This window comes from Listeria costaricensis (assembly GCF_900183385.1).
GTDB lineage: Bacteria > Bacillota > Bacilli > Lactobacillales > Listeriaceae > Listeria > Listeria costaricensis.
Genome location: NZ_FXUT01000025.1, coordinates 1 through 86803 on the forward strand (window position 1 = coordinate 1; position 86803 = coordinate 86803).

The window sequence follows — 86803 nt, forward strand, 5'->3', positions numbered from 1 at the left end:
GCAATTTAAAGCATCTGTCTTTTAGACAGATGCTTTTTTTGTATAGAAAAAAGGTTTGATTAGAATGCCTGAATGGAATACTATAAATATGATGAAAATATAAACCTGTTCTACAAAAGAAATGAGGTATGTAAACATGCAAGGTGGTTTGACAATTGTATTAATAATCTTTGTTGTAAACATTCTTTATGTAGCAATTTCAACAATACGTTTGCTTTTGACAATGAAAGGATATCGCTATTTAGCAGCCTTTGTCAGTATATTTGAAATGATTATCTATGTAGTAGCTCTAAGTTTAGTTCTCGATAATCTAAACAATATCGCCAACGTTATTGCCTATGCAGTAGGATTTGGTGTGGGTTTGTTTATCGGCATGAAAATAGAAGAACGTTTAGCGCTCGGATATATTACAGTGAATGTCATTACGAAAGAATACAATTTAGATCTGCCTAACCAAATTCGTGATGCTGGATATGGTGTGACGAGTTGGTTAGCAAATGGGCGGGATGGAGAGCGGATGATGCTTGAAATATTGACGCCACGAAAGAATGAACGTAAGCTCTATAAAGAAATCACAGCCATTGATGAAAAAGCCTTTATTGTTTCATCAGAACCCAAACAAATTTATGGTGGCTTTTGGGTGAAACAAGTACGAAAATAAGCAAAAAAGCACCTTTCTAAAAAGAGAGGTGTTTTTATATTCGCTCAAAACACGAACGTTCGGATTTGGTATATAAAAAATGTTCGATTTTTGATTGACAATCATGACAAGTATTGTTAGAATGAAGGTGTTGAAACGAGAAAACGAATCATGAAGGAGTTGAACCGCGAATGTCTGCGGAAATTGGTGTCATTATGGGGAGTACTTCAGATTGGGAAACAATGAAAAAGGCTTGTGAAGTACTAGATGAGTTAGAGATTTCTTATGAGAAAAAAGTGGTTTCTGCTCATCGTACACCAGATTATATGTTTGAATATGCTGCATCCGCTCGAATGCGTGGAATCAAAGTGATTATCGCAGGGGCTGGCGGTGCTGCTCATTTGCCGGGAATGGTTGCTGCAAAGACAACGTTACCGGTTATTGGTGTACCGATAAAATCAAGAGCATTAAATGGCTTAGACTCCTTGCTGTCGATCGTGCAGATGCCAGGTGGGGTTCCAGTTGCCACTGTGGCGATTGGAGATAGTGGTGCTGTGAACGCTGGACTGCTGGCCGCACAGATCTTATCAATTTCTAATGAAGCTATTAGTAGCAGACTCACGAAAAGACGTGCTACACTAGAAGAAAATGTACTAGAAAGTAGTGATCGTCTTGAATAAATCGTATTTACTTCCTAATCGTGTAATTGGCATCATTGGAGGGGGACAGTTAGGGCGAATGATGGCGCTCGCGGCAAAAGCGATGGGCTATCGGGTTGTTGTACTTGATCCGACTGTTGACTCACCTTGTGGGCAGGTTGCAGATGAACAAATTATCGCAGAATATGATGACAGAGAAGCGTTGCAAAAATTGGCGCGGATTTCAGATGTTGTCACGTATGAGTTTGAAAATGTGGATTATGAGGCGCTTCAGTCAATTGAAAAACAGGTGGAAGTGCCCCAAGGATCGGAATTGCTTTCGATTACACAGGATCGAATTTTAGAAAAGGCTTATTTAGAGTCTTGTAATATTAACATAGCACCTTATGCAGTCGTGGTCGATCGGGAGGATATTGAAACGAAGATTAGCAGTCTTGGCTATCCGTCCGTTTTAAAAACTGCTCGTGGCGGTTACGATGGCAAAGGGCAGGTTGTTTTGGAAAGTGCGGCAGATATTGACAAGGCAGCAGAGCTTCTTAAATATGGTTCTTGTGTGCTAGAAGCCTGGATTCCGTTTGAAAAGGAAATTTCTGTGATTGTTGCAAGAAACCATGATGGACAAATTGAAACTTTCCCGGTAAGCGAAAATATTCATCGCAATAATATTTTGCACCAGTCAATCGTACCGGCGAGAATCAATCAAGAGGTGGAACAAGAAGCCACAGCAATCGCTGAAAAACTAGCTGAGTTTTTACATTTGCAAGGGGTGTTGGCTGTTGAGATGTTTGTAACGAAATCGGGCGCTGTTTATGTCAATGAACTTGCACCACGGCCACATAACTCTGGGCATTATTCCATTGAAGCTTGTAATATTTCACAATTCACTCAGCATATTCGAGCGATTGTTCAGTTGCCGCTGCAGAAGGTTGAACTTGTGAAGCCGGTTGTGATGGTCAATGTACTCGGGCAGCATGTGGAAGGCGTGACTGAACAGATGGGCGATTACTCGCGCTGGTTTGTTCATTTTTATGGAAAAAGTGAAGTGAAGAAAGATCGTAAAATGGGGCACGTGACCATTTTGACAAATAATATTGAAGATTTGCTGGTTGATTTGGAAGAAACAAAAATCTGGGCATAAATGGAGGCAGTTAGAGGCATGATTGAACGTTATACGCGAAAAGAAATGGGACAAATTTGGACGGAGGAAAATCGCTTTAAAGCTTGGCTTGAAGTGGAAATTTTAGCTTGCGAGGCTTGGGCAGAACTAGGTGAGATTCCAAAAGCAGATGTAGAAAAGATTCGTGAAAATGCGACCTTCAATGTGGACCGCATCAAGGAAATTGAGCAAGAGACACGACATGATGTTGTCGCTTTTACGCGTGCCGTTTCTGAATCGCTTGGAGATGAGAAAAAGTGGGTGCATTACGGACTGACTTCTACTGATGTGGTAGATACGGCCAATTCTTATTTGTTAAAGCAGGCGAATACACTGCTTCGTGAAGATTTGGAAAAATTTATTGCCATTTTAGCTGTGAAGGCAAAAGAGCATCAGCATACTGTTATGATGGGACGCACACATGGTGTTCATGCGGAGCCGACAACATTTGGTTTGAAACTTGCTTTGTGGCATGAAGAAATGAAACGTAATTTAGAGCGGTTCGATCATGCGGCAAAAGGTGTCGAATTTGGCAAGATCTCGGGCGCTGTAGGAACCTATGCCAATATTGATCCATTTGTGGAAGAGTACGTATGTGGGAAGCTGGGCACTACGCCTGCACCGATTTCTACGCAGACTTTGCAGCGTGACCGTCATGCGGAATATGTGGCAACACTTGCCTTGATTGCCACGTCTGTTGAAAAATTTGCTGTGGAAGTGCGCGCTCTTCAAAAGAGTGAGGTGCGAGAAGTGGAAGAATTCTTCGCTAAAGGGCAGAAGGGCTCGTCGGCAATGCCGCATAAACGTAATCCGATTGGTTCGGAAAATGTAACGGGGCTTGCACGGGTGATTCGTGGACACATGATGACGGCTTATGAAAATGTGCCACTTTGGCATGAACGTGATATTTCGCATAGCTCTGCGGAACGAATCATTTTACCGGATGCGACTATTTTGCTGGATTATATTTTGAACCGCTTTGGCAATATCGTGAAAAATTTGACCGTGTATCCTGAAAATATGAAACGTAATATGGAGCGGACTTTGGGGTTGATTTATTCGCAACGTGTGCTACTTTCGCTTATTGATAAAGGGATGGCACGTGAAGAGGCGTATGATACGGTGCAACCAAAAGCGATGGAAGCTTGGGAAACACAGACACCGTTTAGAAGACTCGTTGAAAGTGAACCGAAAATTACACAACTTCTTTCAAAAGAAGAACTGGATGATTGTTTTGATTACCATTATCATTTGAAAAATGTAGAGATGATTTTTGAACGTCTAGGTCTGTAAGATGCTGGGAGCAGGTTTTTAGGCCAGCTCCCATTAAATTTTGAGTAAAGGAGTTTTGGATATCGTGGCAGATGAATTAATCTATGAAGGAAAAGCAAAACAACTTTTCAAAACAGAACAAGCTGGGATTCTTCGCGTTGTGTATAAAGATGATGCAACGGCTTTAAATGGGGCGCGAAAAGAAGTTTTTACTGGAAAAGGTGTACTAAATAACCAGATCACAAGTCAAATCTTTACTTATTTGCAAGAGGCTGGTATTGACAGTCATTTTATCAAACAACTTTCTGAGCGTGAACAGCTTGTGAAAGAGGTGTCGATTATTCCACTTGAAGTGGTGGTGCGCAATGTGCTTGCTGGTAGTCTGGCAAAACGCTTGGGACGCGCTGAAGGGGAAATCATTGATGAACCAATTGTAGAATTTTATTATAAAGATGATGCGCTAGATGATCCATTTATTAATGATGATCATGTTCGTTTTTTAGCAATTGCATCTGAGGCTGAAATTGCTACGCTCAAGAAACAGGCGCGGGCAGTAAATCAAGTGCTGAAAAAGTTGTTTGAGAAAATGAATATCACACTGGTTGATTTTAAACTTGAATTTGGTCGCGACCAAGCAGGTGGCATTGTTTTGGCGGATGAGGTTTCGCCGGATACTTGCCGTTTGTGGGATAAAGAAACAGGCGATAAGCTGGATAAGGATGTCTTTCGTCGGAATATTGGCAATTTAGTATCAGTTTATGAAGAAGTTTTAAGACGACTTGAGGAGGTCAAATAAATCATGTACCAAGTAAAAGTTTATGTAACGCTCAAAAAAAGTGTATTAGATCCGCAGGGGGTGGCTGTAAAAGATGCGGCTCAAAGTCTAGGCTATAGTGAAATTCAGGATGTGCGGATCGGAAAATATATGGAATTACAGGTGGCGAAATCGGAACGGGATATTCATGAAGTGTTGAATGAGCTTTGCGATAAATTGCTGACAAATCCGGTTATGGAAGACTATCGTTACGAAATCGAGGAGGCTTGATCATGAAATTTGCAGTCATTCAATTTCCAGGATCGAATTGTGATCTGGATATGCTTCATGCTATTCAGGATGCACTTGGCGAGGAAGCGGCTTATGTATGGCATAGCGAAGAATCGCTTGAAGGCTTTGATGCGGTGCTTCTTCCGGGGGGCTTTTCTTACGGAGACTATTTACGAACTGGGGCGATTGCAAAGTTTGCGCGAATCATGCCGGAAGTTGTGCGGTTTGCAGAGGAAGGCAAGCCGGTTCTTGGCATTTGCAACGGCTTTCAAATTTTGACAGAAAGTGGTTTGCTGCCGGGTGCGTTGATTCGTAATAATAATCTGCATTTTGTTTGCAAAACGGCTCCTTTAAAGGTTGAAAATAATAAAACGATGTTTACACGGCTATATGACCAAGCGGAAGAAATTCAAATTCCGATTGCACATGGAGAAGGAAACTATTATTGTGACGAAACGACGCTTGCTCGTTTGAAGGAGCAGGAACAAATCGTCTTTACGTATCAGGATAATCCGAACGGCAGTGTGGCTGATATTGCTGGCATCGTGAATGAGCGCGGCAATGTTCTAGGTATGATGCCCCATCCGGAACGTGCGGTTGAAGCACTGGTTGGCGGAGAAGATGGATTAAAATTATTCCAGTCGATTTTAAAGACTTGGAAGGAGGTTGCTCAAGTTGCCAAATAATGAACCTACTGCAAAAGAAATCAGTGAACAAAAAATTTATGCGGAGATGGGGCTGATTGATGAAGAATATGACTTGATTTGTCAAATCCTTGGTAGACAGCCTAATTATACGGAAACGGGCTTGTTTTCTGTCATGTGGTCGGAGCATTGCAGTTATAAAAACTCGAAGCCGGTTTTGAAAAAATTCCCGACAGAGGGTCCGCAAGTGCTACAAGGGCCAGGCGAAGGGGCCGGTATTGTGGATATTGGCGACGGTTTGGGTGTTGCTTTTAAAGTGGAAAGTCATAATCATCCTTCCTTTGTTGAACCGTATCAAGGAGCGGCGACTGGGGTTGGCGGAATCATTCGTGACGTTTTCTCCATGGGGGCTCGTCCCATTGCCATGCTGAATTCTCTGCGTTTTGGTGAATTGGAAGATGCGAAAACGAAATATCTGGTGAGTGAAGTGGTTGCTGGGATTGCCGGATATGGAAACTCGATCGGGATTCCAACAGTCGGCGGGGAGATTCAATTTGAAAGCTGCTATGCAAAGAATCCGCTTGTCAATGCGATGTGTGTGGGATTGATCGAAGCGAAGGACATTCAAAAGGGGCAGGCTGTTGGTGTGGGCAATCCGGTGATGTATGTCGGTGCGAAAACAGGCCGAGATGGGATTCACGGCGCGACGTTTGCTTCTGTTGAATTCAGTGAAGAGGGCGAACAGCAGCGGTCCGCAGTACAGGTTGGCGATCCGTTTATGGAAAAACTGCTTTTAGAAGCTTGCCTGGAAGTCATTCAGGATCATGCGGACATTCTCGTCGGTATTCAGGACATGGGGGCTGCTGGGCTTGTTAGTTCGAGTTCGGAAATGGCTTCTAAAGCGGGCTCTGGCTTGGAGCTAGTGATGGACGATGTGCCGCAGCGGGAGACCAATATGTCGGCCTATGAGATGCTGCTTTCGGAGTCGCAGGAACGGATGCTTCTCTGTGTGAAAAAAGGGCATGAAGCGGAAATCAAAGCGTTGTTTGAACGTTATGGCTTAGAAGCTGTGACGATTGGTCATGTGACGGATGACAAGAACTATACGATTGTACATCATGGCGAAATTGTGGCGCAGGTTCCAGTCGATGCGCTTGCAGAAGAAGCACCTGTTTATCACAAACCGTCTAGTGAACCGGCTCGATTTAAGGCTTTTCAGGAAGAAGCACCTTTTGTGCCGGAAAATCTATCCATTGAAGAAACTTGGCGAGCGCTTTTGGCTCAGCCTACGATTGCTAGTAAGCGACATGTTTATGAACAATATGATTATCAAGTACGTACCAGTACGGCTGTAGCGCCGGGATCGGATGCCGCAGTTGTTCGAGTACGCGGAACGGATAAAGCTGTTGCAATGACGACAGATTGTAATTCACGTTATCTATATCTGGATCCTGAAATGGGTGGTGCGATTGCGGTGGCAGAAGCAGCTCGGAATATTGTGGCAAGTGGTGGCAAACCGCTTGCGATTACAGATGGGTTGAATTTTGGCAATCCGGAAAAGCCAGAGATCTTCTGGGAAATCGAAAAAGCAGCTGATGGCATTGCAGAAGCGTGCCGGAAATTAGATACGCCGGTTATTTCTGGAAATGTTTCTTTATATAATGAAACAGATGGAACGGGCATCTATCCGACACCGGTAATCGGAATGGTCGGCTTGATTGAAAATACGGCGGATATTACGACACAGGATTTCAAACAGGCGGGCGATCAAATTTATCTATTGGGTGAAACCAAAGCAGAATATAATGGCTCGGAGCTGCAGAAGCTGTTAGAAGGGCATATTTCCGGTAAAGCCCCGATGCTTGATCTGGAAAAAGAGCAGACGGTACAAAAAGAGCTGTTGTCGGCCATTCGGAAAGGTCTTGTAGCGAGCGCGCATGATTTGGCGGAAGGCGGTTTGGCGATTGCGCTAAGTGAGTCGCTGTTTAAGGAGCGTTTTGGCGCAGAAATCAAGGTGCCATTTGTACTTTCTGACCTATTTAGTGAGTCGCAGTCACGGTTTATTGTGTCCGTGAAAAAAGAACAGGCTGCACAGTTTGAACAGGTGATGGCAGAAACTCCGCTCACACGATTAGGGGAAGTTACGACAAGTGGTGTATTGGCTGTGGAGGGTACGGATGCGGCTGTTACACTCGACGTGGATCAATTAGCTGAAATTTGGGAAGGAGCTATACCATGCTTGCTGAAATAAAAGGCTTGAATGAAGAATGCGGTATTTTCGGTGTGTGGAATCATCCCCAAGCGGCGGAAATTACTTATTACGGCTTGCATAGTTTGCAGCACCGTGGGCAAGAGGGTGCTGGGATTGTTTCGACAGATGGCGTTACGCTGAAAGGACACCGGAATTTGGGGCTTTTGGCGGATGTTTTCAAGCACGGTGAACTGGAAAATTTGGATGGGATCGGTGCGATTGGACATGTTCGCTATGCGACTGCTGGTGGCAAAAGTTTGAGCAATGTTCAGCCGTTTTTGTTTCATTTTCAAGAATCTTCTTTTGCGCTGGCCCATAATGGGAACTTGATCAATGCTAAATCGTTGCGGCGTGATTTGGAAGCACAGGGGGCAATTTTTCAAACGTCCTCCGATACGGAAGTGCTCGCTCATTTGATCAAACGGGCGCGAAAAGGCAACTTTCTGGATGATTTAAAGGCTGCTCTTCGGCGTGTGAAAGGCGGGTTTGCCTATATGCTGCTGACTGAAAATGCGATGATTGCGGCGCTTGATCCGAATGGCTTTAGACCGCTTGCGATTGGACGTATTGGCGACAGCTATGTGATTGCTTCTGAAACGTGTGCTTTTGAAACGGTGGGAGCAGAGTTTGTTCGTGATGTTGAGCCGGGAGAATTAATTGTGATTGATCATGATGGCCTTCATATCGATTCATTTACAAAAGATATCAAGCATTCGATTTGCAGTATGGAATATATTTATTTTGCAAGGCCAGATTCAAATATTGCCGGAATCAATGTGCATTCAGCGCGTAAAAGAAGCGGAAAACAGTTGGCGCGTGAGGCTTTTGTCGAAGCGGATATTGTGACGGGTGTACCAGATTCGAGTATTTCGGCGGCCATTGGCTATGCAGAAGAAAGCGGCATTCCATATGAGCTGGGTCTGATTAAAAATCGCTATGTAGCGCGAACCTTTATCCAGCCGTCCCAAGCTTTACGGGAGCAGGGGGTCCGAATGAAACTATCGGCAGTTAGCGGGGTCGTGCAAGGTAAGCGGGTGGTCATGATTGACGATTCGATTGTGCGCGGTACGACTAGCAAACGGATCGTTCAACTGTTACGGGATGCCGGTGCTAGTGAAGTCCACGTGCGGATTGCTTCTCCTCCGCTTGCATTTCCTTGTTTTTATGGGATTGATATCCAAACGCGCAATGAGCTGATTGCGGCCAATTATTCCAAAGAAGAGATTCGCGGGATTATTGGCGCGGATTCGCTGGAATATCTAAGTGTGGACGGTTTGGTGGACGCGGTTGGTCGTCCTTATCCGGAAGAGCCATATGGGGGGCTTTGCATGGCCTATTTCAATGGCGATTATCCGACAGAACTGTATGATTATGAAGCGGAGTATTTGGCTAGTTTAGAAGTGCAAAATAAATAATGACCAGGAAAGAGAGGATTCATTGTGACTGAAAATGCGTATAGTAAGGCTGGTGTCGACGTCGAGGCGGGTTATGAAGTCGTAGAGCGAATTCGTAAACATGTGGAACGCACAAAACAAAAAGGTGTCATGGGGGCGCTTGGTTCCTTCGGCGGAATGTTCGATTTGAGTCTTTTGAATCTAAAAGAGCCTGTACTTGTTTCCGGAACAGATGGTGTGGGAACAAAACTGATGCTTGCACAGATGATGGATAAGCATGATACGATTGGAATTGACTGTGTGGCGATGTGTGTCAATGATATTTTGGCACAGGGCGCAAAACCGCTCTTTTTCCTTGATTATATCGGAACGGGAAAAACGGATCCGGTGAAAATGGAGCAGATTGTGAAAGGTGTGGCAGAAGGCTGTATGCAAGCTGAATGTGCCCTAATTGGCGGCGAGACAGCAGAAATGCCGGACATGTACAGTGAAGAGGAATATGATCTGGCTGGTTTTACAGTTGGTGCGGCAGAAAAAAGTCAACTGATTCAAGCGGATGGTGTGAAAGATGGCGATATTCTGATTGGTCTTCCTTCTAGCGGCATTCACAGCAATGGCTTTTCGCTCGTACGGAAAATTTATTTGAAAGACGGGCAGTTTGATCTGTCGAAAACATTACCGGAATTTGATCGGCCGCTTGGAGAGGTCCTGCTTGAACCAACGCGGATTTATGTGAAAGCCGTGCTGGCAGTCCTTGAAAAAGCACAGATCAACGGCATCTCTCATATTACGGGGGGCGGCTTTATTGAAAACCTGCCGCGGATGTTTGCGGAAGATTTGGCAGCTGAAATTGAGCTTGGCAGCTGGCCAGTGTTACCGGTATTTGAAAGTATGCAAAAGCATGGGCATTTAGACGAAAAAGAGATGTACAATATTTTCAACATGGGGATCGGCTTGGTCCTTTCTGTTGCGCCAGATCAAGTGGCACTTGTGGAAGAGGCGCTTGCTGAAATAGGGGAAACGTTCTACAAAATTGGTCAAATCAAGCGGCGTGTGGAAGATGCGGTCGTTTTTGTAGGAGGAAAAGAGGCATGATTAATCTAGCCGTGTTTGCTTCAGGGACTGGCAGTAATTTTCAAGCACTTGTGGATGATCCGGCTATATTTCCGGCGATTAAGTTGCTGGTATGTGATAAAAAAACGGCTCCGGTGATTCGGCGTGCGGAACAGGCAGGTATTCCTGTATTTGTTTTTACGGCGAAGGATTATGTCGATAAAGCAAGTTTTGAGCAGGAAATTTTGGATGAGTTGGCACGTTATTCTGTTGATTTATGCGTTTTAGCCGGGTATATGCGGCTGATTGGGCCGACACTCCTTGGCACTTTTCAAAACCGAATTGTCAATTTGCATCCGTCGCTCCTTCCTGCATTTCCGGGGAAAGATGCGATCGGGCAGGCTTATCAGGCGCGGGTGGAAGAGACGGGTGTGACGGCGCATTTTGTTGATAGCGGAATGGATACGGGGCCTGTCATTGCACAGGAAAAAGTGGTGATAGCTCAAGAGGATACCATTGAAACGTTGACCGAAAAAATCCATCAAGTGGAGCACCGTTTTTATCCAGCGGTTGTCAAACAGTTGATGGCAAGTGGAAAGGAAGTTGAATGATGAAACGAGCACTTATCAGTGTATCAGATAAAACGGGTGTGGTAGCATTCGGCAAGCGATTAGTCGAGCTTGATTTTGAAATTATTTCAACGGGCGGCACGAAGCTGGCTCTTGAAGAAGCGGGCGTTCCAGTCATTGGGATTGAAGAGGTGACAAATTTTCCAGAAATGCTGGACGGGCGTGTCAAAACGCTTCATCCGAATGTGCACGGCGGGCTACTTGCCAATCGAAGCATTCCCGCTCATATGGAAGCACTTGAAACGCATGCGATCACACCGATCGACTTAGTTTGTGTCAATCTGTATCCTTTCCAAGCAACGATTGAAAAGCCGGATGTGACACTAGCCGAAGCGATTGAAAATATCGATATTGGCGGTCCTTCCATGCTGCGTTCTGCGGCTAAGAACTATGCGGCAGTGACCGTTTTAGTAGATGCAGCGGATTATGATGGGGTGCTTGGCGAGTTGGCTGAACACGGCGCGACGACTTTTGAAACTAGACAAAGACTGGCGGCTAAGGTGTTCCGTCATACGGCTCAATATGATGCGCTGATTGGGCAATATTTAACGGAAGTAACGGGTGAAAAATTCCCAGAGAAGCTGACTTTGACTTATAATTTGGAAGACCGTTTGCGTTACGGGGAAAACCCGCATCAGGATGCCGCTTTCTATAAGGAGCCGCTTGGACAGGAGGGAGTTATCAGCTCTGCCAAACAGCTTCATGGGAAAGCGCTCAGCTATAATAATCTCCGGGATGCGGATGCTGCTGTTAAAATCGCCGCAGAATTCAGCGAACCGGTTGCTGTGGCTGTGAAACACATGAATCCATGTGGCGTGGGATGTGGCGCGACGCTTGAAGAGGCTTATTTGAAGGCTTATGAAGCAGATGAAACGTCTATTTTCGGCGGAATCATTGCGCTTAATCGTGAAGTGGATGCAGAAACAGCAACACATATGAGTCGAATCTTTTTGGAAATTATCATTGCGCCAAGTTTTTCAGATGAAGCGTTTGAAATTTTGAGCCGCAAGAAAAATATCCGCTTGTTGACACTGGCGTTTAAAACGGTTGCACCGGGTCTTGATAAAATTTCGATTGGCGGCGGGCTTTTGCTGCAGGATCAGGACGCGCTGACAGAAGATGTGGAAAGTTATGAAGTTGTGACAGAAAAAGCACCAACAGAGGCAGAACTTCAGGCGCTTCTCACACAGTGGAAAATTGTGAAGCATGTGAAATCCAATGCGATTGTTGTGGGGACTGCCTCGCAAACATTAGGTGTTGGAGCTGGTCAAATGAACCGAATCGGTGCAGCGGAAATTGCTTTGAAACAAGCGGGCGAAAAAGCGAAAGGGGCCGTGCTTGCCTCAGATGCTTTCTTCCCGATGGACGATACGGTCGAAGCGGCTGGTAAAGCGGGAATTACAGCGATCATTCAGCCGGGCGGATCGATTAAGGATCAGGATTCCATTGCCATGGCTAACCAATATGGCATTGCGATGGTCGTCACGCATGTACGTCATTTTAAACACTAAGGAAGTGAAAAAATGAAAATCTTAGTAGTCGGAAGCGGCGGTCGTGAACATGCGATCAGTCGAAAATTACTTGAATCCCCGAAAACGGAACAAGTCTATGTTGTCCCGGGTAATGATGGAATGGTGCAAAAAGGGATTGCGCTTCAGGATATTCCGGAAACTGATCATGAGGCGATCATCCAATTTGCCACAGAAAAAGCGGTAGATTTTGCGATTGTTGGACCGGAAGTGCCACTTTTAAACGGGCTGGTCGACGATTTGGAGGCAGCAGGCATTCCAGCGTTTGGCCCAACGAAGCAGGCGGCACTGATTGAAGGCAGTAAGGATTTTGCTAAACAATTTATGAAAAAATATCAAATTCCAACGGCCGATTCGGAGACCTTTACGGATTACGAGGCGGCAAAAGCTTATCTGGATGAGAAGAAAGCACCGATTGTGATTAAAGCAGATGGTTTGGCAGCTGGAAAAGGTGTTACGGTGGCCATGACCATGGAAGAAGCTACACTCGCATTAAAAGAAATGATGCTGGAAGCTAAGTTCGGCGAGGCGTCAGAGAAAGTGGTCATAGAAGAATTTTTAGCAGGAGAAGAATTTTCGCTGATGGCCTTTGTGAATGGGACGGAAGTTTATCCGATGGAAGTTGCGCAGGATCATAAGCGAGCCTATGATGGCGATAAAGGTCCCAATACTGGCGGCATGGGTGCCTATTCTCCAGTCCCACATCTGGCAAAAGAAGTCGTGGATGAAGCCATTGAAAAAATTCTGATTCCAGCAAGTAGCGGCCTTGTAAGTGAAGGCAGAAGTTTTCGCGGAATTCTTTATGCGGGGCTGATTCATACGGAAGCGGGGCCAAAAGTGATCGAATTCAATGCAAGATTTGGCGATCCGGAAACACAGGTCGTACTGCCAAGACTCGAGTCGGACTTGGTGGAAATTATTTGGTCACTCCTGCATGATCAAAAGCCAGAGGTTCATTTTAAACAAGGCGGCATTGAACTCGGTGTTGTACTTGCCAGTGCGGGTTATCCAGATCATTATGAAAAAGGTGCCAAACTTACTGGATTAGAACACATTAGTTCGGATGTCAACATCTACCATGCGGGTACAAAGCTTGATTCGGATGGGGATTTCGTTTCAAATGGCGGACGTGTTTTATTGATAGGTTTGCAGGCAGAATCGATGGTGGCAGCACGTCAGAAGATCTATCAGGAAATGAAGAAACTTGAAAATCCGGCCTTTTTCTACCGGATTGATATTGGACTAAAAGCTGAATAAGTGAATCGTCATAAAAAGCATAATCTCGCGAAAATTGCGGGATTATGCTTTTTTGAGGAAAAAAGATTGTATTTCACACGTTGGTACGTTAAAATATGAAAGTGAAGATTGAATAGTTTAAACGGAGGTTATCGTATGCAAATAGAAAAGTTAAGAGGGGAAGGGTTAGATGCCTTTTTTGAAGGGATTTTAACACTGGAAACTCTCGAGGAATGCTATGCTTTTTTTGATGATGTCTGCACGGTGAACGAGATTCAATCCATGTCGCAGCGCTTTCAGGTGGCTAAAATGCTGGCAGAAGGAAAAACTTACAGTGTGATTGAGGTCGAAACAGGTGCCAGTACAGCCACGATTTCACGTGTCAAACGCTCGCTGAATTACGGCAATGACATGTACCAAGTGGTATTTGATCGGATGAAAGAAGAAAACTAACTGCTTGTCTGGAGGTTTTCCCGCTGAAGAAAAAATCGACTTATTCTGTGATCGTGACGGCGATTTTAGCGCTGGCAGTACTATTTGCACTTGTTCAGATGTTTATTAGCCGGACGACACTTCCGTTCAGCCTCTTATGGCACTGGATTTTTATTATCAGTTTTGCTGTGACGACGAGTATCAATGCTTACCAAAAGCGGCTTATTGGAACGGCAGTCGGCTTATCCGGCCTTGTTATCTGTATCGCTAGTCTGGTCATTCAGGCTTATCTTTAAAAATGGCCTCGTTTCGCTTTTTTTGAAACGAAGCCATTTTTTGTTTGTATCTCTAAAAAGTTTAAAAAAAGTCAAAACTTCATAAAAGACAGATGAAGCTCCTTCCGACTAATGCTATAATAGGATAGCAGTCTTGAAACAATGAATGAGGGGGACATCATGTTGCGGCATTTTTTTAAAATTGATCCGGCAAAAGAATTAAGCGAAAAAGCTGTGCATCGGCTTTTAACAAGTGGGACTGATGGCTTTATTGTTGGTGGTACGGACGGACTGACAGCTGAAAATGTCTCTTTTACCTATGATCTTTTCAGTGAATCTGAGCTTCCTGTTTATTTGGAAGTCAGTAGTGAGGCGGCAATTCTTCCATATGCAGATCGCTTTTTGATTCCAAGCGTGCTGAATACGCAGGAAACAGAATGGCTGATTGGCAGGCATCATCAAGTTGCGATGGAGTATGGAAAATACATCCCGTGGAATAAAACGAGTACGCAAGGGTATATTATTTTAAATGAAGAAGCGAAGGCGGCACGGCTGGCCAAGGCGGACACAGCCCTGTCGATTGATGCCATTCAGGCTTACGCGCGACTTGCGGAACATGTTTTTCACTTGCCGATTGTTTATTTGGAATATAGCGGCAGGTACGGAAATCCGGCGGTTGTTCAGGCAGTGCGTGAGGTGCTAGGTGGCACGACGGAGCTCTGGTATGGTGGTGGCATTCAAACGCTTGAACAGGCGGTGGAAATGGGGCATCATGCCGATGTAATCGTCGTTGGGAACAGTCTTTATGAAGATTTTGAAAGTGCGATTGAAACGACACAAGCTCGTTGTTTTCTTCCGTGTTGAAATATGATAAAATAAGAACAAATGTTTGTATGGTGGTGTAAAATAGAATGCAAGTAAATCGAGATCAATTAATCAAAGGCTTAAATACCGAGCAAAAGCAGGCAGTTCAGACAACAGAAGGTCCCCTTTTGATCATGGCAGGGGCAGGGAGTGGTAAGACGCGGGTTTTAACACACCGGATCGCCTATTTAATCAAAGAACGTGATGTGAATCCTTATAATATTTTGGCGATTACCTTTACCAATAAGGCCGCACGAGAAATGAAATCACGGATTGGCAATCTGCTGGGTGGAATCGCCGAGTCTATCTGGATTTCGACCTTTCACTCGATGTGTGTGCGGATTTTGCGCCGGGATATCGACCGGATCGGTTATGAACGCAATTTTACGATTTTAGATTCCAGTGACCAGCTTTCGGTGATCAAGGGGATTCTGAAAGATAAAAATATCGATGCCAAGAAATATGAACCGCGCGGAATCCTTGCTTCCATCAGCAATGCGAAGAATGAATTGATGGATGCGCGTGAATATGCCAAGGAGGCAAGCGGCTACTATGACAAGATGGTGGCAGAGGTATATGCCGAGTATGAGAAAAAATTGAAAAAGAATCAGGCGCTGGATTTTGATGATCTGATCATGGTGACGATTCAGCTGTTTGAACGCGTGCCAGATGTTCTCGAGCACTATCAGCACAAGTTTCAATATATCCATGTCGATGAGTATCAAGATACCAACCGGGCGCAGTATACGCTTGTGCAGCTTTTGGCGGCCAAATACAAGAATTTGTGCGTTGTCGGGGACTCAGATCAGTCGATTTACGGCTGGCGTGGGGCGGACATCTCCAATATTCTCTCTTTTGAGAAGGACTATCCGAATGCTCAAACGATCCTTTTGGAAGAAAATTACCGTTCGACCAAGCGGATTTTAGAAGCGGCCAACCATGTCATCGAAAATAATAGTAACCGTAAACCGAAGAAACTCTGGACGAACAATGATGAAGGGAAGAAAATTTTCTACCACAAAGCGTTGACGGAAAAAGAAGAGGCTTCCTATGTGGTCAGCAAGATTCAAGAGGAGATTCGGAACAACAATCGGCCGCTGACAGATTTTGCGATTCTTTACCGGACGAATGCTCAGTCGCGGGTGATGGAAGAATTTTTCATGAAATCGAGTATTGCCTATACAATGGTCGGCGGGACGAAATTCTATGATCGAAAAGAAATCAAAGATATTTTGGCCTATTTGCGGCTGATTTCCAATAATGATGACGATATTAGCTTGACGCGGATTATCAATGTGCCGAAGCGTGGCGTGGGTGCCGGTTCGCTTGAAAAATTGGCCAGAACGGCTGCAGCTTACGACCTGACACTTTTTGAAGTGCTTGAGCGAGTAGAGCTGGCTGGGCTTTCGACTAAAATCAGCAAGCAACTGGTGGAATTCCATAGCTTAGTTAAGGGCTTTACACAAATGCAGGATTATCTTTCGGTAACGGAGCTTGTGGAAGAGGTGCTCGAAAAAACGGGTTATCGGACAATGTTGAAAAATGAACGGACGATTGAAGCACAGACACGGCTGGAAAATATTGATGAGTTTCTGTCTGTGACGCAGAATTTTGAAAAAGAGAGTGATGACAAGACGCTGATCGCCTTTTTGACAGACTTGGCGCTGGTAGCAGATGTGGATCAGCTGGATAATGAAGACGACGCAGATCAGGGTGCGGTGACGCTGATGACGCTTCACTCGGCCAAGGGACTTGAATTTCCTGTAGTCTTTCTGGTGGGGCTTGAAGAAGGCATATTCCCACATTCGCGCGCATTGTTTGAAGAGGATGAAATGGAAGAGGAGCGCCGACTGGCTTATGTGGGAATCACGCGGGCGGAAGAGGAACTTTATTTGACGAGTGCCTATTCGCGGATGCTCTACGGTCGCTCGACAACCAATCAGGAGTCTCGGTTTATTGGAGAGATTCCGCAAGATTTAATCGAAACAGGTCATGAAAATCGCTTGAAAGAAGTCCCATTTGCACGACCAAAACGAGCTGTGAAACAAGTGGCGAGCTACGAAGCGAGTGGCGCGGCTTCGCTTGGCTGGAATGTTGGAGACAAGGCGACGCACAAAAAATGGGGCGTTGGTACGGTTGTCAGTGTGAAAGGTGAAGGCAGCAGCATGGAACTCGATATTGCGTTTCCAAGCCCGACCGGTGTAAAAAGATTGTTGGCGGAATTCGCGCCGATTGAAAAAGCGTAAGGAAGCAGGTGCTTGGAATGGATGAGAAAAAACGCTATCAAGAAGTGATCGACTTATTAAATCGGTATAGTCACGAATATTATGTGATGGATCAGCCGACTGTGGAAGACGTGGTTTATGACCAGTTGAATCAGGAACTATTGGCCATCGAAGAACGCCATCCAGATTGGATCACTTCTGATTCGCCTTCGCAGCGAGTTGGCGGAGAGGTTTTGGAAGGCTTTGTCAAAGTGGCTCACCAAACACCAATGCTCAGTCTCGGCAATGCTTTCAGCCAGGAGGATCTGCTGAATTTTGATCGCCAGGTGCGCGAAAAGGTCGGCGATGAGCGTGAATATATGTGTGAGCTGAAAATTGATGGATTGGCGGTTTCGCTGATTTATGAGAATGGAATCTACAAGCAAGGGGCAACACGTGGTGATGGAACAATTGGCGAAGATATCACGGCCAATTTGCGAACGATTCGCTCTGTTCCGATGAAATTACGCCAGCCTTTTTCAATTGAGGTGCGCGGCGAGGCCTACATGCCGAAAAAATCTTTTAAGGAGCTCAATGAAATTCGTGAGGAAGAAGGTCAAATGCTTTTTGCCAATCCGCGGAATGCAGCGGCTGGTTCTCTTCGGCAGCTTGATACAAAAGTGGCGGCTAAACGGAATCTAGATATTTTTCTGTACTCCGTGGCGGATTTTGGCGAAATGGGTGTAGCAAAACACAGCGAAGGGCTGGAAATGCTGGCTGATCTCGGGCTTAAAGTCAATAAAGAGCGCCGTGTTTGCCAAACCATGGAAGAAGTTTTTGCGTATATTGAGGAATGGACGGAAAAACGAGCCAGCCTTGATTATGATATTGATGGCATTGTGCTGAAAGTGAACGATCTAAGTCAGCAGGAAACACTCGGAAACCGGGTGAAAACACCGCGCTGGTCGATCGCTTACAAGTTCCCTGCCGAAGAGGTGCCCACAAAGCTGCTTGATATTGAGCTGAATGTAGGCCGAACTGGCGTTGTGACACCGACGGCCGTTTTGGAACCCGCCTTTGTTGCAGGAACAACCGTCAGCCGCGCTTCTCTGCATAATGAGGATTTGATCCACGAAAAAGATATTCGGATTGGCGACACGGTGGTCATTAAAAAAGCAGGGGACATTATCCCGGAAGTGATTCGCAGTATTCCGGAAGAACGCGACGGTACGCAGACAGAATTTCATATGCCAGAAATTTGTCCAACATGTGGAAGTGAATTGGTGCGCTTGGAAGAAGAGGTGGCGCTCCGCTGCATCAATCCGAAGTGTCCGGCTCAGTTGAAGGAGGGGCTAATTCACTTTGTTTCCCGAAATGCAATGAACATTGACGGATTGGGTGAGAAGGTCGTCATGCAACTGTTTGATCAACAGTTGATTCAGGATGTGGCAGATCTCTATTTCCTTTCAAAGGAAGAACTGTTAAAATTAGAACGAATGGGTGAGAAGTCTGTGACCAATCTGCTTCATTCGATTGAAGTTAGTAAAGAGAATTCTTTGGAGCGTCTCCTTTTCGGACTGGGAATTCGCCATGTAGGTGCCAAAGCGGCGCGAACACTTGCGATGAAGTTTGAAACGATTGACCGGTTGAAAGAGGCGGCTAAGGAAGAACTGACAGAAACACCGGATGTTGGGGAGATTATGGCAGACAGTGTGGTCACCTATTTTGAAAATGAAGAAGTCCATGAACTTTTGAATGAATTGAAAAAAGCGGGCGTCAATATGACATATACAGGTCCGCGGCCAAGTGATTTAGATGAAGAGGCACTGGTTTTCAAAGATAAGACGGTTGTTTTAACTGGAAAACTTGAGCAGTTTACACGAAATGATGCAAAAGCTCTAATTGAACAGCTTGGGGGAAATGTTTCCGGCAGTGTCAGTAAAAAGACGGATCTTGTTGTTGCCGGCAGCGATGCAGGTTCTAAACTTGCAAAGGCGCAGGAATTAGGGATTACTGTGCTGAGCGAAGCGGACTTGCTTAACTATTTACCGGATAAAGGTGGAGTTTAACGAATGAAAAAATTATTGGTACCCTTGATGGTCCTGCTGCTTGTGCTTACAGGTTGTGCGCCAAAGCTTGATTCTGATAGCAAGGTCGTACAAAAAGATTCGGAGAAAAAAGGCGAGACGGGGATTATGACAAAAAATCAAATCTCATCAAGTTACTATAAAACCGTCCTCCCTTATAAGGCCAGCAAATCGCGCGGTCTGGTCGTTTCCAATATCAATTCGCGCTATGACATTAATGAGTTAGAGTCCGGCTTGATGCGGATTTCACAAAACAATTATGCGGTGGATCAATACTTATTCCAAGAAGGACAATATTTGGATGAAGATACACTCAGTAAGTGGCTTTCACGTCAAAGTGACGATAATAAGGATGGGCTGAATCCGACTGATAATGGGACGGGAAATAACCGCAATCCGATTTATTTAGCGCATATTCTTGAACAGGATTATTTAAAGCAAACGGATGATAACACGGTTTCATTAGGTGGTGTGTCTGTTGCACTGGCGATGAATTCTGTGGACTATTATCAAAAAGAACAGTATGGCGATACCTATGAACAGGATATCAGCGACAGTGATTTGCTTGCCAAAGGGAAAGAAATGGCTCAAACTGTGGTCAATCGGATGCGTCAAACCAAGGGGCTTGAAAATGTACCGATTACAGTGGCCATTTATAAGCAAGGGCGTCGTGATGCGGTAGCGCCAGGGAACTACATGGCCTATACAACTGCAGAGGGAACGGATCTTGGCAACTGGAAAGATATCAAAGAGAAGAGTTACGTGTTGCCGTCTAATGATGCTGCAAGCGACCATAAGACGGACAGCGATTCCTTCTTGAATTTTAAAGCGGATATTGAAAAATACTATCCGAATTACACGGGTGTTGTGGGACGTGCCCGCTATGAAAACGACCAACTTGCAGAGCTTGATGTCGATATTCCCGTTCAGTTTTACGGAGAGGCGGAAATTATTGGATTTTCACAGTATGTGACGGATCTGGTCGGCAAGCATTTGCCCAATACAGCGAATATCCAAGTGAATATTTCTACAACGGATGGACCGGCAGCACTGATTACGCGCTCTGCGAATGAAGATGCAGCGAAGGCTCATATTTATAATTAAACGAAGAAACAGGATTCCATGAGGAGCTATAGAGGCTTCTAGTGGAATCCTGTTTTTATCGGTGTGGAAACGAACGATTTCTTTTCAGGAAATTCATAAAAACCCTCTGCAAATGGGTGTAGACTATGATATAATTTTAGCATTAGTGGAAAAAACTAATCGATCTAACCATAAGGAGGATGGCGTTTTGACAAATATATCGAAAGACACTGTACGTAAAGTGGCGAACCTTGCAAAACTTGAAGTTTCTGATTCTGAAGCAGAAGCATTTGCCAGCCAGCTTGGCAATATTATTGAAATGGTCGAAAAATTAAACGAGTTGGATACAACAAATGTAGAACCGACTTCGCACGCAATCCCTGTTTCCAATGTCCTTCGCGAAGATGTGGCAAAACCCGGACTGCCGCGTGAAAAAGTTTTACGTAATGCGCCTCTAACGCAGGATGGCATGTTTAAAGTTCCAACAATTATTGAAGAATAAGTGTGAAAATCTGCTTATAGGAGGGAATCTATTTTGGGTTTATTTGAACATTCAGTACAAGAATTGCACGACCTTCTTGTGAAAAAAGAAATTACGCCGTTTGATTTAGTGCAAGAATCCTATGACCGCATTGAAGCGGTGGAAGATAAGGTGGGCGCTTTTATTACGCTCAACAAGGAAAAAGCCTATGACGTGGCAGCTGAACTTGGTGATGCTGGGATCGATCCGGATAACGTGCTGGCAGGTCTGCCAATCGGTATCAAAGATAATATCGTAACGAATCGTTTGCGGACGACTGCAGCAAGCAAAATTTTGGAAAACTTTGACCCGATTTATGATGCAACGGTTGTCCAAAAATTGAAAAAAGCGCAGGCCATCAATATCGGGAAACTGAATATGGATGAGTTTGCAATGGGGTCATCGACTGAAACATCCTACTTCCATAAAACTTATAATCCGTGGAACTTGAGCAAGGTTCCGGGTGGCTCATCTGGCGGTAGTGCGGCAGCGGTTGCGGCTTCTGAAGTGCTCTTCTCGCTGGGCTCTGATACAGGTGGCTCGATTCGTCAACCGGCGGCATTTTGTGGTGTTGTGGGAATGAAGCCTACATATGGTCGCGTTTCGCGTTTTGGCTTGATTGCCTTTGCCTCTTCGCTCGATCAAATTGGTCCTATTACACGTACTGTGGCCGATAATGCCTATCTTTTGGAAGCCATCTCTGGCGTTGATGAAAATGATTCGACTTCGATCGAACGGCCGGCTGAGAATTTTGCGGCTGCTTTGACGGGGGACATTAAAGGGCTCAAAATTGGCGTTCCGAAAGAGTACTTGGGCGCTGGGGTTGAACCGGGCGTGAAACAAGCCGTCATGGAAGCTCTGGCCACGCTTGAAAAACTGGGTGCCACATGGGAAGAAGTTTCCCTGCCGCATTCTGAGTATGGTGTAGCAAGTTATTACATTCTGGCTTCCAGTGAGGCATCTTCCAACTTGGCGCGCTTTGATGGGGTTCGTTATGGGTATCGTTCACCGAATGCAACCAATTTGGATGAGCTTTACAAGAAAACTCGTTCTGAAGGATTTGGCGATGAAGTGAAGCGTCGGATCATGCTGGGTACTTATTCGCTAAGTTCCGGCTACTATGATGCTTATTATAAAAAAGCGCAACAGGCACGTACGCTGATCAAAGAGGATTTTGCTAAAGTATTTGAAGCCTATGACGTGATTATTGGCCCAACTGCTCCAACGACGGCCTTCAATATTGATGGGATGATTCATGACCCGATCACCATGTATCTGAATGATATTTTGACGATTCCGATCAACCTGTCGGGCGTTCCAGCGATTTCTGTACCATGTGGCTTCTCGGATGGTATGCCGGTCGGTCTGCAAATCATTGGGAATCATTTTGAAGAAGCAAAAATTTATCAGGTTGCCCATGCTTTTGAGCAGGCGACAGCATTCCATAAAGAAAAGCCAACATTATCTTAGGAGGGGGAAGAAGACATGAATTTTGAAACTGTGATTGGACTTGAAGTGCACGTAGAATTAAAAACTGAATCAAAAATTTTCTCTTCTGCTCCTGCTCATTTTGGTGCAGAACCGAATACAAACACAACGGTGGTCGATTTAGGGATGCCGGGTGTTTTGCCAGTACTGAATAAACGGGCAGTTGAATATGGAATGAAGGCTGCAATGGCAATCAATTGTGAAATTGCCCAGCATACTAAATTTGACCGCAAAAACTATTTTTATCCCGATAATCCGAAAGCCTACCAAATTTCGCAATTCGATAAACCAATTGGTGAACATGGCTGGATTGAAATTGAAGTTGGCGGTAAGAAGAAAAAAATCGGTATTACACGGCTTCATTTAGAAGAGGATGCAGGGAAAAATACGCATACGAATCAAGGGTATTCACTTGTTGATATCAATCGTCAAGGAACGCCACTAATTGAGATCGTATCGGAGCCGGATATTAGAACGGCTGAAGAAGCTTATGCATATCTGGAAAAACTGAAATCAATCATTCAATATACAGGTGTTTCCGACGTGAAAATGGAAGAAGGCTCGATGCGTTGTGATGCGAATATCTCGATTCGTCCGGTCGGTCAGGAAGAATTTGGCGTGAAAACGGAGCTGAAAAACCTGAACTCCTTTAACAACGTGCGTAAGGGAATCGAATATGAAGAAAAACGCCAGCGTGAGGTACTTCTTGCGGGTGGAATTATCGAACAGGAAACGCGCCGTTTTGAAGAAGCAACAGGCAAAACGAGCTTGATGCGTGTGAAAGAGGGTTCCGATGATTATCGTTACTTCCCAGAGCCGGATCTAGTCGATTTGTTTATTGATCAGGCTTGGATGGATCGGATTCGTGCGGAAATCCCAGAGCTGCCTGACAAACGAAAAGAACGTTATGTGACGGAACTAGGCTTGCCTTCCTATGATGCGATGGTGCTTACACTGACAAAAGAAATGTCTGATTTCTTTGAAGCAACGATCAAAGCCGGCGCAGAAACAAAGCTCGCTTCTAACTGGCTGATGGGTGAAGTATCTGCTTATCTGAATGCTGAACAAAAAGAATTGCATGAGACAGGGCTTACACCGGAAAACCTTGCGGGGATGATCAAACTCATTGAAAATGGGACGATCTCTTCTAAAATCGCCAAGAAAGTCTTTCGTGAGCTGGCTCAAAATGGTGGGCATGCCGAAGAGGTTGTCAAAGCAAAAGGTCTCGTTCAAATTTCGGATGAGGGCGAGTTGCGCAAAATCATTACAGCGATTCTGGATGAAAATGAGCAATCAATTGTCGACTTTAAAAATGGGAAGGACCGGGCGATCGGTTTCCTTGTCGGTCAAGTGATGAAACAAACCAAAGGCCAAGCGAATCCGCCTATGGTCAATAAGATTTTACTGGAAGAAATGAATAAACGCTAATCTGAAGCAGAAACGGTCTTCAATCAATTTCTTGTCAATTTGACGGGGAGCAGATTTGATTGAGACGGTTTCTGTTTTTTTTAGACCGTTTGACCACTTTCATATGCAGGATTTTTAAATAAATGGGAGGATATGCACGATTTTTCACTGGTATAAAATAGGCAAGCGACTATTTTTTTGCTATAATAAACATGCTGAACAGATGAGGCGTTACACGTTTTGAGTGTAGCCGTTTTTTTGTTGTAGAGAGGATGAAGGCAATGAAGAAGAGAGCTCGCGTAATCTATAATCCAACTTCTGGTCGAGAGCTGATCAAGAAAAATTTGGCAGATGTCCTGCAAATATTAGAAAATGCAGGTTACGTGACGAGTGCCCATGCGACGACACCAGAAGCAGGTGATGCAAAGCGAGAAGCTGAACTGGCCGTGGTAGATGGGTATGATCTTGTGGTTGCAGCAGGCGGCGATGGGACTATCAATGAAGTGATCAATGGAATTGCTGAGCAACCGGTTCGTCCAAAAGTGGGGATCATTCCAACTGGGACGACGAATGACTTTGCTCGTGCGCTTCATGTTCCGCGAGATGTGATCAAGGCAACGGAAATCATTGCTGCTGGTCAAAGTGTCGCGATGGATATTGGGAAGGCCAATGATACGTATTTTATTAATATTGGCGGTGGCGGCCGTTTGACAGAACTGACCTATGATGTACCAAGTAAATTAAAAACGATGCTGGGACAGCTGGCCTATTATTTAAAAGGAATCGAAATGCTGCCGTCTTTTAAAGCGACGAAAGTCAAAATTGAATATGATGATGGTTTTTTTGAAGGAGAAGCGATGTTTTTCCTGCTTGGGCTGACCAATTCGATTGGCGGGTTTGAAAAGATTGCGCCGGATGCCAAGCTGGATGATGGCAAATTTTCACTGATAGTGGTCAAAAAGGTCAACTTGGCTGAATTTATTCGTCTGATCACACTGGCTTTACGCGGCGATCATGTGAAAGAACCGAATGTCATCTATGTGAAATCTGAAAAAGTTGTGGTGACTTCAGAAGAAAAAATGCTCATCAATTTAGACGGTGAACTAGGCGGAGAGACGCCAATGACTTTTCAAAATTTAAATCAGCATATTGAATTTTTTGCGAATGTGGAAGAGATTCCGGCTTCTGATTTGGATGTAAAATACGAGGAACAAACGTTAATTGATTAATAAAAAGGTGCGAAACCAGTTACTTGGTTTCGCACCTTTTTTGTGATTAGCGGATTCTTCTTGTCAGCATCCGGTGTGCCACCAAGACGCGGCGGCGTTCACGGATATAGAGAAGAAGGAGGATCAAAAGAGAAATGACTGTAACCGTAAGTCCAACACGCATGCCAGGAACATGGTAAGTTGCTGTAATTACCGCTTTTCCTTTTGGTACCTCGATGGATGTAAAGTAGCCCGCGGTTTTCTTGGCTTCGACATCTTTGCCGTTCACTTGGAAACGCCAGCCTTTATCATAAGGAACTGTTAGCAGCATGGTACCGCCTGTTTCACTATTTGTCGTCCCTGAAATTGAGCTGTTATCTACTTTCACATCTTGAAGGCCGGTTTCCTGAGCTGCAGTGGCATATTTAGCAAGGGCAGTAGGGTCGATTGTAAAGAATTACTGAATAGGATAAGTGACCTTTTTATTATAGCTACGATAAGTAACTTTTGTGACATTGGATTGCAGCATGGAAATATTTGCTACACCATCTTCATGACCTTTGATTGGATAGGTGTACGCATATTGATCATTAAATAGTACACTTGAGCGATCATATGTGTTAGTCCATGTGTATTGATACAATATTTTATCCGACGTAATTTGTGGCAGATAGTAGATGGTATCATAATAGGGTGTTTCTTTACCTTGTGTTGTTTCCGTACCTTCTTTTTCTACCACACGAATTGGTTTAACTGCACTGACAATTTCATTCTGGCTATCTCCAATTAGCTGAGCAAGATTTTGTTGGGCATTAACCATATCTACATAAGGATCTTTGTCAAGCGCTGTCGAAATTTCTTGAGCTGCAGAAGGGTCAATGAAAAACCCTAGGGGAAGTGCTGATGGATTCTCATACACATAGTAATTGCCCACTTTATCAGATTTAGCTTGTTTGTAATTGGCAGGATCAATCTGGTACTTCACGCCTAAAATGCTATCACTCAATACGGTTCCGCCGTTTGAAATGATTTTGCGGTTTTCTGGTTGGGTGCTATAGCCAAACTGACGCATGGTCTTTGCTAAATCTTCGGCTAACATGGAGCTATTATGTGAGATCGTATTGGCTTGATAAAGATAGCCGTTGTTCTCATATTGGTCAAAATTTAAAGCCATTCTGTAGAAGCTATCATCGTTTTTTTGAATACCTTTTACGATATTATCTGCCTTTTGATTAAGCTGAACAGCGGAATAATCTTTGTAAGTAAACTGTTTATCAAGCTTTCTGGATATCAGTAAACCGTTACTTGTCATATCCGCAAAAACAAGAAAAGCCAAGGCAAATGTCAATAATTTTCGTTTTGAAGGATAGGTGAGTAAAAGCAGCAGAACTGTTGTAAAAGCTACTAATAGCATGGCATTCCCAATAAATAGTTTTAGATTGACTGTGCCACTTTGGAAAACATATTCCATGACTAGAAGGGCAAACCACGCAATAAAGGAAAGAAAAATCCATTTGCGATCTTTGGCATCGAGTCGTTGGAAAAGGATAAAAGCCATAACAATAATAGTAAATGAGAATAGGAAAGAGAAGCGATATGGAAACCATGTGGGAGGTGTCATAGCATGCCAAATCAAATTAAGTATGCCGAATTTGAAACTAAGCATAAAGAGGGCAACAAGAACACCAAAACATATTTTCTCCCGCCATTTTGTCTTTTTGGATAGGAAGAAGACTGGTAACAATATAATTACAAGAATTCCAGAAAAGATATTGGCGTAGTATGTGGCACCACCGGTTGTGATAAGCGAGTCATAGGTGCCGTTAAAGAATTTAGCAAAAATCCGTAAAATCCCTTGTGCGTTTGGAATAAAATCACTGGCATTTTTATGAATGGTTTGTGACTGAATGATCGTTGGGAAAAACAAAACAAACGAAATCCCGAGTGATAGTAAGGTACTGCTTAAAAAGATTAAAATAGAAGAAAGCATCTTACGCCATTCTATTTTTCTAGAAAGCATCTTAACAATAAAGTAAACAAAAACAAATCCGCCTACCATATAGGATATGTAGAAACTGGAAATAAACATCAGTGCAAGTGCTAACACAAAGAGTACGCTAAAACGTCGGCGAATGATTTTTTCTACCCCTTCGAGAATTAATGGCAGATAAATCAAACCGTCCAGCCACATCACATTTTGCGCGTAACACATGGCGTATCCCATTAATGCATAGCAAAGTGAAAACATGACCACCACTGTATCGGAAGAGAACGTTTTGAGACGTTTCAAGTAAAAAGCCATTGTGGCACCAGCAGCGCCTATTTTGAAAATCGTTAGAAAGACAATGGCGTCCGGTAAATGGTCACGGCTGAAAAGTAATAGAAGAAAATTAAACGGACTACTCAAATAATAAGAAAAAACGCCCGCCTGATTCATCCCAAGAGCAGTTTCCCAAGAGAATAGGGTGAAATCAGTTTGATGGAAAAAGTCATAAAAATAGTAGAAGAAAGAGCGGTATTGCCCATATAAATCTACAACAAAGATAGAGCGATCCCCGAAAGGATGGAATTGTTGAAAAGCAAAGATACTTGTCATTGCTAGCATCGGTAGTAAAAACGCCAACAAATAGACAACCCGTTTTTTTATTTTCATATATACACCTCTACATTTAGTATAATCTATGGCTGTAAATATTATAGCATGTTTATTATTACAAATAAAAGTCTTTTTTTGCAATGATGTTAATCTAATGATATTCCGTAATGAAAATGTTACCTATTCACAAGCTTGCCTTTTTATGTTAAAATAAATTGAATTAACGGGAGTCGATTAGTAAAGGAGACACTAGAAGTATGAAATTAGTGACAATATTAATACCTGCATATAATGAAGAAGATGTTTTAGGTCAATTATATGAGCGCTTAAATAGCGTGACTGGTGGTTTGCCTAATTATGAATTCGAATATCTTTTTATTAATGATGGTAGTAAAGATCGGACATTGGACATTTTAAAAGAATTTCGTGAAACAGACAAGCGGGTTTCTTTCGTGGATCTTAGTCGCAACTTTGGCAAGGAAACAGCGATGATTGCCGGGCTTGATTATGCAAAAGGCGATGCAGTGGTGATTATTGATGCTGACCTACAAGACCCACCCGAGCTTATTCCTGAGATGATTCGTTACTGGGAAGAGGGATATGATGATGTTTACGCAAAACGCCGTTCCCGTGATGGCGAAACATTCTTGAAAAAATATACCTCTAAAAAGTTCTATCAATTATTGAAAAAAATGGCAAGTGTGCCGATTCAAGAGGATACAGGCGATTTTCGTTTACTTGATCGCAGGGCGGTAGAGGCTCTCAGAATGTTGCGCGAAACGCAGCGATATACGAAAGGCATGTTCAGCTGGATCGGTTATAATAAGAAGGAAATCGAATTTGATCGTGATCCACGGGCTGCCGGGGAAACCAAATGGAACTATTTCAAGTTGATTAATTTGGCGATTGAAGGGATTACTTCTTTCACAACTGGGCCGCTTCGACTGTCGGCGATTGTCGGAAGTATCGTTTCACTTTGTGCCTTTATTTTTATGATCTGGGTATTTATTAAGACGCTGATTATGGGGGCGGATGTGAGTGGCTATCCTTCACTGATGATCGTGATTTTATTCCTTGGCGGGATTCAACTACTTTCACTCGGAATTATCGGCGAATATTTGGGCCGAATTTTCAATGAGACCAAACGTCGTCCGCTGTACTTTGTGGATGAATATAATGATGAAAAAGTAAGAGAGATTGAACGAAAGAAATGTTAAAGAAACGCAGTTCTCATTTTGAGAACTGCGTTTTTCGCTGTTAAGCCTCTAATTCCTGCCATTTATTGACTTTTTCTGGTTGCTGGTAGTTCGCTAATTGCTCGACTAATTTAAGCGGAGATGCGGTATTAATAAATAACCTGTCTTGCCCGGCGTGAATAAATCCTTCCTGAATGGCCTGTTTGACCCAAGTTATCAGCGGATCATAAAAGCCGTTTATATTAAAAAAGGCGATTGGTTTTTGATGGAGCCCAAGTTGAGCGTAGCTGAGCACCTCGGAAATTTCTTCTAATGTGCCAAAACCTCCTGGAAGCGCAATGAAAGCGTCGCTAAGCCGAATCATTTCAGCCTTTCGCTCTGGCATCGAATGTACCTCAATTAGCTCAGAAAGGCCTTGATGAACCATTTCGCTGCGAAAAAGTCCTTTTGGCATCACACCGGTTACATGACGTCCAGATTTCAACATCTCATCTGCCATCACGCGCATCAGTCCTAAGCTACCGCCGCCGTAAATCAGATCATGACCAGCGCCGCTTAAAACTTGTGCAAGCTCTGTGACGTTTTCTGTATACTGGCTTGTTTTTCCGGGATTTGACCCGCAATACACACATATATTCATTTTTTGCCCCTTTCTATCCAATAAGATAAATTTTACGCGCAGAGGTCGAAAACGGCAAGTAAAAAAGTAATACAATTAAATAGTAAATTAGTTGTCTTTTTTGTAAAAGGATTGTATAAATTATATCAAAGAATTATAATAATGAAGCCTTGAAATATTTGAAAGTAGGTGGAAAAGCTTGCTGCGGGCCCAGATGAATAAAAAAATAGTGGCTATTTTAGCGATTCTTCTTGTTTTGGCGGCAGTGATTTGGCTTGTTTTCTGGAGAGTGGAGGCGAGGGAAGTGGTGCCTAAAGTAACGCAAGCCGAACTGATCGAAAGCAATAAATCATGGGTAGAAACGAAGACCCCTCTGCCACTGACGGAGAATATTTTTATGAATTTGCCGGCAAAAGATTCAAAAGTGACTGTGACGAGTTCGGGCAACTTGGTGCTTGAAACAACCAATCCATACTATCTGAAACAATTGGCAGATGAAAATGACCGGTTCACCAATATCAAAGAATATCGGCTGGTGATTTTTGCGGACAAGGTCTCTGAATATATCAATAATAGTAAATATCGCTATCCAACAGGGTATGGCCATACAGGTATGTCGGATTATCAAATTGAAAGTGGTATTCGCGAAATCAGTAGTGGGCAAGAGGCACTGCCGCTAAAAAAAGAGGGGCAGACAGTCGATTTGAAAAGCTCGCTTACTACTCGTTATGCGAACGATCTGGCCAAGGATACAGCAGATGCCTTTGAATTTGATGCGCTAGATCAAGGGGCAGCTATTGATGATCAATTTGAAACGTCTTTTCAAGATGTCACGGCCTATCCGAAAGAATTTTATTATGATTTCACTGTAACAAAGAAAGCCTTTTTTCTGTGGAGTGAGACGGGTGAGGCGACAATCACTGAACCAGTCGGCATTGAATATGTGATGAAATAGAACAGAGCTTTTGTCGGCTCTGTTTTTTTGATGGGATTTCCGTTATAATGAATTGTTGAAACAAATTGGGAGGAAGTGTGAGACAAGGTGGCACATGCAGTAGAAAAAAATCAGGAAATCGAGCTTTCAGTCATTGATTTGACACATGAAGGGAGCGGTGTTGCCAAGATTGACGGCTATCCGCTTTTCATACCGAACACGCTTCCCGGCGAGCGCGTAAAAATCAAAGTGGTGAAGGCGGGCAAAAAATTCGGCTATGGTCGACTGGTGGAGCTCCTTGAAGCAAGTCCAGATCGAGTGGAGCCACCTTGCCCTGTCTATCAAAAATGCGGCGGTTGTCAGTTGCAGCATTTGTCGTATGCGGGACAGCTTCGGTTCAAGCAAAAGCAGGTTTATGAAGTGATGCGCCGGATTGGCAAGCAAAGTGTGGCGGTGCACGAAACGCTCGGCATGGCTGAGCCGTTCTACTATCGGAACAAATCGCAGGTGCCGGTCGGCTATGTGGACGGCAAACTGGCAGCGGGCTTTTACCAAAAACGGAGTCACCAAATTATCGACATGGATGCGTGTCTGATTCAAAATAAACAAAACGATGCGGCGGTGCAGGCCACGCGGAAGATTCTGGCGGAATATGGCCTGGAGCCGTATGATGAGGAACGGAACCGGGGTGACATTCGGCATATCATGACGAGGAGCAGCTATACGAACCAGGAGCTGATGCTTGTTCTTGTGACCCGGAAAGCCCAATTTCCCTATAAAGAAGTTATTTTAGAGCGACTTCAGGCAGAAATTCCGCAGCTCGTTTCGATTGTGCAAAATGTCAATCCGGATAAAACGAATGTGATTTTTGGCAAAAAGACGATTGTGCTGTGGGGGAAAGAGGCCATTGTCGACACGATTCACGGGATCGAGTTCAAAATTTCGGCGCGCTCTTTCTATCAGGTCAACCCGGTGCAGACTGAGCGATTGTATCAGGAAGCACTTGATCGTGCGGGGCTTACTGGTGAGGAGACGGTCATTGATGCTTATTGCGGTATCGGCTCGATTTCACTTTGTCTGGCGAAACAGGCGAAACATGTGTATGGCGTGGAGATCGTTCCAGAGGCGATTGAGGATGCGCGTAAAAATGCAGCTCATAATGAGATGGATAATGTGACATTTGAAGTGGGCAAAGCGGAAGAGGTCATTCCGAAATGGTATCAAGAGGGCGTCGTGGCAGATGTGCTTGTTGTGGACCCGCCGCGCAAGGGTTGTGATGAGCAGCTACTAGCGACGATTTTGAAAATGCAGCCGAAGCGTGTGGTCTATGTGTCGTGCAATCCAGCGACGCTTGCTCGTGATATGCAGATTTTGACTGACGGCGGCTACGCGGCTGAGGATGTTCAGCCGGTGGATATGTTTCCGATGACGACGCATGTTGAGACGGTAGTATTGATGTCAAGAGTCGAAGGATAATAGCCGCGAAAGCCCGGTAATACTGCGGTTTTCGTGCAATCGGGCAAATTCGGCATCGGGCAGGACGGACGCTTCTCGGTAACTTATCCAAGGGCAAATCCGGTCGAAAAGTGTGAGAGTTGAGTTGCCACGGTAGATGTCACTATGTTGAGTTGCCACGTTAGATGTCGGGGAGTTGTGGCTGTGAGATAGATGTTAGGAGGAGTTGGATGGAATTTGCTACAGATATATTTTCATTAGATAAACCGTCGTCGGTAACATTTAACTTGGTTGGAACAAGACTTCCAAACAATCACGATTTGTATTTTCGTTCAAAACAAAAAGAACTTGTCGAGCAATACTCAGCTGCTCGTATATTTTTAAGAGAAACCGAAACCGATGATTGGGAACATTGGTTTAATCCAGTTGAGGATGATGTAGCTAATAAAGCTTTTAAGTTGATATTTCGGTCACATTTTTATGAGACTGCATTGTTCTATTATAATGCCATAGTAGATATGTCTTGGACACTATGTTATGTGTCGGCAGAATTTGCCTGTAGCCAACAGGGAAAAAGAGTAGATTTATCTGGAATAAGACCTATCGATGAGGCAGCAACATTACTTAGAAGTGCTGAACGAAACGTGACAGCACCTACTGCCGAGAATAATCCCTTTGAGTACCTGAGGATGATGTGCCCTGAATTCATTCCTGCCTTCGATCAGATTATTGATTTTTGGAATGCTTTTTCAGATTCAGAAATAAGAAAGCGCTACAATTTTTGTAAACATAAAGGGAGACCGGCATATCAGGAAATTGAAGATTTGTCTTCGGGACGCGTGATGGGCTTTTATGTTCAAAATAAAGACACGGGAGAGAAAACCCAGATGGCGTCGGATATTGCTGATGTTAGGTATTCTTTTTCATTGGAGGATGCAATTGTGCAATTGGCGGATTTTGATGATAACAAGCTCTTCCCATACATTAGAAAGTTGATAGATACGATTGAAGATATACTGAAGCCATCGCCGATGATTTAAAAATGAAAGAGCAAGTCGACTATATAGTTAATGACCATTAGTGCGACTTGCTCTTTTTATGCTTCGATTTCGATTGCAAGCCCGGATTTGAATTCCACATTGAAGTGGTCGGCAAAAACGGTGATCTTCTCGATGAGCTTTTTTACCAGAGCCTCATCAAACTCTGTGATATCGGTTTCTTGACCTGCGATGAAGTTCTGCAGCTCTTTGAGCCGGTTCATGGCTTCTTCCCGGTGGTGGCTGTCGAGTTCGGATTGTTCTCTCTGGTCGCGGAGCCGGAAAATCTCATCGGCGATAGAGTCATAGTCCTGTTTATTGTTTGCCTTCTTGATGAGCTCTTTTTGCAGTTCTTCGAGCCTTGCCTGAATGCCGCCCGGCGAGAGGGTGTCAGCGCTGACCACAGCTTTTGCGATGTTCTGCTGTAAGGTTTTAAGGAAAAAGTCCCGCTTGGTAAGAATTTTATTGAAGGCCTTGACCGTGATCTCTTGTAGAAGGAGCTCGTTAACCGTCCGGTTGGTGCAGTTCTTTTCAGCCGAGGTCGGTTCCAAGCGGCTGATGCAGCGCCATACGATGGACTTGCAGCCGTGATTGTTCCAGTGAACGCGCCGGTAAAGCTCACCGCAGTCTCCGCAGAAAACCATCTGTGCAAAACAGTGATTGCAGGAGAAACTGCGTTTTTTGCCTGTCGGGCTGACGTGGACTACCCGGCGACGGACAAGCTCCGCCTGCACCTGCATGAAGAGCTCTTTCGGAATGATTGCTTCATGATCGCCCTCAACGTAGTATTGAGGGACGGTGCCGTTGTTCTTGATCCGCTTTTTTGTTAAGAAGTCTGTGGTATAGGTCTTTTGAAGCAGCGCGTCGCCCATGTACTTCTCGTTGCGGAGAATCTTGTTGATGGTGCTGGTGTGCCATTTTGTCTTGCCAGCGCCGGTAAGGATGCCATCAGCCATAAGCCCGTCGGCGATCTTATCCATGCTGGAGCCTTCAAGGTATTCTCGGTAGATGCGCTTTACGATTTCTGCCTGCTCCGGATCAATGATCAGATGCCCGTTGTCATCCTTTGTGTATCCGAGGAAGCGATTGTGATTAACCTGAACCTTACCTTGCTGGTAGCGGTATTGAAGTCCCAGTTTGATGTTCTGGCTCATTGACTGGCTTTCCTGCTGGGCAAGGCTCGCCATGATTGTGATCAGAACCTCGCCTTTAGCGTCCAGCGTGTTGATGGCTTCCTTCTCAAAATAAACTGGTATGTTCTTGTCTTTCAGCTGCCGGATGTATTGGAGGCAGTCAAGAGTGTTTCGGGCAAATCGGCTGATGGACTTGGTGATGACCATGTCGATGTTACCGGCCATGCACTCGTCGATCATTCGGTTGAATTCGTCACGCTTTTTTGTGTTGGTGCCGGAGATGCCGTCGTCCGCAAATATGCCAGCCAGCTCCCATTCCGGATTCTTTTGAATGTACTCGGTGTAGTGTGTGACCTGAGCCTCGTAGCTTGTTTCCTGTTCTTCGGAATCCGTGCTGACGCGGCAGTAGGCTGCAACACGGAGCTTTTTCTGATCTGATTGTTTTACTGTATTTCCGACTTGTCGTCTGGCCGGAATCACCATAACATTTCCCATTAGCTTACCTCGCTTTCAATGAGGCTGTAGAGGTATTCTGCCTGCAGCCTCGGATCTTCATAATGTTGCTCTGCCGCTGCCATGCGAAAGCCGGTAGGAGGCAATGCGTGTTTTACATTCTTTTTCCTGTTCAGCCTGCCAAGTTTCCCGGCGCGTTCCAGACGGATGGCAGCAGCTTTATCGTAGGTTTCCTGATCGATGATGGCCGGGTAAAAATCGTCTCCGAGGTAGTGTCTGTTTTCCATCAGACGCTTTGCCGTGCCGTGGTAGGTTTCAATGCCAGCAGCGGCAGCGGCCTTGGCCAGTGCCATCCCGGAGATGTAATTCTCATAGAGCTTTCGTATCTTATTGGCTTCATCCTCTTTAATCGTGGCACAGCCGTTTTCAATGCTGTAGCCGTAGGGAGTATGTCCCATGCATTCACATCCTTTCCCGAAGTGTCAGACCGCATTTCAATTCAAAGCACACTTCATTTCTGGAGCGTACAATGATGCGGTTCACATATTCTTTAAAAAGGTCATCATCGAATTCCTGAAGTATTCCGCCTTTTTCTGTAAAGTGCAGAAGCGCTGTAGCTGCGGTGACCTTTGTTACATCTCCGGAAACAGCGTTTTTTAAAGCGTTGATCTCATCCCGGAAACTGTCTGCCTGCGAAAGCAGCTCGTTCGTTTCTTTGTTAAAAAGGATCGGGTCGATGATGCCCTGTGTCATGAGCTTTGTCAGCGTCTCGCGCTTTTCTGTGTTCTGCGCCAGTAGGGTCTGTATTTCCTGAATGCGCCGAAGCGAGTCATCAGACGAAGTGTTTTTCAATGCGTCCACATATGGTTTTAGGATGATCCTGTGCGCGTAGACCAGCTTGTTCATCATGGTGACGAAAGCCTGCTTCAGATCATCGTCTTTTACAAAAAGCATGTGGCATTTATCTTTATCCTTGATGTGGGTACTGCAGCACCATGCGATGTATTTGTATCCGGTGCAGCTGTGTATCCGGCGCTTAAAGGTATCGCCGCACTCGCCGCAGATGATCTTCCCGGAGAAGGTGTAGCGATTCTGGTATTTGTCGCTCCCTTTGACGACACCTTTTTCCGTTGCCCGCTGGTGAATAAAAGCGTGAGCAGCTTCAAAGTCCTCCCGGCTGATGATTGCCTCGTGATGATCCTTGACCATGTACTGTGTCTGCTCGCCGTGATTGTTGTGCCGGACAAAGCGTGAATCCGAGTACGTTTTCTGGAAAAGGCAGTCGCCGACATACTTCTCATTGGAGAGCATCCCGCGAATGGTTGTGGCTGTCCAGCGTCCGTTTCGCTTGGTAGGAATGCCGCGCCGGTTCAGGTCATCCGCGATGGCGTGGGTGCCTTTGCCGGAAAGCAGCGCTGCGAAGATTTCTTTTACCACAGCCGCCTGCTCCGGATTAATTACCATCTGCTCGCCATCCCAATCGTAGCCGTAGGGTGGGTAGCTGACTTTATAGGTGCCGCTCTCAAAGCGTTTCTGGATTGACCACTTGCTGTTTTCTGATATGGAAACAGACTCGCCTTCGGCCATGCTGGAGAGAATTGCCAGAAACAGCTCGCTCTCCATTGAGCCGGTGTTGATATTTTCCTTCTCAAAATAAATCGGAATGTGCAGGGCGAGCAGTTTTCTTACCAGCTCTAAGCAATCCGTTGTGTTCCGGCTGAAGCGGCTGATGGATTTTGTGATAACAAAGTCCACTTTACCGGCCTTGCAGTCGTCAATGAGTCGTAGGAGCTCTGGGCGCTTGTCCTTCTTTGTGCCAGTGATGCCTTCGTCGTAATAGAGTCCAGCGAACTCCCAGTCATCACGGGATGTGATGTAATTTTCGTAGTGGGTTTTCTGTGCCTCAAGGCTTTCAAGCTGGGCATCGGAATCCGTAGAGACGCGACAGTAGGCGGCTACCCTGATCTTCTTGAGTTTAACTTTCGAGTTCGCTGTTTCCGCGATTTTCGTAACTTTTTTCAAGGGAAGTACCTCCTTTCCGTACGTCTATACATCACTCTAAAGCGACTACATATCAAGGGATTTTCGGCATTATTTCCGCGAACAAGGGAGAGAAAGTTTCCCGATTGATGGCGGTTAATTTGTTGAATTCAGCCACAGAAATGAGGCCGTCATCGAGCATCTTCTTTGCGATTGTCTGTGCTCTGCGGTAGTCCAGATCGCCCTGAATCCGCTCCTGCGTGAAATATCCAGATTGAACATTTGTGATTTCGTCTGTCATAACATATCCACCTCCAGTTTCCACTGGAGATGAACTGCCTTTTTGAGCGGAGGAAAATAAAAAAAGCCTGCGGGCATTCCGAAGAACACTCGCAGGCATAGAAGATTGGATATTCAGTTATTTCACTCTGATCTTCCAGCCGGTCAGAATAAGGTTGACGTTTTTGATGAGCGTCGGGTTGAGTTTCTGGATTGCAGAAACCGTAGTGCCGTATTTCTTAGCAATTCCGGAGAGGGTATCACCGCTTTTTACGGTGTAGTAGACAGGAGTAGATTCTTGCTTTTTCACCAGAGCATTGACCTTTGCCTGCACGGCAGAATAATCATACCCGGCATCGGTGAGGCGTTCTTTGCGGTCAGTTCCGTTTCCCCATTTGCCGTCCAGCACCTCCTGCGCCAGCTCATCTACGGTCTTTGCCGGAGTGACCGGAGCAGGAGTGGCAGGCTTGCTGTCATCGGACGCAGACTTTGTAAAGCCGTTGAAGCCGCCGTTCTGGATAATGGCAGGATAATCCACATAGGCGTAGTCCATATCCACATTACCACTGATGCCGTCAACAGAACCCTTGGAAGAATACTGCCAGATGCCGTAGTCGCCCTTATAGGAGCATTTGCTCGCATACTGCGCTACCCAGTGAGCGTAGGGCGTGAGTTTCGTGTCATCCATGCGCTCCTTGAAACCGGAAACAGCGGAGCCATAGATCCCGACGAAGTAACCGGCATCTTCCATAGTTTCACAGAAAGCAATGGTGGCCTCAGTGATTCCGGCTTTGGCAGAAGCGGGCTGTGCCTCGTTATCCATATAGACCGGGTATTCCAGCTGCTTGCCCTTCAGGATTTGCAGGAAGCGCTCAGCATCTGCTTTTCCGGCGGCAGCAGTCACGCAGTCCTTTCCGACAAAGTAATAAGCGCCGATTGGGATACCGGCAGCCTTCGCACCTTTGTAATTTGCTTCCCATTTGCTGTCCGTATAAAAACCGGCATCGGAGCCGCCAGCTTTGATGATGGCAAACTCGATACCGGCCTTTTTGACCTTATTCCAGTCAATGGTTCCTTGCCAATGACTGACGTCGATTCCTTTTCTCGTCATATTATTTTTCCTCCTCATCGTGACGGTCGTGGAGCTGCTCCAAGACCTCCTTTAATTTCTCCGGTACCGGCAGGCCGAGATGTGCTGCGTTCTCCGTCAGTGACAGGCCTTCATTGGACAGGTAGAAGAAGATGATCGCCGTGCGGAGCACTCCCGGATGGCCGAGTACCTGAACATCAATGACGTTTCCGATGCCTACCAGCAGGAAGATCAGCACCTTGCGGCAGATTCCCTTAAAGCCGACCTCGCTTGAGAGCTTTTTGTCTACGATGGCACACATGATGCCGGTAAGGTAGTCGCAGGTCACAAAGATCACCAGAGCAATCAAGAGTCCGTCACAGCCGCCAAGGAAATAGCCAAGCCAGCCTCCGACAGCGGCAAATACCAGTTGGATCGTGTTCCAGAATTCTTTCATGAGAAAATCCCTCCTTTGTGCAAAATAAAAGCCGCCTGCATTTTGCAGACAGCCTCGTGAACTGTATCCGTGTATGAAGTTATATCTGTTTTGGCAGTGCCTCCCAGAGCCGCATATCCTCCTGTCCCAGCGACCACATGGCAAAGCCTCTCACTCCCCAGCGGTAGGCCGCTTCGTTTGCCCAGTAAACGAGCGAGTCCACATCCTGATAGTAGAGGATGGAAAAGCCGTCTGCGTCTCCGAGAAAGAGCCTTGCTATCCAGATGTCGATATCCTTTGGCGTGATGGTCACCGTATAATCGTTCCCACAGGTCAGGGCAAGCTCATGGGAGTGGTAGAATTCATAATCCAGCGAAATACTCTCGCTGCGTGTCGCATCCTCCTCGATATCCGAGGTCAACGTAAACACCTGAAATTCCGTATCCCACGTGGCGTTCGACCGGCTGATCCTGCCATACTGCGTAACTGTGCCATCCGGGAAGGTAACATCAAAGCGTTCGTATGGCTCGTAAGTCCACGCATCGCCAAGGCGGAGCAGCTCGCAGACCGTCCGGTTATCTGATCGGTATCCGGCATAGCCTCCGGAAAAGCCGCTGACCGTAGCAGTGAAGCGAAGCGTATAGGAAGAACCGGAATAAACACGCACCTTATTCCCACGGATACGCATCTCGACCGTGTACATGGATGGATCGGTACGAAGGTCGGCGTTTGCTGTCCGCTCTATGGTCTGGCTGTAGCTGCCAAGGAGCGTGCTGCCGTTATAAAGCTCCACAGCCTGAGAATCATAATTCAGGCAGCAGAACAGATCCCCGCAGAATACTCCGGCCTTGCCACTCCCTGTCACAGGAAAAGCCAGCCTTGCCCGCAGGTGAATATCGGAAAAACCATCGTATCGCCATGCGAGCTTTCCGGAGCCGTCAAGCTGGGAGTAAACGCGGCTTTCGGAATATTCATCCTCGCGCCATACAGTCCAAGAGCCTGAAAGCGTCGTCCAGTAGTTTGTTTGCAGCACACCGTAGTCTCGGAAATCCTCATACCAGATGAGGGCAGAGTCCGGCTTTCGTCTCAGCATTTCGCAGGTGAGTTTGAAAGCTCTATCCGGCTGACACTCGTTGCCGTCCACGTCGATAAAGTGGCGTGGAGAGAGTGTAAAGGTCGCGCTGCCTGCAGAGGGAGCCTCCGAAAAGCTGCTGCAAACACGGTAGCCGTAAAACTGTACGCCTTTTACATCTACGGATATCACGATGGTGTGCGTCCCGGCAGATAGTGAAATGTTGCTGGCGAGCGTCGTCCAGAAGGTGCTTCTCCAATATGGCCACCAGAGCCTGCTTTCCGTAAAATGCGTCGTGTTGCCGTCAATCGAAACATAGATGCCGTTTTTATCCCAGAAGGGATAACAGAGGCGGATGGCGATGTCGTAAGTTCCGGCGCTTGATACGGAAAAGGTATATGTGGCAGAGCCAGCGTCACCGAGAGTGGCCACACCGTTTTCAAAGGATACGATGCCGGAGTAGGAGCTTGTCGTTCCATCCGCATCCACATAAATGGTGCCGAACTCTGTGTGTTGTTCTTTGCTGTAAGCGGTCAGGTAATGCCGCCTGTTATAGGTTCCGTTCATCAAAGGATACTCATAGCTTGTGGCGTCCCTGCCTTCCATGAAGTCGTAGACCTGCGGAAGCGCCCAAGGCACCATATCATAATCATCCCAATATGCGAGGATCGGGATGAATGGCTGTGGAGGAGCATCGTCTGTAAAGTTATACTGACCGGTCATCCAGTTCTTTGCCGCATAGTAGGTATTTGACGTGCCGCGATAGGTTTTACCAAGGTTTGCAGGAAGGTCATAAATCTGCCAGTTCCAGCCATATGCAGGAAGGCCGAAGAATATCTTCTCCGGGTTCATGACTGTGACCGCATAGTCGTAAATGCCCTCCAGCCAATTCCTTGGAGAGACGGCTCCGGGAGCAGAGCCCGCCCACGCCATGCCATAGCTCATGATGGCCGCCGTATCACAGTAAGCGTTGAGATCGCCGTAAACGCACCAGTTTTCACCTCCGACCGAGCCGTTGATGGAATTCATACCCGGCAGGCATATGTTCATGAGCTTGCTGCTGTCATAACCTTTTACTGTGTTATAGATATTCCGAAACATCGCCGTAGAGGCAGCGTGCGTGGAATATCCGTCGCCTTTCTCAAGGTCAATGTCGATGCCGTCGCACCACGGGTATTTTTCCATAATGCGGACGATCTCCGAAAGGAAGGTATCCTGAGCGCCGTCGGTGTTATCTCGGAGAGCTGCAAAGATACTGTTCGTGCCATCGTTGGATATCGTCAGCAGCCATTTGATGTGCGGCCATCGGTTGATGTAGGTCAGCATGTTGGAGATGGCCACGCCGCTTTCCGAGATGATACCGGTGCGCGATACCTTAAAAGAAAAGAGACCTACCTGCGAGAGGCGGTCTCCATATGCGGCAAGTGCCTGATACATTCTGGAATTGCCCATGAATGTCCAGACCATGCATTTGCGGCCTTTCAAATAATCATAGCTCACAGGGCATCACCTCCGTCCTGCATTTCCTGAAACTCAACATAGATGCGTGCAGACTTTTTATCTGCCACTGTAATCGGGTGCTTGCTGTCACCGGCAGCAGAGTATTGGAAAAAGCCGTCCTTGGATGTTGCAGAGCCGTTCTTCAGGCACTCCCTTGTAGAGGCAAAAAGGTCAAATTCATCACCGGCAGCAGCCGCTGCTTTGAAAGTTGCCTTATGAGCACCTTCACCCAGCGCAAGCGATATACACCCGGCAGCCATCGCCTGAATCGGATAGACCTTGTAGTCAAGACCGGCAGCAGTGGTACCGAGATTGAAGATGACGCAGGTAGCAGCGGAGCGGACGATACCGTTATAAAACCTCTTTCCGTCTGTAGCATCATCGCCATCGTATTTTTCCAGAAACGTTTCGGTGTTGATGACAAAGCCTGTGACTTTATCGCCTTCCTGCAGCATCAAGTCGGTAAACCAGACCGAACCGGTGCAATCTATGACGGTGGGCTTTACCGTGATGTTTACGACGCGCTTATCCTGTTTTTTTGTAATTGTCTCTGTAAAGCGTGTAAACTCCGGCATTTATCCGTCCTCCGTCCATTGAATTTCTGATACATGGCCTACCCAGCCGGTGGCGATGGAGCCGCCCTGCAGGAGCATATCTGTTATATATACAGTTCCAGTGCAGTCGGTCACGCATACCCGGATGGTGATCTTTGTGACGCGGCCATACTGAGGAGAGACATCCTGTGCCACGTGTGTAAATGAAGCCATAGAAATCCCTCCTTCAGATCAGGTCTATAAATCGTGTTTCCGTTGTTCCGTCCTCGTATTCAAAGGTCACCTCAATGCCCACCTGTCCATTCGTACCTTTTGAGAGATTCTCAGAGGCAATCTGCGCCGAAAAGGTATAGCACTGCCGGTTGGCGGGCGTTATGGTCTGTGAAAGACTCTTTGTGGTATTCAGCGCACCTTCGCATTTGAAGGAAGCCGTGCCGGATACGCCATTATCTGCATCCACGGTAAATCCGGAGTTTTGCCAGTAGGTAAGACCGGAATCTGCTCTGGAATTACGCAGGTGATTAAACGGCACCAGATCCTTCATTTCCTGACTGTCTATCAGATCGGTAGACTCCAGCGTATCGGCTGCGCTATCCCAGCGTGAGGAGGAATCGCCCAGCTCCCGGAGGGTAGTGGAAAGCTCCAGCACCGTATTCCAAGGCTCCTGCAGGTTGTATTCCCTACGGACGATTCTGGTCTTTACAGACAGGTTCAGGTCATCATCCTTCACCATGACCGTATCGCCCAGCGCCCATGTTTCATGTTCATAGCCGGTCAATACTGACAGATCCATCGCCTTTAGCACATAGGAGATACGCGGAGAGGCATAGTCTGCAAGTCGCATGTTGGCATATTCCAGCATCTGATATGGATTGGTGAAGTTCGAGCAATCCAGCGTAGCAATTCGTATTTCGGAAGTATAGGTCGTGTCCTGCACATATTCGTTGCCGCCATTGATCGAAGCAAAGGTCATGCCGTCCTTGCCATAGGCGTAAAGCCTTGTAATCAGGCTGGTCGTATCAATGACGCGTTGGATGGATTTCATGTTTTTCTTGTAGCAGAACAGTACGCCGGAATCCTCACCGGAGAAGGTTAGGAGCTTCACGATCCTGTTTGCGTTATCAAAAATCAGGTCGCCGCCGTGAATGTTCTGTACTGCACGCAAAATTGCCAGCGCGTTTTTCTCAGAGCAAGTCCAAGTACGCTTTGTGGAGACATTAACCGTGCCCACATCCCAGTCGGTACCCTGCAGGGCATAAGCCATCGGCACATCAGCCGTGTCTGCGTTAAAGGTAATCTCGTCCTTTTTTACGGAGTAGGCAAGGTCATAGAATGCCGCTTCCGCATAGACCGTTGTGATGGCCTTGCCGCTTTCTTCCTTGTCGTCCGTAATCGTGCGGATGCGATAGGTGTCGCTGACAATACGCACGGTCTTTTCGTTATCAATATAGGCGCGTTTGCTGTCCTGAAACGGCAGCTTAAATTCCAGCTCATCCACGCCGTTGATCTCACTGGTCACTATGATGTCATAGGCGTTATCCAACACAGCTTCCACATTCCCGTCTGAGTCCAGAATGACCGGTCTTGCATAGCCAAGTTTGGTATAGAGAGGCTTCGGATTATCGTACAGACTGATAGATGTCAGCGTAGGCGTCCTTGCTGCATTTGTGGTAGAGAGCGTGACGCGGTATTTGATGTATTTCCTTGTAGGAGATTCCAGCTCGCCGTTTGCACCGACAGCCTGCCACTCTGTCCAAGTGGAGAGGTCATCTGAGGTGGCTGTTTCCACAAGCGAGATAGAGGTCTCTCCCGGAGAGTAATCAGCTTTTACAGAAACTCTGCCGTTGCCAGTCACGCCACAGTCCCTTGCTGCAGTAATGAGCTGTCCGCTTGACGGATAGACAGAGTCTGTAGCTCGAAGCGTAACGACATCCGGTGTCGTCAGAGCGTCCACATCACCGGTCAGATCTGCACCGTTTGCGGAGAGCGATTCCAGAAAATATTCTGCAAGGTCATCGGCGGTTAGATCAGAATCGCAGTCGAGGAACCAATCATCAAAGCCGCCTGCGTACCAGTAGGAGTCCGCGTGCATTCCCCAGATGAGGTCAGCCACGCAGCTACGGTTCAGATCTCCGGTAAAGGTCAGCACACTTGACTGCCAAATCGTGCTGGAGCTCTTATCGCCAAGGATGTATTGCGCTGTCTTGGCATTTGGCTTAATCACGCATGCGATAAAATACCAGTAGCCGTTTAGCAAAGAGAATGATGGCGTTACAGACGTATCGAGGATCAGAGAACCGGAGGAGTTATACAGCATAATCCTCGGTTTTCCTCTGATCAGCGACAGATAGAAAATCGGCTGCCCGGAACCGTAGCGGGTATTCAAGATCGGAGTATAGGTGTTGCCGACTGAATATGTCGTGGGCTTCATCCAGCCGCCGACCACGATGGTTTCACCGAGGCTTGAGAAGATGCTGCCGTCGTTTTCTACCTTCAGGTAGGTTTTCTCCGATGAAGGATTATTGATGTTCATCTGAAAATAGCGACCGAAATTGCCTGTTTTCATATCTGCGGTTGTTCCGCTCCAGTTATGAATATATGCCTTGCGATCCTTCCCGGAGGAATCCGCCAGATAATCATCTGCATCCGGTTCGGACTCGTTAAAACGCCAGAGACCGTCGGGAGCCCATGCAGCCGGGAACTCGCCGGTGAAGGCATCTTGGGTATTCAATATATTTTTAAGAGCCATGCAATATCACCTCCAGCGGCTTCTGGCTTGAATGTTCAGTTCCGTAAATGTTGTACTCGTACCGACCGCAGCAATCACGATGGTATTATCTCCCGTATTTAAGACCGGGAAATTCAGCTCCGACAAAAGCGGGAGACCGTTTCGGAGGGTTTCTCCGTTAGAGTCAACTACTTTTGCCGTCATCAGATCGGAGTCAATAATCAATGTTTCTCCGGCGGCAAGCCGTCCAATGATCTGTAGCTCGCTGCCGTTTGTGGTTATGGAGATATACGAGTCCGTCCCGGAAGGAATTACACCCGTTAAGGAGTAGACCGGGTAGGACTCGATATTCCCAAGAGCGCGAGACGCGGTAAAGGTTCCGGTTTCCGCAAAATCAAAGGTCTCGTCTGATATGGCATAGCCATAAGGGTCTGGGCAGAAAAATTCCAGATCAAAGGTGCAGGAATTACGGACTGCCCGGTCAAAGGAGAATCCGGATGTAAGCCTTGCTTCATACACTCGTCCCGGTTCCTTGTCCAGAATGAGCTGGCAGAGGCCGTTGTCCGGATTCAGCCATTCGATAATATCGTCCTTTTTTGAAAGAAACTGCTCGTCCGTCTTTCCCGGAGGAATGAAGCAGGAAATCAGTATCTTTCGCTCGGATACCGTTTCTCCGAAATCAAATACACCGTGTCGTCCGGGCATGGTGATCGTGTTGTTTCTAAGATCCGGCATCCGGTATTCGTTTGTAATTCTTGTCGCAAGTCCCATAGACTGGGAGGTTGTTCCGTTAAATGAAAATCCCATGTTACACCAGTCCTTTCGCCCTGCGTCCGGCAGTCAGCAGAGTATTGAGCTGCTGAGAAATCTTCCGGATATCGTCGTCGCTTCTGACACTCATTTCCTCAATATTGATGAGAGGCTGGTCGCCTGAAACACTGAGAGTAGCGCTGCTTACTGCATCCTGAATCATGGAGCGCAGCGAGCTCACACCGACCACAGCTTCATCACCGGCCTCACCGCCGCCAAGAAGCGTGCCGCCGCTCTGGCCGAAGATGGTCGCATCCTTTAAGATCATGCCGCCGGACATCGCCTTCTTATACCAATCCACAGAAAAGTGCGGTATGGATGGCGGGTTCAGCGAAAAGCTGCCTGTGATGGAGAAGTGCGGCAGCTTGATCTTCGGTAGGCTCCAGCTGAAGTTGAATACGCTCTTTAGCTTGTTTACGATGCCGGATACCGTGCTCCAGATGGTATTGAACACATTCGAGATGGTACTCTTGATCCCATTTACGATATTGGACACCGTGCTCTTGATCGCATTGAAGCCATTGCTGATGCCGGACTTCATGGCATTAACCACATTCATGACTGCGCTCTTTATACCGTTCCAAACGGAAGTGACCACGCTCTTAACGGCATTGAAAATCGTAGAGGTCGTAGTTTTGATGGCATTCCATGCGGTGGTGATGACCGTCTTTATAGCATTCACGACAGTTTCAACAGCTGTTTTTATCGCGTTCCAAACAGTAGTAACCACGGTCTTTATCACGTTCAGGACGGTTTCGATGATCGTCTTATAGATATTGAAATAGGTGGTCACTACAGTTTTGATTGCATTGAAAATGGTTTCAAAAAAGCTCTTGATGCCATTCCAGATCGTAGAGATAACCGTCTTTATGGCATTCATCACGGTTTCAACGGTAGTTTTTATCGTATTCCAAGCTGTGGTAAGAAAACTGCTGATTGCATTTGCCACAGTGGTGAAGGTGTTCTTTATTGCCTCCCATATACTGACGAAGAAGTCCTTGATCGCCGTCCATACAGTAATGGCAATCTCCTTGACCTTTTCCCAGAGATTGATCCAGAATTCTCTGAAGCCTTCGCAGTTGTTCCACAGGTAGATAAACGCAGCTACCAGCAGGCCGATGGCCGTTATGATCAGGCCTATCGGATTTGCCGCCATGACAGCATTCAGACCAGCCATCGCCGTTTTTACTCCGGCCATAGCAGTGGTAACAGTAGGAATAATCGTCATAATGGTACCAACAGCGGATATAACCTTACCGACGATTACAAGTACCGGCCCGATTGCAGCAGCCACGAGCGCAATTTTCACGATCATCTGCTGCATAGGCTCTCCGAGGTTGTTCCACCATTCGGCGAGAGATTTCAGCTTGTCAGAGAGCTCTTTCAGGACAGGAGCAAGAACTGACATCAGGGAGTTGCCGACCTCTGCACCGGTTTCCTTCAGAGAGTTCATGGTCATCTGGAACTGGTCAATCGGGTCGAGTGTCTCATTGAAGGTGTTCTCGACACTGCCTTCAAAATCTCCGAGGAAGCCAGAGAAATCCGACAGGTTGAGCTTTCCGGTCTGCACGGCATTATAGATGGAGGCACCGGCTTTACTACCAAAAAGGTCATAGGCCGCCTGCAGCTTTTCTGCATCGCTGCCGCTTCCTTGCATGGTGGTGGAGAATTCCGCAAGCACCTGATCCAGCGTTTTGCCGTCTGCAGTCGCATTTTTCATGGCGGTCTTTAAGCCCATCATAGCGGCAGAGGTATCAAGACCGGACATTTCCACCATGCCCATAAAGCCAGCGGCCTGCTGGGCAGTGAGTCCCATTTCCTTCAGCTGCGCGGCATTGGAGGAGAGGGCATTTGCCAGCGTGTCCATATCAATGCCGGTGGCCTGACCGGTGGCATTTAAAGCATCCAGAAGATTATCTGCCTCGGAAGCGTCCATGCCGAAGGCGTTCATGACGGAGGATACATTGTCGATAGATGTCGAAACATCGGTATCATTGAGCTGGGCAAACTTGATGAATTTTGCCGAGAGGTCATCCAGCGCCTGCCCAGTCAGGCCGAAACGCGTGTTGACCTCGCCGACAGCAGCACCGGCAGTTTCGAAGTCCGTCGGTATCTCCGTGGCGAGGTCTTTTACGATCTGGCACATATTCTCCAGCTCATCGCCGGTAGCACCAGTTTTCTGTGCAACGATGTCAAGGCCAGCATCCACCTCGTTAAAGGCAGCAATGGAGGCAGCGCCGATGGCGACAATGGGAGCCGTTACATGCGTCGATAGGCTCGTGCCGACATCAGATATTTTCCCGCCGACCTCCTGCAGTTTAGAGCCGGTCGCCCGGAGTGTTGCCGTGATAGAAGTATCTGTTTCCCGACACTGTTGTTCGAGGTTTTTGAGCTCGTTTTCGGTCTCTATGATCTCACGCTGCCATGCATCATATTGCTGCTGGGTGACGGTACCGTTTTTAAGTCCAGCATCCATCTGGTCTTGCACGGACTTCAGCTGTGTGAGCTTTTCCTTCGTTTCGGAGACTGCCTGTTGTAGGAGCTTCTGTTTCTGTTCGAGCAGCGCGGTATTTGTCGGGTCGAGCTTTAGGAGTTTGTTGACGTCTTTTAGCTGCGACTGAGTTGATTTGATTTCTTTGTTTACGCCGGAGAGGGCTTTGGAAAGGCCGGTCGTATCGCCGCCGATTTCCACGGTTATGCCTTTTATTCTGTCGGCCATGCGGTGACCTCCTTCCTGTTAAAATCGATCCATCTGCTCCTGTGTCGCGAGCGCAGGATAGTTGTAATCGTCGTTGCTCATTTCTGCATACATGTCATTGACAGTCCCGATAGTGAGCAGGTCGAGCTCCGAGATGGAAAGCCCGATCTGCACACACCGGAGTAAAAAGAGCGGGGTTGTCATTTCCCGCTCTGTCGGATGATGTTTTTTTTAGATTCCACCTGCTGTTCCACATTGAGTCCCCACAGCTCGATGATCTGAGGCAGGATTTCATAAATGGAGAAGGTGTTGAACTGGTCGAGCCAGTCCTCCGGAGTATCCGGGACATCAGGATTCTGATGCTTTGCCATCAGCCATGCGATATTCTCAAAAAGCTCCAGACTGAAAGTGTCCAGATTGGAGCTTTCTGCGTCGCTTTCATCGATGCCTTTCTGCAGCTCGTTTAAATCCTTGTAAATATCCCTGTGGAACTTATTTCTGTAAAGGCGAGGAATGGCGGCTGAGGCGCGGAACTGCACCTCTTTGCCGTCAACTTCGATTGTTTTTGTTACTGCCATATCGCGCCTCCTTATTCACCGCTACTTACTGAAGCACTCGGCTCATATACAGAGCTGTACCAAGCGTCGTAAACAGCACTTGTAGTGTTCGTACCAGTTTTGACCTTCACAATGCCGGAAGGGAGCGGAGAAGCTGTGATGGAGAGCGTCTCAGTCTGCACCTCGGTAGAGTCCTCCTTGGTGCTGCCGGTGACGGAAGGACGGGTCGCGCTGCAGTAATACATGCAGTGACGGATCTTTCTCTGGTCGCCGGAAAACTCAAAGAGCAGCGCAAAATGCTCCGGCTCTACATCCTTGTTCTCAACAATGACGCCGTTTGCATCCTCAGTCTCGTGCATGACATCCGTAAGAAAGCTCTCCGGGATCAGCGCCAGTTCAAAGTCGCCGGAATAGCCGTTGTTGTTTGAAACCATGTAATATACGGAGTCGTCCGCATAGAATGGATCATTATCTCCCTCAGCATCCAGCGAAAGGGATACGGCACCGGGCATTGCTACGGGTGTACCAAAGGTGACAGTGCCGTCAGCGGCAAGCGTAGCAATGGCGTAGTGGCAGTTTTTAAGGCCGAACTTGACCTTGTTACTCGTGTTAGGCATAGTTTTTAACCTCCTATGATCTGTGTTTGATATAAGACCTCGTACAACTTCTCCGACTCGATCCATACCTCAGATTTCTCATAAGGCAGGTCGTGGGCGATTAAGATGTCCTCGATCTGGGTTTCTGTTTCCGGGTCTTTTACGTCCGTGTATAATTCGATGTTCAGTTCATCAATTTTTTTGAACACGGTGTCATCCGCGAACATATTGTCAGAGCCCGGATAAAGAAAAACGAGGAAGGGTGGGTCTGGTGACTCGCCTTCGGCAAAATGGTCGTAGGCAAGCGGCAGACCGGCTTCCTCTAACATGGTGATTACATCGTCGTATGTCATGATCCACCTCCCAGCTTCTGCCTGATGGTATTGACGAGCTTTTCGTTTCCGCGCTCCTCGGCTGAGGCGATATGAGGCTGTGCCGGAACACGTCCGCCGCCTCGTTTCACATGTCCATGCTCCAGAAGGTGTGCCAGCTGATAGCGGTTCCTCGAATGCACTACAAGGTCAATGCTCTGTGAATCCTCATGCATATTCTTGACTGACCAGCTTTTCTTGTATTTACCGGTATCAACCGGAGCGCCTGCCTGAATATCCTTACGGACGGAAGCAGCAGTTTCTTTCACAGCGGCCTTCATGTCATCTGTGGCGAGCTTTGAATATTTTTCGAGTTCCTCCATAATGGCGTCGCCCATCTCGTTTATTGATACATTTCTACTCATGCGTTCTTCTCCAGCTTGCAGTTGAATTTCAGGCTGTTATGCTTATAGCCCATCGGATTCACATAGGTGATGTTGTAGGTGCGGCCTTCCGCGATGATCCGGTATTTTGTCGATTCCACATCCGCAAGCTCAGAGCAGTAGCGGCAGGTGAAGTCCAGCGATTCCTCCGGATTGATGACTACACCGGAAGATTCGGAACCGGAGCTCGTGCCGACAGTCGCCCAGCAGGAAAAATAATCCGCCCAGCCGGTTTTGTGGTTTCCGTATTTGTCGACGATGACCGTATTTTTCTGGAAAGTGACGCGCACCCTCATAGCTGCTATATTCATGAAAACGCTCCTTCCCGTATTGCAAAAAGAAGTGAGCGTAGTGTCATGGTAAGAGCATGGTGATCGGCTTCCTCCCTGTGCTCAAAGAGATAGGCACAGGTATAGAGGATAGCGACCTTCATGGTTTCCCGGATTGCAGACAGCTCCGCTTCGGTATATTCATCAGAAGAAGCAGCATCGGAGTCGATCACTTCCCACTGATCATCCGTAAGTCTTGCAATATCAATACATAAGCGAATTGCGGAGGCCAAGAGGATACCGACCGTGGCATCCTCATCCGACGAATCTACGCGCAGATAGGCCTTCGCATCTTCAGTTGAAATCAAAGCCACGGTCGTTCACCTCCTTGCCTTAAGAACCGGAAGTTGCCTTCATGTCAAGAATCTTGATGCCTTCGGAAAGGATCAGCTTGCCGTCAACACGTTCCGTGCAGGTAAAGCCGACCTGACCGTTGGTAGCGTAAAGCTCGTTGAGGCGCTTGATTGTGCGACCGGCTCTATCAGCGATCCAGTAGCAGGAGAAGTCGCCGAATGCGATGGCTCTTGCACCTGCGGCCATTGTAGGTACCTTCGGAGAGGTGTAGAGCGGATAGCCAAGCAGTCTATCAGGCTCTCCGGCAGTAAGAGCAGGCTGCCATACATAGACGCCGTTCAGATCCTTGAGCTTTCTGATAGCTGCGACAGTGGCATCATTCATGAGGAACTTCGCCTTGCTGCGATACGGTGCCTTGAGAGAGTACACAAGGCTGATCAGCTCATCGGCGGTAATTGCCGTAGCGGAAGCTGCGGTTACGCCGGAAGGAGCACCACCAGCGGCAGAAGGAATGAACAGGCCAGTAGGTCTGTCGATAGCCGTCTGGCCGGTCTGCACAGCACCGTTGATGAAGGCATCTTCTTCAGCTTCACCGAAGGCGCGACCGAATTCCTCAGAGATGTAGCCTTCGATATCAAAGAAGCTGTCGGAAAGCAGCTCGTCGGACACCTTGATGAGGTCAGTCAGCTTAAAAGCGTCAATGCTGGTCTGCGCGAAGGTCGGATTGCTCTCGGTGTAGGCACCGTTCTCGGCAGTCCACGCCGCCTGCGTGTGACCATTTGCCACAGGGATCTTGCGCTCGTTCTGTGTGGTAATGACCTTGCAGCCGATAGTACGCATGATATTGTTTTCGTTGAGCGCCTGAACAAGGGTGTGCTCGAATTCAATCGGAACAAGGTATCCGCCGTTTGCATCGGTTCCTTCCTCAAGTACATCGCGGATTGCGGGATTGCCGGGATGACGGATGTTGTCCCAGAAGGCCTTTTTATAGGCTGCAGAAGCTCTGCCGGGCTTATCTTCCGGTTCATCCTTTACACCGGGCTTTCCGGTGAGCGGAGTAGAAGTCGGTGCGCTCATCATCTTGTCGATCTGCTCCTGACGCTGCAGGCGCTCGATATCCTTGGTGAGGTCGGTGACTTCCTTTTCCATCTTGTCGTAGGTTGCAGCATCCTCCGCAGAAACCATGCCGCCGTTCTGAGAGTGGCTATTAAGAAACGCCTTAGCGGCCTCCCATGCCTTCGCTCTCTTGTCCATGAGTTCCATAATCTGAGTCATAATAAAAATCCTCCTTTAATGTGCGAGAAGCGAAAGGCGCTTCTCAAGATCGGTTACTGGTACCATGTGTTTATTTGCTTCCGGCTTTTTCTTGGGAATCAGTCGGGAAAGCAGCGAATCGGTGACGGCCTTGCGGGAGAAAAGCATCTCCGCGTCAGCCGTATCCTCCGGGACAGATTTTTCTCCATCCCTGAACAGAATCTCGTCAGCAAAGCCAAGCTTCACGGCTTCCTTGGCGTTCATCCATGTCTCGGCATCCATGAGCTGTGAAATCTTGTGACGGGAGAGCCCGGACTTGATTTCGTAGGCATTCATGATGGATTCCTTGACTTCGTTTAACATGTCGATGGCTTTCTGCATTTCCTCGGTATCACCGATGGCGATGGTTGCAGGGTTGTGTACCATCATCATGGCCACGGGACTCATGCAGACCTTTGTTCCGGCCATAGCGATAACCGATGCCGCCGAAGCAGCAAGAGCATCAATCTTGACCGTCACATCATGTGGGTAATCCATCAGCATGTTGTAGATCTGTGCAGCAGCAAAAACATCACCGCCCGGAGAGTTGATCCAGAGGGTGATGTTTCCATCGCCTGCATGCAGTTCATCACTAAATAGCTTGGGTGTTACTTCGTCGCCGAACCATGTCTCATCGGAAATTTCCCCGTCGAGGTAGAGCGTTCGGTCGGAGCCAAAGCTGTCCGGCTCCTCGTTTCGCACCCAGTTCCAAAACTTTCTGGTCATAGTGCCTCCTTCTTTCTGAACCGGGTGCGCCCGTCTTCGGGTTCCGGTTCGGTTTGTGTTTCCTTCGTTTCATCAGCTTCCTCCTGCGTCTGTGCTGAGGCCGCAAAGATACCCGCGTCCTTAAGCTTGGTCATATTGCCATTGATCAGGTACAGGTCGCCGCCTTCCTCCTCCGGAATACGGTCGAGGTTTTCAAGCTCCCTGATATCGTTAGCGGACATCCAGCCGTTCTGACGTCCGACCGCATAACCGTTCATGCGGCTCTGGTAGTCACCTCTGAGAAGCCCGTCCACGTTGAATTTGAAGAAGTAGTCCTTCTTTTCATCCGGAGAGAGCAGGGCTCTCTGCATGGACTGTTCCCAGCGGCATACCCACGGGTCGAGCGTGTATTTCACGAATTCCAGCGACTGTTGCTCGATATTTGAGAAGCTCGATTTCTCAAGGTCTCCGATCATGTGAGGCGGGATGCGGAAGATACGTGCGATTTCATTAATCTGGAACTTTCGTGTCTCTAAAAACTGCGCTTGTTCCGGTGAGATGGAGATAGGCGTATATTTCATGCCTTCCTCCAGCACAGCCACCTTGTTTGCATTAGAGCTGCCGCCGAAAGCAGAGTTCCAGCTTTCTCTTACACGCTCTGGATCTTTTACCACACCGGGATGCTCCAAGATGCCGCCGGGAGTCGCGCCGTTTGCAAAAAACTTAGCGCCGTATTCTTCACAGGCTATTGCCATACCGATGGCATTCTTAGCCATTGCAATTGGGCTGTAGCCCACAAGGCCGTCAAAGCCAAGACCGGGAACGTGCAGCACGTCGGACGGCTGGAGTCTTACACGGCTGCCATTCATCGTGTGCGCCTCATCCTGTGATGTTTGGTATTCGTAATAAAGCTCTCCGTTTTCATCACGGTTGACCGTCATACGATTTGGCATCAAAGGATAGAGCGCGACTACTTCGCCTTTGCCGTTCCGAATGATCTGCGCGTAGGCGTTTCCCCACAGGAGTAGGTGCGTCATCAATGTTTCCCGGAATACAAAGGATGTCATTTCCGGATTTGGCTCATCGTGAAGCAGGAAGTATAGCGGGTGATTTTTCGCTTTTTCCTTGCTGCCGCCTTCGCCGTATCGATAGAGGTGAATCGGCAGTCCTGCAATCGCCTCGGACAGAATCCTCACGCAGGAGTAGACCGCCGTCATCTGCATGGCGGAGCGCTCCGTTACAGCCTTGCCGGAGGTCGTGCCGCCGAAGAAGAAGCGGTAGGAACTTCCGGTTGTTGAATTGGTAGGCTTATCTCTTGAACGAAACAGTCCTGAAAATATGCTCATATTGATCACCTGCCTTTCAGATAAATAAAATGCCTCTGTCGTCATAGACAGAAGCACCGTTGTCATTGCCGCAGCGGATCGCACGGTCAAGCGCCATGATGGTGGCGATGGCTCCGTCGATCTTCTCTGTAGATTTTTCCTTGTCAGCCTTGATATTTCCGGCTGGGTCAGTACGGATGAAGATGTTATCCATATTCCAGCGGAGAACAGGATGACCGCCGTGGGCGAGCTTTTGCTCAAGTGTCAGCTTCATGAGCTCCTTTGTGGGCGGGCTCATATCCTTAAAGCCCTGTCCGAAGGGCACGACAGTAAAGCCCATGTTCTCCAAGTTCTGAACCATCTGGACTGCTCCCCAGCGGTCGAATGCAATCTCGCGGATATTGAAGCGCTCGCCGAGGCGTTCGATGAATTTCTCGATATAACCATAATGGATGACGTTGCCTTCGGTCGTCTGCAGCACGCCTTCCTTCTCCCAAGTATCGTAGGGCACATGATCGCGTCTCACGCGAAGATCCAGCGTATCCTCTGGCACCCAGAAGTATGGGAGGATCACATACTTGTCGTCTTCATCCCGTGGCGGGAATACCAGCACAAAAGATGTAATATCCGTAGTGGAGGACAGGTCAAGACCGCCATAGCAGACACGTCCTTCGAGGTCATCCTCATTGACCGGAAAGGCGCAGGCGTCCCATTTATCCATTGGCATCCAGCGTACAGCCTGCTTTACCCATTGATTAAGGCGCAGCTGCCTGAAGGAATTCTCTTCACCGGGGTTTTGCTTTGCCGATTCGCAGGCCGCTTCTACCTTGTCAATGCCGACCGTGATACCGAGAGAGGGATTTGCCTTTTTCCACACCTCCGGATCAGTCCAGTCCTCATCAGGTTCCGCGCCGTAAATGACCGGATAAAAGGTTGGATCGACCTTCCTGCCGTCGAGGATGTCCTGCGCTTTCTGGTGGACTTCATAGCAGATGGTGTTTGTGTCATTCCCTGCAGTGGTAATCAGGAAATACAGTGGCTGCATTCTGGCATCACCGGAGCCCTTTGTCATTACATCAAAGAGTTTCCGGTTTGGCTGGGTGTGCAGCTCATCAAATACCACGCCGTGGATATTAAAGCCGTGCTTACTGTAGGCCTCAGCGGAGAGCACCTGATAGAAGCTGTTGGTAGGCTCATAGATGATCCGTTTCTGGGAGGCCAGTATTTTGACGCGCCGATTAAGCGCCGGGCACATCCTTACCATATCCGCAGCAACATCAAAAACGATGGTGGCCTGCTGTCTATCGGCAGCGCAGCCGTAGACTTCGGCGCGTTCCTCACCGTCACCGCAGCAAAGGAGCAGGGCGACAGCGGCAGCCAGCTCTGACTTTCCCATCTTCTTCGGAATTTCGATGTAGGCCGTATTGAACTGACGGTAACCGTTCGGCTTCAGGACACCGAACAGGTCGCGGATGATTCGTTCCTGCCAGTCGATGAGCTCGAAGGGTTTTCCTGCCCATGTGCCTTTGGTGTGGGTGAGCTGCTCGATGAACATCACAGCGAAGTCCGCCATCTGCTTGCTGTAGTGAGAAGTCTCTGCCATGAAGCGGGTCGGCTTATAGTTTTTCAGTTTTCGCATTGGCACGGTGGCCGCCTCCTTTCAGGGCAAAATAAAAGACCGCCATAGCGATCCGGTATCAGTACGAGAGAAAGAGCCTTCTGGCTCAGTCTCCCGGAATATTCATATTCGGGGGTTAATGCTTAGTTGTGGTTCTCCAGCAGGATGCAAAGCGCCATCTCTGCTTCTTTGCAGGTGGGATGAATGTCCCAGCCTCTGTCGTAGTTGCAAACGGTCTCGCCGTCAATCTTGATCATGAGCTTGCTGATCCTGCCGCAGTTGATGCCGTAGGTCTCGCTTGGCTCGGCGTAGTGCTTTACCCAGTAGTGACATTTGGTATATTTTTTCTTGTCCTTGGCATCCGGAATGCCGATAACTCCTTCGCTCCACATTTCCTTACGCCTCCTTTACCGTCATCTTGAAGGCCGGGATGAGGGCGTGCTCGTCGCTTCCGAAGTGGATGTAGCGCTCCTTGACCTTTACAATTCCGTCCAGCGTGCAGCCGAGCTCCTCAAACTTTGCAATGGTCTCGATGAGGCTTGAGAAGGTGGAGCTGATGGTGAATTCCTTTACTCCGAGCTTCCGGCAATCTGCAAGGATCGCTTCGATGTCGTAATCCCAGATGACTTCGGCGAAGTTCGGCAGGTCGTTTCCGGCTTCCCTGCTGTAAAGGTAGGCCTGTCCCAGCGTCCAATGGCATCCGATCTCTTCCCAGCGCATTCCGGGCTTTGCGTTTTCTATGGCTTCAATTGTGTACTTCATGGTGGTTTCCTCCTTGTGTTGTGTTCCTTTTGGTATGTACATATATCACTCTGAACGCCTGTAATAGCAAGCTATTTATCGAAATATATGTGACAATCCTGCGGGAACATTTGAGGCCTAAATTGTGTAGTTTATGCCTCGCCGGTCAGAATGAATTTGACGTATTCAGACCGGTGATCTTCAAGGTATAAAACCAGCTCGTAGAAGTCCCGTTCATAGGCCATTCGCTGCACCGTGTTCACATCGAACATATTGGTAAGGCCGGTGTCCCGGATGGCAAGGATCTGCTCTTTTACTCTTTCATCCATATCAGTCCACCACCTTCCGCACACGGTCGATGCCGTAGATGACATTCAGACCGGAGCCGTTGTCCCAGTTCACCATGAGGCTGCCGGTATCGTCGACTCCCGTAACGGTTCCCTTGATGCCGATGGGCGGAGCCTGCACATCGTCCATCTGTAGAAGCTCCACGCGAGTGCCTGCCGGGTAGCGGGAGCGGAGCGCTTCAAGCTGCTCTTTTGTGATCATTCGCATGCTGCCACCTCCTTTTCCGGTGCGCCGTTCTTCCAGCTGGAGTTGCCGGAGAGGTTCTTAAGGAGAATCTTGCGCTCTGCTTTATACTCGTTTCCGATGAAGCCAAGCCGCAGGAGAAAGCAGCGGAATGCGTACTTCTCGTTGTTGACTTCCTTCTCGGTGGCGCTGATGCGCTTCAAATCCCGGCTCATTTTGCCAAGGGCTGCAATGAAGTGGGTGTAGGCCTTGACCTCTTCCGGCTCCGGCATCTCAGTAAACCAAGGGAAGCTGACCGTATCCTCTGTGACCTCGATGCCAAGGTCGTCAATGCCGAGTGCCTTTTTGATGAGGCTTTCCTTGGCTGTGAGGAGGTTGGTGAGGTTTCCGACCGCCACCTTGTCGAGCGGGAGGCTGACTGTAAGGCCAGTGGCTTCATCGTCGCTTTCGACCTCTTCGGTATCCTCCGGTGTGAAGCCATCCGCGATCAGGTTGTGGATGATGCGTTCCAGCTTGTCTGCGTCCTCGCAGGTTACGCCGCCTTCTTTGTCGACCGTGATGTCGCCGATCTTGTAAGCGCAGGTCGGCATACGCATGTAGATCGCCTTGTCGCCGGTGAGGTTTTCAATGGCTGCGACTAATGCTTTTCTGTCGTTTCCGGTTACGTTGTAATTTGCTTTCATGAGTGTGTTCCTCCTTTGTGAGATTAAGTTTTTTTGCTGTGCCTTTCGGCATGTATATACATCACTCTGAAAGCCTTATTTATCAAGCGATTTCCGACATTTTCTGAGGTAGAAAATCGCCGAAGAATCTGGACAGAAATTGTGTATTATACACTCGCCGTCGGAGAGGTCTCGACTTCCTTTGCCAGAGCGGAATAGAGGAGCTTTTCGCCGTTCCTTATTACATACACATTTTCCTCATCGCCGGTATCCTCCACGTAACGGCGAAGGATGACAGAGGCGTATTTCGGATCGAGTTCCATCATGTAGCAGATACGGTTTAACTGCTCACAGGCCATCAGCGTGGAACCGGAGCCGCCGAAGGTATCAATAACTACAGAATTCTCCTGAGAGGAGTTCTGGATGGGATAGCCCAGAAGATCCAGCGGCTTGCTGGTCGGGTGATCCTTATTGCGCTTTGGCTTATCGTAGTTCCAGATGGTGGTCTGCTTGCGGTCGGAATACCACGGGTGCTTGCCGTTTTGCAAAAAGCCGTAGAGCACAGGCTCATGTTGCCATTGATAATCGGAGCGACCGAGCACGAGGCTGTTCTTTACCCAGATACACACACCGGCGAGGTGAAAGCCTGCGTCAATGAATGCCTTTCGGAACGTGAGCCCTTCGGTATCCGCATGGAAGCAGTAAGCGGCTCCGCCTTTTTCGAGGTGGTCAGCCATGTTCTTAAAAGCTGCCAGCAGGAACTTGTAAAATTCCTCGCCCTTGAGAGAGTCGTTCTGGATCGTAAGGCCGTCCGAGGCTTTGAAAGATACGCCGTAGGGCGGATCGGTCAGGACGAGGTTTGCTTTCTTGCCGTCCATGAGCTTTTCCACATCTTCCGGCGAGGTGGCATCGCCACACATAACACGATGCCTGCCGACTGCCCAGATGTCGCCGGGCTCCACGAAGGAAGCTTTCTCAAGGGCAGCGGTGAGGTCAAAGTCATCATCGGCGATGTCCTTTTCATTCCCAGTACCGAGCAGCTTATCCAGTTCACCGGCATCAAAGCCGAGGAGAGATAGGTCAAAGGACTGATCCTGCAGGTCAGATAATTCGACCGACAGCATTTCCTCATCCCAGCCTGCGTTAAGCGCCAGCTGATTGTCCGCAAGGATATATGCACGCTTTTGTGCTTCCGTCAGGTTCTCGGCAAAGACGCAGGGCACGGTTTCATATCCTTCCTCGCGGGCAGCCGTAACGCGACCGTGGCCGACGAGGATGTTATAATCTGCGTCAATGACCGCAGGACTCACAAAGCCGAACTCCCTTAGAGAAGCGCGGAGCTGTGCGATCTGTTCTTTACTATGCGTCCGGGCATTCCGGGCATAGGGCACCAGTTTATCAATAGGTACCTGTTCCAATTTCTGCGTGTTCATTTACATATTCCTCCTGCTTCGAAGCAGCTGCTCCATCACGCTGTCCTGCGGGTTGCCCTCAAAGGGCTCGGTGCAGTTTTGCTTCACAATGTCATAAATCTCGTACCAGAGCAGGTTGGCCTGCTTCTGAAAGTTCATTAAAAGCTGTGTGAAAGGGCTCGCAATGGCAGCACCGGTGGTCGGGTGCTTTCCGAGCATGCCGTATTTGCTGACCGCTTCGGAGCACTGAATGTACCGGGCAAAGGCCTCAGAATAGCTTTCGAGCAGGCGCTTGTTTACCAGCCTCTCGCAGCCACGTTCCTTGAGCCACAGCCATGTTTCCTTATAGATTTCATCTGCGCCGAGGGGCTTGCCGTCCTTCTGCAGAGCAGAGAGGTAATCGTCCGGACTTGGCATATCCATGCCTTCCAGCTCTACGCCGTCACCGATGTCGTCAACATCGAAGTCGGTCATGTTTTCGGTGAAGTCAGGCAGCTCCATGCGCTTTGCAGGTGCGCCTTTCATAATTTTGTCGGCGAGGGCGTCCGGCTTGGAGCCAGCTTTGACACGCCGCCCGCCGCGATAGGTTCCGTCTTTCGCCATGTCGATCACTTCCATTTCTGTGGTGCAGGGTTTAATACCCTGTTTGAATTGCAATTTTTGCGTAAAAGACCCCGCGCCGTTTTCCGGGAAAACAGGTCGTAGAGATTCCACCCGCCCCTACCGGTCGCCGCGCTCGTGGTGAATCTTCTCGTGACACGAACGACAAAGGCTCATGAGGTTGGACTCCTCGTTCGTTCCTCCATCAGCCAGAGGAATGATGTGGTGGACTTCCTCGACCGCGACGTAGCGTCCGGCCTTTAAGCACTGCTCACAGAGCGGGTGCTTGTGAACGTACCTGTCACGGATTCGTTTCCAAGCTCTGCCGTAGCGCTTGCCGGGAGAGTAGCCGCGCTGGAACTTCTCGTAGTGTTGTTCCATCACCTTGGCGTGCTCCTCGCAGTAGACACCGTCGGTCAGGTTCGGGCAGCCGGGAAAGCGGCACGGTCGTTTCGGTTTCCTTGGCATAAGCCGCGCCTCCTTTCGGGCAAAGAAAAAGCCCTGCGGGTGTGTCCCACAAGGCTTGGTGGCTGCGCGTGCAGCCGTTTCTTTATTCTGTTTCGCTGATTATATACTATCATAAGTACAGGGTGGGCATCTTAGGACAAATGTGGACATTTCGGGCGCATTTCATATTTCGATAGGTTCTTTTGGGAGAGACGCATGCAGCAGTGCGTTTCCGTGCCAGCGCCGGATGGTGCGGGCATCTGCACAAAGCTCGGTGCCGATCTGCTCCCACGTATAGTTATGGATGTAGCGGTACTTCAATACCATGCGCTCGTCGGTGTCCGGAACTGCCTCGATCACTTCCCGGATCTGCTTTTTCAGGTCGGAAAGCATCTCAAGCTCCCGTGCGATTCTCTGTTCCAAGTCCCAGAGCTTTTCAAGCGTCCGGGCAAAGGGAGCCTCGGTGTTCCTTGAAGTCTGCACCCGGTCTTTATCATATTGGATAGCCGACACGCTTCCCGCCATCTCACGTAGGTTTTGCGCTTCCATCGTGTCGGACTTGATTCTCTGATCAAGGCGGTAGGCCTGATGGAGATATTCTTTTACTGTCATAAGGACTTCGCCTCCTCTCGTAGTTTTTGTATGAGATACTCGCCGTCTACACTCGTCAGTGCTTTGTACCAGCCGGAGCGGAAGAACCGTTCACATTCCATTGCATCCGACATAGCGGCTTGATTACCGGGTTTCTTTTTCAGGCGCTTCAGGGCGTCCCGGTAATCCTTCACTGCCTGCAGCACGATGGCATTGGCGAGATTTTCATAAGGATCGGTCATCACACCACCTCAAGATCAGCCTTGACCGCGTCAATCAGTGCGGTCTGCGTCATCTCTTTCTTGGATAGCGCCTTTACAATCCTTTCGTCGATGGTGCCCTTGGTAATAATGTGCTGGATCACCACAGTGCCGGATTCTTGACCTTGCCGCCAGAGACGGGCGTTGGTCTGTTGATATAATTCCAGCGACCATGTAAGACCGAACCACACAAGGGTGGAGCCTCCGGCCTGAAGGTTCAAACCGTGACCGGCAGAGGCCGGATGGATGACTGCTACAGGAATCTTTCCCGCATTCCAGTCAGCAATATCGCGGCTGGTCTTGATCTCTCGGACATTGAAGCGGTTCTTGATGCGGCTAAGGTCATGCCGGAACCAGTAGGCCACAAGAAGCGGTTTATCGTTGGCGGCCTCGATAATATCCTCCAAAGCGTCCAGCTTCCTATCGTGAAACTCGATGACCTCACCGGTATCGGCATAAATGGCACCATTTGCGAGCTGTGAGAGCTTGCCCGTAAGTGATGCGGCATTGGCAGCAGTCACTTCACCATCAGGGAGCTGTAATATGAGCTCCTGTTTCAAATCTTCATAACGGCTGCGCTCAGAGTCAGAAAGCTGCACTTCATATTCTGTTGAAACCAGCTCCGGCATCTTCAGATGGTCGGTAGATTTCATGGAAATCGTGATATCCGAGATCCTCCGATAGATGGCGTCCTCCGCATAGGGCAGCGGTTTATAGGAGTAGATGATCTCGCCGTTTCTCTTGTCCGGCATGAAGTAATTTGTCCGGTACTGCGTGATAAAGCGTCCGAGACGCTCGCCCATATCCAGCACTTTAAACTCTGCCCACAGATCCATAAGGCCGTTCGAAGAAGGAGTGCCGGTCAGGCCGATAATCCGGTGAATCTGTGGCCGTACCTTCATCAGAGACTTGAAGCGCTTGGATTTATGATTTTTGAAGGACGACAGCTCATCGATAATCACTATATCGAAGTCAAAGGGAAAGCCGGACTCGTCAATGAGCCACTGCAGGTTCTCACGGTTGATGATCGTGATATCCGCTTGCTGCATGAGAGCGGCTTTTCGCTCCTTCGATGTCCCGACTGCGACCGCATAGGTAAGACCTCTTAGGTGCTCCCATTTCTGGATTTCTGCTGGCCATGTATCGCGGGCGACTCTTAAGGGAGCTACCACTAAAGCGCGATGCACTTCGAAGCTGTCAAACAACAGGCCATATACTGCCGTCAGACTGATGATCGTCTTTCCAAGTCCCATATCTAAAAGGACTGCGGCCACAGGGTGTTTTTCAATATAGCGGATGGCATAGTCCTGATAATCATGTGGATTGAAGTTCATCGATCATCCCTCCAATCTGCTCCGGATCGTCAATGACATATACCGCAAAGCCCATCTCCCGCAGCAGCCTGTGGCGAGAGAGCTGGAGTGGGCGTGGCTTTTTGCCGGGTGCCTTCAGCTCCGCGAAACCGATATGGCCGTCAGGGAGTAAGATCAGACGGTCGGGCATTCCTGCGAAAGAGGGACACACCAGCTTAAGTGCAATGCCGCCGTTCTTTTTCACCGCCATAGTTAACTTGTTTTCTATCTGTTTTTCTATCATTGCAAACCTCCGTCAGGCGTTAATTTCAGGGGATGTGCAAGGTGTATCAATGGTATTTACCAAACTTTTTCTTAGAGCTATTTTTTTAGGCCTAAGAGAGTTTTTATATAAGACCTTGATACACCTTGTCATAGTCCCGGATTACTGCAGAAAATCTTCCTCTGCGCCGCTGTCCTCATGAATCTTTAAGCCCTTGAAATAGCGCTTCCGATTCAGTGTCAGCCGCTCGAATCCGGCTTTCTCCAGCGCAAAGTAAAAGTCTGCCGTGCTGCGAACATACTCATTGCAATCCAGCGAGTAGTTGCGGTATGCCTGATAGAGCGCCGAGGAGCTTTCCTTAAAGGACTCATCTACATCGCACTTCTCATCCAGAAAATGTCCGAACCAGTCGTTCTGGCTGCGATATTCATCGATGGCCTTTGTTACGCAGTCCGGAACCGGAATCTGGTAGTCCAGCGCGATGACCTTTTTAGCACCTTCGATGATCCATGCCAGAATGCTTTCACCGGCATTTTCATATAGGTACTCACCGTAATTTTTGATGTCGGCCTTGCCCTCGATCTTGGCGTTGAACGGGATCACGATAAGCCTGCGCCAGATACCGTCATCGGAAGCGGAGACGCGAGGCAGGTGGTTCGTATACAGCACCAGCGTATGGCAGGGCTTGAAGGAAAACGGGTCTTTATACTTTTTCTCCGCAAACACATCGTCCGTAGAGCAGAGCTGCTTGACGGTGGAGTCGTTGAGCCTTGCGCCTTCCTGCATTTCCGCAGCGATCAGCAGGCGTTTACCTTTGACTTCAGCCATTTCCGGTTTGATGTTTCTGCGGCAGCCGACGGTCAAGGTATCTGCGGATATATTTCCGCTGTAGAGTCCCAGCACGCGGGAGATGGCATTCCAGAAGGTGGATTTGCCGTTGCGTCCATCGCCGTATGCGATGATGAGCGCCTCCACAAAAACTTTCCCGATAGCAGCAAGGCCGCAGATCATCTGTACATAGTCGATAAGCTGCTGATCCTTCTGAAAAATCAGATCCAGATTATCCTGCCAGAGCTGCGCTCCTTTACTGCCGGGTGACACGGACGTGATTTTCGTAATAAAGTCATCTGCAGAATGTTCGCGGGCACCGGCCATACCTTTGCGAAGGTCGTAGGTCGCTTCCGGTGTGCAGAGCAGGAAGCAGTCTGTGTCCAAGTCTCTCGGCGAGATTTCCAGCATCGGGTGTGTCTCTTTGAGGGTAGATGTAATGTTTTTGGAGTCGCGTCTGCGAACGGCAAAGCTCTGGTAGGCCTTGGCGGCAAGGAACTCCTGATAGGCCTCCATCTGCTCATCGCTCATCAGCTGTTCGGCTTTGGCCTTGGATGTGTTATCAAGGATTTCCTGCGCACCACAGTTCTTGAGCTTCTGCAGAGCCTCCATCATATTTTGATTGGCTTCTGCGAGCTGCCTGCGGGTGAGTTCATGAGCGACGGCATGTGCGCCGGGCTCTGTTTCCTGCCAGTAGTGATCGCTATATCGGATAAAGTGGGTGGCCGGTGAGTAGCGCAGCTCGTTTGCAAAATACTTCGAGAGCACCTCGGCCTGCCCGACGTCGGAAAAGTCCTCCGGCTTATAGCTGTTCTCGTCGTTATAAACTTCCGGAGGGACATATCCGTCCTCACGGCTGATCTTGGAATAAAAGCGCTGGGCGCTGTGCCAGATTGTATTAAGCTCGCTGCTATCCAGAGGTGGCACGCAGGTCGCGGCCTTTTCCAGAAAACTTTGGTAGGCTTTTTCTGTGTCGCCGTATTTCTTTATGACAATACCGGCAAAGCGGGACATGGTAGCGTTACGGCTTCCTTCCGGGATCACGACGTCTTTCTCGTGGCCACCGGGCAGGTCTGCATCGAACTCGTCGTCATTCAAAAATTCCGTGAGGTTCATGCGACCGGGATAGAGCTCCACATTCGGCTCCTGTGTTCCGAAGAAGAAGCGAGCAGCATCCAGTGCCTTCGTATCGAAATATGGAAATATGGAATTGACCAGCTTCTTCATATCGCTATAGAGGGCAGCATCCGTTACCCGGTCGATGGGAAAGAGCACATGGAACTTTGGCCTTGCCGGTTTGCCGTTTTTCTCGCGTTGATTAAAGCGGCTGTAATGGATGGCGAGGCTTACTCCCGGAAATGCCTCCAGCACGTCTGCCGGTGTGATCCAGTCTTTCGGATCTTCTGAATGGTCATTATCACAGTCCACGGGAAGACAGTCAGCGGAGAGGAAGTTGTCGCTGTTGCGGTAGTGATTTTTGTACTCCGCACACACATAGTCGTGACCGACTGCGTCTTTCATGCTGTCCGCATCCATGACAACGGTCTTATGTGGATAGGAGCAGTTTCCGGGATTGCCGATAAAATCGGCACTATACAGGGTAAACATCAGTCGTACACCTCCTCCGATTCTTCCTCCAGCACCTTCGTGATAAATTTCAGGGCGCGGATCATAGTTTCCAGTTCGCAGTCGCCGCCGAGGGTAACTTCAAAACCGTTGCAGCCGAATCTGTCCATAAAAGGCGTGACATGGATATCTGTGCTGGCTTCATCGGAAATGCGGAAATAGGTGCGTCCGCCGTGGCCGGTGTCGCCACCTTTGTATCCGGTTGTTCCGGCTTCGACCTGCAGGATATTGGCACTTACCACATCGCGGGTGTAGGTAGTGATCTCAGTGCCATCAAAAAGCTCTCTGCGACTTTCTTTAATTTCATACATAGCGTTAAACCTCCTGACATTCTTCTGTGAAATAGCGCAAGTGATAGCCTTTCCACTTGGCGCGTTTGATTTCTGCTTCCATACCGGATGAGATGCGGCTGCCGAATACCCAGATCTCAGCGCACTTGCTCATGAGGGCATTTCCGAAGAAAAGACCAAGCTCACGTTCTTCCGGATTGTCATCATCAAGGAACTGCGGAAATAGCAGGTGCGGTGCGATAGGGATAAATCCCTTGTCCACGGCAAAGCGGCTGTAGCGTCTGGCGTTGGCTACGTTTGTCTCCACATCTCCGGAAAACGGAGAGCAGATGTAGACGATAGGCCGGAAAGCACGAAGGGGCTGCTTTTCATTTGCAGCAATCCGGGAGAGCGCTTCACCCGCAGTTGGGTCAGGATAGCCTTCGCTGTTGCGATATTCGTTGCTCACTGGGGAGTCCTCCTTTCCGGGCAGACTTAAAGGCGTCCACCTCCAATTTCCACTGGAGATGAACGCCTGATTTGAGCGGACGATTTTTAATCTTTTTTGTAGAAGGGCGTGACATAACCGTCGGCGCGGAGCTTCAGGCCTTTTGCCCACGGCGGAGTCCTGCCCATCTGTTCACAGAGAACGTCAAGAGACATGCGAGGGTCTGCTTCGATGACCAGTTCGTCGTGAATATGCATGACGATGGAGCAGCAGCGCAGCGTCTTCATGGCATAGCAGAGAATGTCGCGGGAGGTTGCCTGTACGATATTTTCCACGAATTTCGGCCCGTATGAATCGAGCCGTTCCCATTTTTTCGTGCTGCCGATGCCCTCATAGGTAATACACTCGCCTCCGAATTTATTCGTACCGACCTTTGGCTTCACATAGGCGAGGTTCCGTCCGGAGGGCAGCGTAATAAAGAGCATTCCGGAGCGGCAGGAGAAGGTAAGCCCGTAGCTGCTGGTTGTGTGTTTATACTTCACAGCCTCCATGACAGCGCGGTCGACATCCCACCAGAATTTTACGATGTTGGGATTTGTCTGCCGCCATGCGTCCACCAGCGGAGGAAGCTCGTCCTCGGAAAGTCCCATCTCTATAGCGCCCATTGCCTTTAAGGCTCCGACTGAGCCGCCGTAACCGAGTGAGAGTTCCGCAATTTTGCCCTTTTGGCGCAGATGGCCGTTAATGCCATGCTTCTCAACCGGAACATGGAACATCTGACTGGCACTGGCGCAGTAGATGTCACCACCTGTTTCAAAGACCTTTTGACGCCACGTCTCACCGGCATACCACGCGATGACTCTTGCTTCGATGGCGCTGAAGTCGGAAACATAAAACTGCGTACCATCCTTCGGAATGAATGCTGTCCGGATCAGCTGCGAGAGGGTGTCCGGGACGTCCTCATATAAGAGCTTTACAGCATCGAAGTTGCCGGATTTTACAAGGGCGCGAGCATCGGCCAGATCCGGGAGATGATTTTGCGGGAGGTTTTGTAATTGTATAAGCCTGCCTGCCCAGCGCCCGGTACGATTGGCTCCGTAAAAGGCGAACATGCCGCGAGCCCTGCCGTCATCACAGACTGCACGCTCCATCGTCTGATACTTCTTGACGGAGGATTTGGCAAGCTGCTGTCGGAGTTCCAGAACGGTCTGAAGTTCTGGCGGAGCGGTTTTGATAAGCTCTGCCACGACTTTCTTTCCAAGGCTGTCGGTTTCGAGCCCGTTGTCGGAGAGCCACTGTTTCATTTGCTGGACGGAGTTTGGATTATCAAGTGCTGTCATATCTTTCATGGCAGCAGTCAGTTCTGACCGGGAGCGGGAGTCCATTTCGATGGCTTCTTTTACCAGATCCATGTCAAGCCGGACACCTCTGTCGTTGATTTCCTGATCGATGTGGTATTCATCCCAGACTTCCTCCGGCACAGGGAATTTTGCAAGTCGATCCTTAATGCCGATCTCGGTCTCTACATCTCTGATATTATATTTTTTGAAGGCCTCCCACTTGTCCGGTGCATGGAAAGGGTGGTTCCTTGTGCGACCGCCGTTTGTTTTCGTCGGAGCACAGGGCACGGAGAAGTATTTGATCAGGTCTTTTCCCTCCGTGAGTTTCTGTTTTTCAAGACCAAGGACGGCACCGACGCCTTCCAGAGAGAGCGGCAGTCCCATTGTGGCTGCCCAGACCATAGAGCAGCGCCAGCTTTCGGGATTTAAGAAGCGTGCGCATTCGGTCGAGAGAGGGTGGTTATCATGGAAGGTATCAAGGCTTACTCCAAGATCACGGAGATATCGGGATAAGCACACCCGTTCAAAATTTGCGTTGAAAGCCCATTTGATGACAGTATCATCGGTCAGGGCATCTATAATTTCCTGCGGCAGACGTTCTCCCTGTGCAAGGTCAATGACCGTCACCTCGGAGCCGTCGGCGCTGTAGCCGAACAGCAGTATCTCAAAATCCGGTGACTCGGCATATTTATATACGCCACATTTGGATAGGTTCACGTCGCTGTAGGTTTCGATATCAATACTGAGTGTTTGCATAGATTTTCACCTCAATTCAAACAAGCGGCTTAAGATCACTCCTAAGCCGCCTGCCGTTACTGGATTATTTCAGGGATTCCATACGTTTGATATGGTATTCGTCGTCCTGCGCGGCCTTTTTCTCCTCGCGCTTCTCACGCTTGAAGTCATTGATCACCGTCTGGATGGCGACCACTGCCCAAGACAGAACTACGATGCAGAAGCATCCGATCAGGATGTTGCAGAGAAGGGATGAAATCATAACTGTGCTTTCCATTGTTTTGCGCTCCTTTCCTTAGTTGAGAAAATCTTCATCTTCGTCAGTAGCAAAGTCGGACTCAGCGCTTGCCTTGCCGCCGAGAGGCTCACCGTCACGGATCTTCTGCAGGTTGTTGAGCCCGCAGGCGATTCCCTTGTTGCCGGAAGAGTTGAAAGCATAAAACGTGATGCTGGCTCTGCCGTACACGCCGCTGTACACTTCGGAGCGGGTGAGAATCGGATTCAGGTCTGCGTCCACGATGCCGGGTGCAGAGGTTGCATTGGCATTGACGAAGTAGGCGTTCTTGTAGGCCTCGTCGTCCGGACGTTCTGCATCGCCATCGCGCAGAGGAGTCTTCAAAACAGAGAGCGCCGGTACGGACTTGCCGTTGCCCTTGAGCTTGGCCTCTCCCTCCTTGTAGGCAGCTTCGATAGCAGCCTGAATCTTGGCGATGGTCTTGGTGTCGGACTTCGGAATGATGAGGCTCACGCTATACTTGGGAGTGCCGCCGTTGATGGACTTTGGCTCCCAGACATTTGCGTAGCTCCAGCGAGTGTCAACACCGGTGATAACCTTCATGGGATTGCTGATTTTTACATTTTTACTCATTGTCGTTTTCCTCCATAAAATCATTTTTTGCTGTATTCATGGCCGGGCGCTTGTCGCTATCCGGCACAAGTGTGGGTTTGCCCTGTGGCTTTTCGATGTAAGCCGTCAGGAGTTCATCAAAGCGGGACTTGCCGAGGAGCTTCTGCATGGCGGTGATGCCGAGCAGCTTTTTCTCATACGGGTCAAAGCCTGCTTTCTCGACCGCGTCAATGACGGCGGCCTCATTGCTGTATCTGCGGTTGCTTCGTCCTTCGACGAGCTTGAAACCTGTCCATTCCTTACCGGAGAGAGCCTGCTGCAGAGCGTATTCCTTAATATCAGAAGCCCAGCTAACCAGTTCATCTACCTTGCTGAGAATGACCTCGATCTCGGTATCCGTAAGCAGTGGTGGGAGCTTGAAATCATGCTGCGCGAGCTTCAGATTTGCCTCGGCTCTGGCGCGGCACTCGTTCTTAGCCTTGCAGAAGCCGCACCATTCACCGCACAGGAAGTTCCCGTCACCGGCAAAAGCCAAATCTGCGGTGGGCTTTAAGACTTCATCCGCCCAGCGGTACAAGTCGTCCTTGCTGATTTCGTAGGTGCTGATGTTCTGACGCCTCGGCTGGTAGATAGTCATGGAAACCTGTTCGATGTCGTAAATATCATCGAAAAGCTCCAAAGCGCCGAGGGCATAACATTGCATCTGCGGATTCTCCTCTGCGGAGACTAAGACGCCTAAGCCATGCTTGTAGTCGATTACCCGGAGTGTACCGTCTGCAATAATGATGCAATCGGCGGTTCCGAAGCCCTGTTCTACCCAGCGGGAGAAGTCTACACGCTGTTCGATAAGAACTACCGGGTCAGCACAGGTCTCTTTGGCGGCTTCGATCTGCTCCAGCACATATTCGGCATAGCCGCTGGTGCAGTCCTCCATCTCCTCGGAATACCACTTGAGGCTGTTGGTCGGGTCTTCTGAAGGAAGTCCCAGCGCGATTTTCAATTTGTGCTCGCCAAGTGCATGAGCGTCAGTGCCTTCTGCAGCGTAGTCTGATCCTTTGTCCTCATAGGTTTCGCAGAGCCTTGCCGACGGCGGGCAGTGCAGCCACCTGTCGGAGCTGGACGCGGACAGGATTGCGTGTGCTTTAGCTGCCATTGCCGATCACCTCCGCGTCCTTCATCAGGGCTTCATAGTTCGCCGGATCGATCTCCGAGAGCTTTGCGGCACCGTACTTTTTTAGCAGGGAGCGTACTTCTGCGGTATGACCGGCGCGGGACTTCTCAGCAAGGACGGCTCTTACGTCCTCCAGCTTGAGTTCAGGCTTCGGTTCCTTCTTGGCGGGGGCTTCAGTGGCCTGCGCTTCATTGTCATCACCGGAAAACTGCTGGTAGAGCCAGTCGGCTGCGGCATTAATAGAAGCAGCAGCGGTGCGGAGCTCTTCGATGGTCTGTGCCATTTCTGCCATCTTTGACATTTTCTTTTCCTCCTTCCTCGGATTGGCTTGCGGCAAGGAGTGAGAGGTTCCTTGCCAGTCTGGCGGATACGTGACTGATGGAATTCAGGAGCTTGATCTCCTCGTTCACGTTGCCACCTGTGTCTGCGTAACTGCGAATCATCTGTTGTTCACCTCGCTTTCTGAAGGCTGTGTTCTCTTGCCTTCACCTTCCACTGGAGATGAACTGCTGATTTGAGCGGAGGATTTTATAAAAATATTCCGACCACAATCCGAAAGAGGGACAGTGGCCGGAAATGGTGTGATGATTACTTGTTTTCGATCTTATGAAGCTCGGTGTAGTAGCGCTTCATTTGGTCAGCAAAGGTACGCTGCGGGCGACCGAGGGCTTCCGCGATCTTACGATCTGAAATCTTAGGATTGTCGAGACGCATCTGGATAATGCGGTCTGCATCCGGGTCAAGCTCACGGAAACGGGCAATGAGGTGCTTCAGTAGGTCGCGGTCAGCGTAGATATCTTCTATAGAAGGTTTGCTGTCCGGGATGTAATCGCCGAGGGTACCATTGCCGTCCGGAAGCGGCTCGTCGAGGGAAGTGGTATCGGGAGCGTGGTATTCGCACAGGTCGCACTGCCCGTCGCATTTCCAGAGATAGCGTTTGGTGCACATGCAACGTCCATGATATTGCTCGCGTTTTTGTGTTGCCCAGATATCTGGGTAGAGGGCGCGATATTGCTCCTCTGTGATAGGGGTGAGTGTGACCTTGAAGGGATTCTCCGGGTCACGAAGTGGAAAGTAACGCTGGTTGTCATTGTTTTTCTTATTCATAATTCAACTCCTTTGGATTTGTTGAAATCCGCAGGAGCCGATTTATGTCCGAAGAGACAGAAAGACGGTCAAAGGCACAGTCCTCCCTGTTGGGATGAAACTATGTCCTTGGCCGTCATGCAGCTCTGCGGACTTCTATTTATTTATGGATCGGGTTAAGCAGCAATTTTGTAGCTGTGTACTTTGAAAGCCGAAGTGGTGATCCGTGTCACGACGGTTCTTGTGTTGTCTCTCTCGACAGTGAAGGTCTCACCGACTGACAGGTAGGCTGTCGTGCGATGACCTTTATACAGCGAGGAGACGTAACCGGTCGCCGCATTGCCGCGGCAAGCTAAACGACCGAGACAGTCTCGGATTTCTTCCATCCGCATTCCTCCTTTCTTAAATTCATAAATTAGCGGCTCCGCTTTTTAGCGAAGTGTTGCCCTAAAAAAAGAGGAGCTGGTACATGGCTCAAGAGAGGAGTCCCAGCTCCGAGAGTCTTATCGCTGCAGAAGTTTGCGATACCTGATAGAATCCGGCGAACTGTTCCAGAATCCATTTTGACTTGGGAATCAGTCCAGCGGATACAAATTTGTTTTTCTTACTGCGGTCGATGATCATCTGAAATCCGTCAGCTATCGTTTCTTTTGGCATAAGTATGCGAGGGGCAATACCATTTGCCTGCCATTCGAGCCAATCTACGTCGGTCCAAACATCTTTGAAGGTTTCGTCCTTAGCTTCAACGGGACAGCGTTGAGCTACGGCTCGTCCTCCCTTTAATGCCTCCATTGCCAGAAAGTAATTTCGATGATAAATCCAGTGAACACATTCATGTGCTACGGTATTACGGCGGCTTCCAAAGTTACGCTTCAAGTAGGTGTCCGGATCAATGATCATGGTCTTTGCCTTAACGAACACTTCCCGATATTCATCTCCAGATGGATCGTAGATTTCAACAAGCCCATCGGTAAAGCACATCTGGCCGAGAATACTAAGGTTCTCGGATAGGTGATATTCCTTGATGAGCAGATGCAGTTTATCTCTTGCGATCTCTTCGATAGGAACGGGCATAGGCTTTTCGAGCGCCTCCGGACAGTGCTGCGCTAAGATTTCTGCTGCCTTATCGTCGAATTCGGATTTGTACATCCGAGGGACAAGGGAGCTAAGATACGCTTCTTTTGTCATACTTATCCTTTCTTCTCGATTTCTTCCAGAACGCGCTGCCAAAAGTCATCACCGAGTTTTTTATCGCTGGCTTTACGGAGAGCAGCACGAACATGCGGAATGTTTTCATCCATAATGTACTCTGGAAGATCCGGAGCGGCCTCATTCCGTTCGCGACCAGCAAGGTCGAACATCTCTGCGCGTTCCTCATCCGTTAGGCGGAGAACATCTGCTATCTTAAGTAGCATGCTCATTTCCGGAGGATTTCGTCTGCCTTTGATGATGTCGGAGAGATAAGTAGCGGTAGTTCCCATCGCCTGAGCAATATCCTTTAGAAGAATATCGCCGCCGTCAGAAGCACGTCCGAGCCTCTTCTCGTTGATGAATTTTCCAAAATCGCCTGTCATAGTAAAATCTCCTTTCTTCGTCAATTAGCGACTTCGCTAATCTGCTTATTAGTATAGCGAGAAAATGTGGATTTGTCAAGAGGGTAAAAGAAAAAGCCACGCTGCTTTTCACAACGTGGCTCCTGAACTAATCCAGATATACAAATGACTGTGGGGCCTGACTGATTCCATAATCGGAGAGTTCTTTAGGGGTTTCGTATATTATTACGTCTTTGAGCTTGTAAGCAATGGCCTTATCTTTTCCGGCATAGTAGGAGAAGTAGAATTTCTTAGTAATGCCAGCTGCCGTTTTTGCAATTTCCCATATCTCCTTTGGAGTGCCCTCAAGAATTCTATCTATGGTAGCTTCACCAACCACCTGCTTCTGAGGGGATGATGCGTAAAAGATAATGCGGTTCACACCATCCTTTGGCTTGCTCTTGCGAAATTCGTATTGTTTTTTGCCTTCCAGTATTACTTTGGCATATTTAGGTTTAATCGATAATAACATTGTCGACATCGATGTTGCCCTCCCGTAGAATTGTCTCAAATTGACTTCTCGTGTAACGGAAATTCATCGGGTGGGTTCCGGGCCAGCAATCATTATCCTTCAACCATTTCCAGTTCACATTATTCCCAGCGCCGAAATAGCCGTAGTAAAGTAGCTCAATCAGCGTTAGAGAAGCCCATGTATCATATTTTATTTTCAGTTCGTCTTCGTCGTATACGGACTTGTTCCCGACCATATGAAGGAACTCATCATAGGTGCAAAGGGCCTGTCCGTTTGACTTTATCTTTTCAATTCTTGTCGCCACGCAATATGATGTTATGACAGATTTATATCCCGGACGACCGTCGGTGCCAGTGTATTTACGATAAATCAATACCGGCTCTCCGACCTTAAAAGCCAAGCTGTAAGGCTTTCCGATGTAAACCTTTTTTAGCCCATTTGCCACGCTGATGTCAACGCGTTCTTGCAACGTGTGCGCAAGTTCAGATGATGCAAACATTGTGTCATGGTAGGCCATGTCAATTGCGAGGCATCCTGCGTACTGCATTTGATTGTTTAAGAAAGGGAATGCTTTGCATGGATCACTAAAATCGAGGTTTCTACGATCTTTAATGTATACTCGCTCGCCATTCAAATTATTACCAACGTGTGCAAAGCCATATTTTTCGAGAAGAAAGATCAGGCTGGTGTGCTTCTCAAATACAGTCACATATATTTCATCGGTACCGAGATCTCTCCACTGCCAAAGTGTTAAGCCAAGCGCACCCTCGCCAATTCTTTGATGACGATATCGCTCATCAATTTTGATTGTAGTGATTTTAAGTCGAGCTACTTTAGGCAGTATGGTGCCGTCGGCAAGTTTAATTTCTTCGGCTTCAGCGGGCTTGAGATTAACAAAAGCGCCAATACCCTGATCATCTTCAAAAACCAGAGCTTTCTTGCCATCTGCAGCTTTTGCAGCAAACCATTTTACAAAACCGGTACTGGTTGAGGTTCCCGGATAATCGGCTTTTAAAGAATCAAAGAAGGGATCATCGAGACTAATCTCGGAGAATAGCTTTCGCTCAAATTTGCCTGCCATAAACAGCTCCTCCTTAAAGTGACTTTATAAAATTAATTGCCTGTGCAAGGTCTCCGGCACCGCCAGAAACAAAGAGTCTCGCGCCGATTTCAGTCGCGACTTCTTTGGCGTAGGCACATTCTTCTTGTTGAAAATCTTCGATGTGCTGGACAGAGGCATCAATCCTATCTCGCTCTTTACGGCGAGCAGCAATCACTTCTGATTTCTCCATCAGCAGGATGATCGCGTCTGGTTTCAAGGATGTAAAAGTGTCCGTTGAAATTCGAGTTATTTCTCCAGATGCATTCAGTAAGCAGAAGTGACCGTCCAGAATAAAATTATTTCCAGAGGCTTTCAGCTCATTTATCGCCTGAAGAAGGTACTGCTGGTTGTCGTCAATATCTGGAATGAGCTTGTCCTTGGCAAAGCCGGAGTGCTTTTTCTGCGTGATTAAGATGCTGGCCGAGTAGGACTCAATGCCGGTGGCCTCTTTGACCATATCACAAAAATAGGACTTTCCCACGCCGTGGACACCGCTTATAAAGATCATGAACGACACGCCTCCTTAGTACAAAATCGGCTGAGGAACCAGCCGTCTTTGTTATTATAGCAGATAGGAGTGTAAAATTCAAGAGAAAACGAAAAATAATCCTGCAATCGCAGGAGAAAATCTTGAAATTTGATGAGGAACGTGATATAATAAGCAAGTCGGAGTTTATGTGTAGACATTTTGACAGAAAATGGAGGTTGGCACATGGCCATTAGTTACAAGAAATTATGGAAGTTGTTAATTGATAAAGATATGAAGAAAAAAGATTTACAGCGTGTAGCTGGGATCAGTGCGGCATCCGTGACGAAGCTCGGTAAAAACGAAAACGTAAACACAGAGATCATAGAGAAAATCTGTGTGGCTTTGCAATGCGATGTCAGCGACATAATGGAAATGGTCGATGACGACTGAGTCCGTTTTTTAGTACATCAGAGAGAATAGAATAAGCATGGATACATGCGTTTACTTGGAGGTAGATTCAGATGGCTGATAAAACCAATGCCAACATTGGCTTTGAAAAACAACTGTGGGATGCGGCTTGCGTCCTGTGGGGACATATTCCCGCAGCAGAGTACAGGAAGGTAATCATCGGACTCATTTTCCTGCGCTACATTTCCGCTGCATTTGATAAGAGGTATCAAGAACTCGTTGCTGAAGGTGACGGTTTCGAAGACGACCGCGACGCTTATACGATGGAGAATGTATTCTTCGTACCGGAAGAAGCAAGATGGAGTACGATTGCTTCCGCTGCTCATACTCCGGAAATCGGAACGGTTATTGATACGGCAATGAGAGCCATCGAAGCCGAAAATAAAACACTGAAGAATGTTCTTCCAAAGAACTATGCCAGCCCGGACCTCGATAAGCGAGTGCTCGGTGATGTGGTTGACATCTTCACGAACAATATCGACATGAGCGACACGGAAGAGAGCGAAGATCTGCTGGGCCGTACTTATGAATACTGCATCGCGCAGTTCGCAGAGAAGGAAGGCGTAGGCGGCGGTGAATTCTATACACCATCCAGCGTGGTTAAGACGCTCGTTTCTATTCTGCGTCCGTTTGATAACTGCCGTGTGTATGATTGCTGCTGCGGTTCGGGCGGTATGTTTGTTCAAAGCGCAAAGTTCATTCAGGCCCATTCCGGTAAACGTGGAGCTATTTCCGTTTACGGGCAGGAAGCGAACGCGGACACATGGAAGATGGCCAAGATGAACATGGCGATCCGTGGCATTGACGCCGACTTTGGTCCTTATCAGGCAGATACCTTTACGAATGACCTGCATCCGACATTGAAGGCTGACTTCATTCTGGCGAATCCGCCGTTTAACTATCACCCTTGGAACCAAGAAAAACTGCTGGAAGATGTCCGCTGGAAGTACGGTACACCTCCTGCGGGTAACGCGAACTATGCATGGATTCAGCATATGATCCATCATCTCGCACCGACCGGGAAGATCGGTCTTGTTCTGGCAAATGGAGCACTTTCCACACAGTCCAGCGGCGAAGGCGAAATTCGAAAAAGAATTATAGAAGACGATCTGATCGAAGGTATCATCGCAATGCCAACACAGCTCTTTTATAGCGTGACCATTCCGGTTACCCTGTGGTTCATCACGAAGGGCAAGAAGCAGAAAGGCAAGACGCTCTTTATTGATGCCCGCAAAATGGGACACATGGTAGACCGTAAGCATAGAGACTTTACCGAAGAAGATATTCAAAAACTGGCAGATACTTTCGAGGCATTCCAGAACGGAACACTTGAGGATGTGAAAGGTTTCTGCTCTGTTGCTACCTTGCAGGAAATTGCGAAGCAGGATTATATTCTGACGCCGGGGCGCTATGTTGGGATCGAGGAGCAGGAAGATGACGGCGAGCCTTTCGAGGATAAAATGGCCAGATTGACATCAGAGCTGTCAGATATGTTTGCTAAGTCCCATGAATTGGAAGACGAGATCAGGAGGAAGTTAGGAGCGATTGGGTATGAAATTTGATGAAAGCTCACTTTACAACATAAAATCAGATCTTGACGGCACCAGATGTTCCTTGTTTGATCTTGCTACTTGGAAGAACGGCCTTGCCTTTAAGAAAATTGACTTTTCAGAGACCGGACGCCCGGTGATCAAGATTGCAGAATTGAATAATGGAATCAACTCCAATACATCATTTACTCAGGGCAACTATGGTGAAGATGTCTATATCCGGTGGGATGACCTGCTGTTTTCTTGGTCTGGAAATCCACAAACATCAATAGACGTATTTCGCTATCGTCTGCAGGACGGATGGCTAAATCAGCACATCTTTAAAGTGACCGCTAATGAGGAACTTGTAACGAAGGACTTCCTATATTATGTTTTGAAATTTTTAAAGCCTTACTTCACGCAGATAGCAACGAATAAACAGACGACAGGATTGGGCCATGTGACAATTGCAGACTTGAAGCGCATGAGCTTAGTGGTCCCTTCAAAGGAGGTGCAGAATCAGATTGTTTCAATTTTGAAGGCGATTGACGACAAAATCGAAGTAAATACGAACATAAACGAGAATTTAGCGGCTTAACGGTCAAGGCTGGAGACATCCAGTTCGCCGGACATCAGCTTGGGGAGTAATGCATCTCTCGTGGATGACAAGCACTGTATTTCGTCAATATTTGTCTTGGTTTGCATCCTGATTGCATGAAGTACAGAACCGATTTTCAGTTGTTCGTCCATCGGAGGAAGCATAAAACGGTATTTCTTGAAGTCCTTAAGCACTATTCTTGGCAATGCTGAGCCAGAAACATAGTTATCGCCTACGTCTTTGCGGACGGAAGGCTGCTTAAGGAGATACAGGAGAATCTCCGGCATTATGATATTTGTATCTGGTCTAAAAATAGCGATGGACGAAAGTACAGCTTCATCTTTCGCTTCGGAGCAGATGAATATCTCCTTCAGATAACTGCCATCTTTGGCAACTAAGATGTCGTTAAGCAGCGGAACACAATCGCCCTTCTGCATTTTGCGAAAATCTTCCTCCGAAATATGCTTACAGGACGAGGGATTAAAACCGTAGGTTTCCATATCCTTGACGGAATACATAGGGTACGGAGAATCAGGAGCATCTGCGGGGCTATAGTGTGATCCATCAGTTATTCGGGTACATACATCATCCAGCGATACTTCTGTCCAGTCAGAAGGAGCAATACCTCCATATGGTGCAAAATCCATGAAGAACTGACGGAAAAGGGCTAACGCTTGTTCCTCTAAATTCTCGTTTAAGTGCGATTAACTCTCACCAACGGCGAGAGTGATAAACCAACGGAACTGCCGTTGATGTCGTTCTCTGGAAATATCAAATAGAAGGAGAAACGACATGAAACAAGAACTGATGACAGAGGTAATGCAGCAGATGCTGTCCTACCTCGACAACGCCCAGTTGAAACAGCTGAGACAGGTGATGGAGCAGACACTCTTTCACTACGAAGTGACCGGCACAGAAGTTAAGCCGGAGGAGGGCGATAGCAATGACCTCATAGCAATGTTCATAGCCGCAAAACGGATCGAGGGATGTTCGGAAAAGACGCTGAAGTATTACCAGACCACGATTGATGCGATGGTTTCATCTCTCGGCAAAAATGTCCGACATATTCTCACGGAGGACTTGAGGAATTACCTTACCGAGTACCAGAGCAGGAATCAGTCGAGCCGGGTAACGATTGACAACATCCGCCGTATCCTGTCCAGCTTCTTTTCGTGGCTGGAGGATGAGGATTACATCATAAAAAGCCCCGTCCGTCGTATTCATAAGGTGAAAACGGCAAGCAGCATCAAAGAAACCTACTCAGATGAGGACTTGGAGAAGATGCGTGATAACTGCGAAGAACTGCGAGACTTGGCGATGATAGATATGCTGGCTTCAACGGGAATGCGTGTCGGCGAGATGGTTCTTCTGAACCGCGATGATATCAACTTTGCGGAACGGGAATGCGTGGTATTCGGTAAAGGTGATAAGGAGCGGATCGTGTACTTTGATGCCAGAGCCAAGCTGCATCTGCAGGAGTATCTCGACAGCCGGACGGATGAGAATCCCGCGCTGTTCGTAACACTTCGGGCTCCGCATGAGCGGATACAGATTGGCGGCATCGAGCATCGGCTCCGCGAGATGGGCAGGCGGCTGAACATTCCAAAAGTGCATCCGCATAAGTTCCGGCGGACGCTGGCGACAATGGCTATTGATAAAGGAATGCCAATCGAGCAGCTTCAGCGACTCCTTGGGCATCAGAGAATAGATACGACCTTGCAGTATGCTATGGTCAAGCAGAGTAACGTGAAAACGGCTCATAGGAAATATATAGGTTAGGACGGTGACATGATGGGCAATTGGAAAACTTGTACCATAGGCGATTTGGGAGCGGTTGTAGGTGGCGCAACACCTTCAACAAAGAAAGCGGAGAACTATGATGGCGGTACCATTTCATGGATTACTCCAAAGGATTTAGCGGGCTTTTCAGGTCGCTTTATCTCTCACGGAGAGAGAAATATCACGGAGCAGGGATTGAAAAGTTGTTCAACACAACTTATGCCCGCTCATACAGTGCTGTTTTCGTCAAGAGCGCCCATCGGCTATATAGCTATTGCAGAGCAAGAAGTTTGTACGAATCAGGGCTTTAAGAGTGTCGTTCCAAATGAGGATACAGATTATATGTTTCTGTATTACTTGTTGAAGTACAACAAGGATAAAATCGAAAATCTCGGCAGCGGCACAACTTTCAAGGAGGTATCCGGGAGTACGATGCGCGGTATTGAAGTATCTGTTCCCGAAACCATAGAAGAACAGCGCCAGATTGCATCCGTGCTATCTGCACTGGACGACAAGATTGAAAAGAATACGGAGGTAAACGAGAATTTACTTCAGCAGGCAAGCACTATTTTCAAGCATTGGTTTACCGATAATCCAAGTCTTGACACTTTGGAGCAGGTTCCCCTTGCAGATTTGTGTTTGGTTGTTACCAAAGGGACAACACCTACTACTCTTGGAAAACCGTTCGTCTCTGAAGGCATTAACTTCATAAAGGCCGAGTCTATATTGGACAATCACGCTATCGATAAGAACAAGTTTGCGTTCATTGACAGTGAAACGAACGATTTGTTGAGGCGCTCAATAATCAGTTCAGGAGACATAGTATTCACTATTGCTGGTACTCTTGGACGTTTTGCTTTAATAGATGATAGTGTATTGCCTGCCAACACAAATCAGGCTGTCGCAATCATCCGTGCAAATAAGAGCAAAGTAACGCCTGAATACCTATACAGTTTCTTCTTGGGAAACTGGCATAACGACTACTATACAAAGCGTATTCAGCAAGCCGTTCAAGCAAATTTAAGCCTTGGAACCATAAAGTCATTACCTATTCCAATTCTCTCGGATAAAGCAATGCCAGAGTATCTTGGGATTATAAGCCCTATTATCACAATGACTAAGGCCAATGAGCTTGAAATAACAAGACTCCGAACAATGCGAGATGCCCTGCTACCACAGCTGATGTCTGGTCAACTTGACGTTTCCGACCTTGACCTCTAAGCCGCTAAATTCTCGTTTGAACCGGAGCAACACAAACGTAATGAGCGAATTACCCGGAAAAGGGTATCATGATAGATAGTACATACAAAGGAGCGATTGATATGTCAGGATTTTATACGGAAGCTGACTATGAGAATTCCATCATAGAGCTATTCCAAGGAATGGGATACCGTCACGTTTACGGCCCTGATATTGAGAGGGATTTTAACAGCCCTCTATATGAAGATGAACTGACGGCTGCGTTGCATCGCCTGAATCCCTCTATGCCAGAGGATGCGATCAGTGATGCCCTGTTCAAATTGAAAAATTTTGAGAATGCTGAACTGGTCCAGAAGAATGCTGTCTTCATGGATTATATTCAGCATGGCGTTGAAGTGCGCTATTTTGTTAAGGGCGAGGAGCGCTCCGGCCTCGTATACCTTGTTGACTATAAGAATCCTGACAATAACTCTTTTATCGTTGCAAACCAGTGGACCTTTATTGAAAACAGCAATAAACGTCCGGATGTCCTTCTCTTCTTGAATGGACTTCCAGTTGTTCTTGTAGAGCTAAAGTCTCCATCGCGGGAAGAGACAGATGCTTCCGAAGCATACCTACAGATCAGAAACTATATGCAGGAGATTCCGTCGATGTTCATTTATAACTGCATTTGCGTTATGAGTGACCATCTAACCTCAAAGGCAGGAACGATTACTTCCGGCGAGGACCGCTTCATGGAGTGGAAAACCAAAGACGGAAGTTATGAAAATACTCAGTACGCACAGTTTGATACTTTCTTTGAGGGTATCTTTGCCCGTGAACGCTTGCTGGACATTATAAAGAACTTTATCTGCTTCTCCAACGAAGGATTAAAGCAGTTTAAAATACTGGCCGGATACCATCAGTATTTCGCGGTCAATAAAGCAGTAGAGTCTACGAGACGCGCCACAGAGACCGACGGAAAAGGTGGTGTATTCTGGCACACACAAGGTAGCGGAAAATCTCTGTCAATGGTTTTTTATGCTCATCTGCTGCAGGAAGCGCTTGATAGCCCGACAATCGTGGTACTTACAGACCGAAACGATCTGGACGATCAGTTGTTTGGCCAGTTCGCAAAGTGTAAAGATTTTCTGCGTCAGGAGCCGTTGCATGCTGAGAGCCGGGAACATTTGAAGTCCTTGCTTGATGGCAGACAGGCAAACGGGATCATCTTCACCACAATGCAGAAATTTGAGGAATCCCACGAGCCTTTATCCGAGCGTAGGAACATTGTTGTCATGGCAGACGAAGCGCATCGTGGGCAGTATGGTCTGAAAGAAAAGGTCGATGCGGAGACCGGTAAAATTAAGATCGGCACCGCGCGAATCATCCGTAACAGCTTACCGAATGCTACATACATAGGCTTCACCGGTACACCTATTTCCATGAAAGATAGAAGCACCCGTGAAGTCTTCGGAGATTACATTGACGTTTACGATATGACTCAGGCTGTCGAGGACGGCGCTACCCGTCCGGTTTATTATGAGAGCCGCGTTATTAAACTAAAGCTGGATGAAGCGACGCTTCGCCTGATTGATACCGAGTACGATATTATGGCAAATAACGCCGATCCAGATGTAATAGCCAAGAGCAAACGTGAGCTTGGCCAGATGGATGCCATCCTCGGCAACGATCAGACAATCGCTTCACTGGTAGATGATATTCTCGATCACTATGAGAACTATCGTGCAAACCTGCTCACCGGCAAGGCGATGATCGTTGCTTATTCCCGCGCCATTGCTATGAAGATCTATGACCGTATCATGCAGCTCAGACCTTCATGGACGGAGAAGGTCGCTGTTGTTATGACAGAAAGCAATAAGGACCCGGAGGAGTGGCGTGCCGTTATCGGAAACAAGCGTCACAAGGATGAGCTGGCGAAAAAGTTTAAAGACAACGATAGCCCTCTTAAGATTGCGATTGTAGTAGACATGTGGCTGACGGGCTTTGATGTACCTTCACTGGCCACGATGTATGTTTATAAGCCAATGCAGGGGTACAACCTTATGCAGGCGATTGCACGTGTAAACCGTGTATTTGGAGATAAAGAAGGCGGACTGGTTGTAGATTATGTCGGCATCGCAGCTGCGCTTAAGGAAGCGATGAACGATTATACCTCCCGTGATAAGAAGAACTACGGTGATACCGATGTTGCAAAGGTGGCCTATCCGAAGTTCTTGGAGAAGCTCTCCATCTGCCGCGATATTTTCCACGGGTACGATTATTCTAAATTTACTACCGGAACTGACCTTGAGCGATCAAGGGCTATCAGTGGCGCAGTTAACTTTATTGTTGCCGTTGATAAAGAACGTGAGCGTGAAGATTTCCTGAAGGAAGCCCTTATGCTCCGTCAGGCGCTGTCGCTTTGCTCATCGTTAGTAGAGGAAAGTCTCCGAATTGAAGCCGCATTCTTTGAATCGGTCCGTGTGCTTGTTATGCGCCTTATGAATCAGGGCGAGGGAAAGAAAATCTCCCTGCCGGAAATGAATGCGAGAATAAACGCGCTCCTCAGCCAGAGCGTGAAGAGCGAAGGCGTCATCAATCTCTTTTCGGACGTGTCGGAGGAGTTCTCTCTGTTTGATCCGAAGTTCCTTGAGGAAATCTCCAAGATGAAGGAGAAAAACCTCGCGGTTGAATTGCTGAAGAAGTTGATAGCCGAGCAGGTGCAGATTTACCGTCGTACCAATGTAGTCAAGTCTGAGAAATTCAGCGAGATCATCCAAAGCGCCATGAACCGTTATCTGAACGGTATGCTTACAAATGAGGAAGTCATTCAAGAGCTCCTTAATCTGGCAAAGCAGATTGCTGCAGCTCAGAAGGAAGGCGACCAGCTTGGTTTAACAGCTGATGAGCTGGCATTCTATGACGCCTTGACAAAACCGCAGGCAATTAAGGATTTCTATGAAAACGAGGAGCTGATAGCCATCACAAAAGAGCTGGCAGATACCCTCCGTAAGAACCGCACGATTGATTGGCAAAAACGTGACTCGGCCAGAGCAAAAATGCGGATGATGATCAAAAAGCTCCTTAAGAAACATCGCTATCCACCGGAAGGTATGGACGATGCTGTTCAGACCGTAATGACGCAGTGTGAATTGTGGACGGACAATGCAGACATGGAACAGCGCGAACACAAGGTTGTTAATTATTCCTTTCGTTCAGAGCAGAATTTGAGTATGGTTGCTGAAGAACCTGCGCCATATGGAAAGAAAGAATAACTCTTGGAGGTAGAATATGGACGCACGTAAAGGTAACATCTACGAGATTTTAAATGGAAACAAGCAGTTCCTGATTCCGGTTTATCAGCGGTATTACAGCTGGGACATCGAACAATGCACTCGCCTCTGGAATGACATCGTCGAGATGCAGAAGAAAGGAAAAGTGGGCCACTTTGTCGGTTCCATCGTAAACATTGCGGAGCAGGCAATGCCGACCGGAGTCCAGAAATATATGATTATAGACGGCCAGCAGCGAATGACTACGCTGTCTTTGCTCCTGCTTGCCCTTCGTGATTATGCTATAAAGAATCCGGACGATACCACCATCAATGCCCGTCGCATTGATAATATGCTTCTGAAAAACGAGTACGAAAGCGGCGATGAACGCTACAAGTTGCTCTTAACAGAAACTGATCGGGATATCTTGATGCGGCTTGTAGAAGAAAAGCCTATTCCAGAAGATACGCGATCAAGGCTTCTCGACAACTATAAATTCTTTGTGGGAAAGATTGCAGATAAAGAATTACAGCCTGCCGAGGTGTACGAGTCGATTGGAAAGCTGCAGATCGTTAATATAACACTGGACCGTTCAGTTGATGATGCACAGGCTATATTTGAGAGCTTAAATTCTACTGGTAAAGAGTTGTCTGAATCTGACCTGATCCGGAACTATGTTCTTATGGGTCTGGAGCCTACGGAACAGACCTATGTCTACGAACATCTATGGCGGCCTATGGAATTGCTGTTCGTTTATGAGACGCAGGATTCCGTCATGGATAGATTTTTCCGCGATTACCTGACAATGAAGATTACACGCATTCCTAAGCAGGACCGCGTGTATGAAGAGTTCAAGCTCTATCATCTGAATTGCGAGTTCGGCACTATCCGTGAGCTGTGTCAAGATCTGCTGACCTACGCCAAATATTATACTGATATGGTATTTAAGAGGAGCAGTAATCCCTCGCTTAAATCCTTGTATGAAGACATCAACGATCTTCGTATGGAGGTTTCTTATCCCTTCCTGCTTAAAGTGCATAATGATTATGCCGAGGGTATCATTTCAGAGGATGATCTAAAGCTGATTATCCGTCTTTGCATCAGCTATGTCTTCCGGCGAAGTATCTGTGATATACCGACAAATTCTCTAAACAAGACTTTTGCTACGCTGAGGAACGAAATCAGACCGGATGACTACGTCAATTCTATTAAGGCATTCTTTGTACTGCGAGATGATTATAAAGAGTTCCCAAACGATGATAAGTTCATCGCTGCCTTTGTTTCGAGAGATATTTATACCATGCGCTCCCGCAACTTTATCCTCAGTCATCTGGAGAACTATGGAAACAAGGCTCCGATCATTATTGAGAATTATACAATTGAGCATATCATGCCTCAGAACAGCAGTTTGAGTCCAGAATGGCAGCAGATGCTTGGAGCGAATTGGCGCGAGGTACAAAAGACCTACCTGCACACCATCGGCAATCTGACGCTCACAGCGTACAATTCAGAAATGAGCGATCATCCGTTTATGGTCAAGATGGATATGGAGGGCGGCTTTAAGGAAAGCGCACTCCGCTTGAATGCTTATGTTGTTAAACTTACGGAATGGAATGAACAAAGGATAAAAGAACGCGCTTCGATGCTGGCGGATAAGGCTAAACAGATCTGGGCTTTCCCGGATATGACCGCTGCGGAGCTGGCTCCTTATCAGACGGTGGAGAAACCGGCAGAGCGCTATAGTCTCGAAACTTATGATACAAACGTTTTTACGAAAACGCTGTTTGAAGTTCTTGATCGCCGAATCCAGAATCTCTCTCCAGATGTGAAGCGCGAGTTCAAAAAGCTGTATGTTGCCTATAAGCTGGATACCAATTTCGTGGATATTGTTTTCCAGAAACAGAGACTCCGTATTTCTGTGAATATGAAGTTCTCAGAGGTGATCGATCCGAATGGTATATGCCGTGACATAACCGGTCTCGGAAGATGGGGTAACGGCGATGTTGAATTGTATATGGAGCATACATCAGACGTCGATCAGATCATGGAGATCGTGGAGCAATCCTTCCGTCTTCAGGCTGATGAATGATGGAGTGTTGAAACGATTCGGATCGATTGAGATAATGAGGAAAATACATGGTTTATAACACTTTTATAAAATGTCAGGTTTGCGGTAGCATTACCAGAGTCCGGCTTCAGGTTGGATGGCAAGAAGAACATCCTATTGTTGTGGCTTGCGGTAAATGTGGTACTTCCTTATCTGGCAGCGTTAAGATAGGACAGGACCGTCCGGGGTTGAAGTTTTCTTTTGACAATGCAGATGAAATCTCGGATACCGAAGCTGATTACATGGTTGAATGCTCTGGTGAATTTCCGACTGCGAAACAAGGCAAAGTAGCAGAGATGGAAGAAGTTGTAATTACTCCGTTCATCCGCTATATGAATCGTATGAAGACGGATGATTCATATGAGCAGTTTGGGAAAGCGGTATCGCAGCTTAATGCAACAGAAAAGAAATGGAAGAACTACAAGAGAATCATTGACCTGTTTAAAAGCAACAGTGAATACCTTGTTCAGGAGATTCAAAAGGAATTCTCCGGACAATACTTTCAGTGCAGAGATGAGTCTGAAGTATTAAGAGCTGTTCATATGATTGAGGTCCATGGTTTTTATTCTGCGCTTAAAAAAGATATTTTAGACGATCTTTCTTTTAGCTCAGGAATTATGAAACTGGACTTCGCTCAGCTTAAGAGTTTAGTGGCCTTCTTGAATTCACATGATGGCTACCACCTTGATGAGCTTCAGGATTTAATTTATAAGGCTTACGATGATTTTGTAAAAATATACCAGCGCCTTATTCCGGCTCTTGCAATACAGTATTGCAAAGAGGATGCGTTTGATCTTGAAGTTGAAGGTTCGACAACGAGTAGCTTCGATAGTGTAAAGCAGTTTTATTTGAATGTTTATGAAGCCCTTGGGAATCTGCTCGTTATCCCGGTCGCTCTCAATAACATAAAATACAGGGCTGACTTGAATTCGATGAATCCTTTGGAAAAGAATGTATCTTCGTTGGAGGATTTCATAAAGCTCACAAAGGCGTCAAGGTATCATTTCTGCTTAAACACAGAAGTCTACACCGAGTTCTTGGATGTTGTGGTAAATGCAAAACTAAGAAATGCGATCGGACATAATGATGTTGAATATGACGCAGTGAGTCAGGTCATTACTTACATTCCGAATCCGAAAGACAGAACCATAAAGAAAACGGAATACCTTCTCGAATTTGAAAATGAAGCGATGCACATGTTTCAGGCGTTATTGGGTGTTTCAGAATACCTGTATCGCCTGAGAGAACTTTCACTTATATATGATGGCAAAATACCACTTATGGTTCAGGAAAGAGCAAACTGGCCGAAGAAGATAGGACGTAATGATCCATGTCCATGCGGAAGCGGAAAAAAGTACAAATTCTGTCATGGGAAGAATTAGAGTTGAGGCGATGGGATTTCAGACTTGTTCCCTCAGAGCGAAGTCTTGAAGCGGTCGGCAAATTTGTGCGTTTGCATATTATAGGTAGGAGCAAGGGCTTTGACCTGTTTCCGAGAACGTACAAGGGTAAAAATCGGTGTGTTTTATGACAAAAACACGCTTTGATAAATTCCCGCGAACGAACGCGAATTTGGCTACATACTTGACATCAAGATGAAGCAATCGAGCCATGTGGAGTGTGTAGTGAAGCTCGAACGACGGAATGGGTAGAAATCCTTGATTTTAAGCACTTTTCTCCGCATGTGGTATTCGATATGGATGAGAAGGGTTTTAGGAAAAAGAGGGTTGAAAACTATATTCAGGTGTCGGTTGTGATTGAAGTAGCGTGTGGAGATATCTTTAGTGAAAAATGATGAAGAAGCTTTGTATTGTCTGATGCTTTTTTAGGAATTGATTCAGGAGTGAAAGCACAGATGTTTTTTAATAAAGGGAATCTATGTTGCCAACTGTTTCGTCTTTACTATGAGCTAAAGGTTGTTCTGGAAAAGATACTACTCATGATTATAATAATCATGAGTAGTATCTT

At 47.5% G+C, this 86803-nt stretch carries 88 protein-coding genes and 1 pseudogene; 35 read left to right on the forward strand and 54 right to left on the reverse strand.

Features of this window, described 5'->3' with window-relative positions; genetic code table 11:
- The first annotated feature begins 136 nt into the window (after positions 1-136).
- The 23 genes from CS921_RS13900 (at position 137) to CS921_RS14010 (ending at position 25097) form a co-directional block, all read left to right on the forward strand.
- Positions 137-661, forward strand: a complete 525-nt coding sequence (locus tag CS921_RS13900; RefSeq protein ID WP_099224924.1) for a DUF2179 domain-containing protein — start codon at positions 137-139, stop codon at positions 659-661.
- 170 nt (positions 662-831) lie between these two features.
- The gene (gene purE / locus CS921_RS13905; protein WP_099224926.1) at positions 832-1320 is read left to right on the forward strand and encodes a 5-(carboxyamino)imidazole ribonucleotide mutase; all 489 of its coding nucleotides are present in this window, start codon (positions 832-834) and stop codon (positions 1318-1320) included.
- Entirely contained in the window at positions 1313-2437 is a 1125-nt protein-coding gene (gene purK, locus CS921_RS13910) for a 5-(carboxyamino)imidazole ribonucleotide synthase (protein ID WP_099224928.1), read from the forward strand. The genes purE and purK overlap by 8 nt, the downstream gene beginning before the upstream one ends.
- Before the next feature lie 18 nt (positions 2438-2455).
- Positions 2456-3748, forward strand: a complete 1293-nt coding sequence (gene purB / locus CS921_RS13915) for an adenylosuccinate lyase (RefSeq protein ID WP_099224930.1) — start codon at positions 2456-2458, stop codon at positions 3746-3748.
- A gap of 64 nt (positions 3749-3812) precedes the next feature.
- Positions 3813-4523, forward strand: a complete 711-nt coding sequence (gene purC, locus CS921_RS13920; protein WP_240422377.1) for a phosphoribosylaminoimidazolesuccinocarboxamide synthase — start codon at positions 3813-3815, stop codon at positions 4521-4523.
- Positions 4524-4526: 3 nt separating this feature from the next.
- The gene (gene purS, locus CS921_RS13925; protein ID WP_099224932.1) at positions 4527-4772 is read left to right on the forward strand and encodes a phosphoribosylformylglycinamidine synthase subunit PurS; all 246 of its coding nucleotides are present in this window, start codon (positions 4527-4529) and stop codon (positions 4770-4772) included.
- A gap of 2 nt (positions 4773-4774) precedes the next feature.
- Positions 4775-5458 (forward strand): phosphoribosylformylglycinamidine synthase subunit PurQ, encoded by a 684-nt coding sequence (purQ, locus tag CS921_RS13930; RefSeq protein WP_099224934.1) that lies wholly within the window; start codon positions 4775-4777, stop codon positions 5456-5458.
- Positions 5448-7667 (forward strand): phosphoribosylformylglycinamidine synthase subunit PurL, encoded by a 2220-nt coding sequence (gene purL / locus CS921_RS13935; RefSeq protein WP_099224936.1) that lies wholly within the window; start codon positions 5448-5450, stop codon positions 7665-7667. Before purQ ends, purL begins: the two co-directional genes overlap by 11 nt.
- Complete coding sequence (gene purF / locus CS921_RS13940) at positions 7652-9082, forward strand: amidophosphoribosyltransferase (RefSeq protein ID WP_099224938.1); 1431 nt, start codon at positions 7652-7654, stop codon at positions 9080-9082. The genes purL and purF overlap by 16 nt, the downstream gene beginning before the upstream one ends.
- Before the next feature lie 24 nt (positions 9083-9106).
- Positions 9107-10156, forward strand: a complete 1050-nt coding sequence (gene purM / locus CS921_RS13945) for a phosphoribosylformylglycinamidine cyclo-ligase (protein WP_099224940.1) — start codon at positions 9107-9109, stop codon at positions 10154-10156.
- A complete protein-coding gene (gene purN / locus CS921_RS13950) occupies positions 10156-10725 on the forward strand; it encodes a phosphoribosylglycinamide formyltransferase (protein ID WP_099225058.1) in 570 nt (189 codons plus the stop codon). The genes purM and purN overlap by 1 nt, the downstream gene beginning before the upstream one ends.
- Positions 10725-12254 carry a bifunctional phosphoribosylaminoimidazolecarboxamide formyltransferase/IMP cyclohydrolase gene (purH, locus tag CS921_RS13955; protein ID WP_099224942.1) on the forward strand — a complete coding sequence of 510 codons (1530 nt, stop codon included), beginning with the start codon at positions 10725-10727 and terminating at the stop codon, positions 12252-12254. Before purN ends, purH begins: the two co-directional genes overlap by 1 nt.
- A gap of 12 nt (positions 12255-12266) precedes the next feature.
- On the forward strand, positions 12267-13529 hold the full coding sequence (gene purD, locus CS921_RS13960) for a phosphoribosylamine--glycine ligase (RefSeq protein WP_099224944.1): 1263 nt from the start codon (positions 12267-12269) through the stop codon (positions 13527-13529).
- 135 nt (positions 13530-13664) lie between these two features.
- A complete protein-coding gene (locus CS921_RS13965; RefSeq protein WP_099224946.1) occupies positions 13665-13961 on the forward strand; it encodes a YerC/YecD family TrpR-related protein in 297 nt (98 codons plus the stop codon).
- 47 nt (positions 13962-14008) lie between these two features.
- Complete coding sequence (locus CS921_RS13970) at positions 14009-14236, forward strand: hypothetical protein (protein ID WP_240422378.1); 228 nt, start codon at positions 14009-14011, stop codon at positions 14234-14236.
- Positions 14237-14398: 162 nt separating this feature from the next.
- Complete coding sequence (locus CS921_RS13975; protein ID WP_205527795.1) at positions 14399-15079, forward strand: geranylgeranylglyceryl/heptaprenylglyceryl phosphate synthase; 681 nt, start codon at positions 14399-14401, stop codon at positions 15077-15079.
- A gap of 47 nt (positions 15080-15126) precedes the next feature.
- Positions 15127-17325, forward strand: a complete 2199-nt coding sequence (pcrA, locus tag CS921_RS13980; protein ID WP_099224953.1) for a DNA helicase PcrA — start codon at positions 15127-15129, stop codon at positions 17323-17325.
- A gap of 17 nt (positions 17326-17342) precedes the next feature.
- Positions 17343-19352: an NAD-dependent DNA ligase LigA gene (ligA, locus tag CS921_RS13985; protein WP_099224955.1), complete on the forward strand. Its 2010-nt coding sequence runs from the start codon at positions 17343-17345 to the stop codon at positions 19350-19352.
- A gap of 3 nt (positions 19353-19355) precedes the next feature.
- Entirely contained in the window at positions 19356-20474 is a 1119-nt protein-coding gene (locus tag CS921_RS13990; protein WP_099224957.1) for a CamS family sex pheromone protein, read from the forward strand.
- Positions 20475-20661: 187 nt separating this feature from the next.
- Positions 20662-20955, forward strand: coding sequence for an Asp-tRNA(Asn)/Glu-tRNA(Gln) amidotransferase subunit GatC (gene gatC / locus CS921_RS13995; RefSeq protein WP_099225060.1), 294 nt, complete (start codon positions 20662-20664; stop codon positions 20953-20955).
- Positions 20956-20988: 33 nt separating this feature from the next.
- Positions 20989-22443 (forward strand): Asp-tRNA(Asn)/Glu-tRNA(Gln) amidotransferase subunit GatA, encoded by a 1455-nt coding sequence (gene gatA / locus CS921_RS14000; RefSeq protein ID WP_099224959.1) that lies wholly within the window; start codon positions 20989-20991, stop codon positions 22441-22443.
- Positions 22444-22458: 15 nt separating this feature from the next.
- Positions 22459-23889: an Asp-tRNA(Asn)/Glu-tRNA(Gln) amidotransferase subunit GatB gene (gene gatB, locus CS921_RS14005; RefSeq protein WP_099224961.1), complete on the forward strand. Its 1431-nt coding sequence runs from the start codon at positions 22459-22461 to the stop codon at positions 23887-23889.
- Between the two features lie 260 nt (positions 23890-24149).
- Complete coding sequence (locus tag CS921_RS14010; protein WP_099224963.1) at positions 24150-25097, forward strand: diacylglycerol kinase; 948 nt, start codon at positions 24150-24152, stop codon at positions 25095-25097.
- A 46-nt stretch (positions 25098-25143) separates the two neighbouring features.
- On the opposite strand, the gene CS921_RS14015 is transcribed toward CS921_RS14010, so the two are convergent.
- Both CS921_RS14015 and CS921_RS14020 read right to left on the reverse strand, forming a co-directional pair.
- Positions 25144-25524 (reverse strand): YfhO family protein, encoded by a 381-nt coding sequence (locus tag CS921_RS14015; RefSeq protein WP_099224965.1) that lies wholly within the window; start codon positions 25522-25524, stop codon positions 25144-25146.
- A gap of 9 nt (positions 25525-25533) precedes the next feature.
- Entirely contained in the window at positions 25534-27729 is a 2196-nt protein-coding gene (locus CS921_RS14020) for a YfhO family protein (RefSeq protein ID WP_099224967.1), read from the reverse strand.
- A gap of 200 nt (positions 27730-27929) precedes the next feature.
- Between CS921_RS14020 and CS921_RS14025 the strand changes: the two genes are divergently transcribed.
- On the forward strand, positions 27930-28889 hold the full coding sequence (locus CS921_RS14025) for a glycosyltransferase family 2 protein (protein ID WP_099224969.1): 960 nt from the start codon (positions 27930-27932) through the stop codon (positions 28887-28889).
- A 40-nt stretch (positions 28890-28929) separates the two neighbouring features.
- On the opposite strand, the gene CS921_RS14030 is transcribed toward CS921_RS14025, so the two are convergent.
- Positions 28930-29508: an LOG family protein gene (locus tag CS921_RS14030; protein ID WP_099224971.1), complete on the reverse strand. Its 579-nt coding sequence runs from the start codon at positions 29506-29508 to the stop codon at positions 28930-28932.
- A gap of 193 nt (positions 29509-29701) precedes the next feature.
- On the opposite strand from CS921_RS14030, the gene CS921_RS14035 reads away from it, so the two are divergent.
- From CS921_RS14035 to CS921_RS14045, 3 genes are all read left to right on the forward strand, one after another.
- On the forward strand, positions 29702-30442 hold the full coding sequence (locus CS921_RS14035; protein ID WP_162921787.1) for a hypothetical protein: 741 nt from the start codon (positions 29702-29704) through the stop codon (positions 30440-30442).
- Positions 30443-30529: 87 nt separating this feature from the next.
- Entirely contained in the window at positions 30530-31897 is a 1368-nt protein-coding gene (rlmD, locus tag CS921_RS14040) for a 23S rRNA (uracil(1939)-C(5))-methyltransferase RlmD (protein WP_099224975.1), read from the forward strand.
- A gap of 209 nt (positions 31898-32106) precedes the next feature.
- The gene (locus CS921_RS14045) at positions 32107-32916 is read left to right on the forward strand and encodes a hypothetical protein (RefSeq protein WP_099224977.1); all 810 of its coding nucleotides are present in this window, start codon (positions 32107-32109) and stop codon (positions 32914-32916) included.
- A 56-nt stretch (positions 32917-32972) separates the two neighbouring features.
- Here the strand turns inward: CS921_RS14045 and CS921_RS14050 are convergent, their stop codons facing one another.
- The 50 genes from CS921_RS14050 to CS921_RS14290 all read right to left on the reverse strand — a co-directional run bounded on the left by CS921_RS14050 (position 32973) and on the right by CS921_RS14290 (position 73939).
- Positions 32973-34541 carry a recombinase family protein gene (locus CS921_RS14050; RefSeq protein ID WP_099224979.1) on the reverse strand — a complete coding sequence of 523 codons (1569 nt, stop codon included), beginning with the start codon at positions 34539-34541 and terminating at the stop codon, positions 32973-32975.
- Positions 34541-34957 (reverse strand): integrase, encoded by a 417-nt coding sequence (locus CS921_RS14055; RefSeq protein ID WP_099224981.1) that lies wholly within the window; start codon positions 34955-34957, stop codon positions 34541-34543. The genes CS921_RS14050 and CS921_RS14055 overlap by 1 nt, the downstream gene beginning before the upstream one ends.
- 4 nt (positions 34958-34961) lie before the next feature.
- A complete protein-coding gene (locus CS921_RS14060; RefSeq protein ID WP_099224983.1) occupies positions 34962-36521 on the reverse strand; it encodes a recombinase family protein in 1560 nt (519 codons plus the stop codon).
- Between the two features lie 52 nt (positions 36522-36573).
- A complete protein-coding gene (locus CS921_RS14065; RefSeq protein WP_006291492.1) occupies positions 36574-36780 on the reverse strand; it encodes an SHOCT domain-containing protein in 207 nt (68 codons plus the stop codon).
- A gap of 117 nt (positions 36781-36897) precedes the next feature.
- Positions 36898-37869 (reverse strand): GH25 family lysozyme, encoded by a 972-nt coding sequence (locus CS921_RS14070; RefSeq protein ID WP_099224985.1) that lies wholly within the window; start codon positions 37867-37869, stop codon positions 36898-36900.
- 1 nt (position 37870) lies between these two features.
- Positions 37871-38284 carry a phage holin family protein gene (locus tag CS921_RS14075; RefSeq protein WP_006291490.1) on the reverse strand — a complete coding sequence of 138 codons (414 nt, stop codon included), beginning with the start codon at positions 38282-38284 and terminating at the stop codon, positions 37871-37873.
- Positions 38285-38363: 79 nt separating this feature from the next.
- Positions 38364-40835 (reverse strand): glycosyl hydrolase family 18 protein, encoded by a 2472-nt coding sequence (locus CS921_RS14080; protein WP_099224987.1) that lies wholly within the window; start codon positions 40833-40835, stop codon positions 38364-38366.
- Complete coding sequence (locus CS921_RS14085; protein ID WP_099224989.1) at positions 40832-41410, reverse strand: hypothetical protein; 579 nt, start codon at positions 41408-41410, stop codon at positions 40832-40834. Before CS921_RS14085 ends, CS921_RS14080 begins: the two co-directional genes overlap by 4 nt.
- Positions 41411-41602 (reverse strand): hypothetical protein, encoded by a 192-nt coding sequence (locus CS921_RS14090; protein WP_022117855.1) that lies wholly within the window; start codon positions 41600-41602, stop codon positions 41411-41413.
- A 13-nt stretch (positions 41603-41615) separates the two neighbouring features.
- Positions 41616-44138 carry a phage tail spike protein gene (locus CS921_RS14095; protein WP_099224991.1) on the reverse strand — a complete coding sequence of 841 codons (2523 nt, stop codon included), beginning with the start codon at positions 44136-44138 and terminating at the stop codon, positions 41616-41618.
- A 6-nt stretch (positions 44139-44144) separates the two neighbouring features.
- Complete coding sequence (locus CS921_RS14100; RefSeq protein ID WP_009242880.1) at positions 44145-44924, reverse strand: distal tail protein Dit; 780 nt, start codon at positions 44922-44924, stop codon at positions 44145-44147.
- A 1-nt stretch (position 44925) separates the two neighbouring features.
- Entirely contained in the window at positions 44926-47646 is a 2721-nt protein-coding gene (locus tag CS921_RS14105; RefSeq protein WP_099224993.1) for a phage tail tape measure protein, read from the reverse strand.
- 18 nt (positions 47647-47664) lie between these two features.
- Positions 47665-47829 (reverse strand): hypothetical protein, encoded by a 165-nt coding sequence (locus tag CS921_RS15600; RefSeq protein ID WP_009242878.1) that lies wholly within the window; start codon positions 47827-47829, stop codon positions 47665-47667.
- The gene (locus CS921_RS14110) at positions 47826-48203 is read right to left on the reverse strand and encodes a hypothetical protein (protein ID WP_099224995.1); all 378 of its coding nucleotides are present in this window, start codon (positions 48201-48203) and stop codon (positions 47826-47828) included. Before CS921_RS14110 ends, CS921_RS15600 begins: the two co-directional genes overlap by 4 nt.
- A gap of 11 nt (positions 48204-48214) precedes the next feature.
- A complete protein-coding gene (locus CS921_RS14115; RefSeq protein ID WP_009242876.1) occupies positions 48215-48799 on the reverse strand; it encodes a major tail protein in 585 nt (194 codons plus the stop codon).
- Positions 48800-48804: 5 nt separating this feature from the next.
- A complete protein-coding gene (locus CS921_RS14120; protein ID WP_099224999.1) occupies positions 48805-49131 on the reverse strand; it encodes a hypothetical protein in 327 nt (108 codons plus the stop codon).
- The gene (locus tag CS921_RS14125; protein WP_099225001.1) at positions 49128-49514 is read right to left on the reverse strand and encodes an HK97 gp10 family phage protein; all 387 of its coding nucleotides are present in this window, start codon (positions 49512-49514) and stop codon (positions 49128-49130) included. Before CS921_RS14125 ends, CS921_RS14120 begins: the two co-directional genes overlap by 4 nt.
- Complete coding sequence (locus tag CS921_RS14130; protein WP_009242873.1) at positions 49511-49843, reverse strand: phage head closure protein; 333 nt, start codon at positions 49841-49843, stop codon at positions 49511-49513. The genes CS921_RS14125 and CS921_RS14130 overlap by 4 nt, the downstream gene beginning before the upstream one ends.
- Positions 49840-50175, reverse strand: coding sequence for a head-tail connector protein (locus CS921_RS14135; RefSeq protein ID WP_009242872.1), 336 nt, complete (start codon positions 50173-50175; stop codon positions 49840-49842). The genes CS921_RS14130 and CS921_RS14135 overlap by 4 nt, the downstream gene beginning before the upstream one ends.
- Positions 50176-50194: 19 nt before the next feature.
- Complete coding sequence (locus tag CS921_RS14140; RefSeq protein WP_009242871.1) at positions 50195-51430, reverse strand: phage major capsid protein; 1236 nt, start codon at positions 51428-51430, stop codon at positions 50195-50197.
- Positions 51431-51445: 15 nt separating this feature from the next.
- Positions 51446-52174, reverse strand: a complete 729-nt coding sequence (locus CS921_RS14145) for a head maturation protease, ClpP-related (RefSeq protein WP_031475236.1) — start codon at positions 52172-52174, stop codon at positions 51446-51448.
- Positions 52171-53499, reverse strand: coding sequence for a phage portal protein (locus CS921_RS14150; RefSeq protein WP_099225062.1), 1329 nt, complete (start codon positions 53497-53499; stop codon positions 52171-52173). Before CS921_RS14150 ends, CS921_RS14145 begins: the two co-directional genes overlap by 4 nt.
- Before the next feature lie 16 nt (positions 53500-53515).
- Positions 53516-55117: a terminase large subunit gene (locus CS921_RS14155; RefSeq protein WP_099225064.1), complete on the reverse strand. Its 1602-nt coding sequence runs from the start codon at positions 55115-55117 to the stop codon at positions 53516-53518.
- A gap of 122 nt (positions 55118-55239) precedes the next feature.
- On the reverse strand, positions 55240-55488 hold the full coding sequence (locus CS921_RS14160; RefSeq protein ID WP_099225003.1) for a DUF7678 domain-containing protein: 249 nt from the start codon (positions 55486-55488) through the stop codon (positions 55240-55242).
- 4 nt (positions 55489-55492) lie between these two features.
- Positions 55493-55858 carry a DUF7698 family protein gene (locus CS921_RS14165; RefSeq protein ID WP_099225005.1) on the reverse strand — a complete coding sequence of 122 codons (366 nt, stop codon included), beginning with the start codon at positions 55856-55858 and terminating at the stop codon, positions 55493-55495.
- A 131-nt stretch (positions 55859-55989) separates the two neighbouring features.
- The gene (locus tag CS921_RS14170) at positions 55990-56166 is read right to left on the reverse strand and encodes a DUF5049 domain-containing protein (RefSeq protein ID WP_099225007.1); all 177 of its coding nucleotides are present in this window, start codon (positions 56164-56166) and stop codon (positions 55990-55992) included.
- A 1-nt stretch (position 56167) separates the two neighbouring features.
- Complete coding sequence (locus CS921_RS14175; protein WP_099225009.1) at positions 56168-56392, reverse strand: DUF4314 domain-containing protein; 225 nt, start codon at positions 56390-56392, stop codon at positions 56168-56170.
- Positions 56383-57051 (reverse strand): virulence protein, encoded by a 669-nt coding sequence (locus tag CS921_RS14180; RefSeq protein ID WP_099225011.1) that lies wholly within the window; start codon positions 57049-57051, stop codon positions 56383-56385. Before CS921_RS14180 ends, CS921_RS14175 begins: the two co-directional genes overlap by 10 nt.
- Before the next feature lie 146 nt (positions 57052-57197).
- Entirely contained in the window at positions 57198-58463 is a 1266-nt protein-coding gene (locus CS921_RS14185; protein WP_099225013.1) for a site-specific DNA-methyltransferase, read from the reverse strand.
- Positions 58464-59156, reverse strand: a complete 693-nt coding sequence (locus CS921_RS14190; protein ID WP_476738464.1) for a P27 family phage terminase small subunit — start codon at positions 59154-59156, stop codon at positions 58464-58466. It lies immediately after the preceding gene.
- 6 nt (positions 59157-59162) lie between these two features.
- Complete coding sequence (locus CS921_RS14195; protein ID WP_099225014.1) at positions 59163-59510, reverse strand: HNH endonuclease; 348 nt, start codon at positions 59508-59510, stop codon at positions 59163-59165.
- A 162-nt stretch (positions 59511-59672) separates the two neighbouring features.
- The gene (locus CS921_RS14200; RefSeq protein WP_099225016.1) at positions 59673-60101 is read right to left on the reverse strand and encodes an RNA polymerase sigma factor sigma-70 region 4 domain-containing protein; all 429 of its coding nucleotides are present in this window, start codon (positions 60099-60101) and stop codon (positions 59673-59675) included.
- Entirely contained in the window at positions 60098-60322 is a 225-nt protein-coding gene (locus CS921_RS14205; RefSeq protein ID WP_009242858.1) for a hypothetical protein, read from the reverse strand. The genes CS921_RS14200 and CS921_RS14205 overlap by 4 nt, the downstream gene beginning before the upstream one ends.
- Positions 60322-61674 (reverse strand): DEAD/DEAH box helicase, encoded by a 1353-nt coding sequence (locus CS921_RS14210; protein ID WP_099225018.1) that lies wholly within the window; start codon positions 61672-61674, stop codon positions 60322-60324. The genes CS921_RS14205 and CS921_RS14210 overlap by 1 nt, the downstream gene beginning before the upstream one ends.
- Complete coding sequence (locus CS921_RS14215) at positions 61655-61936, reverse strand: VRR-NUC domain-containing protein (RefSeq protein WP_099225020.1); 282 nt, start codon at positions 61934-61936, stop codon at positions 61655-61657. Before CS921_RS14215 ends, CS921_RS14210 begins: the two co-directional genes overlap by 20 nt.
- 141 nt (positions 61937-62077) lie before the next feature.
- Positions 62078-64351, reverse strand: a complete 2274-nt coding sequence (locus tag CS921_RS14220; RefSeq protein ID WP_099225022.1) for a phage/plasmid primase, P4 family — start codon at positions 64349-64351, stop codon at positions 62078-62080.
- On the reverse strand, positions 64351-64680 hold the full coding sequence (locus CS921_RS14225) for a hypothetical protein (protein WP_022117879.1): 330 nt from the start codon (positions 64678-64680) through the stop codon (positions 64351-64353). Before CS921_RS14225 ends, CS921_RS14220 begins: the two co-directional genes overlap by 1 nt.
- Positions 64681-64684: 4 nt before the next feature.
- Positions 64685-65107 (reverse strand): DUF7768 domain-containing protein, encoded by a 423-nt coding sequence (locus CS921_RS14230; protein ID WP_099225024.1) that lies wholly within the window; start codon positions 65105-65107, stop codon positions 64685-64687.
- An 86-nt stretch (positions 65108-65193) separates the two neighbouring features.
- Positions 65194-67182, reverse strand: coding sequence for a DNA polymerase (locus CS921_RS14235; protein ID WP_099225026.1), 1989 nt, complete (start codon positions 67180-67182; stop codon positions 65194-65196).
- Between the two features lie 64 nt (positions 67183-67246).
- Positions 67247-67438 carry a hypothetical protein gene (locus CS921_RS14240; RefSeq protein WP_009242850.1) on the reverse strand — a complete coding sequence of 64 codons (192 nt, stop codon included), beginning with the start codon at positions 67436-67438 and terminating at the stop codon, positions 67247-67249.
- A gap of 18 nt (positions 67439-67456) precedes the next feature.
- Positions 67457-68029, reverse strand: a complete 573-nt coding sequence (locus CS921_RS14245; RefSeq protein WP_099225028.1) for a DUF2815 family protein — start codon at positions 68027-68029, stop codon at positions 67457-67459.
- The gene (locus CS921_RS14250; protein WP_099225030.1) at positions 68022-69161 is read right to left on the reverse strand and encodes a DUF2800 domain-containing protein; all 1140 of its coding nucleotides are present in this window, start codon (positions 69159-69161) and stop codon (positions 68022-68024) included. Before CS921_RS14250 ends, CS921_RS14245 begins: the two co-directional genes overlap by 8 nt.
- Positions 69151-69480 (reverse strand): hypothetical protein, encoded by a 330-nt coding sequence (locus CS921_RS14255; RefSeq protein ID WP_022117884.1) that lies wholly within the window; start codon positions 69478-69480, stop codon positions 69151-69153. The genes CS921_RS14250 and CS921_RS14255 overlap by 11 nt, the downstream gene beginning before the upstream one ends.
- Positions 69481-69767: 287 nt before the next feature.
- On the reverse strand, positions 69768-70286 hold the full coding sequence (locus CS921_RS14260; protein WP_022117885.1) for a sigma-70 family RNA polymerase sigma factor: 519 nt from the start codon (positions 70284-70286) through the stop codon (positions 69768-69770).
- A gap of 155 nt (positions 70287-70441) precedes the next feature.
- Complete coding sequence (locus tag CS921_RS14265; protein WP_022117886.1) at positions 70442-70651, reverse strand: hypothetical protein; 210 nt, start codon at positions 70649-70651, stop codon at positions 70442-70444.
- Positions 70652-70739: 88 nt separating this feature from the next.
- Positions 70740-71453, reverse strand: a complete 714-nt coding sequence (locus CS921_RS14270; protein WP_099225032.1) for an ImmA/IrrE family metallo-endopeptidase — start codon at positions 71451-71453, stop codon at positions 70740-70742.
- 2 nt (positions 71454-71455) lie between these two features.
- Positions 71456-71839, reverse strand: a complete 384-nt coding sequence (locus CS921_RS14275) for a helix-turn-helix domain-containing protein (protein WP_022117888.1) — start codon at positions 71837-71839, stop codon at positions 71456-71458.
- A 127-nt stretch (positions 71840-71966) separates the two neighbouring features.
- On the reverse strand, positions 71967-72338 hold the full coding sequence (locus CS921_RS14280) for an ASCH domain-containing protein (protein ID WP_022117889.1): 372 nt from the start codon (positions 72336-72338) through the stop codon (positions 71967-71969).
- Positions 72313-73410, reverse strand: a complete 1098-nt coding sequence (locus CS921_RS14285) for a hypothetical protein (protein WP_099225034.1) — start codon at positions 73408-73410, stop codon at positions 72313-72315. The genes CS921_RS14280 and CS921_RS14285 overlap by 26 nt, the downstream gene beginning before the upstream one ends.
- A 13-nt stretch (positions 73411-73423) precedes the next feature.
- On the reverse strand, positions 73424-73939 hold the full coding sequence (locus tag CS921_RS14290; RefSeq protein ID WP_099225036.1) for an ATP-binding protein: 516 nt from the start codon (positions 73937-73939) through the stop codon (positions 73424-73426).
- A 204-nt stretch (positions 73940-74143) separates the two neighbouring features.
- Between CS921_RS14290 and CS921_RS14295 the strand changes: the two genes are divergently transcribed.
- The 3 genes from CS921_RS14295 to CS921_RS14305 all read left to right on the forward strand — a co-directional run bounded on the left by CS921_RS14295 (position 74144) and on the right by CS921_RS14305 (position 76495).
- Positions 74144-74350: a helix-turn-helix domain-containing protein gene (locus CS921_RS14295; protein ID WP_022117892.1), complete on the forward strand. Its 207-nt coding sequence runs from the start codon at positions 74144-74146 to the stop codon at positions 74348-74350.
- A gap of 71 nt (positions 74351-74421) precedes the next feature.
- On the forward strand, positions 74422-75930 hold the full coding sequence (locus tag CS921_RS14300) for a type I restriction-modification system subunit M (RefSeq protein WP_099225038.1): 1509 nt from the start codon (positions 74422-74424) through the stop codon (positions 75928-75930).
- Positions 75920-76495, forward strand: a complete 576-nt coding sequence (locus CS921_RS14305) for a restriction endonuclease subunit S (protein ID WP_099225040.1) — start codon at positions 75920-75922, stop codon at positions 76493-76495. Before CS921_RS14300 ends, CS921_RS14305 begins: the two co-directional genes overlap by 11 nt.
- Here the strand turns inward: CS921_RS14305 and CS921_RS14310 are convergent.
- Entirely contained in the window at positions 76492-77142 is a 651-nt protein-coding gene (locus CS921_RS14310; RefSeq protein WP_099225042.1) for a restriction endonuclease subunit S, read from the reverse strand. The genes CS921_RS14305 and CS921_RS14310 overlap by 4 nt on opposite strands.
- Before the next feature lie 145 nt (positions 77143-77287).
- Between CS921_RS14310 and xerA the strand changes: the two genes are divergently transcribed.
- From xerA to CS921_RS15890, 5 genes and pseudogenes are all read left to right on the forward strand, one after another.
- The gene (xerA, locus tag CS921_RS14315) at positions 77288-78274 is read left to right on the forward strand and encodes a site-specific tyrosine recombinase/integron integrase (RefSeq protein WP_099225044.1); all 987 of its coding nucleotides are present in this window, start codon (positions 77288-77290) and stop codon (positions 78272-78274) included.
- Between the two features lie 12 nt (positions 78275-78286).
- A complete protein-coding gene (locus CS921_RS14320) occupies positions 78287-79495 on the forward strand; it encodes a restriction endonuclease subunit S (protein WP_099225046.1) in 1209 nt (402 codons plus the stop codon).
- A gap of 101 nt (positions 79496-79596) precedes the next feature.
- Positions 79597-82731 (forward strand): type I restriction endonuclease subunit R, encoded by a 3135-nt coding sequence (locus tag CS921_RS14325; protein ID WP_099225048.1) that lies wholly within the window; start codon positions 79597-79599, stop codon positions 82729-82731.
- 16 nt (positions 82732-82747) lie between these two features.
- Entirely contained in the window at positions 82748-84817 is a 2070-nt protein-coding gene (locus tag CS921_RS14330; protein WP_099225050.1) for a DUF262 and DUF1524 domain-containing protein, read from the forward strand.
- A gap of 1328 nt (positions 84818-86145) precedes the next feature.
- Positions 86146-86217, forward strand: a pseudogene (locus tag CS921_RS15890) (SEC-C metal-binding domain-containing protein); the annotation flags it as partial.
- Positions 86218-86803: the final 586 nt, after the last annotated feature.

What these genes read in the sequence shown, in the direction of transcription:
- CS921_RS13900 (WP_099224924.1), top strand. Translation starts at nt 137, where the DNA reads ATGCAAGGTGGTTTGACAATTGTATTAATAATCTTTGTTGTAAACATT.
- purE (WP_099224926.1), top strand. Translation starts at nt 832, where the DNA reads ATGTCTGCGGAAATTGGTGTCATTATGGGGAGTACTTCAGATTGGGAA.
- purB (WP_099224930.1), top strand. Translation starts at nt 2,456, where the DNA reads ATGATTGAACGTTATACGCGAAAAGAAATGGGACAAATTTGGACGGAG.
- purS (WP_099224932.1), top strand. Translation starts at nt 4,527, where the DNA reads ATGTACCAAGTAAAAGTTTATGTAACGCTCAAAAAAAGTGTATTAGAT.
- purQ (WP_099224934.1), top strand. Translation starts at nt 4,775, where the DNA reads ATGAAATTTGCAGTCATTCAATTTCCAGGATCGAATTGTGATCTGGAT.
- purF (WP_099224938.1), top strand. Translation starts at nt 7,652, where the DNA reads ATGCTTGCTGAAATAAAAGGCTTGAATGAAGAATGCGGTATTTTCGGT.
- purH (WP_099224942.1), top strand. Translation starts at nt 10,725, where the DNA reads ATGAAACGAGCACTTATCAGTGTATCAGATAAAACGGGTGTGGTAGCA.
- purD (WP_099224944.1), top strand. Translation starts at nt 12,267, where the DNA reads ATGAAAATCTTAGTAGTCGGAAGCGGCGGTCGTGAACATGCGATCAGT.
- CS921_RS13965 (WP_099224946.1), top strand. Translation starts at nt 13,665, where the DNA reads ATGCAAATAGAAAAGTTAAGAGGGGAAGGGTTAGATGCCTTTTTTGAA.
- pcrA (WP_099224953.1), top strand. Translation starts at nt 15,127, where the DNA reads ATGCAAGTAAATCGAGATCAATTAATCAAAGGCTTAAATACCGAGCAA.
- ligA (WP_099224955.1), top strand. Translation starts at nt 17,343, where the DNA reads ATGGATGAGAAAAAACGCTATCAAGAAGTGATCGACTTATTAAATCGG.
- CS921_RS13990 (WP_099224957.1), top strand. Translation starts at nt 19,356, where the DNA reads ATGAAAAAATTATTGGTACCCTTGATGGTCCTGCTGCTTGTGCTTACA.
- gatB (WP_099224961.1), top strand. Translation starts at nt 22,459, where the DNA reads ATGAATTTTGAAACTGTGATTGGACTTGAAGTGCACGTAGAATTAAAA.
- CS921_RS14010 (WP_099224963.1), top strand. Translation starts at nt 24,150, where the DNA reads ATGAAGAAGAGAGCTCGCGTAATCTATAATCCAACTTCTGGTCGAGAG.
- CS921_RS14020 (WP_099224967.1), bottom strand. Translation starts at nt 27,729, where the DNA reads ATGAAAATAAAAAAACGGGTTGTCTATTTGTTGGCGTTTTTACTACCG.
- CS921_RS14025 (WP_099224969.1), top strand. Translation starts at nt 27,930, where the DNA reads ATGAAATTAGTGACAATATTAATACCTGCATATAATGAAGAAGATGTT.
- CS921_RS14030 (WP_099224971.1), bottom strand. Translation starts at nt 29,508, where the DNA reads ATGAATATATGTGTGTATTGCGGGTCAAATCCCGGAAAAACAAGCCAG.
- CS921_RS14035 (WP_162921787.1), top strand. Translation starts at nt 29,702, where the DNA reads ATGAATAAAAAAATAGTGGCTATTTTAGCGATTCTTCTTGTTTTGGCG.
- CS921_RS14045 (WP_099224977.1), top strand. Translation starts at nt 32,107, where the DNA reads ATGGAATTTGCTACAGATATATTTTCATTAGATAAACCGTCGTCGGTA.
- CS921_RS14050 (WP_099224979.1), bottom strand. Translation starts at nt 34,541, where the DNA reads ATGGGAAATGTTATGGTGATTCCGGCCAGACGACAAGTCGGAAATACA.
- CS921_RS14055 (WP_099224981.1), bottom strand. Translation starts at nt 34,957, where the DNA reads ATGGGACATACTCCCTACGGCTACAGCATTGAAAACGGCTGTGCCACG.
- CS921_RS14065 (WP_006291492.1), bottom strand. Translation starts at nt 36,780, where the DNA reads ATGACAGACGAAATCACAAATGTTCAATCTGGATATTTCACGCAGGAG.
- CS921_RS14070 (WP_099224985.1), bottom strand. Translation starts at nt 37,869, where the DNA reads ATGACGAGAAAAGGAATCGACGTCAGTCATTGGCAAGGAACCATTGAC.
- CS921_RS14075 (WP_006291490.1), bottom strand. Translation starts at nt 38,284, where the DNA reads ATGAAAGAATTCTGGAACACGATCCAACTGGTATTTGCCGCTGTCGGA.
- CS921_RS14085 (WP_099224989.1), bottom strand. Translation starts at nt 41,410, where the DNA reads ATGCCGGAGTTTACACGCTTTACAGAGACAATTACAAAAAAACAGGAT.
- CS921_RS14090 (WP_022117855.1), bottom strand. Translation starts at nt 41,602, where the DNA reads ATGGCTTCATTTACACACGTGGCACAGGATGTCTCTCCTCAGTATGGC.
- CS921_RS14095 (WP_099224991.1), bottom strand. Translation starts at nt 44,138, where the DNA reads ATGGCTCTTAAAAATATATTGAATACCCAAGATGCCTTCACCGGCGAG.
- CS921_RS14100 (WP_009242880.1), bottom strand. Translation starts at nt 44,924, where the DNA reads ATGGGATTTTCATTTAACGGAACAACCTCCCAGTCTATGGGACTTGCG.
- CS921_RS14105 (WP_099224993.1), bottom strand. Translation starts at nt 47,646, where the DNA reads ATGGCCGACAGAATAAAAGGCATAACCGTGGAAATCGGCGGCGATACG.
- CS921_RS15600 (WP_009242878.1), bottom strand. Translation starts at nt 47,829, where the DNA reads ATGACAACCCCGCTCTTTTTACTCCGGTGTGTGCAGATCGGGCTTTCC.
- CS921_RS14110 (WP_099224995.1), bottom strand. Translation starts at nt 48,203, where the DNA reads ATGGCAGTAACAAAAACAATCGAAGTTGACGGCAAAGAGGTGCAGTTC.
- CS921_RS14115 (WP_009242876.1), bottom strand. Translation starts at nt 48,799, where the DNA reads ATGCCTAACACGAGTAACAAGGTCAAGTTCGGCCTTAAAAACTGCCAC.
- CS921_RS14120 (WP_099224999.1), bottom strand. Translation starts at nt 49,131, where the DNA reads ATGACATACGACGATGTAATCACCATGTTAGAGGAAGCCGGTCTGCCG.
- CS921_RS14125 (WP_099225001.1), bottom strand. Translation starts at nt 49,514, where the DNA reads ATGAGTAGAAATGTATCAATAAACGAGATGGGCGACGCCATTATGGAG.
- CS921_RS14130 (WP_009242873.1), bottom strand. Translation starts at nt 49,843, where the DNA reads ATGAATATAGCAGCTATGAGGGTGCGCGTCACTTTCCAGAAAAATACG.
- CS921_RS14140 (WP_009242871.1), bottom strand. Translation starts at nt 51,430, where the DNA reads ATGACTCAGATTATGGAACTCATGGACAAGAGAGCGAAGGCATGGGAG.
- CS921_RS14145 (WP_031475236.1), bottom strand. Translation starts at nt 52,174, where the DNA reads ATGACCAGAAAGTTTTGGAACTGGGTGCGAAACGAGGAGCCGGACAGC.
- CS921_RS14150 (WP_099225062.1), bottom strand. Translation starts at nt 53,499, where the DNA reads ATGAGCATATTTTCAGGACTGTTTCGTTCAAGAGATAAGCCTACCAAT.
- CS921_RS14155 (WP_099225064.1), bottom strand. Translation starts at nt 55,117, where the DNA reads ATGCGAAAACTGAAAAACTATAAGCCGACCCGCTTCATGGCAGAGACT.
- CS921_RS14160 (WP_099225003.1), bottom strand. Translation starts at nt 55,488, where the DNA reads ATGTGGAGCGAAGGAGTTATCGGCATTCCGGATGCCAAGGACAAGAAA.
- CS921_RS14165 (WP_099225005.1), bottom strand. Translation starts at nt 55,858, where the DNA reads ATGAAGTACACAATTGAAGCCATAGAAAACGCAAAGCCCGGAATGCGC.
- CS921_RS14170 (WP_099225007.1), bottom strand. Translation starts at nt 56,166, where the DNA reads ATGGATGAAAGAGTAAAAGAGCAGATCCTTGCCATCCGGGACACCGGC.
- CS921_RS14175 (WP_099225009.1), bottom strand. Translation starts at nt 56,392, where the DNA reads ATGCGAATGATCACAAAAGAGCAGCTTGAAGCGCTCCGCTCCCGCTAC.
- CS921_RS14180 (WP_099225011.1), bottom strand. Translation starts at nt 57,051, where the DNA reads ATGAAAGCAAATTACAACGTAACCGGAAACGACAGAAAAGCATTAGTC.
- CS921_RS14185 (WP_099225013.1), bottom strand. Translation starts at nt 58,463, where the DNA reads ATGAACACGCAGAAATTGGAACAGGTACCTATTGATAAACTGGTGCCC.
- CS921_RS14195 (WP_099225014.1), bottom strand. Translation starts at nt 59,510, where the DNA reads ATGCCAAGGAAACCGAAACGACCGTGCCGCTTTCCCGGCTGCCCGAAC.
- CS921_RS14200 (WP_099225016.1), bottom strand. Translation starts at nt 60,101, where the DNA reads ATGACAGTAAAAGAATATCTCCATCAGGCCTACCGCCTTGATCAGAGA.
- CS921_RS14205 (WP_009242858.1), bottom strand. Translation starts at nt 60,322, where the DNA reads ATGACCGATCCTTATGAAAATCTCGCCAATGCCATCGTGCTGCAGGCA.
- CS921_RS14210 (WP_099225018.1), bottom strand. Translation starts at nt 61,674, where the DNA reads ATGAACTTCAATCCACATGATTATCAGGACTATGCCATCCGCTATATT.
- CS921_RS14215 (WP_099225020.1), bottom strand. Translation starts at nt 61,936, where the DNA reads ATGATAGAAAAACAGATAGAAAACAAGTTAACTATGGCGGTGAAAAAG.
- CS921_RS14220 (WP_099225022.1), bottom strand. Translation starts at nt 64,351, where the DNA reads ATGTTTACCCTGTATAGTGCCGATTTTATCGGCAATCCCGGAAACTGC.
- CS921_RS14225 (WP_022117879.1), bottom strand. Translation starts at nt 64,680, where the DNA reads ATGTATGAAATTAAAGAAAGTCGCAGAGAGCTTTTTGATGGCACTGAG.
- CS921_RS14235 (WP_099225026.1), bottom strand. Translation starts at nt 67,182, where the DNA reads ATGCAAACACTCAGTATTGATATCGAAACCTACAGCGACGTGAACCTA.
- CS921_RS14240 (WP_009242850.1), bottom strand. Translation starts at nt 67,438, where the DNA reads ATGGAAAGCACAGTTATGATTTCATCCCTTCTCTGCAACATCCTGATC.
- CS921_RS14245 (WP_099225028.1), bottom strand. Translation starts at nt 68,029, where the DNA reads ATGAGTAAAAATGTAAAAATCAGCAATCCCATGAAGGTTATCACCGGT.
- CS921_RS14250 (WP_099225030.1), bottom strand. Translation starts at nt 69,161, where the DNA reads ATGGCAGCTAAAGCACACGCAATCCTGTCCGCGTCCAGCTCCGACAGG.
- CS921_RS14255 (WP_022117884.1), bottom strand. Translation starts at nt 69,480, where the DNA reads ATGTCAAAGATGGCAGAAATGGCACAGACCATCGAAGAGCTCCGCACC.
- CS921_RS14260 (WP_022117885.1), bottom strand. Translation starts at nt 70,286, where the DNA reads ATGAATAAGAAAAACAATGACAACCAGCGTTACTTTCCACTTCGTGAC.
- CS921_RS14265 (WP_022117886.1), bottom strand. Translation starts at nt 70,651, where the DNA reads ATGGAAGAAATCCGAGACTGTCTCGGTCGTTTAGCTTGCCGCGGCAAT.
- CS921_RS14270 (WP_099225032.1), bottom strand. Translation starts at nt 71,453, where the DNA reads ATGACAAAAGAAGCGTATCTTAGCTCCCTTGTCCCTCGGATGTACAAA.
- CS921_RS14275 (WP_022117888.1), bottom strand. Translation starts at nt 71,839, where the DNA reads ATGACAGGCGATTTTGGAAAATTCATCAACGAGAAGAGGCTCGGACGT.
- CS921_RS14280 (WP_022117889.1), bottom strand. Translation starts at nt 72,338, where the DNA reads ATGTCGACAATGTTATTATCGATTAAACCTAAATATGCCAAAGTAATA.
- CS921_RS14285 (WP_099225034.1), bottom strand. Translation starts at nt 73,410, where the DNA reads ATGGCAGGCAAATTTGAGCGAAAGCTATTCTCCGAGATTAGTCTCGAT.
- CS921_RS14290 (WP_099225036.1), bottom strand. Translation starts at nt 73,939, where the DNA reads ATGATCTTTATAAGCGGTGTCCACGGCGTGGGAAAGTCCTATTTTTGT.
- CS921_RS14295 (WP_022117892.1), top strand. Translation starts at nt 74,144, where the DNA reads ATGGCCATTAGTTACAAGAAATTATGGAAGTTGTTAATTGATAAAGAT.
- CS921_RS14300 (WP_099225038.1), top strand. Translation starts at nt 74,422, where the DNA reads ATGGCTGATAAAACCAATGCCAACATTGGCTTTGAAAAACAACTGTGG.
- CS921_RS14305 (WP_099225040.1), top strand. Translation starts at nt 75,920, where the DNA reads ATGAAATTTGATGAAAGCTCACTTTACAACATAAAATCAGATCTTGAC.
- CS921_RS14310 (WP_099225042.1), bottom strand. Translation starts at nt 77,142, where the DNA reads ATGGATTTTGCACCATATGGAGGTATTGCTCCTTCTGACTGGACAGAA.
- xerA (WP_099225044.1), top strand. Translation starts at nt 77,288, where the DNA reads ATGAAACAAGAACTGATGACAGAGGTAATGCAGCAGATGCTGTCCTAC.
- CS921_RS14320 (WP_099225046.1), top strand. Translation starts at nt 78,287, where the DNA reads ATGGGCAATTGGAAAACTTGTACCATAGGCGATTTGGGAGCGGTTGTA.
- CS921_RS14325 (WP_099225048.1), top strand. Translation starts at nt 79,597, where the DNA reads ATGTCAGGATTTTATACGGAAGCTGACTATGAGAATTCCATCATAGAG.
- CS921_RS14330 (WP_099225050.1), top strand. Translation starts at nt 82,748, where the DNA reads ATGGACGCACGTAAAGGTAACATCTACGAGATTTTAAATGGAAACAAG.